Source organism: Pseudomonas sp. PS1(2021), from assembly GCF_020405165.1.
In the GTDB taxonomy this organism is placed as follows: domain Bacteria; phylum Pseudomonadota; class Gammaproteobacteria; order Pseudomonadales; family Pseudomonadaceae; genus Pseudomonas; species Pseudomonas aeruginosa.
This window is the reverse complement of the sequence record NZ_CP084484.1, coordinates 6,509,404-6,622,855: the sequence shown is the minus strand read 5'-3', so window position 1 is coordinate 6,622,855 and position 113,452 is coordinate 6,509,404. Positions and strand designations below refer to the sequence as shown.

General features: G+C 67.3%; 100 protein-coding genes, 3 pseudogenes and 1 riboswitch (2 of these 104 running past the window's edge). Of the genes and pseudogenes, 55 read left to right on the top strand and 48 right to left on the bottom strand.

The window, feature by feature from the left end:
* Window positions 1-235 carry the 5' portion of an acyl-CoA thioesterase gene (locus LE197_RS31335; RefSeq protein ID WP_003084686.1) on the bottom strand. It extends 170 nt beyond the left edge of the window, so 235 of the gene's 405 nt are visible here — the first part of the coding sequence; its start codon is at window positions 233-235; its stop codon lies beyond the left edge, outside the window.
* A gap of 151 nt (window positions 236-386) precedes the next feature.
* Window positions 387-1,295: a transcriptional regulator GcvA gene (gene gcvA / locus LE197_RS31330; RefSeq protein ID WP_003084684.1), complete on the bottom strand. Its 909-nt coding sequence runs from the start codon at window positions 1,293-1,295 to the stop codon at window positions 387-389.
* A 220-nt stretch (window positions 1,296-1,515) separates the two neighbouring features.
* Between gcvA and LE197_RS31325 the strand changes: the two genes are divergently transcribed.
* A complete protein-coding gene (locus LE197_RS31325) occupies window positions 1,516-2,697 on the top strand; it encodes an acyl-CoA dehydrogenase (protein WP_003084682.1) in 1,182 nt (393 codons plus the stop codon).
* A gap of 119 nt (window positions 2,698-2,816) precedes the next feature.
* Window positions 2,817-4,040, top strand: a complete 1,224-nt coding sequence (locus LE197_RS31320; protein ID WP_003084679.1) for a CaiB/BaiF CoA transferase family protein — start codon at window positions 2,817-2,819, stop codon at window positions 4,038-4,040.
* A gap of 199 nt (window positions 4,041-4,239) precedes the next feature.
* On the opposite strand, the gene LE197_RS31315 is transcribed toward LE197_RS31320, so the two are convergent.
* Window positions 4,240-5,523 carry a Zn-dependent hydrolase gene (locus LE197_RS31315; RefSeq protein ID WP_033968972.1) on the bottom strand — a complete coding sequence of 428 codons (1,284 nt, stop codon included), beginning with the start codon at window positions 5,521-5,523 and terminating at the stop codon, window positions 4,240-4,242.
* A 58-nt stretch (window positions 5,524-5,581) separates the two neighbouring features.
* Window positions 5,582-7,072, bottom strand: a complete 1,491-nt coding sequence (locus tag LE197_RS31310) for an NCS1 family nucleobase:cation symporter-1 (protein WP_003084674.1) — start codon at window positions 7,070-7,072, stop codon at window positions 5,582-5,584.
* Between the two features lie 615 nt (window positions 7,073-7,687).
* Between LE197_RS31310 and hydA the strand changes: the two genes are divergently transcribed.
* From hydA to LE197_RS31285, 5 genes and pseudogenes are all read left to right on the top strand, one after another.
* Entirely contained in the window at window positions 7,688-9,127 is a 1,440-nt protein-coding gene (hydA, locus tag LE197_RS31305; RefSeq protein WP_003099919.1) for a dihydropyrimidinase, read from the top strand.
* 94 nt (window positions 9,128-9,221) lie between these two features.
* Window positions 9,222-10,589 (top strand): NAD(P)-dependent oxidoreductase, encoded by a 1,368-nt coding sequence (locus LE197_RS31300; RefSeq protein WP_034002702.1) that lies wholly within the window; start codon window positions 9,222-9,224, stop codon window positions 10,587-10,589.
* Window positions 10,586-11,862, top strand: a pseudogene (preA, locus tag LE197_RS31295) (NAD-dependent dihydropyrimidine dehydrogenase subunit PreA). Before LE197_RS31300 ends, preA begins: the two are co-directional and overlap by 4 nt.
* Before the next feature lie 181 nt (window positions 11,863-12,043).
* Entirely contained in the window at window positions 12,044-13,294 is a 1,251-nt protein-coding gene (codB, locus tag LE197_RS31290; RefSeq protein ID WP_003084659.1) for a cytosine permease, read from the top strand.
* Window positions 13,284-14,555, top strand: coding sequence for a cytosine deaminase (locus LE197_RS31285; protein WP_003084657.1), 1,272 nt, complete (start codon window positions 13,284-13,286; stop codon window positions 14,553-14,555). Before codB ends, LE197_RS31285 begins: the two co-directional genes overlap by 11 nt.
* A gap of 36 nt (window positions 14,556-14,591) precedes the next feature.
* Here LE197_RS31285 and LE197_RS31280 read toward each other — a convergent pair whose 3' ends face one another.
* From LE197_RS31280 to LE197_RS31265, 4 genes and pseudogenes are all read right to left on the bottom strand, one after another.
* Window positions 14,592-15,212, bottom strand: coding sequence for a TetR/AcrR family transcriptional regulator (locus LE197_RS31280; RefSeq protein ID WP_003084655.1), 621 nt, complete (start codon window positions 15,210-15,212; stop codon window positions 14,592-14,594).
* A gap of 84 nt (window positions 15,213-15,296) precedes the next feature.
* The gene (locus LE197_RS31275) at window positions 15,297-16,775 is read right to left on the bottom strand and encodes a PepSY domain-containing protein (protein WP_003142657.1); all 1,479 of its coding nucleotides are present in this window, start codon (window positions 16,773-16,775) and stop codon (window positions 15,297-15,299) included.
* Between the two features lie 10 nt (window positions 16,776-16,785).
* Window positions 16,786-18,982: pseudogene (locus LE197_RS31270) on the bottom strand (TonB-dependent receptor).
* A 125-nt stretch (window positions 18,983-19,107) separates the two neighbouring features.
* Entirely contained in the window at window positions 19,108-19,524 is a 417-nt protein-coding gene (locus LE197_RS31265) for a DUF2946 domain-containing protein (RefSeq protein WP_003160904.1), read from the bottom strand.
* Window positions 19,525-19,702: 178 nt separating this feature from the next.
* Window positions 19,703-19,808: riboswitch (S-adenosyl-L-homocysteine riboswitch) on the top strand.
* A 22-nt stretch (window positions 19,809-19,830) separates the two neighbouring features.
* On the opposite strand from LE197_RS31265, the gene ahcY reads away from it, so the two are divergent.
* The 5 genes from ahcY to LE197_RS31240 all read left to right on the top strand — a co-directional run bounded on the left by ahcY (window position 19,831) and on the right by LE197_RS31240 (window position 26,060).
* Window positions 19,831-21,240, top strand: a complete 1,410-nt coding sequence (gene ahcY, locus LE197_RS31260; protein WP_003099900.1) for an adenosylhomocysteinase — start codon at window positions 19,831-19,833, stop codon at window positions 21,238-21,240.
* Between the two features lie 40 nt (window positions 21,241-21,280).
* A complete protein-coding gene (locus LE197_RS31255) occupies window positions 21,281-21,835 on the top strand; it encodes an HD domain-containing protein (RefSeq protein ID WP_003118822.1) in 555 nt (184 codons plus the stop codon).
* Window positions 21,836-21,901: 66 nt separating this feature from the next.
* Entirely contained in the window at window positions 21,902-22,750 is an 849-nt protein-coding gene (gene metF, locus LE197_RS31250; protein ID WP_003084639.1) for a methylenetetrahydrofolate reductase [NAD(P)H], read from the top strand.
* A 69-nt stretch (window positions 22,751-22,819) separates the two neighbouring features.
* Complete coding sequence (locus LE197_RS31245; protein WP_003084637.1) at window positions 22,820-23,890, top strand: hypothetical protein; 1,071 nt, start codon at window positions 22,820-22,822, stop codon at window positions 23,888-23,890.
* Window positions 23,891-24,140: 250 nt separating this feature from the next.
* Window positions 24,141-26,060 (top strand): DEAD/DEAH box helicase, encoded by a 1,920-nt coding sequence (locus LE197_RS31240; protein ID WP_028681154.1) that lies wholly within the window; start codon window positions 24,141-24,143, stop codon window positions 26,058-26,060.
* Window positions 26,061-26,155: 95 nt separating this feature from the next.
* Here the strand turns inward: LE197_RS31240 and oprM are convergent, their stop codons facing one another.
* The 3 genes from oprM to mexA are packed head-to-tail and all read right to left on the bottom strand — an operon-like array spanning window position 26,156 to window position 31,922.
* Window positions 26,156-27,613 carry a multidrug efflux RND transporter outer membrane channel subunit OprM gene (gene oprM / locus LE197_RS31235; protein WP_003084633.1) on the bottom strand — a complete coding sequence of 486 codons (1,458 nt, stop codon included), beginning with the start codon at window positions 27,611-27,613 and terminating at the stop codon, window positions 26,156-26,158.
* 1 nt (window position 27,614) lies between these two features.
* Window positions 27,615-30,755, bottom strand: a complete 3,141-nt coding sequence (mexB, locus tag LE197_RS31230; protein WP_003107312.1) for a multidrug efflux RND transporter permease subunit MexB — start codon at window positions 30,753-30,755, stop codon at window positions 27,615-27,617.
* A 15-nt stretch (window positions 30,756-30,770) separates the two neighbouring features.
* The gene (gene mexA, locus LE197_RS31225) at window positions 30,771-31,922 is read right to left on the bottom strand and encodes a multidrug efflux RND transporter periplasmic adaptor subunit MexA (protein ID WP_003118819.1); all 1,152 of its coding nucleotides are present in this window, start codon (window positions 31,920-31,922) and stop codon (window positions 30,771-30,773) included.
* A 274-nt stretch (window positions 31,923-32,196) separates the two neighbouring features.
* On the opposite strand from mexA, the gene mexR reads away from it, so the two are divergent.
* A complete protein-coding gene (mexR, locus tag LE197_RS31220; protein WP_003114897.1) occupies window positions 32,197-32,640 on the top strand; it encodes a MarR family transcriptional repressor MexR in 444 nt (147 codons plus the stop codon).
* Between the two features lie 68 nt (window positions 32,641-32,708).
* Here mexR and LE197_RS31215 read toward each other — a convergent pair whose 3' ends face one another.
* From LE197_RS31215 to LE197_RS31205, 3 genes are all read right to left on the bottom strand, one after another.
* Complete coding sequence (locus tag LE197_RS31215) at window positions 32,709-33,284, bottom strand: YceI family protein (RefSeq protein WP_003084626.1); 576 nt, start codon at window positions 33,282-33,284, stop codon at window positions 32,709-32,711.
* Between the two features lie 11 nt (window positions 33,285-33,295).
* The gene (locus tag LE197_RS31210) at window positions 33,296-33,865 is read right to left on the bottom strand and encodes a cytochrome b (protein ID WP_003106133.1); all 570 of its coding nucleotides are present in this window, start codon (window positions 33,863-33,865) and stop codon (window positions 33,296-33,298) included.
* A 180-nt stretch (window positions 33,866-34,045) separates the two neighbouring features.
* Window positions 34,046-35,536 (bottom strand): flavin monoamine oxidase family protein, encoded by a 1,491-nt coding sequence (locus LE197_RS31205; RefSeq protein WP_003118815.1) that lies wholly within the window; start codon window positions 35,534-35,536, stop codon window positions 34,046-34,048.
* A 173-nt stretch (window positions 35,537-35,709) separates the two neighbouring features.
* On the opposite strand from LE197_RS31205, the gene LE197_RS31200 reads away from it, so the two are divergent.
* The 3 genes from LE197_RS31200 to LE197_RS31190 all read left to right on the top strand — a co-directional run bounded on the left by LE197_RS31200 (window position 35,710) and on the right by LE197_RS31190 (window position 39,378).
* Window positions 35,710-37,113, top strand: coding sequence for an adenosylmethionine--8-amino-7-oxononanoate transaminase (locus tag LE197_RS31200; protein WP_073666429.1), 1,404 nt, complete (start codon window positions 35,710-35,712; stop codon window positions 37,111-37,113).
* 92 nt (window positions 37,114-37,205) lie between these two features.
* A complete protein-coding gene (locus tag LE197_RS31195; protein WP_003106127.1) occupies window positions 37,206-37,928 on the top strand; it encodes a 16S rRNA (uracil(1498)-N(3))-methyltransferase in 723 nt (240 codons plus the stop codon).
* Between the two features lie 34 nt (window positions 37,929-37,962).
* Window positions 37,963-39,378, top strand: a complete 1,416-nt coding sequence (locus LE197_RS31190; RefSeq protein WP_174818003.1) for a hypothetical protein — start codon at window positions 37,963-37,965, stop codon at window positions 39,376-39,378.
* Window positions 39,379-39,385: 7 nt separating this feature from the next.
* On the opposite strand, the gene LE197_RS31185 is transcribed toward LE197_RS31190, so the two are convergent.
* The 10 genes from LE197_RS31185 to pilG form a co-directional block, all read right to left on the bottom strand.
* Window positions 39,386-39,997 (bottom strand): LysE family translocator, encoded by a 612-nt coding sequence (locus LE197_RS31185; protein ID WP_003084610.1) that lies wholly within the window; start codon window positions 39,995-39,997, stop codon window positions 39,386-39,388.
* A 75-nt stretch (window positions 39,998-40,072) separates the two neighbouring features.
* Complete coding sequence (locus tag LE197_RS31180) at window positions 40,073-40,867, bottom strand: AraC family transcriptional regulator (protein ID WP_003117898.1); 795 nt, start codon at window positions 40,865-40,867, stop codon at window positions 40,073-40,075.
* A gap of 7 nt (window positions 40,868-40,874) precedes the next feature.
* Window positions 40,875-41,381 carry a chemotaxis protein CheW gene (locus LE197_RS31175; protein ID WP_003106119.1) on the bottom strand — a complete coding sequence of 169 codons (507 nt, stop codon included), beginning with the start codon at window positions 41,379-41,381 and terminating at the stop codon, window positions 40,875-40,877.
* Window positions 41,378-42,409, bottom strand: coding sequence for a chemotaxis protein CheB (locus tag LE197_RS31170; protein ID WP_003118811.1), 1,032 nt, complete (start codon window positions 42,407-42,409; stop codon window positions 41,378-41,380). The genes LE197_RS31175 and LE197_RS31170 overlap by 4 nt, the downstream gene beginning before the upstream one ends.
* On the bottom strand, window positions 42,402-49,820 hold the full coding sequence (gene chpA, locus LE197_RS31165) for a chemotaxis signal transduction system protein ChpA (protein ID WP_033979251.1): 7,419 nt from the start codon (window positions 49,818-49,820) through the stop codon (window positions 42,402-42,404). The genes LE197_RS31170 and chpA overlap by 8 nt, the downstream gene beginning before the upstream one ends.
* 11 nt (window positions 49,821-49,831) lie before the next feature.
* Window positions 49,832-50,707 carry a type 4 fimbrial methyltransferase PilK gene (gene pilK / locus LE197_RS31160; protein WP_073666654.1) on the bottom strand — a complete coding sequence of 292 codons (876 nt, stop codon included), beginning with the start codon at window positions 50,705-50,707 and terminating at the stop codon, window positions 49,832-49,834.
* A gap of 60 nt (window positions 50,708-50,767) precedes the next feature.
* The gene (gene pilJ, locus LE197_RS31155) at window positions 50,768-52,816 is read right to left on the bottom strand and encodes a chemotaxis chemoreceptor PilJ (protein ID WP_003084592.1); all 2,049 of its coding nucleotides are present in this window, start codon (window positions 52,814-52,816) and stop codon (window positions 50,768-50,770) included.
* 84 nt (window positions 52,817-52,900) lie between these two features.
* Window positions 52,901-53,437: a chemotaxis protein CheW gene (locus tag LE197_RS31150; RefSeq protein WP_003084590.1), complete on the bottom strand. Its 537-nt coding sequence runs from the start codon at window positions 53,435-53,437 to the stop codon at window positions 52,901-52,903.
* A 50-nt stretch (window positions 53,438-53,487) separates the two neighbouring features.
* Entirely contained in the window at window positions 53,488-53,853 is a 366-nt protein-coding gene (gene pilH, locus LE197_RS31145; protein WP_003084587.1) for a twitching motility response regulator PilH, read from the bottom strand.
* 46 nt (window positions 53,854-53,899) lie between these two features.
* The gene (gene pilG, locus LE197_RS31140) at window positions 53,900-54,307 is read right to left on the bottom strand and encodes a twitching motility response regulator PilG (protein WP_003084583.1); all 408 of its coding nucleotides are present in this window, start codon (window positions 54,305-54,307) and stop codon (window positions 53,900-53,902) included.
* Between the two features lie 254 nt (window positions 54,308-54,561).
* On the opposite strand from pilG, the gene gshB reads away from it, so the two are divergent.
* From gshB to LE197_RS31105, 7 genes are all read left to right on the top strand, one after another.
* Window positions 54,562-55,515 (top strand): glutathione synthase, encoded by a 954-nt coding sequence (gene gshB / locus LE197_RS31135; protein WP_003100943.1) that lies wholly within the window; start codon window positions 54,562-54,564, stop codon window positions 55,513-55,515.
* Between the two features lie 146 nt (window positions 55,516-55,661).
* Entirely contained in the window at window positions 55,662-56,555 is an 894-nt protein-coding gene (locus LE197_RS31130; protein ID WP_003084580.1) for a TonB family protein, read from the top strand.
* A gap of 48 nt (window positions 56,556-56,603) precedes the next feature.
* On the top strand, window positions 56,604-57,173 hold the full coding sequence (locus LE197_RS31125; RefSeq protein ID WP_003100947.1) for a YqgE/AlgH family protein: 570 nt from the start codon (window positions 56,604-56,606) through the stop codon (window positions 57,171-57,173).
* Window positions 57,173-57,607 (top strand): Holliday junction resolvase RuvX, encoded by a 435-nt coding sequence (gene ruvX / locus LE197_RS31120; RefSeq protein ID WP_003084575.1) that lies wholly within the window; start codon window positions 57,173-57,175, stop codon window positions 57,605-57,607. The genes LE197_RS31125 and ruvX overlap by 1 nt, the downstream gene beginning before the upstream one ends.
* Before the next feature lie 111 nt (window positions 57,608-57,718).
* Window positions 57,719-58,231 (top strand): bifunctional pyr operon transcriptional regulator/uracil phosphoribosyltransferase PyrR, encoded by a 513-nt coding sequence (gene pyrR, locus LE197_RS31115; protein ID WP_003084574.1) that lies wholly within the window; start codon window positions 57,719-57,721, stop codon window positions 58,229-58,231.
* Between the two features lie 23 nt (window positions 58,232-58,254).
* The gene (locus tag LE197_RS31110; RefSeq protein ID WP_003084569.1) at window positions 58,255-59,259 is read left to right on the top strand and encodes an aspartate carbamoyltransferase catalytic subunit; all 1,005 of its coding nucleotides are present in this window, start codon (window positions 58,255-58,257) and stop codon (window positions 59,257-59,259) included.
* A complete protein-coding gene (locus tag LE197_RS31105; protein WP_196752338.1) occupies window positions 59,256-60,527 on the top strand; it encodes a dihydroorotase in 1,272 nt (423 codons plus the stop codon). The genes LE197_RS31110 and LE197_RS31105 overlap by 4 nt, the downstream gene beginning before the upstream one ends.
* A gap of 226 nt (window positions 60,528-60,753) precedes the next feature.
* Here LE197_RS31105 and LE197_RS31100 read toward each other — a convergent pair whose 3' ends face one another.
* From LE197_RS31100 to LE197_RS31090, 3 genes are all read right to left on the bottom strand, one after another.
* The gene (locus tag LE197_RS31100) at window positions 60,754-61,938 is read right to left on the bottom strand and encodes a cystathionine gamma-synthase (RefSeq protein ID WP_003117897.1); all 1,185 of its coding nucleotides are present in this window, start codon (window positions 61,936-61,938) and stop codon (window positions 60,754-60,756) included.
* Complete coding sequence (locus tag LE197_RS31095; RefSeq protein WP_196752339.1) at window positions 61,935-63,308, bottom strand: pyridoxal-phosphate dependent enzyme; 1,374 nt, start codon at window positions 63,306-63,308, stop codon at window positions 61,935-61,937. The genes LE197_RS31100 and LE197_RS31095 overlap by 4 nt, the downstream gene beginning before the upstream one ends.
* Window positions 63,309-63,550: 242 nt before the next feature.
* Complete coding sequence (locus tag LE197_RS31090; RefSeq protein ID WP_003084560.1) at window positions 63,551-63,955, bottom strand: NINE protein; 405 nt, start codon at window positions 63,953-63,955, stop codon at window positions 63,551-63,553.
* 154 nt (window positions 63,956-64,109) lie between these two features.
* Here LE197_RS31090 and czcD point away from each other — a divergent pair, with 154 nt between their 5' ends.
* A complete protein-coding gene (gene czcD, locus LE197_RS31085; protein ID WP_003100957.1) occupies window positions 64,110-65,009 on the top strand; it encodes a CDF family zinc transporter CzcD in 900 nt (299 codons plus the stop codon).
* A 7-nt stretch (window positions 65,010-65,016) separates the two neighbouring features.
* Here czcD and pilU read toward each other — a convergent pair whose 3' ends face one another.
* Complete coding sequence (pilU, locus tag LE197_RS31080; RefSeq protein WP_003100959.1) at window positions 65,017-66,165, bottom strand: type IV pilus ATPase PilU; 1,149 nt, start codon at window positions 66,163-66,165, stop codon at window positions 65,017-65,019.
* Window positions 66,166-66,342: 177 nt separating this feature from the next.
* Complete coding sequence (gene pilT, locus LE197_RS31075; protein WP_003084552.1) at window positions 66,343-67,377, bottom strand: type IV pilus twitching motility protein PilT; 1,035 nt, start codon at window positions 67,375-67,377, stop codon at window positions 66,343-66,345.
* Window positions 67,378-67,591: 214 nt separating this feature from the next.
* Between pilT and LE197_RS31070 the strand changes: the two genes are divergently transcribed.
* The 12 genes and pseudogenes from LE197_RS31070 to LE197_RS31015 all read left to right on the top strand — a co-directional run bounded on the left by LE197_RS31070 (window position 67,592) and on the right by LE197_RS31015 (window position 77,082).
* A complete protein-coding gene (locus LE197_RS31070) occupies window positions 67,592-68,284 on the top strand; it encodes a YggS family pyridoxal phosphate-dependent enzyme (protein ID WP_003084549.1) in 693 nt (230 codons plus the stop codon).
* A gap of 11 nt (window positions 68,285-68,295) precedes the next feature.
* Window positions 68,296-69,117 (top strand): pyrroline-5-carboxylate reductase, encoded by an 822-nt coding sequence (gene proC, locus LE197_RS31065; RefSeq protein WP_003084546.1) that lies wholly within the window; start codon window positions 68,296-68,298, stop codon window positions 69,115-69,117.
* Window positions 69,118-69,127: 10 nt separating this feature from the next.
* The gene (locus tag LE197_RS31060) at window positions 69,128-69,721 is read left to right on the top strand and encodes a YggT family protein (RefSeq protein ID WP_003084544.1); all 594 of its coding nucleotides are present in this window, start codon (window positions 69,128-69,130) and stop codon (window positions 69,719-69,721) included.
* The gene (locus LE197_RS31055) at window positions 69,718-70,014 is read left to right on the top strand and encodes a DUF167 domain-containing protein (RefSeq protein ID WP_031628111.1); all 297 of its coding nucleotides are present in this window, start codon (window positions 69,718-69,720) and stop codon (window positions 70,012-70,014) included. The genes LE197_RS31060 and LE197_RS31055 overlap by 4 nt, the downstream gene beginning before the upstream one ends.
* 107 nt (window positions 70,015-70,121) lie before the next feature.
* Window positions 70,122-72,089: a dynamin-like GTPase family protein gene (locus LE197_RS31050; RefSeq protein ID WP_073666655.1), complete on the top strand. Its 1,968-nt coding sequence runs from the start codon at window positions 70,122-70,124 to the stop codon at window positions 72,087-72,089.
* Window positions 72,090-72,177: 88 nt separating this feature from the next.
* A pseudogene (gene metX, locus LE197_RS31045) lies at window positions 72,178-73,315 on the top strand (homoserine O-succinyltransferase MetX).
* Between the two features lie 7 nt (window positions 73,316-73,322).
* Window positions 73,323-73,943 carry a methionine biosynthesis protein MetW gene (metW, locus tag LE197_RS31040; RefSeq protein ID WP_003084530.1) on the top strand — a complete coding sequence of 207 codons (621 nt, stop codon included), beginning with the start codon at window positions 73,323-73,325 and terminating at the stop codon, window positions 73,941-73,943.
* Window positions 73,944-74,074: 131 nt separating this feature from the next.
* Entirely contained in the window at window positions 74,075-74,494 is a 420-nt protein-coding gene (locus tag LE197_RS31035) for a DUF4426 domain-containing protein (RefSeq protein ID WP_003100965.1), read from the top strand.
* Window positions 74,491-75,084, top strand: a complete 594-nt coding sequence (rdgB, locus tag LE197_RS31030) for an RdgB/HAM1 family non-canonical purine NTP pyrophosphatase (RefSeq protein WP_196752340.1) — start codon at window positions 74,491-74,493, stop codon at window positions 75,082-75,084. Before LE197_RS31035 ends, rdgB begins: the two co-directional genes overlap by 4 nt.
* A gap of 120 nt (window positions 75,085-75,204) precedes the next feature.
* A complete protein-coding gene (gene hemW, locus LE197_RS31025) occupies window positions 75,205-76,359 on the top strand; it encodes a radical SAM family heme chaperone HemW (protein ID WP_196752341.1) in 1,155 nt (384 codons plus the stop codon).
* 80 nt (window positions 76,360-76,439) lie between these two features.
* Window positions 76,440-76,763 (top strand): DUF3392 domain-containing protein, encoded by a 324-nt coding sequence (locus LE197_RS31020; protein ID WP_003084525.1) that lies wholly within the window; start codon window positions 76,440-76,442, stop codon window positions 76,761-76,763.
* Between the two features lie 61 nt (window positions 76,764-76,824).
* Window positions 76,825-77,082 carry a hypothetical protein gene (locus LE197_RS31015; RefSeq protein ID WP_003084524.1) on the top strand — a complete coding sequence of 86 codons (258 nt, stop codon included), beginning with the start codon at window positions 76,825-76,827 and terminating at the stop codon, window positions 77,080-77,082.
* Window positions 77,083-77,094: 12 nt separating this feature from the next.
* Here the strand turns inward: LE197_RS31015 and LE197_RS31010 are convergent, their stop codons facing one another.
* The 5 genes from LE197_RS31010 to LE197_RS30990 form a co-directional block, all read right to left on the bottom strand.
* Window positions 77,095-78,441 (bottom strand): DUF1329 domain-containing protein, encoded by a 1,347-nt coding sequence (locus LE197_RS31010; RefSeq protein WP_019681563.1) that lies wholly within the window; start codon window positions 78,439-78,441, stop codon window positions 77,095-77,097.
* Window positions 78,442-78,603: 162 nt separating this feature from the next.
* Complete coding sequence (gene trmB, locus LE197_RS31005; RefSeq protein ID WP_213087695.1) at window positions 78,604-79,275, bottom strand: tRNA (guanosine(46)-N7)-methyltransferase TrmB; 672 nt, start codon at window positions 79,273-79,275, stop codon at window positions 78,604-78,606.
* 153 nt (window positions 79,276-79,428) lie between these two features.
* Window positions 79,429-80,226: a thiazole synthase gene (locus LE197_RS31000; protein ID WP_003084517.1), complete on the bottom strand. Its 798-nt coding sequence runs from the start codon at window positions 80,224-80,226 to the stop codon at window positions 79,429-79,431.
* 58 nt (window positions 80,227-80,284) lie between these two features.
* A complete protein-coding gene (gene thiS, locus LE197_RS30995) occupies window positions 80,285-80,485 on the bottom strand; it encodes a sulfur carrier protein ThiS (protein WP_003084514.1) in 201 nt (66 codons plus the stop codon).
* A 102-nt stretch (window positions 80,486-80,587) separates the two neighbouring features.
* The gene (locus tag LE197_RS30990; protein ID WP_003084513.1) at window positions 80,588-80,965 is read right to left on the bottom strand and encodes a DUF423 domain-containing protein; all 378 of its coding nucleotides are present in this window, start codon (window positions 80,963-80,965) and stop codon (window positions 80,588-80,590) included.
* A gap of 36 nt (window positions 80,966-81,001) precedes the next feature.
* On the opposite strand from LE197_RS30990, the gene mtgA reads away from it, so the two are divergent.
* Window positions 81,002-81,733: a monofunctional biosynthetic peptidoglycan transglycosylase gene (gene mtgA / locus LE197_RS30985; RefSeq protein WP_003100972.1), complete on the top strand. Its 732-nt coding sequence runs from the start codon at window positions 81,002-81,004 to the stop codon at window positions 81,731-81,733.
* A gap of 4 nt (window positions 81,734-81,737) precedes the next feature.
* On the opposite strand, the gene LE197_RS30980 is transcribed toward mtgA, so the two are convergent.
* The 5 genes from LE197_RS30980 to ftsY form a co-directional block, all read right to left on the bottom strand.
* A complete protein-coding gene (locus tag LE197_RS30980; protein WP_003084511.1) occupies window positions 81,738-82,343 on the bottom strand; it encodes a hypothetical protein in 606 nt (201 codons plus the stop codon).
* 64 nt (window positions 82,344-82,407) lie between these two features.
* Window positions 82,408-83,262, bottom strand: coding sequence for an RNA polymerase sigma factor RpoH (gene rpoH / locus LE197_RS30975; RefSeq protein WP_003084510.1), 855 nt, complete (start codon window positions 83,260-83,262; stop codon window positions 82,408-82,410).
* 113 nt (window positions 83,263-83,375) lie between these two features.
* Window positions 83,376-84,383, bottom strand: a complete 1,008-nt coding sequence (gene ftsX / locus LE197_RS30970; RefSeq protein ID WP_003084508.1) for a permease-like cell division protein FtsX — start codon at window positions 84,381-84,383, stop codon at window positions 83,376-83,378.
* Window positions 84,383-85,054, bottom strand: coding sequence for a cell division ATP-binding protein FtsE (gene ftsE / locus LE197_RS30965; protein WP_003084505.1), 672 nt, complete (start codon window positions 85,052-85,054; stop codon window positions 84,383-84,385). The genes ftsX and ftsE overlap by 1 nt, the downstream gene beginning before the upstream one ends.
* Complete coding sequence (gene ftsY, locus LE197_RS30960) at window positions 85,051-86,427, bottom strand: signal recognition particle-docking protein FtsY (RefSeq protein ID WP_061201405.1); 1,377 nt, start codon at window positions 86,425-86,427, stop codon at window positions 85,051-85,053. The genes ftsE and ftsY overlap by 4 nt, the downstream gene beginning before the upstream one ends.
* A 120-nt stretch (window positions 86,428-86,547) precedes the next feature.
* On the opposite strand from ftsY, the gene LE197_RS30955 reads away from it, so the two are divergent.
* The 6 genes from LE197_RS30955 (at window position 86,548) to LE197_RS30930 (ending at window position 92,098) form a co-directional block, all read left to right on the top strand.
* Window positions 86,548-87,945 (top strand): M16 family metallopeptidase, encoded by a 1,398-nt coding sequence (locus LE197_RS30955; protein WP_003084498.1) that lies wholly within the window; start codon window positions 86,548-86,550, stop codon window positions 87,943-87,945.
* The gene (locus tag LE197_RS30950) at window positions 87,938-89,425 is read left to right on the top strand and encodes a M16 family metallopeptidase (RefSeq protein ID WP_003459246.1); all 1,488 of its coding nucleotides are present in this window, start codon (window positions 87,938-87,940) and stop codon (window positions 89,423-89,425) included. The genes LE197_RS30955 and LE197_RS30950 overlap by 8 nt, the downstream gene beginning before the upstream one ends.
* Entirely contained in the window at window positions 89,425-90,021 is a 597-nt protein-coding gene (gene rsmD, locus LE197_RS30945) for a 16S rRNA (guanine(966)-N(2))-methyltransferase RsmD (RefSeq protein ID WP_003102864.1), read from the top strand. The genes LE197_RS30950 and rsmD overlap by 1 nt, the downstream gene beginning before the upstream one ends.
* Window positions 90,022-90,023: 2 nt before the next feature.
* Window positions 90,024-90,590 carry a hypothetical protein gene (locus tag LE197_RS30940; protein ID WP_003110405.1) on the top strand — a complete coding sequence of 189 codons (567 nt, stop codon included), beginning with the start codon at window positions 90,024-90,026 and terminating at the stop codon, window positions 90,588-90,590.
* A 36-nt stretch (window positions 90,591-90,626) separates the two neighbouring features.
* Window positions 90,627-91,625: a hydrolase gene (locus tag LE197_RS30935; RefSeq protein ID WP_226033793.1), complete on the top strand. Its 999-nt coding sequence runs from the start codon at window positions 90,627-90,629 to the stop codon at window positions 91,623-91,625.
* A 62-nt stretch (window positions 91,626-91,687) separates the two neighbouring features.
* Window positions 91,688-92,098, top strand: a complete 411-nt coding sequence (locus LE197_RS30930; RefSeq protein WP_003102866.1) for a GNAT family N-acetyltransferase — start codon at window positions 91,688-91,690, stop codon at window positions 92,096-92,098.
* Here the strand turns inward: LE197_RS30930 and LE197_RS30925 are convergent.
* The gene (locus LE197_RS30925; protein ID WP_003084488.1) at window positions 92,083-92,730 is read right to left on the bottom strand and encodes a TetR/AcrR family transcriptional regulator; all 648 of its coding nucleotides are present in this window, start codon (window positions 92,728-92,730) and stop codon (window positions 92,083-92,085) included. The genes LE197_RS30930 and LE197_RS30925 overlap by 16 nt on opposite strands.
* Window positions 92,731-93,018: 288 nt before the next feature.
* On the opposite strand from LE197_RS30925, the gene LE197_RS30920 reads away from it, so the two are divergent.
* The 6 genes from LE197_RS30920 to ggt all read left to right on the top strand — a co-directional run bounded on the left by LE197_RS30920 (window position 93,019) and on the right by ggt (window position 99,567).
* Window positions 93,019-94,449, top strand: a complete 1,431-nt coding sequence (locus tag LE197_RS30920) for a coniferyl aldehyde dehydrogenase (protein ID WP_003102868.1) — start codon at window positions 93,019-93,021, stop codon at window positions 94,447-94,449.
* A 54-nt stretch (window positions 94,450-94,503) separates the two neighbouring features.
* Window positions 94,504-95,052: a twin-arginine translocation pathway signal protein gene (locus LE197_RS30915; protein WP_034001926.1), complete on the top strand. Its 549-nt coding sequence runs from the start codon at window positions 94,504-94,506 to the stop codon at window positions 95,050-95,052.
* Between the two features lie 55 nt (window positions 95,053-95,107).
* Entirely contained in the window at window positions 95,108-96,703 is a 1,596-nt protein-coding gene (locus tag LE197_RS30910) for a GMC family oxidoreductase (protein ID WP_003102870.1), read from the top strand.
* A 151-nt stretch (window positions 96,704-96,854) separates the two neighbouring features.
* On the top strand, window positions 96,855-97,334 hold the full coding sequence (gene coaD, locus LE197_RS30905) for a pantetheine-phosphate adenylyltransferase (protein ID WP_003084466.1): 480 nt from the start codon (window positions 96,855-96,857) through the stop codon (window positions 97,332-97,334).
* Between the two features lie 120 nt (window positions 97,335-97,454).
* Window positions 97,455-97,706 carry a YfhL family 4Fe-4S dicluster ferredoxin gene (locus LE197_RS30900; RefSeq protein ID WP_003084462.1) on the top strand — a complete coding sequence of 84 codons (252 nt, stop codon included), beginning with the start codon at window positions 97,455-97,457 and terminating at the stop codon, window positions 97,704-97,706.
* Window positions 97,707-97,833: 127 nt separating this feature from the next.
* The gene (gene ggt, locus LE197_RS30895) at window positions 97,834-99,567 is read left to right on the top strand and encodes a gamma-glutamyltransferase (RefSeq protein WP_003121743.1); all 1,734 of its coding nucleotides are present in this window, start codon (window positions 97,834-97,836) and stop codon (window positions 99,565-99,567) included.
* A 104-nt stretch (window positions 99,568-99,671) separates the two neighbouring features.
* On the opposite strand, the gene LE197_RS30890 is transcribed toward ggt, so the two are convergent.
* From LE197_RS30890 to LE197_RS30870, 5 genes are all read right to left on the bottom strand, one after another.
* Window positions 99,672-100,658 (bottom strand): tetratricopeptide repeat protein, encoded by a 987-nt coding sequence (locus LE197_RS30890; protein ID WP_003118791.1) that lies wholly within the window; start codon window positions 100,656-100,658, stop codon window positions 99,672-99,674.
* A 269-nt stretch (window positions 100,659-100,927) separates the two neighbouring features.
* Complete coding sequence (locus tag LE197_RS30885; RefSeq protein ID WP_003084452.1) at window positions 100,928-101,272, bottom strand: hypothetical protein; 345 nt, start codon at window positions 101,270-101,272, stop codon at window positions 100,928-100,930.
* A gap of 82 nt (window positions 101,273-101,354) precedes the next feature.
* Window positions 101,355-101,933 (bottom strand): lysophospholipid acyltransferase family protein, encoded by a 579-nt coding sequence (locus LE197_RS30880; protein WP_003084450.1) that lies wholly within the window; start codon window positions 101,931-101,933, stop codon window positions 101,355-101,357.
* Between the two features lie 76 nt (window positions 101,934-102,009).
* Entirely contained in the window at window positions 102,010-102,822 is an 813-nt protein-coding gene (gene mutM, locus LE197_RS30875) for a bifunctional DNA-formamidopyrimidine glycosylase/DNA-(apurinic or apyrimidinic site) lyase (RefSeq protein WP_003102876.1), read from the bottom strand.
* Window positions 102,823-102,880: 58 nt separating this feature from the next.
* Complete coding sequence (locus tag LE197_RS30870) at window positions 102,881-103,705, bottom strand: HDOD domain-containing protein (protein ID WP_003118789.1); 825 nt, start codon at window positions 103,703-103,705, stop codon at window positions 102,881-102,883.
* A 215-nt stretch (window positions 103,706-103,920) separates the two neighbouring features.
* Here LE197_RS30870 and pfpI point away from each other — a divergent pair, with 215 nt between their 5' ends.
* The 5 genes from pfpI to LE197_RS30845 all read left to right on the top strand — a co-directional run bounded on the left by pfpI (window position 103,921) and on the right by LE197_RS30845 (window position 110,122).
* On the top strand, window positions 103,921-104,460 hold the full coding sequence (pfpI, locus tag LE197_RS30865) for a protease PfpI (protein ID WP_023109565.1): 540 nt from the start codon (window positions 103,921-103,923) through the stop codon (window positions 104,458-104,460).
* A gap of 72 nt (window positions 104,461-104,532) precedes the next feature.
* Entirely contained in the window at window positions 104,533-105,729 is a 1,197-nt protein-coding gene (locus LE197_RS30860; RefSeq protein ID WP_003102882.1) for a class I SAM-dependent rRNA methyltransferase, read from the top strand.
* Window positions 105,730-106,056: 327 nt separating this feature from the next.
* Window positions 106,057-107,895, top strand: a complete 1,839-nt coding sequence (gene ilvD, locus LE197_RS30855) for a dihydroxy-acid dehydratase (RefSeq protein WP_226033792.1) — start codon at window positions 106,057-106,059, stop codon at window positions 107,893-107,895.
* Between the two features lie 229 nt (window positions 107,896-108,124).
* On the top strand, window positions 108,125-109,510 hold the full coding sequence (locus LE197_RS30850) for a nucleobase:cation symporter-2 family protein (protein ID WP_003084433.1): 1,386 nt from the start codon (window positions 108,125-108,127) through the stop codon (window positions 109,508-109,510).
* Window positions 109,511-109,648: 138 nt separating this feature from the next.
* The gene (locus LE197_RS30845; protein ID WP_003102894.1) at window positions 109,649-110,122 is read left to right on the top strand and encodes a metallophosphoesterase family protein; all 474 of its coding nucleotides are present in this window, start codon (window positions 109,649-109,651) and stop codon (window positions 110,120-110,122) included.
* Between the two features lie 15 nt (window positions 110,123-110,137).
* Here the strand turns inward: LE197_RS30845 and LE197_RS30840 are convergent, their stop codons facing one another.
* The 3 genes from LE197_RS30840 to LE197_RS30830 form a co-directional block, all read right to left on the bottom strand.
* Window positions 110,138-110,644, bottom strand: coding sequence for a dihydrofolate reductase (locus LE197_RS30840; protein ID WP_003084430.1), 507 nt, complete (start codon window positions 110,642-110,644; stop codon window positions 110,138-110,140).
* Between the two features lie 82 nt (window positions 110,645-110,726).
* Complete coding sequence (locus LE197_RS30835; protein WP_034073646.1) at window positions 110,727-111,767, bottom strand: hypothetical protein; 1,041 nt, start codon at window positions 111,765-111,767, stop codon at window positions 110,727-110,729.
* Entirely contained in the window at window positions 111,764-112,858 is a 1,095-nt protein-coding gene (locus LE197_RS30830) for a hypothetical protein (RefSeq protein WP_003102900.1), read from the bottom strand. Before LE197_RS30830 ends, LE197_RS30835 begins: the two co-directional genes overlap by 4 nt.
* 209 nt (window positions 112,859-113,067) lie before the next feature.
* On the opposite strand from LE197_RS30830, the gene LE197_RS30825 reads away from it, so the two are divergent.
* On the top strand, window positions 113,068-113,452 hold the start of the coding sequence (locus LE197_RS30825; protein WP_003102904.1) for a glycerophosphodiester phosphodiesterase. 767 nt of this gene lie beyond the right edge of the window; only the first 385 of its 1,152 coding nucleotides appear in the window; its start codon is at window positions 113,068-113,070; its stop codon lies off the right edge, out of view.

The following is a 113,452-nucleotide window of genomic DNA, read 5'->3' as shown; positions in this document are numbered from 1 at the left end:
AGGTACGACCGAAGTCGGTGGCGGTGATGCCCAGCTCGATGATGTCGCCCTGGCGCGCCGAGCTGACGAAGTTGATCTCGGAAATGTACTTGGTGACCACGCGCTGGTTGCCCAGCTGGATGATCGCGTAGATCGCCGCTTCTTCGTCGATCCAGCGCAGCAGGCTGCCGCCGAACAGGGTGCCGTTGGGGTTGAGATCTTCTGGCTTGACCCACTTGCGGGTGTGGAAATTCATGTGAACTCCTGGTGTGGTGCCCCACGGCCGCCATCCTGGCCGTCGTGGAGGATGCCCGGCGGTATCGCCGCCGCGGCTCCGCGGGACCCGGCGGATCGGCCCGGTCCCGGGGCGGCGCGTCCTGCCTGCGCCGCCCGATGTTCCTGCGCGTTCAGCCCAGCCCGTTGGCCTCGCGGTACTGCCTGGCCTCTTCCACCAGCCAGTCGCGGAAAGCATTGAGCATCGCCGATTCGACCCTGCGCTCGGGAATGATCAGGTAATACGCATTCTCGCTCAAATAGGCATGTTGCATGGGCACGATAAGCCTTCCGTCGGCCAGCTCGTCCTGGATCAGGAAGGGCGGTATGAGGGCCACGCCCATGCCGTGCATGGCCGCCTGGGCAAGCATGGAGAACAGCTCGTAGCGCGGCCCGCTCATGTCGTGGGCGACGTTCAGTCCCTGGGAGTGAAACCACTGGCGCCAAGCGTAGGGCCGGGTGCTCTGCTGCATCAGCGGCAGCCCGGCGACCTGCTCGGCGCTCAGCGTTCGACGCCCGCCCAGCAGCTCCGGGCTGCACACCGGCACCGGATTCTCGCGCATCAGGAAATGCGAGACGGTACCCGACCAGTCGGCGTCGCCGAAGTACAGCGCGGCGTCGAACTCGGTGTCGGCGAAGAGGAACGGGCGGGTGCGGTTGGTCAGGTTGATCGTGACCTCCGGGTGCAGCCGCTGGAAGCGCTTGAGCCGCGGCAACAGCCATTGGGTGCCGAAGGTCGGCACCACCGCCAGTTCGATCGCGCCGCCGCCCTGGTGCCCCATCACCGCCAGGGTGTCGCGCTCCACCGCGTCGAGGCGTACCGCCACCCGCCGGCTATAGGACAGCCCGGCCTCGGTGAGCTTGACCCCGCGCCGCGAGCGACGGAACAGCTCGACACCGAGGAACTCCTCGAGCGTGGCGATCTGCCGGCAGATCGCGCTCTGGGTCAGGGACAACTCCTCCGCCGCCTTGGTGAAGCTCTCGTGGCGCGCGGCGGACTCGAAGCTGACCAGCGCGGCGGTGGAAGGGATCTTGCGTCGCATGGAGGACTCCGGAGTGCCGGTTTCGCATCTATGACGCCCAGGTCACGATTCCTCGCGCCTCTTCAAGGGCATGAAATACGAGACTCATTTTCTCGGAGTGAGAAAATAGCACAAGTGCTTGCGAATTCCTCGTTTGCCGCCCCATTCGCTAGGCTCTTAGGATGCTTCCATTCCGGCTGGCCCACGCCAGCCTCCGCTACCGCTTGACGAGGATGTACGCATGGCCACCAAAGCTAGCTTCAACTGGGAAGACCCCCTGCTGCTGGACCAGCAGCTCACCGAAGAAGAGCGCATGGTTCGCGACAGCGCCCAGCAGTTCGCCCAAGACAAGCTGGCCCCGCGCGTGCTCGAAGCCTTCCGCCACGAACAGACCGACCCGAAGATCTTCCGCGAGATGGGCGAGACCGGCCTGCTCGGCGCGACCATTCCCGAAGCCTACGGCGGCAGCGGCCTCAACTACGTCTGCTATGGCCTGATCGCTCGCGAAGTCGAGCGCGTCGACTCCGGCTATCGCTCGATGATGAGCGTGCAGTCCTCGCTGGTAATGGTGCCGATCCATGAATTCGGCAACGAAGCCACCCGGCAGAAGTACCTGCCCAAGCTGGCCAGCGGCGAATACATCGGCTGCTTCGGCCTGACCGAGCCGAACCACGGTTCCGACCCGGGCTCGATGGTCACCCGAGCGAAGAAAGTCGACGGCGGCTATCGCCTGAGCGGCAGCAAGATGTGGATCACCAACAGCCCGATCGCCGACGTCTTCGTGGTCTGGGCCAAGGACGACGAAGGGCAGATCCGCGGCTTCGTCCTCGAGAAGGGCTGGGAAGGCCTGAGCGCCCCGGCGATCCATGGCAAGGTCGGCCTGCGTGCCTCGATCACCGGCGAGATCGTGATGGACAACGTGTTCGTTCCGGAAGAGAACGCCTTCCCCGAAGTGCGCGGCCTGCGCGGTCCGTTCACCTGCCTGAACTCGGCGCGCTACGGGATCTCCTGGGGCGCCCTGGGCGCCGCCGAATTCTGCTGGCACACCGCCCGCCAGTACGTGCTCGACCGCCAGCAGTTCGGCCGCCCGCTGGCCGCCAACCAACTGATCCAGAAGAAGCTGGCCGACATGCAGACCGAGATCACCCTGGCCCTGCAAGGCTGCCTGCGCCTGGGGCGGATGAAGGACGAAGGCACCGCGGCGGTGGAAATCACCTCGATCATGAAGCGCAACAGCTGCGGCAAGGCCCTCGACATCGCCCGCCTGGCCCGCGACATGCTGGGCGGCAACGGCATCTCCGACGAATTCGGCATCGCCCGCCACCTGGTCAACCTGGAAGTGGTGAACACCTACGAGGGCACCCACGATGTCCACGCGCTGATCCTCGGCCGCGCGCAGACCGGCATCCAGGCATTCTTCTGAGCCACCGAGCAACACCCCGGCGCGCTTTTTCACGGTAGCGCGCCGGCCGCCGGGGAGACGGGCAAGGAACCCGTCTTCCCGGCCATTTCCGTTTCCAGCCCCCAGCAGCGAGAACCGTCATGCCCGGCGCCCTTTCCCATATCCGCGTACTCGACCTGTCCCGTGTCCTGGCCGGCCCCTGGGCCGGGCAGATCCTCGCCGACCTCGGCGCCGAGGTGATCAAGATCGAGCGCCCCGGCAGCGGCGACGACACCCGCGCCTGGGGCCCGCCGTTCCTCAAGGATGCCGAAGGCAACGACACCAGCGAGGCGGCCTACTACCTGTCGGCCAACCGCAACAAGAAGTCGGTGACGGTGGACTTCACCCAGCCGGAGGGCCAGCGCATCGTTCGCGAACTGGCGGCCAAGGCCGACATCCTGCTGGAGAACTTCAAGGTCGGCGGGCTCAAGGCCTATGGCCTCGACTATGAATCGCTGAAGCAGGTCAACCCGAAGCTGATCTACTGTTCGATCACCGGCTTCGGCCAGTCCGGCCCCTATGCCAAGCGCGCCGGCTATGACTTCATGATCCAGGGCCTGGGCGGCCTGATGAGCCTCACCGGGCGCGCCGACAACGAGGAAGGCGCCGGTCCGGTGAAGGTCGGCGTGGCGCTGACCGATATCCTCACCGGGCTGTACTCCTCCACCGCGGTGCTCGCCGCCCTCGCCCACCGCGACGTCAGCGGCATCGGCCAGCACATCGACATGGCCCTGCTCGACGTGCAGGTCGCCTGCCTGGCCAACCAGACCCTCAACTACCTGACCACCGGCGTGCCGCCGCGGCGCCTGGGCAACGCACACCCGAACATCGTGCCGTACCAGGACTTCCCCACCGCCGACGGCGACATGATCCTCACGGTCGGCAACGACAGCCAGTTCCGCAAGTTCGCCGAGCTGGCAGACCACCCGGAATGGGCCGACGACCCGCGCTTCGCCACCAACAAGGCGCGGGTGGCCAACCGCGAGGTGCTGATCCCGCTGATCCGCCAGGCCACGGTGCTGCACACCACCGCCGAGTGGATTCTTTCCCTGGAGCGCGCCGGCGTGCCCTGCGGGCCGATCAACGACCTGGCGCAGGTGTTCGCCGACCCGCAGGTGCAGGCCCGCGGCCTGCGCGTGGAGCTACCGCACCCGCTGGCTGGGACGGTGCCGCAGGTAGCCAGCCCGATCCGCCTGTCCGAGACGCCGGTGGAATACCGCAACCCGCCGCCCACCCTCGGCCAGCACACCGACGAGGTCCTCGAGACGCTCCTCGGCCTGGACGCGGCCGCGCTGGAAAGGCTGCGCGACGGCAAGGTGATCTGAGCCCCGCGCCCCGCCCCAGCGACGCATCGGCGGACAACGCCCCACCGTACCCCGCGCAACACCGCGACGTAGGGCGCATAACCGCAACGCGGTTATCCGCCGGCCAGCCGAGCATCGGCGGATAACGCCCCTGGCGTTATTCGCCCTACCGACCCCGTGTAGAAGGCGGTCGATGCCGGCGCCTCGATGGAAGCGCCACTCAGGCCGCCAGGCGGCCGCCGGCGATCGCCTCGGAGGCCTTGAGCATGGCCCGCAACAGCACCGCGCAGCCGGCGGCCAGGTCGTCGGGGCTGGCGTTCTCGATCTCGTTGTGGCTGATGCCGTTCTCGCAGGGCACGAAGATCATCCCCGCCGGACCGAGTTCGGCGAGGAAGATCGCGTCGTGGCCGGCGCCGCTGACGATGTCCATCTGCGGCATGCCCAGCGCCTGCGCCGCCTCGCGCACCGCGCCGACGCATCCCTGGTCGAAGTACAGCGGCGGGAAATCGGCGGTCGGCACCAGCTCGTATTGCAAGCCATGCTTCTCGCAGGTAGCGGCGATCACCTGGCGGACCTCGGCGATCATCGAGTCCAGGCGCTCCGGTTGCAGATGGCGGAAGTCCAGGGTCATCTTCACTTCGCCGGGTATCACGTTGCGCGAACCGGGATAGGCGTGCAGGCAGCCGACCGTGCCGCAAGCATGCGGCTGATGGCCGAGGGCCGCGCGATTGACCGCCTCGACCACCGCCGCGGCACCGACCAGGGCATCCTTGCGCAGGTGCATCGGCGTTGGCCCGGCGTGTGCCTCGACGCCGCGCAGGGACAGGTCGAACCATTTCTGCCCGAGCGCGCCGAGTACCACGCCGATGGTCTTCTCCTCGTCCTCGAGGATCGGCCCCTGTTCGATGTGCGCCTCGAAATAGGCGCCCACCGGATGTCCGAGACAATCGCGCGCTCCCGCGTAGCCGATGGCGTCCAGCGCCTCGCCTACGCTGACACCGTCGGCATCGCGCTTGGCCAGGGTCTCCTCCAGGGTGAACTTCCCGGCGAATACGCCCGAGCCCATCATGCAGGGCGCGAAGCGCGAGCCTTCCTCGTTGGTCCACACCACCACCTCCAGCGGCGCCTCGGTTTCCACCCCGAGGTCGTTGAGGGTGCGGATCACCTCGAGGCCGGCCATCACCCCGAAGCAGCCGTCGAACTTGCCACCGGTGGGCTGGGTGTCGATGTGGCTACCGGTCATCACCGGGGGCAAGTCCGGGTTACGCCCGGGACGACGGGCGAAGATGTTGCCGACCCGATCGACGCTGACCGTGCAGCCGGCCGCTTCGCACCATTGCACGAAGAGATCGCGGGCCTGGCGGTCGAGATCGCTCAGGGCCAGGCGGCAGACCCCACCCTTGGCGGTGGAGCCGAGGCGGGCGAGATCCATCAGCGATTGCCAGAGGCGCTGGCCATCGATGTGTCGCTGGGTGGATTGCAGGACGTTCCGGGCAGTGCTCATTGTCGTCTCCTCAGGCTTGGAGTAGGTGTCGGCGGCTCGCCGGCCGCCTGTATGCCCATCAGGGCAGCGGTTTGGCCAATGCCGCCGGGCTCCGCGCACGGCGGCCGCAGAGGCCGTAGTAGAGCGCGCCGCCGAGCAGCGAGCCGGTGAACCAGCCGTAGTCGTAGAACCAGTGGAACTGGCGGTTGCCGAGGGCCATGACGGTCAGCGCCACCGGCACCGCGAAGGCGGCGAAGCCGGGCCAGTTCCAGGCCGGGTAGACGTCGTCGCGGTAGAGTCCGGCGAGGTCGAGGCGTTGCCTGCGCACCAGGAAGTAGTCCACCACCATGATCCCCGCGATCGGCCCGAGCAGGCTGGAGTAGCCGAGCAGCCAGTTGGAGTAGACGCTTTCCAGGCTGAGGTCGGAAACGATCCAGCCGAGCTTCTTCAGCAACTCGTGGGCCATCAGCGCCAGGCCGATGAAACCGGTGAGCCAGACGGCGCGGGTGCGGCCGATGAGTTTCGGTGCGATGTTCTGGAAGTCGTTGGTCGGCGAGACGATGTTCGCCGCGGTGTTGGTCGAGAGGGTGGCGACGATGATCAACGCCATCGCCACCGCCACCCAGCCGGGGCTGGGGATGTGCCCGATCAGGCTGACCGGGTCGGAAACCGTCTCGCCCACCAGCGAAGCCGAGGCGGCGGTCATCACCACGCCGAGGGCGGCGAACAGGAACATGGTCAGCGGCAGGCCGAAGATCTGCCCGAGTATCTGGTCCTTCTGGCTACGCGCATAGCGGCTGAAGTCGGGGATGTTCAGCGACAGCGTGGCCCAGAAGCCGACCATCGCCGTCAGCCCGGCCATGAAGTAGCCGGTGACGCTGGCGCCTTCCGGGCGCTTCGGCGGCTGCGCCAGCAGTTCGCTGACCGATATGTGCGGCAGCGCCCACACCAGCAGGCCGAGGCCGACCAGCACCAGCAGCGGTGCCGAGAGTGTCTCCAGCCATTTGATCGACTCCGCGCCGCGCAGCACCACCCACAGGTTCAGCCCCCAGAACAGGAGGAAACCGATCACCTCGCCGGTGCCGCCGAGGGCTTTCCAGGCGGGAAAGATCGAACCGAGGAAGAGATGGATCGCCAGCCCGCCGAACAGCGTCTGGATGCCGAACCAGCCGCACGCGACCACGGCGCGGATCAGGCATGGCACGTTGGAGCCGATGATGCCGAACGAAGCGCGCAGCAGCACCGGGAAGGGAATGCCGTAGCGGGTGCCGGCGAAGGCATTGAGGGTCAGCGGGATCAGCACCACCAGGTTGGCCAGCAGGATCGCCAGCAGCGCTTCGCCGACGCTGAGGCCGAAGTAGGCGGTGAGGACGCCGCCGAGGGTGTAGGTGGGCACGCAGATGGACATGCCGATCCACAGCGCGGTGATGTGCCACCTGTTCCAGGTACGCTGTTCCACCCGGGTCGGGGCGATGTCGTGGTTGTAGCGGGGGCTGTCGAGTACGTCGCTGCCGGCGGACAGCTCGACCAAGCCGTCGCGCTCGGTCACTTCTGATCTGCTCTGTTGCATGGGCCTCTCCAGAATTCTTTTAGTTATTCGCTCATCGGGCTAATGCGATGGCCGGAGTACCGCACCACCAGTACTGCACCTCCGGTCCGGACAATGCCGTGGCGGGCGGCACTCAATAAGCGTGCCGAAAACCCCGCGACGTCACTGGGCAGGCCGGTCTACTGGAGGTAACCGACTGATCTGAAACACTTCATCGACAACGTCGGTGACACGCCGACGGGCAGTCCGGCGTGTCACCGGGGGAAATGCGCGAGCCTGTCGCCCCGGTCAGGAACCAAAGGAGTGCAGGCGAACTTTTTTCATCTCCCCACAACCGTTCGAACACGGCTTTCAAGCGGCTGATTTTGCATGGGAAATCTCGACCTTTTTGAATTCTTGTCAAGCGCGTCAAAATGGTGAGAACCCTCACCATTTTGGTGATATTTATTTTTAATTATTTAAAATCAATAAGTTACAAACTCAAACAACCATTTGAAAATAATCTTGCTCAATCGATGATCAGCATCTAGATTCGAATCCTGTCAGCGCTGACAGGATTACAAAAGTCCTCGGCGCATGGCGAAAAAACAATTTCAAGAACCGGCAACGACCGGTCAGCCTGCGAGGAAAGACGGCATGTCCCTGTTGATCCGTGGCGCCACCGTGGTTACTCACGAAGAGAGTTATCGAGCCGACGTGCTCTGTGCCAACGGCCTCATCCAGGCCATCGGCGAGAACCTCGAAACCCCCTCCGGCTGCGACGTCCTCGACGGCGGTGGCCAGTACCTGATGCCGGGCGGCATCGACCCCCATACCCACATGCAGTTGCCCTTCATGGGCACGGTGGCCAGCGAGGACTTCTTCAGCGGCACCGCGGCCGGGCTGGCCGGAGGGACCACCTCGATCATCGACTTCGTCATCCCCAACCCGCGACAGTCGCTGCTGGAGGCCTTCCACACCTGGCGCGGCTGGGCGCAGAAATCCGCTGCGGACTACGGCTTCCACGTCGCCATCACCTGGTGGAGCGACGAGGTCGCCCGGGAAATGGGCGAGCTGGTGGCACAGCACGGGGTGAACAGCTTCAAGCACTTCATGGCCTACAAGAACGCCATCATGGCCGCCGACGATACCCTGGTGGCCAGCTTCGAGCGCTGCCTGGAGCTGGGCGCGGTGCCGACGGTGCACGCGGAGAACGGCGAACTGGTCTTCCACCTGCAGCAGAAACTCCTCGCCCAGGGCCTCACCGGCCCCGAGGCGCATCCGCTGTCGCGTCCGCCGCAAGTCGAGGGCGAGGCCGCCAGCCGCGCCATCCGCATCGCCGAGACGCTGGGTACGCCGCTGTACCTGGTGCATATTTCCAGCCGCGAGGCGCTGGACGAGATCGCCTATGCCCGCGCCAAGGGCCAGCCGGTCTACGGCGAGGTGCTGGCCGGGCACCTGCTGCTCGACGACAGCGTCTACCGCCACCCGGACTGGGCCACCGCGGCCGGCTACGTGATGAGCCCGCCGTTCCGTCCCGTCGAACACCAGGAAGCGCTGTGGCGCGGCCTGCAGTCCGGCAACCTGCATACCACCGCCACCGACCACTGCTGCTTCTGCGCCGAGCAGAAGGCCATGGGCCGCGACGACTTCAGCAAGATTCCCAATGGCACGGCCGGCATCGAGGACCGCATGGCGCTGCTGTGGGACGCCGGGGTCAACAGCGGGCGCCTGTCGATGCACGAGTTCGTCGCGCTGACCTCCACCAACACCGCGAAGATCTTCAACCTGTTCCCGCGCAAGGGCGCGATCCGCGTCGGCGCGGATGCCGACCTGGTGCTCTGGGACCCGCAGGGCAGCCGCACCCTCTCGGCCGCCACCCATCACCAGCGGGTCGATTTCAACATCTTCGAAGGTCGCACCGTGCGCGGCATACCCAGCCACACCATCAGCCAGGGCAAGCTGCTCTGGGCCGCCGGCGACCTGCGCGCCGAACCCGGCGCCGGACGCTACGTGGAGCGCCCGGCCTACCCGTCGGTGTACGAAGTGCTCGGCCGCCGCGCCGAACGCCAGCGCCCGGTCGCCGTCGAGCGCTGATCCTTCCCGCAATACCGGACCGGCCCGTAGAGGCCGGACGGTGCCGTATTGCCGTTGACTGCCCCGAGAAGAAACCAGAAGAGAGGCTACAACCGTGATCGATTCCCTGAACCACCTCCCCCGTCCGGACGCCGGCGCGGACACGCTCGCCGAGCGCTTCGCCGACCTCGCGCCGCCGCTCAACGCCCGCCAGGCCGCCCTGGAAAGCGCCCGCTGCCTGTACTGCTACGACGCGCCCTGCGTCAACGCCTGCCCGACCGAGATCGACATCCCCGGGTTCATCCGCAGCATCGCCCAGGAGAATGTCCAGGGCGCGGCGCAGAAGATCCTCTCGGCGAACATCCTCGGCGGCAGCTGCGCCCGCGTCTGCCCCACGGAAATCCTCTGCCAGCGGGCCTGCGTACGCAACAACGCCCAGGAATGCGCACCGGTGCTGATCGGCCAGTTGCAACGCTACGCCCTCGACCACGCCGGCTTCGACGAACATCCGTTCAAGCGCTCGCCGGCCACCGGCAAGCGCATCGCCGTGGTCGGCGCCGGGCCGGCCGGGCTGTCCTGCGCCCACCGCCTGGCCATGCACGGCCACGACGTGGTGCTCTTCGAGGCCCGCGCCAAGGCCGGCGGCCTCAACGAGTACGGCATCGCCCGCTACAAGCTGGTGGACGGCTTCGCCCGGCGCGAAGTGGAATTCCTCCTGCAGATCGGCGGTATCGAACTGCGCCACGGCCAGCGTCTCGGCGACAACCTGGCGCTCGGCGCCCTGCACGACGAGTACGACGCGGTGTTCCTCGGCATCGGCCTGGCCGCCAGCAAGCGCCTCGGCCTGGAAGACGAGGACGCCCCCGGCCTGCTCGCCGCCACCGACTACATCCGCGAACTGCGGCAGAGCGACGACCTGCTCGACCTGCCCGTCGCCGACCGTTGCATCGTCATCGGCGCCGGCAACACCGCCATCGACATGGCGGTGCAGATGAGCCGGCTCGGCGCCCGCGACGTCAACCTGGTCTACCGCCGTGGCTTCGAGGAAATGGGCGCCACCGGCCATGAGCAGGAGATCGCCAAGGCCAGCCAGGTGCGCCTGCTGACCTGGGCCCGACCGGAACGGGTACTGCTCGACGAGCACGGCCGGGTGCGCGGCATGCGCTTCGCCCGCACGCGCCTGGAGAACGGTCGCCTGGGCGACGCCGGCGAGCACTTCGAACTGGCCGCCGACGCCATCTTCAAGGCCATCGGCCAGGCCTTCGAAGGCGCCAGCCTGGGCGATCCGCTGGCAGCGCAACTGCGGCGCGACGGCGAGCGCATCCAGGTCGACGGACAGATGCGCACCAGCATCCCCGGCATCTACGCCGGCGGCGACTGCGTGGCGCTCGGCGAGGACCTCACCGTGCAGGCGGTGCAGCACGGCAAACTGGCGGCGGAAGCGATCCACGCCCAACTCATGCTCAACGTGGAGGCTGCGTGATGGCCGACCTGTCTATCGAATTCGCCGGCATCAAGTCGCCCAACCCCTTCTGGCTGGCCTCCGCGCCGCCCACCGACAAGGCCTACAACGTGGTCCGCGCCTACCAGGCGGGCTGGGGCGGGGTGGTCTGGAAGACCCTCGGCGAAGACCCCGCGGCGGTCAACGTGTCGTCGCGTTATTCCGCGCACTTCGGACCGAACCGCCAGGTGCAGGGGATCAACAACATCGAGCTGATCACCGACCGCTCGCTGGAGATCAACCTGCGCGAGATCGCCCAGGTGAAGAAGGACTGGCCAGACCGCGCGCTGATCGTGTCGCTGATGGTGCCCTGCGTCGAGGAGTCGTGGAAATACATCCTGCCGCTGGTGGAAGCCACCGGCGCCGACGGTATCGAGCTGAACTTCGGTTGCCCCCACGGCATGCCCGAGCGCGGCATGGGCGCGGCGGTGGGCCAGGTACCGGAGTACGTGGAGATGGTCACCCGCTGGTGCAAGACCCACTGCTCGCTGCCGGTGATCGTCAAGCTCACCCCAACATCACCGACATCCGCCAGTCGGCGCGCGCCGCCCATCGTGGCGGCGCCGACGCGGTGTCGCTGATCAACACCATCAACTCGATCACCAGCGTCGACCTGGAGCGCATGGTCGCCCTGCCCGTGGTCGGCACCCAGAGCACCCACGGCGGCTACTGCGGCTCGGCGGTGAAGCCGATCGCCCTGAACATGGTCGCCGAGATCGCCCGCGACCCGCAGACCCGCGGCCTGCCGATCTGTGGCATCGGCGGTATCGGCAGTTGGCGCGACGCAGCGGAATTCGTCGCGCTCGGCTGCGGCGCGGTGCAGGTATGCACGGCGGCGATGCTGCACGGCTTCCGTATCGTCGAGGACATGCAGGACGGTCTCGCGCGCTGGATGGACAGCCATGGCTACCAGCGGCTGTCCGATTTCAGCGGCGGCGCGGTGGGCAATACCACCGACTGGAAGTACCTGGACATCAACTACCAGGTGATCGCCCGCATCGACCAGGACGCCTGCATCGGTTGCGGCCGCTGCCATATCGCCTGCGAGGACACCTCGCACCAGGCCATCGCCAGCCTGCCCCGGGCCGACGGTACGCACCGCTACGAAGTGATCGACGCCGAGTGCGTGGGCTGCAACCTGTGCCAGATCACCTGTCCGGTGGAGAACTGCATCGAAATGGTGCCGCAGGACACCGGCAAGCCCTATCTCAACTGGACCCAGGATCCGCGCAACCCCTACCGCGAAGCCTCCTGAACGCAGGGCGGCGCCCGCATCCCCGGCGGACGCCGCCCTGCCGCGCGCCGGCACGCTTCCTGCGTGCCGCTGCGGTCCGACGACGCGCAACGGCGTCTGTCGGATCGACCCGCCTTCGACTACCATTCGCCGCGGCCCGGCCGACGCTCCCGGACGGCCGGCGCCCCACGGAGACTCGCGCATGTCCGCAGACAGCAACTACAGCCAGCAACCGGTCCCGCTGGCAGCGCGCAAGAGCGCGCTGGCCCTGAGCGTGGTGATGCTCGGCCTGACCTTCTTTTCCGCCAGCATGTGGACCGGCGGCACCCTCGGCACCGGCCTGAGCTACGACGACTTCTTCCTCGCCGTGCTGCTGGGCAACCTGATGCTCGGCCTGTACACCGCGATCCTCGGCTTCATCGGCGCGCGCACCGGCCTTTCCACCCACCTGCTGGCGCATTACTCGTTCGGCAGCAAGGGCTCCTGGCTGCCCTCGGCGTTGCTCGGCGGCACCCAGGTCGGCTGGTTCGGCGTCGGCGTAGCGATGTTCGCCATCCCGGTGGCCAAGGCCACCGGCCTCGACGTCAACCTGCTGATCCTGGTTTCCGGAGCGCTTATGACCCTCACGGTGTTCTTCGGCATCGCCGGTCTGACCCTGCTGTCGGCCATCGCGGTCCCGGCGATCGTCGTTCTCGGCAGCTACTCGGTATGGCTCGCGGTGCGCGACGCCGGCGGCCTGGCGGCGCTGCAGCAGGTGACGCCGAGCGCGCCGCTGAGCCTCTCGACCGCGATCGCCCTGGTGGTCGGCTCGTTCGTCAGCGCCGGCACCCTCACCGCCGACTTCGTCCGCTTCGGCCGCAGCGCGCGTACCGCCGTGGTGGTGTGCCTGGTGGCGTTCTTCCTCGGCAACTCGCTGATGTTCATCTTCGGCGCGGCCGGCGCGGCGGCGGTGGGCAAGTCGGACATCTCCGACGTGATGATCGCCCAGGGCCTGCTGATCCCGGCGATCCTGGTCCTCGGCCTGAACATCTGGACCACCAACGACAACGCGCTGTATGCCTCCGGCCTCGGCTTCGCCAACATCACCGGCCTCTCCAGCCGCTTCCTGGCGATGCTCAACGGCGCCCTCGGCACCCTCGCCGCGCTCTGGCTGTACAACCACTTCGTCGGCTGGCTGACCTTCCTCTCCGCCGCCATCCCGCCCATCGGCGGGGTGATCATCGCCGACTACCTGAGTCGCCGCCGGCGCTACCGCCAGCACCCCTGCGCGGACATCCAGGCGATCAACTGGGCGGCGATCCTCGCCGTCGCCTGCGGCACCGCCGCCGGCCACTGGCTGCCGGGGATAGTGCCGGTCAACGCGGTGCTCGGCGCCGCCATCGCCTACCTGCTGCTCAATCCCCTGCTGAGCCGCAGCCCGAACAAACCAGAAGAGGTCCTCCATGCTGATTGACAACCTGCGCCTGCGCGGCCGCGAAGGTCTCTGGCAACTGCGCGTCGCCGATGGCCGTATCGCCGCCCTGGTGCCGATGGAACAGGCCGCCGACGACGCCGGCGAGCGCCTGGACGGCGCCGGCGGTCTTGCCGTGCCGCCGTTCATCGAGCCGCACATCCATCTCGACACCACCCAGACCGCCGGCCAGCCGGAGTGGAACCGCTCCGGCACGCTGTTCGAAGGCATCGAGCGCTGGGCTCAGCGCAAGGCCCTGCTCAGCCACGAGGACGTCAAGCAGCGCGCCTGGCAGACCCTGAAATGGCAGATCGCCAACGGCGTGCAGCACGTGCGCAGCCACGTCGACGTCTCCGACCCGACCCTCACCGCGCTCAAGGCCATGCTCGAGGTGCGCGGCGAAGTGGCGCCCTGGGTCGACCTGCAGATCGTCGCCTTCCCTCAGGAGGGCATTCTCTCCTACCCCAACGGCCTGGAACTGCTGGAGGAGTCGCTGCGCCTGGGCGCCGACGTGGTGGGGGCGATCCCGCATTTCGAATTCACCCGCGAGCTGGGCGTCGAGTCGCTGCACAAGGCCATCGACCTGGCCAAGCGCTACGACCTGCCAGTGGACGTGCATTGCGACGAGATCGACGACGAGCAGTCGCGCTTCCTCGAGACCCTGGCCATGCTCGCCCATCGCGACGGCCTCGGCGCACGGGTCACCGCCAGCCACACCACGGCGATGCACTCCTACAACGGCGCCTACACCTCGCGGCTGTTCCGCCTGCTGAAACTGTCGGGAATCAACTTCGTCGCCAACCCGCTGGTGAACATCCACCTGCAGGGTCGCTTCGACGACTACCCGAAGCGCCGCGGCATCACCCGGGTCAAGGAACTGCTCGGCGCCGGGATCAACACCTGCTTCGGCCACGACGACGTGTTCGACCCCTGGTACCCGCTGGGCACCGCGAACATGCTGCAAGTGCTGCACATGGGCCTGCACGTGACGCAGATGATGGGCTACGACGAGATCGACGGCGGCCTCGACCTGATCACCCGCAACAGCGCCCGCACCCTCGGCCTGCGGGAATACGGCATCGAGGTCGGCCATCCGGCCAACCTGCTGGTGCTGCCGGCCCGCGACGGCTTCGACGCGGTGCGCCGGCAGGTCCCGGTGCGCTACTCGATCCGCGGCGGACGGCTGCTCGCCGAGACGGTCCCGGCGCAGACCACGGTGTTCCTCGAACAGGCGGAAGCGGTGGACTTCACCCGCGCCAGCTGAGCCTTCGCCGGAGCCTTCTAGCGAAGGCTCCGCTGCTCAGGGCTCCAATCCGATTCCGCGCAGGACCACGCTGGTCACCGTCTGCACCGCCCTTTCGAACTGCATGTCGCTGAGCGGCTGGTGGCCGTTGAGCACCTCGACCTGGTAGCCGAAGTCGGCGTAGTGCTGGGTGGAGGCCCAGATCATGTAGAGCAGGCTGCTAGGTTCTATCGACAGGATGCGCTTTTCCTCGACCCACTGGCGGATCTTCGCCTCCTTCATCTTGGCCCATTCGTAGAGGCTGTCGTCGAGGGTGGCGCCGAGCAGCGGCGCGCCATGCATGATTTCGTTGGCCCAGACCTTGGAGCCATGCGGGCGGGTGCGCGAATGGTTCATCTTCGCGCGGATATAGCTGGTCAATACCACCCTTGGGTCATCGAACATCTCGAAGCAGAGGGCGTCCTGCTTCCAGACCTCGAGCAGGCCGAGGAGGACGTCGCGGTACAGCTCGTCCTTGGTGCTGAAGTAGTAGTGCAGGTTGGAGCGCGGCAGTTCGGCTTCTTCGGCGATGTTGCCCATGGAGGTGCCGGCGTAGCCTTTTTCGGCGAAGACTTTTTCGGCGGCCAGGAGAATCTTCTCGACGTTGCGGCGGCGGATCTCGATCTTGTGTGTGCCCATGTGCGATCCATTACTGCGAATTCAACCAAGGCTACCAGCAAATCCGGGCGTGCGGCGACGCCCAGTCTTGCCAGGTAGCCCCTCTCAGCGACGCTTCGGACGGCGGCCGCGCAGGCGACGCCAGCCGATCCAGCAGCCGCTGGCGCAGACCACCAGGCCGCCGAGGCTGAAACCGAGCATCCACAGGTCCCACAGCGGACGCCGGGTCAGCAGCGGCAGCCAGTCCCAGCTATGCAACAGGGAAAACAGCCAGCGGCTGCCGCGCCGACCGTCGTCGAGCACGCCAACCACCGCGCCGCTGTAGGGATCCAGGTGCACCCAGGTATGCCGGGGATCGTCGAAACGCAGGCGCCAGACCGGCAGGCGCCGCTCCAGGTAGCCCATCATGCTGTGTTCTTCGCGCGGGTAGTAATAGAAGTCGTAGCGTTCCAACCGTTCGGCCTGCATCGGCACGCCCGGCAGCAGCGCGCGAGCCGCCGCCAGCAGGCGATCCGCGGGTAGCTCCCGGAGGATTTCGCCATCCGCCGTCAGCAGCAGGCTGTTGCCGCTGGCGCTGCGCCCGAGCGCATAGGGCTCGCCGTCGAGCGCCCGCCACTCCAGCTCGCGCACCCGCAACCCGGCGGCACGCAAGCGCCGCAGGACAGCGTCCGCCTCCAGTCCGGCGGGCAGCGCCCGGTCCCAGCTACCGCCCTGGTAGGCCGCGAGGTCGAACGGCGTACCGCGGCCGAACAGGTTCCACGGATTCATCGACATCAGCCCGCTGAAGATCCAGCTCAGCACCAGCGCGCCGAAGAGCAGGCCGGCGAGGTGGTGCCAGCGCTGGAAACCGCCCGCATAGGGCGAGCGCGAGCCGCTGCGATAGGGCTTGCGGAAGCGCCAGCGGAGCAGGCCGACGAGGATGCCGAGGACGGTCGCCAGGGTCGCCAGCAGCGACAGGCCGATCACCAGGTTCGCCCACTGCCCGTCGAACCAGCCGCCGCGCAGCGGATAGAGCCAGTGCAGCCAGGCGCCGAGCCAATTCCAGGCGCGCTCCCGGCGGCTGGCGTCGCGTACCACCTCGCCGGTCTGCGAGGACAGGTAGAGCAGCCGGCCCTGCTCGTCCGCGGTCTGCACCCGCCATAGCGGCCGGTGCGGATCGAGGTTGCGGGTATGGGTCCAGGCGTCTTCCTCGATCCGCCCTTGCAACTGCATCGGTACTTCGCCGCTGAAGGCACGGGCCGAGGCCAGCACCCTGTCCGCGTCCACCGCCAGCGGTCGGCCGTCGCGCGCCGCCAGCGCACGCGTGCGTCCGTCGGCATCGTCCAGCAGGTAGGTCGGCAGGCCTCCTACGCTGGCCAGCCGGATGCTCCGCGGGGTCTTTCCATCGCCGCCGGCGAGAGCCGTCCGCAGCGGTACGCAGGCCTCGCAGCCGTCCAGCTCGGGCAGGTGGGCCAGGCGTTCCAGCGGAGTCAGCTTGGGATAGCCGACATACAGCATGACCATGCCGGAGACGAACCAGAGCACCATCAGCAGGCAGCAGCCGATGCCCAGCCAGCGGTGCCACAGGTACAGGTAGCGTTTCATCGACGACTCCTCAGAAGCGCGTCTGCACGCTCAGCTCGAAGGTGCGCGGGTCGCCGACGTAGTACAGCGGCGTGCTCTGCACGAAGCGCGCGTAGACCTCGTCGGTGAGGTTGCGCACGCGCCCGGTGATCCGCGTGCGCTCGTCCAGCCGGTAGCTGAGGAAAGTCCCGTAGACCGTATAGGACGGCACGTGCCAGGTGTTGGCGTTGTTGGCGTACACCGAGGACACGTAGCGCGCGTCCACCCCGCCCTGCCAGGCCGGGTCGAAGTCGTAGGTCAGCCACAGGTTGCCGACCCGCTCCGGCACGTTCGGCGGCGTCTTGCCCTTACGCGAGACGGCGACGCCGCCGACGTTCTCGGTGAACTCGTCGTACTGCGCGTCGACCCAGGCGAAATTGCCCTCGGCCAGCAGCTTCGGGGTGATCCGCAGGGAGGCGGCGGCCTCGATGCCCCTGGAGGTCTGCTGGCCCACCGGCACGCTGAGGTTGGGGTTGTTCGGGTCGGCCACCGAGAAGTCCCGGCGGACGATGCGGTAGGCGGCCAGGGTGGCGCTGCCGCGACCGTCGAGGAAATCGAACTTGCTGCCCAGCTCCCACTGGTCGCCGGTGGACAGGTCGTAGTCGCGGACCTGGCCGAAGCTGGCGCTGGTCAGCACCCCGCCCGGCGGGTCGGCGGCGGTACTGTATTGCAGGTAGACGTTGGCGTGCGGGGTGAACTGGTAGACCAGCCCGGCGCGCCCGGTGACCACGTCCCAGCGCCGTTCGAAGTGTGCGGGATCGCTGGCTGGCGGTCACCGTCCGATGGTTGCGCACGTCGAGGTCGAGGTGGTCGTAGCGCAGCCCGGTGACCAGCGAAAGCTCGTCGGTCAGGCCCAGGCGGTTCTCGGCGAACAACGCGCTGGTGCGCACCTCGTTGCTGCGGTCCTTCCGGTGGCCGGGACGCATGCCCGGCAGGTCGTAGAAGTGGCCCGGCTCGAAACTGGCCGGATCGACAGTACCGAACGGCCCGGAGGCGGTACTCGGGAAGCGCGTCTGCTTGTTGATGCTGTAGTCGAAGCCCAGCGCCCAGTCGCTGGCCAGTCCGAACAGCGGCTGGCTGTGCTGTAGCTCGAAGCGGTTGCCGTTGAGCTGCTGGTCGTGGCGCTGGAGGAATGCGTTGGAGCGCACCACCCCGCTGTTGTCGGCGTTGTAGCGGTAGGTCTCGAGGTTGCGGTAATCGCGCTCGGCGTCGTAGTGGTAGAAGGTGTTGCGCCAGCGCGTGCTGTCGCTGACCCGGTATTCGAGGATCGAGCGCAGCCAGCGCACGCGCTGTTCGTAGCGGCCATCGGCGACGTTGTAGTTCTCGTGGCGACGGCTCTTGTCGATCTTCAGCTCGCCGGCGTAGGGATTGAGCACCGGCGTGCCCCAGTAGGGGCTGTCTTCCTGCTCGTCCTGGTACTCCAGGGCCAGAGTGTGGGAAAGGTCCGGGGTCAGGTCGCTGAGCAGGGAGAAAGCGACGTTCCACGATTCGCGCGAATTGCGGTCGACGTAGCCGTTGCCGCCGCTGCGGCTGACGTCCAGGCGCACGAAGTGCTTCGGCTCGGGGCCGATGCCCAGGGCCTGGTTGAAGCCGAAGGCGACTTCCGAATCGTCGTAGCTGCCGTAGCGCACCCGGCCTTCCATGAAATCGCCGTAGCGGTCGGCGAGCTTGCTGATGTAGTCCAGCGAGCCGCCGACGGCACCGGCGCCGTTGAGGAAGGAGGACGGACCGCCGACCAGCTCGACGCGGTCGACGATCCAGTCGTCCAGCGGACGCATGGCGCTGCTGTATTGCACCGGAATGCCGTTGAACAACTGGTTGACCTGGTTCGAACTGAAGCCGCGGTAGGTGACGAAGCCGCCGAAGCCGGGCGGCGCCGAGGCGTTCACGCCGGGCAGGCTGTTGGCGATGTCCTGGGTGCTGCGCAGGCCGCGCCGCTCGAAGCTGGCACGGTTGGCCACGCTTACCGAGCCGGGAGTCTCGCGCAGGCTCAGGCCCAGGCGCGAGCCGCCACCGGCGCTGTCGTCGAGATCGAGGGCCGGCGGGGTTTCCCCGGCGGCGCCGGCGCTGACGGTGAGGGCGGGCAGTTCGGTGGGTTCCTCATCGGCCCAGAGCAAGGCCGGAACGCCGGCCAGGGTGAGGTTGAGACCCAGCGCGAGGACGCGGCGGGCCGTGGAGTGCTTTTTCATCGAGCGATCCTGAAGCAAGGCATGGTGGGCACGCCCGCCTCGCCCGGATGGACAGCGGCGAGCGCTGCGCGGACGAGGCAGGACGGGCGACGGATGCAAATGCCCGGCGCGGCGGGCGTTCAGGATCAGGCGGGGGAAGCGCGCGGGTTGGCCGGCGGCCAGACGTACCGGGGCGGCACCGGCTCGCGCGTGGCGGGCGGGCGGAAACGCGCCTGGCGCCGCCGTTGCAAGCGCCAGGACCAGATCACCCCGAGCGCGACGAACAGCACCAGGGCGCTGCACATCGGGCAGCTCACCGGCAACTGGGGATTGACCGGTACCGGATCGCCGGCGGACCCGTCGTCGGGATCCAGGGATAGCCATTGGCTGGCACCGGCGACGCAGAACAGCCCGACGCTGGCCTTCTGCCCTTTGTCGCTGCCCACTCCCAGCGCCTGCAGGTGCAGGACGCCGCAAGCCAGCGCGTTGACCAGCACGCAGGCACAGAGGGCGAAGCTCAGCCACTGCAGCAGCGGTGAGCGGGAGATGGGAGCGATTCTCATGACCGCGCACTCTAGCATCCTGACCCGCAAATTCCCCGCGCTTCTGCGCTGCGGTGCATCGCCGCAGCCCGAGGGCGCGACGCACGGCGACGAGCGGCGTATCAGGGGTGACTTGGGAGTTTCATGTGGCGCCGCTATAATCGCCCGCTCAGGCGGCCCTTCGGGTCGCTCCCGCCTTCCGTTCGAGGGGCGCTGCAGCAGGCCTAGGCCTGTCAGGCTCGAACGGAGCGCGCTCTCAGGCCGGCCTCGCCGGTCTGTCAACGCACCAACGGCGCCCATTCGCAGACAACGAATGGAGAGTTACGCATGAGCGCTGTCATGACGCCCGCCGGTTTCACCGACTACAAGGTCGCCGACATCACCCTGGCCGCCTGGGGCCGCCGCGAGCTGATCATCGCCGAATCGGAAATGCCCGCACTGATGGGCCTGCGCCGCAAGTATGCCGGCCAGCAGCCGCTGAAAGGCGCGAAGATCCTCGGTTGCATCCACATGACCATCCAGACCGGCGTGCTGATCGAGACCCTGGTCGCGCTGGGCGCCGAAGTCCGCTGGTCGAGCTGCAACATCTTCTCCACCCAGGACCAGGCCGCCGCCGCCATCGCCGCAGCCGGCATCCCGGTGTTCGCCTGGAAGGGCGAGACCGAGGAAGAGTACGAATGGTGCATCGAGCAGACCATCCTCAAGGACGGCCAGCCGTGGGACGCCAACATGGTGCTGGACGACGGCGGTGACCTGACCGAGATCCTGCACAAGAAATACCCGCAGATGCTCGAGCGCATCCACGGCATCACCGAAGAGACCACCACCGGGGTCCACCGCCTGCTCGACATGCTCAAGAACGGCACCCTGAAAGTCCCGGCGATCAACGTCAACGACTCGGTGACCAAGAGCAAGAACGACAACAAGTACGGCTGCCGCCATAGCCTCAACGACGCCATCAAGCGCGGCACCGACCACCTGCTGTCGGGCAAGCAGGCCCTGGTGATCGGCTACGGCGACGTGGGCAAGGGCTCCTCGCAGTCGCTGCGCCAGGAAGGCATGATCGTCAAGGTCGCGGAAGTCGACCCGATCTGCGCCATGCAGGCCTGCATGGACGGCTTCGAAGTCGTCTCGCCGTACAAGAACGGCATCAACGACGGCACCGAGGCCAGCATCGACGCCGCGCTGCTGGGCAAGATCGACCTGATCGTCACCACCACCGGCAACGTCAACGTCTGCGACGCCAACATGCTCAAGGCGCTGAAGAAGCGCGCGGTGGTCTGCAACATCGGCCACTTCGACAACGAGATCGACACCGCCTTCATGCGCAAGAACTGGGCCTGGGAAGAGGTCAAGCCGCAGGTGCACAAGATCCACCGCACCGGCAAGGACGGTTTCGACGCGCACAACGACGACTACCTGATCCTTCTCGCTGAGGGCCGCCTGGTCAACCTGGGCAACGCCACCGGCCATCCGAGCCGGATCATGGACGGTTCCTTCGCCAACCAGGTGCTGGCGCAGATCCACCTGTTCGAGCAGAAGTACGCCGACCTGCCGGCCGCCGAGAAGGCCAAGCGCCTGAGCGTCGAAGTGCTGCCGAAGAAGCTCGACGAGGAAGTGGCCCTGGAGATGGTCAAGGGCTTCGGCGGCGTGGTCACCCAACTGACCCCGAAACAGGCCGAGTACATCGGCGTGAGCGTGGAAGGCCCGTTCAAGCCGGACACCTATCGCTACTAAGCGGACCACGGGGCAGGCGCCATGCGCCTGCCCCGTTCGCATGAGCGCTCCCACGATGTCCACGCACCTCGCCGATCGCTACAACCAGGCCTGGCTGTTCGCCGCCCGCGCCCACCGCAACCAGACCCTCAGCGGCTCGCCGCTGCCTTATCTGGTGCACCTGGGCATGGTCGCCAACGAGCTGCTGGCCGCCGATCGCGACGGTGCCATCGAACGGCTCGGGGAAACCCTGCAGATCGCGGTCCTGCACGACACCCTGGAAGACACGGCGACCTCACCCGAGGAGCTGCGGCAACAGTTCGGCGAGTTCGTCTGTGCCGGCGTGCAGGCCCTGAGCAAGCGCGTCGGCGACGGCCCCAAGCGTTCCCTCGACGACTATCTCCAGGCGCTTGCCGAGGGCCCGGCGCAGTACGCCCTGGTCAAGCTGTGCGACCGCATCACCAACCTGCAGCCACCGCCGCAGACCTGGAACCAGGACAAGATCGCGAACTACCACCAGGAGTCGCAGCTGATCCTCGCTCGCCTCGGCCATGCCCACGCCGCGACGGCCCGACGCCTGCGGGAAAAAATCGAGCACTACCGCCAGTACTACTGAAGTACCCGGCGCTAGTCGGAATCAACAAGAAGAGGCGCGGCCGTGGTCGCGTCCAAGGAACCGATCATGAGTCAGAGCGAACGCCGTTTCAGCTTCGAGTTCTTCCCGGCGAAGACCGAGGCCGGCCATGAAAAGCTGTTGGCCACCGCCCGCAACCTGGCGGGCTACAAGCCCGACTTCTTCTCCTGCACCTACGGCGCCGGCGGATCCACCCGCGACCGCACGTTGAGTACCGTGCTGCAACTGGACGGCGAGGTGAAGGTGCCGACCGCGCCGCACCTGTCCTGTGTCGGCGACTCGAAAGCCGAGTTGCGCGAACTGCTCGGCCGCTACCGCGAGGCCGGCATCCGCCGCATCGTCGCCCTTCGCGGCGACCTGCCGTCGGGCATGGGCATGGCCAGCGGCGAACTGCGCTACGCCAACGAACTGGTGGACTTCATCCGCACCGAGACCGGCGACCACTTCCACATCGAGGTCGCCGCCTATCCGGAGGTCCACCCCCAGGCGCGCAGCTTCGAGGATGACCTGGCGAACTTCGTGCGCAAGGTGAAGGCCGGCGCCAGCAGCGCCATCACCCAGTACTTCTTCAACGCCGATGCCTATTTCTACTTCGTCGAGCGGGTCGCCAAGCTCGGCGTGGACATCCCGGTGGTCCCCGGCATCATGCCGATCACCAACTACTCCAAGCTGGCGCGCTTCTCCGACGCCTGCGGCGCCGAACTGCCGCGCTGGATCCGCAAGCAACTGGAAGCCTACGGCGACGACAGCCGCAGCATCCAGGCCTTCGGCGAGCAGGTCATCAGCGAGATGTGCGAACGCCTGCTGGAGGGCGGCGCACCGGGACTGCATTTCTATACTTTGAACCAGGCCGATCCGAGCCTGGCGATCTGGAAGAATCTCCAGCTGCCACGCTGATACCGCCCACGCGGTTCGGCCCGGCAGCGTATACCGGCAGGGATGCCTCTCACGCGATCCACGACAGACATGGCCAACTCACGCAAGCATCTGATCTACCTGGTCTACGGGCGACAGACCTACCACCAGGAAGCCCTGTTCAGCATCGCCAGCGCCTTCGCCCACCTCCGCGACGGGGCGGCGCATGGCCTGACGGTCAGGGTCTATACCGACGACCCCAGTCCCTACGCCGGCCTGCCGGTGCAGGTCCGCGAAGTGACGGCCGAGGAGCTGGTCGCCTGGTGCCAACCGCACGGCTATCACTTCCGCGCCAAGCACGTGGCCCTGCGCGACGCCCTGGAAGACGCCGACCAGGCATTGCTGATCGACACCGATACCTTCTTCCACAGTTCGCCCCTGCGCCTGTTCGACCGCATCCAGCCCGGCAGCCTGCTGTGCAACGCGATCGGCGCGCGCTATGGCGAACACCGTAACTTCCCGCTCTACCGCGACCTCTCGCCCTACCTGTTCGAGCGCGGCTGGGCCGACGACGAGATGCACCAGCTCAACTCCGGCGTCATCGGCCTGCCTCGGGAAGAGGCGAAAATACTCGACCGTTCGTTGGAATTAATGGATGAACTCTATCCAATTGCCAACGGTGCCTATACTCTTGAGGAATTCGTCCTGGCCGTCGCCGCCCACAAGCGGCTGGAGCTGGTGGGTTGTACCGACCTGATCCACCATTACTGGAGCCGGAAACAGCTGTTCCGCGCGAAGATCCAGGCCTGGTTGTGCAAGCACGGTTCCTCCCTTCTCAGCGCTGCAGCCCTCGACGACACCCTCAAGGTGACCGATCGACTGCCACGCCCACCGCGTGCCAAGCGTCTGCTGTACAAGCTGGGAACCCTGCCGTTGCCGGCTCCGATGCGCCAGTTCAGTATCGAACTGCTCTACGGTTGCCACGAATACAGTAACGAGTTCGACCGGGCCTGCGGCCCCGTCTGGTGGGAGAAAGCCGCGACCAATGCCATCGAACGCTATCCGCAGGAACCGATTGCGGAACAAATCGAGGATTGGCTGAATCACAGCTTGCTGCGCAACCTCCTTGGCTCCCGGGCCAACGAGATCCGCCAGCATTTGCGCCAACGTGACCTGCTCTGACCGCAGCCCTCCGTTGACGCTGCCCCCGGCCCCCCCACCCAGGGCCGGGAGCGAACCGGCCAGCGCCCCCGACCAGGTGCGCGGCCATGCCCGCGAGGGCACCCGTTCGACACCGGCCACCGAGCGCATACGCAGCGCCGCGGCCAGACCTTCCGCCCTGGCCGACAGGGCCCGAAGGTAGACAGGAGTTCGCAGAACTTGGTGATTTCACAGCAGCCGGCCTCGCCCCGGCCCATATAGGAAAACCCGCATGTCCTTTTCTTCCCTCGGACTCTCCGAGGCGCTTGCCCGCGCTGTGGAGGCTGCGGGCTACAGCCAGCCCACTCCCGTGCAACAGCGGGCGATTCCCGCCGTGTTGCAAGGTCGCGACCTGATGGTTGCGGCACAGACCGGCACCGGCAAGACCGGTGGTTTCGCCCTGCCGGTACTGGAGCGCCTGTTCCCCGCCGGTCATCCCGACCGCGAACACCGCCACGGCCCGCGCCAGGCGCGCGTGCTGGTACTGACCCCGACCCGTGAGCTGGCCGCCCAGGTGCATGACAGCTTCAAGGTCTACGCCCGCGACCTGCCGCTGAACAGCACCTGCATCTTCGGCGGGGTTGGCATGAACCCGCAGATCCAGGCCCTGGCCAAGGGCGTCGACGTACTCGTCGCCTGCCCCGGCCGCCTGCTCGACCTGGCCGGGCAGAACAAGGTCGACCTGTCCCACGTGGAAATCCTCGTCCTCGACGAAGCCGACCGCATGCTCGACATGGGCTTCATCCACGATGTGAAGAAGGTTCTCGCCAAGCTGCCGCCCAAGCGCCAGAACCTGCTGTTCTCGGCAACCTTCTCGAAAGACATCGTCGACCTCGCCAACAAGCTCCTGCACAACCCGGAACGCATCGAGGTAACGCCGCCGAACACCACGGTCGAGCGCATCGAGCAACGCGTGTTCCGCCTGCCGGCGCCGCAGAAGCGCGCCCTGCTGGCGCACCTGGTAACCGTCGGCGCCTGGGAACAGGTGCTGGTCTTCACCCGTACCAAGCACGGCGCCAACCGTCTCGCCGAGTACCTGACCAAGCACGGCCTGCCGGCCGCCGCGATCCATGGCAACAAGAGCCAGAACGCGCGGACCAAGGCGCTGGCCGACTTCAAGGCCAACGACGTGCGCATCCTGGTGGCGACCGACATCGCCGCCCGCGGCCTGGATATCGACCAGTTGCCCCATGTGGTCAACTACGAGTTGCCCAACGTCGAGGAAGACTACGTCCACCGCATCGGCCGTACCGGCCGCGCCGGACGCAGCGGCGAGGCGATCTCGCTGGTGGCGCCGGACGAAGAGAAGCTGCTCAAGGCCATCGAGAAGATGACCAGACAGCGTATTCCCGATGGCGATGCCCAGGGTTTCGACCCCGAGGCCGTGCTGCCCGAGGTGGCCCAGCCGGAGCCCCGCGAGGCGCCGCAGAAGCAGCCGCGCCGCGACAAGGAACGGCGCAGCAGCCGCGAGCGCAAGCCGAAAGACGCCCAGGCGAGCAACCCCGACAGCAATGTCGCTGCGGCCCAGGACGGTACCGAGAAGCCGGCCGGCAAGCGCCGCCGTCGTGGTGGCAAGAACAAGGAAAACCGCGAGGCCGGCCAAGCGCAGCCGCCGCGGCAGAGCCGCGAAGCGCGTCCGGCCAAGCCCAATCGGCCGCCGGAAGTCGACGGTAATCGCGATCCGGAAGAGTTCCTCGACGACGACTTCGACAATTTCGGCAACCGCGCCGACTACGTCAGCCCCTACCAGGGTCAGGAAAACAAGGGACGCGGACGCCGCGGTGGCCAGCAGAAACCCCAGGGCGGCACCGGCCAGCAGGGTCGTGGCCAAGGCCAGGGCCAAGCTCGCGGCAAGAGCCAGGGCGCCGCTCAAGGTGGCGCTCGCGGTCAGGGTGCCGGCCAGGGCAAGGCGAAGAAACCGCGCGCCAGCAAGCCGCGCGGCCAGGGTCGCGAGAATGCCTCGCGGATGAGCGACGCGCCGCTGCGCGAGCCGTCCGAGTACGGCACCGGCAAGCAGCCGAGCCGCCAGCCGGTGGTGATCAACAAGCGCGACCTGGTGCGCATGGATCGCTTCCCCACCGCCGAGCAGCTCGACGAGCTGGAACCGCGGCGCAAGGGCGAGCGCCCCGCACTGCTGACCCGCAACCGCTAAGGCCGAGCGGGTCCGTGACGCGGACCCGCCGACTTCCGCGAGGATAAAAAAACGCCGACCCTAGGGTCGGCGTTCTTGCATGGCGCGGAAGGCGATCAAGCCTGGGGATCTTCCTTCTTCGCGGTCTGCTGCTGGGTCACGGTCTGCTGGTTCCAGCCGCCGCCGAGGGCCTTGTACAGGTTGACCTCGCTGGTCAGCTGATTGAGGCGGTCGGTGATCAGTTGCTGCTGCGCGGTGAACAGCGAGCGTTGCGCGTCGAGCAGGGTCAGGTAGTTGTCCACCCCCGTGCGATAGCGCTTGTCGGCGAGCTGGTAGTACTCGTCGCTGGCCTTGACCAGATCGCGCTGCGCCTGCAACTGCTCGGTGAAGGTACCGCGCGCGGCCAGGCCGTCGGCGACTTCCTGGAACGCCGTCTGGATCGCCTTCTCGTACTGCGCGACGTTGATGTCCTTCTGGATCTTCGCGTAGTCCAGGCTGGCACGCAGGCTGCCGGCGGTGAAGATCGGCAGGTTGATCGACGGCTGGAACAACCAGGAACCCGAACCGGCGTCGAACAGGCCGGACAGTTGGCGGCTCATGGTGCCGGCGTTGGCGGTCAGGCTGATGCTCGGGAAGAACGCCGCGCGCGCGGCGCCGATGCTGGCGTTGGCGGCCATGAGCTGGTGCTCGGCCTCGAGGATGTCCGGGCGCCGTTGCAGCAGGTCCGACGGCAGACCTGCCGGCACTTCGGTCAGCAGGGTCTGGTCCAGGCCCAGGCCTTGCGGCAGGTTCGCCGGGATCCCGGAGCCCAGCAGCAGGACCAGCGCATTCTGGTCCTGGGCTACCAGGCGGGTGTACTGCGCCAGGGTCGCGCGGGCGCCTTCCACGGCGGTCTGCGCCTGGCGCAGGTCGAGCGCGGAGGCGACGCCGACGTCGTAGCTGCGCTGGGTCAGGTCGAAACTCTTCTGGTAGGTGCCCAAGGTGTCCTTGGTCAGCTGCAACTGCGCCTGGTCGGCCTTCAGCGTCAGGTAGGCGGTCGCCACGCTGGCCACCAGGGTGGTCTGCGCGCTGCGCTGCGCCTGTTCGGTCGCCAGGTACTGCTCCAGGGCCTGGTCGCGCAGGCTGCGCAGGCGGCCGAAGAGATCGAGTTCCCAGGCGGTAGTGCCCAGGGTCACCCCGTACTGGCTGGAAATCGCCGGACTGCCGGTGGTCGACAGGTCGCCCGGCAAACGCTGGCGGGTGCCGCTACCGTCCACGCCGATCCGCGGGAACAGGTCGGCCCGCTGGATGCGGTACTGCGCCCGGAAGGCCTCGACGTTCAACGCGGCGACCCGCAGGTCGCGGTTGTTTTCCAGCGCCACGCCGATCAGTTGCTGCAACTGCGGGTCGCGGAAGAACTCGCGCCAGCCGATGTCGGCGGCCGGAACGGCCGCCGCGCCGGTGTTCTGCCCGTAGGCCTGCCCTTGCGGGTAGGCCGCGGCTACCGGCGCCTCGGGGCGCTGGTAGTCGGGGATCAGCGAGCAGCCGGACAGAACGACAGCGGCTACCGCCAGGGAAAGGAAGGACCGTTTCATATCATTGCCCCTTTTCGACGGACGCTTGCTGCTTGGACGCCTCGTCCTTGAACAGCGTGCTGACCGCCACGTAGAACAGCGGTACCCAGAAGATCGCCAGGACGGTCGCAGTGACCATGCCGCCGATCACGCCGGTACCGATCGCATGCTGGCTGCCCGAGCCGGCGCCGGTGGAGATCGCCAGCGGGACCACGCCGAGGATGAACGCCAGGGAGGTCATCACGATCGGCCGCAGACGCATGCGGCAGGCTTCGATGGCCGCCTCGACGATGCCCTTGCCCTGCTCGTGCAGCTCCTTGGCGAACTCCACGATGAGAATGGCGTTCTTCGCCGACAGGCCGATGGTCGTCAACAGGCCCACCTGGAAGAACACGTCGTTGGACAGGCCGCGCATGGACGTCGCCAGCAGCGCGCCGATCACGCCCAACGGCACCACCAGCATCACCGAGAACGGAATCGACCAGCTTTCGTACAGGGCCGCCAGGCAGAGGAACACCACCAGCAGCGACAGCGCATACAGCGCCGGCGCCTGCGAGCCGGACAAGCGCTCCTCGTAGGACAGGCCGGTCCAGGAGTAGCCAACGCCTTTCGGCAATTGCTTGACGATCTCCTCGACCGCCGCCATGGCGTCACCGGAACTCAGGCCGGGCGCCGGCTCGCCGAGGATCTCCATCGCCGGCACGCCATTGTAGCGCTCCAGCTTCGGCGAACCGTATTCCCACTTGCCGGTGGCGAAGGCGTTGAACGGCACCATCTCGCCCTTGTCGTTGCGCACGTACCACTTGCTCAGGTCGTCCGGGTTCATCCGCGCGTCCGGCCTGCCCTGCAGGTAGACCCGCTTGACCCGGCCACGGTCGATGAAGTCGTTGACGTAGCTGGAACCCCAGGCGATGGACACGGTGCTGTTGATGTCGGCAAGGGACACGCCGAGGGCGCTGGCCTTCTCGTCGTCGATCTCCAGCTTGTACTGCGGTTCGTCGCTCATGCCGTTGGGGCGCACGCGTTGCAGCGCCGGGTTCTGCGCGGCGAGCATGAGGAACTTGTTGCGCGCCTGGAGCAGGACTTCGTGGCCGACACCCGCCTGGTCCTGGAGGAACAGGTCGAAGCCGGTGGCGTTACCCAGTTCCAGTACCGACGGCGGCGCGAAGGCGAACACCATCGCGTCCTTGAAGCTGAAGAAGTGCATCTGCGCGCGCTTGGCCAGTTCGAACACGCTGTTCTCGCCACCGGGACGCTCTTCCCAGGGCTTGAGCATGATGAACGCCATGCCCGAACTCTGGCCGCGGCCGGCGAAGTTGAAGCCGGTCACGGTGAACACCGAGCTGACCGAAGAGCTTTCCTTCTCCAGCAGGTATTCGCGCATCGAGTCCACCACCACCTGGGTACGCTCGGCACTGGAGCCCGGCGGGGTCTGTACCTGGGCGAACAGTACGCCCTGGTCCTCGTCGGGGAGGAACGCGGTGGGAATGCGGGTGAACATCCAGATCATCCCGGCCACGATCACCACGTAGATCAGCAGGTACGGCGCGCGATGTTTGAGGATCGACGCCACGCCCCGCTCGTAGCCGTGGGTGGTGGAAAGGAACATCCGGTTGAACCAGCCGAAGAAGCCGCCCTTGTGCTCGCCATGGTCGCCTTTCTCGATCGGCTTGAGCATGGTCGCGCAGAGCGCCGGGGTGAGGATCAGCGCCACGATCACCGAGAGGGCCATGGCCGACACGATGGTGATGGAGAACTGCCGGTAGATCACCCCGGTGGAGCCGCCGAAGAACGCCATCGGCAGGAATACCGCCGAGAGCACCATGGCGATACCGACCAGCGCGCCCTGGATCTGGCCCATGGACTTGCGCGCCGCCTCCCTTGGCGACAGGCCTTCCTCGGCCATCACCCGCTCGACGTTCTCCACCACCACGATGGCGTCGTCCACCAGCAAGCCGATGGCCAGCACCATGCCGAACATGGTCAGGGTGTTGATCGAGAAGCCGAACGCGGCGAGCACGCCGAAGGTCCCCAGCAGCACCACCGGTACGGCGATGGTCGGGATCAGCGTGGCGCGGAAGTTCTGCAGGAACAGGTACATCACCAGGAACACGAGGAGGATCGCCTCGCCGAGGGTCTTCACTACCTCATGGATCGAGGCCGAGACCACCGGGGTGGTGTCGTACGGGTAGACCACCTTCATGCCCTGCGGCATGAACGGTTCCAGGTTGGCGATGGTCTGGCGGATCGCCTTGGCGGTATCCAGCGCGTTGGCGCCGGTGGCCAGCTTGATCGCGATACCGGACGCCGGGCTGCCGTTGAACTGCGCGTTGATGCTGTAGTCCTGGCCGCCCAGGCCTACATCGGCGACGTCCTTCAGGCGCACCTGGGAACCGTCGGGATTGACCTTGAGCAGGATGTTCTCGAATTGCTCCGCGGTCTGCAGGCGGGTCTTGCCGATGATGGTGGCGTTGAGCTGCTGGCCCTTGACCGCCGGCAAGCCGCCGAGCTGGCCGGAGGAAATCTGCACGTTCTGCGCCTGGATCGCGCTGCTCACGTCGCCGGGGGTCAGCTGGTAGCTGTTCAGCTTGGCCGGGTCGAGCCAGATGCGCATCGAGTACTGCGAGCCGAACACCTGGAAGTCACCGACGCCCTTGGTCCGCGAGAGCGGGTCCTGGATGTTGGAAACGATGTAGTTCGACAGGTCTTCCTTGGTCATGCTGCCGTCGGTGGAAACCACACCGACCACCATGAGGAAGTTCTTCACCGCCTTGGTCACCCGGATCCCCTGGCGCTGCACTTCCTGCGGCAGTAGCGGGGTGGCCAGTTGCAGCTTGTTCTGCACCTGGACCTGGGCGATGTCGGGGTCGGTGCCCTGTTCGAAGGTCACGGTGATGGTCATGCTGCCGTCGGAGTTACTCTCCGAGGAGATGTAGCGCAGATTGTCGATCCCGTTCATCTGCTGCTCGATCACCTGGACCACGGTGTCCTGCACCGTCTCGGCCGAGGCGCCCGGGTAGCTCACCTGCACGGCGATGGCCGGCGGGGCGATGGCCGGGTACTGGTTGACCGGCAGACTGAGGATCGACAGGCCGCCCGCGAGCATGATCACCAAGGCGATCACCCACGCGAAAATGGGCCTATCAATGAAAAACTTCGACATTACGAATCCCCTTGATCAGCCCTTGCTGTCGGTTTTCGCCGGAGCGGCGTCGGCCTTCTGCGCGGACGCGACATTCTTCGCCGGCACGGTCTTCACCTCGACACCCGGCTGCACGAACTGCAGGCCTTCGGTAATGATCTTGTCGCCGGCGTTCAGGCCTTCGGTAACCAGCCACTTGTCGCCGATCACCCGGTCGGCCTTGATCACCCGCAGCTCGACCTTGTTCTGCGCGTTCACCACCAGCGCGGTAGCCTGGCCCTTGAGGTCGCGGGTCACGCCTTGCTGCGGAGCGAGGATGGCCTTCTGCTTGACGCCTTCCTGCAACTGCGCGTGAACGAACATGCCGGGCAGCAGCTCGTTGTTCGGGTTGGGGAACACGGCGCGGATGGTGACCGAGCCGGTGCCTTCGTCGACGGAAACCTCGGAGAATTCGAGGCGACCTTCCAGCGGGTATTGGCTACCGTCCTCCAGCTTCAGGGAGACCTTCGCCGCGTTGTCGCCGGCGCGCTCCAACTGGCCGCTGGCCAGTTCGCGGCGCAGGCGCAGCAGGGCGGTGGACGGCTGGGTGACGTCGACGTAGATCGGGTCGAGCTGTTGCACGGTGGCCATCGCGTTGGCCTGGCCGTTGGTCACCAGGGCGCCTTCGGTCACCGCGGAACGGCCGATGCGGCCGGAGATCGGCGACAGCACCTTGGTGTAGCGCAGGTTGATCCGCGCCTGCTCCACCGCCGCCTTGGACTGCAGGTAGGCGGCATTGGCGTCGGCGTACTGCTGCTTGCTCACGGCCTGGTCGGCGACCAGCAGCTTGTAGCGCTGGGCCTGCTCCTGGGTCGAAGCCAGGTTGGCCTGGGCGCTCTGGTAGTCGGCCTCGTAGGTGGCGGGGTCGATCTGGTAGAGCTGCTGCCCGGCCTTGACGTCGCTGCCTTCCTTGAACAGGCGCTTGAGGATGATGCCGTTCACCTGGGGACGCACCTCGGCGATGCGGAACGCATTGGTCCGGCCCGGCAGCTCGGTATTCAGGGTCACCGTCTGCGCTTCCAGGGTCACGATCCCGACCTCCGGCGTTTGCGCCGGCGGCGGCGCCTCGCTTTTTCCGCACCCGGAAAGGGCCGAAATCGCGACCAGCAGGGCCGGAACCAGTACACGCATGGCTGGCGTTCGTTGCATAGCGTTGTCCTCATGAGCGAAAGCGGCCGATGCAGCGTGAAGGCGCTGCACCGGCTCGAAGAAGGCAGGCAAAATACTTACATTCATAGGTGTTTGTAAACGTCCGAAAGCCTCGCGTGAAAACACCTGAAACGTTTTAGCTCGATGGCCGGTTATCCACCCGGCGCCATGGCCCATATTCAGAACCTGAAACAAGGTTGATAAGGTCAACTAAAATAAGCAAAATAGTTGACTGGATCAACCACATTTACATTAGGTTTACTCGGCCAAACCAATGAACTACCCCGTGAATCCCGACCTGATGCCCGCGCTGATGGCGGTCTTCCAGCATGTGCGGACGCGCATCCAGAGCGAGCTCGATTGCCAGCGACTCGACCTGACCCCGCCCGACGTCCATGTATTGAAGCTTATCGACGAACAACGCGGGCTGAACCTGCAGGACCTGGGACGCCAGATGTGCCGCGACAAGGCACTGATCACCCGGAAGATCCGCGAGCTGGAGGGAAGAAACCTGGTCCGCCGCGAGCGCAACCCCAGCGACCAGCGCAGCTTCCAGCTCTTCCTCACCGACGAGGGGCTGGCCATCCACCAGCATGCGGAGGCCATCATGTCACGCGTGCATGACGAGTTGTTTGCCCCGCTCACCCCGGTGGAACAGGCCACCCTGGTGCATCTCCTCGACCAGTGCCTGGCCGCGCAACCGCTTGAGGATATTTAAGAACATTCTTTTCGAAGCACAATGAAAAACGCCGGCGATCGCCGGCGTTTTTCGTTTCAGGTATCCGCTTACTGGCGAATGCCTTCGACGGAGAGCAGCAGCTCGACTTCCTGGGATGCCGGGCCGAGGTCCATCTTGATGCCGAAGTCTTTCAGCTTCAGGGTGGCGCTGCCTTCGAAGCCGGCACGGTAGCCGCCCCACGGGTCGTCGCCCTGGCCGATCAGCTTGGCCTTGATGGTGACCGGCTTGGTCACGCCGTTCAGGGTCAGGTTGCCGGTGATGTCGGCGCTGTCGCCGTTGGCCTTCACTTCGGTGGATTCGAAGGTAGCGGTCGGGTTCTTGCTGACGTTGAGGAAATCACCGCTGCGCAGGTGCTTGTCACGCTCGGCATGGTTGGTGTCCACGCTGTTGGTGTTGATGGTCACCTTGACCTTGTCGGCCGACGGGTTCTTCTCGTCGAAGGTGAAGCTGCCGTCGAAGTCGTTGAAGCGGCCGTACAGCCAGCTATAGCCCAGGTGCTTGATGCGGAACTCGATGAAGGCGTGCTGGCCTTCCTTGTCGATCTTGTAGTCCGCGGCCATTGCCTGGCCGGCGGTGAACAGTGCGGAGCCGAGCGCCAGCGCGGCAAGGGTCTTCTTCAGCATGGACATTCTCCTTAACGTGGTTGTTGATCATTCGACGAGCGACCGAGCATGCGCTTTAGGGTCGGGTCGCGGTCGACGAAGTGATGCTTGAGGGCGGCCAGGGCATGGAGGACGGCGAAGACCACCAGCGCCCAGGCCAGGTAGAGATGGATTTCACCCGCGACGTCTGCCTGGTCGGGCAGCCCGCTGAGGGTTGCCGGCACGGAGAACCAGCCGAACACGCTGATCGGTTCGCCGTCGGCGGTGGAAATCAGGTAGCCCGCGACGATCACCGCCAGCAGCAGCCCGTACAGCGCGAGGTGGCCAAGCTTGCTCGCTACCCGCGTGAGCGGACCGTGGTTGGCCGGCGCCGGCGGCGGCGGGCTGACGAAACGCCAGACGATCCGCACCAGCAGGGCAATGGCCAGCAGGATGCCGATGCTTTTATGCAGCGCCGGCGCGGGGTGGTACCAGGGGTCGTAATAGCTCAGTTCGCGCATCCACAGGCCCAGGCCGAACAGGCCGAAGACCACCAGCGCGCTGCCCCAGTGCAGGAACAGGCTGAATACGCCGTAACGGGATGAGGTATTGCGCCACTGCATGAAAAACTTCCTTGAAAAGCGAAGCCTCAAGACTAGCGGCAAATCCATCGAGTTAAAGCAGAAAATTCTGCTTTGAAACATCGATTCACAAGATAGGTTCGCAGGCTAAGAAAAAACCCTGGATTGCGCTGCGAACCGGGAAGCGCAAGGCGCCGGAGCTTCCGGCGCCGGCGAAGGGGATCAATCGAACAGGCGGGTGAACCAGGCGAACGGGTTCTTCTTCTCGCCGCCGGTCGTCGGTGCGGCTACCTTCTCGGCCTTCGCCACCATCGGCGCGCCCTCGATCACCGGCGTCTTGCCGGCGTACAGGTCGCGCACCTGGCTGGCGGCGCGCTTGCCGCTGCGCAGCGCCCCCTCGATGGTGCCGGGGTACAGCGCATCGGTGTGCTCGCCGGCGAAGGCGACCCGCGACAGCGGCTGTTCCCAGATCCGCCAGAAACGCGTCACCTGGCCCGGACCGTAGGCCAGGTAGGAACCACCGGTACCCGGATCGGCGCTGTAGCGACGAATTTCGTAGCCGGCGAAGGCACCGCGCATCTTCGGATAGAACTTGTTCATGCGGATCAGCACCTGATCGACCATCTGCCGGTCGCCGAAAGCCTGCAGCACGCGGGCGTTGTCGCCGGACAGGTTGATCAGCACGTTGGCGCCGCCTTTCAGCGCCGGCTCGACCCAGATCATGCCCAGGCCCTGGTCGCTGAAGATCTCGCCGGAGAGGCGCGACTTGTCGTCCCACACCGGACGCTTGAACTTCAGCAGGATCTGGTCGCGCCAGCCATAGTTGGTGCCCTTCAGCGCGGACATCTGGGTACCGCTCAGGGACGGGGTCATCTGGATCTGGCCGAGCGCCTTCAGCGGCACGGCGAGAACCACGTAGTCGGCCTTGTAGGTCTCGCTGCCGGCCTTGACGGCGACGCCGTCCTTGGCCTGGACGATGCTCGACACCTTGGATTTGGTCTTGATCGTCTTGATCTGCTTGACGAAGGCTTCCGCCAGCACCTGGCTGCCGCCGGGCAGGCGCGCCGCGCGCAGGTCGCGGTCGTCGACGCCACGGTAGGCGCGGCCCTGCTGGGCGAGGTAGAGCAGCGACAGGCGCGACGGTTCGTCGTAGCGCGAACGGATACGCTGGTTGACCAGCAGGCGCGCGGTCGGCGACAGGTTCAGCTTGTCCAGCCAGCGCGCGGCGTTCATCTGGTCGAGGGCGAACAGGGTATTGCTCGAGGCAGGGTTGAGCGGGTCGGAGATCGATGCCGAGAGATCGTCCAGGGTCGACTCGAAGCGCTTGAGGTCGGCGGCGACGTTCGGCTGCTTGAGCGCGAGATCGCTGCTGCTGTAGTACAGGCCGTCGATCAGGTAGCTGGGGGTGCGGACGAAGTCCGGCGCCGGCACCGGCTTCAGCTTGAAGGTGTCCAGGTAGGCATTGAGCGTGGGCTGGACCTTCTGGTTGCCGACCCATTCGCTGGTGGCCAGGCCGGAACGCCCGCCCACCTGCGGCCGCGCTTCGAGCACCGTGACCTGCCAGCCGTCCTTCTGCAATTCGTAGGCCGCGCTCAGGCCTGCCAGGCCCGCGCCGACGACGATCGCCGTAGGCTGTTTATCCTTGCCCAGCGCCACCGCGCTGAACACCCCCAACATGAGAAACGCCGCGGCGCGCAGCCACCTTAACGACATACCGGACTCCCCAGGAAAAAAGCAAAGACGCAACGGCGCGCAGCATACGCCAGAGCCGTTTGGGCCACCATAGGAGTCCGTCGGCGGCTGCTGTCGGATGTGTCCCAACCCGCCGGGTTGTTCATCTCACCCCCATTGCATAGGCTTTGCCGATCGATCCGAGGAGACAGCCCATGGGCCTTAACGCCGACTGGATGCAGCGCGACCTGAACGTACTCTGGCATCCCTGTACCCAGATGAAAGACCACGAACGCCTGCCGGTGATCCCGATCCGCCGCGGCGAAGGCGTCTGGCTGGAGGATTTCGAAGGCAAGCGCTACATCGACGCGGTCAGTTCCTGGTGGGTCAATGTGTTCGGTCACGCCAACCCGCGCATCAACCAGCGCATCAAGGACCAGGTCGACCAGTTGGAGCACGTGATCCTCGCCGGATTCAGCCACCAGCCGGTGATCGAGCTGTCGGAGCGACTGGTGAAGATCACCCCGCCGGGGCTCGACCGGGTGTTCTACGCCGACAGCGGCTCGGCGGGCATCGAGGTCGCGCTGAAGATGAGCTACCACTTCTGGCTCAATAGCGGCAGGCCGCGCAAGAAGCGCTTCGTCACCCTGACCAACAGCTACCACGGCGAAACCATCGCGGCGATGTCGGTGGGCGACGTGGCGCTGTTCACCGAAACCTACAAGTCGCTGCTGCTCGACACCATCAAGGTGCCCAGCCCGGACTGCTTCCTGCGTCCGGACGGCATGTGCTGGGAAGAACATTCGCGGAACATGTTCGCCCACATGGAGCGCACCCTGGCCGAAGGGCACGACGAGATCGCCGCGGTCATCGTCGAACCGCTGATCCAGGGCGCCGGCGGCATGCGCATGTACAACCCGGTCTACCTCAAGCTGCTGCGCGAAGCCTGCGACCGCTATGGCGTGCACCTGATCCACGACGAGATCGCGGTGGGCTTCGGCCGCACCGGGACGATGTTCGCCTGCGAGCAGGCCGGCATCGCCCCGGATTTCCTCTGCCTGTCCAAGGCCCTCACCGGTGGCTACCTGCCGATGTCCGCGGTGCTGACCAGCGAGACCGTCTACCGGGGCTTCTACGACGACTACCAGACCCTGCGCGCCTTCCTCCACTCGCACACCTATACCGGCAACCCGCTGGCCTGCGCCGCCGCCCTGGCGACCCTGGACATCTTCGAGGAAGACAAGGTGATCGAGGCCAACCGCGCGCTGTCCACCCACATGGCCAGGGCCACCGCGCACCTGGCCGACCACCCGCATGTCGCCGAGGTGCGCCAGACCGGGATGGTCCTGGCCATCGAAATGGTCCAGGACAAGGCATCCAGGACGCCCTACCCCTGGCAGGAGCGCCGCGGCCTGAAGGTCTTCCAGCATGGCCTGGAGCGCGGCGCGCTGCTGCGCCCGCTGGGCAGCGTGGTGTATTTCCTGCCGCCCTACGTGATTACCCCGGAGCAGATCGACTTCCTCGCCGAGGTGGCCAGCGAAGGCATCGACATCGCCACCCGCGACGCGGTCAGCGTGGCGGTCAGCGACTTCCACCCGGACCACCGCGATCCGGGCTGAACGTCGCCGCCCCTTCGTTCCGAGGGGGCCGGTTCCAGCGCCCCGCGGCAGGCAGTAAACTGCGCGCCTGTCGCCACTACCCTCGAATCGCCATGCGCCTGTCCCGCTTCTTCGTCGACCAGCCTCTCTCCCTCGGCCAGCACGACCTGCCCGAGGCCCAGGCCCACTACATCGGCCGCGTGCTGCGGCACGCCACGGGCGACGCCGTGCAACTGTTCGACGGCAGCGGCCGGGAATACCTCGGCGAGCTGGTCGAGGTCGGCAAGAAGAATGTCCGCGTCGAACTCCGCGAGCAGTTCGCCGGCCAGCCCGACTCGCCCCTGCGTATCCACCTGGGGCAAGGCCTGTCGCGCGGCGAGCGGATGGACTGGGCGATCCAGAAGGCCACCGAGCTGGGGGTGGCGGAAATCACCCCGATCGTCAGCGAGCGTTGCGAAGTGCGCCTGAAGGACGAGCGCGCCGACAAGCGCCTGCAGCACTGGCGCCAGGTGGCGATCAGCGCCTGCGAGCAGTGCGGCCGTTCGAGCCTGCCGCTGATCCATCCGCCTCTGGCCCTGGAGGACTGGCTGCGCGGGCGGGACGATGACCTCAGGCTGGTCCTGCACCCTGTGGCCGCCCCCCTGGCCAGCCATGCGCCGCCGTCGCGCCTGGCCTTCCTGGTGGGTCCCGAAGGCGGCCTGAGCGATGCCGAGGTGGAGCAGGCTCAGGCGGCCGGTTTCCACTCCGCGCGCCTCGGCCCGCGAGTGCTGCGCACCGAGACCGCGCCGGTGGTAGCGTTGGCGGTGGCCCAGCAACTCTGGGGCGACTTCGCCTGATATCCCTCCCGCCGCTTTACAACGGCGACAGCCAGTGAATACCGTTGCGCAACCCACTTCGCAACGGATCGCACGCATGGACACGCCCGTTACCTTCGATTGGAAGATCCGCCTGCCCGACGTGCTCGGCGTACTCCGCCGAGACTATGCCGGACGCTTCCCGCAGTTGGCCTCCGCCGCACTGGAGACGCTGCTGGAGCGCCTGCGCGACGACCTTCCCGAGGATTTCCTGCCAGCCCTCGGCCAGGAGCTGGAATCCCTCGGACTGGCGTTGGTGGAACGCCTGGACGAAGACGACAGCCTGAACCTGTACGTGGTCGGCGCCCCCCACAGCCAGCGCCTCCTCGATGCGCTCGCAGCGCAGGGCCACAACGCCCGCACGCTGCGCCAGGAAAACGCCCCCGAGGGCGCCCGGGCGGCCCTCCCCGCCGCCGCGCCGGCCGGCCTGGCGCCGGCTTCGGCCTACATCTGCCTCGAACACGCCGAGCACCTGGCGCCCGGCCTGGCCATCGCCCGCCTGCCGGGCGAGGACAGCCGCGACCTGCTGGACCTGCGCCAATGGCCCAGGCTGCAACGCCTGCCCGATGGCGCGGAGGAAACCCAGGGCGCGTTGCTCTGCCGGGCCAGTTGGGCGGACGGCCTGCACGCCTGGGTCAGGATGACCCGTTCGGGAAGCCCCTACGCCTGGCTGCATCGCTCCCGCGACCTCGCCTCGTTGACGCCCGAACTACCGCCCTTGCCGCTGCCGCCGGCGCAGTCGTTGCGCCAACGCCGCACCCCGGAACTTGCCATCGGCCTGGCCGGGGACGACCTGCTCCTGGCCGACCGCGGCCTGTTCTTCCTCTATCCGGGCTTCGCCCAGGGCAACGACGAACCGCGGTTGCTCTTCGACGTGCCGCAAGCGCGGCGCTCCATCGAGAATCCGCCGGCGGTCTTCACCACTCCGGACCAGCGCGTCTGCCTGCTCTCCCGCGGGCAGTTCTTCGAATGGCGCGAGGCACGCATCCAGCCCCTGCCGTTCCCCGTCGGCAAGGATCTGCCCGCCGATCCGGCGCAACCGACCTCGGCGGCGCCCGGGACCATCGTCTGGCTGGAGCGTGAAACGCTCTGCGAAGGCCGGCTCGACAGCGGCGAGATCCGCAGCCACTCGCTGGACGGCCTGGCCGAAGGCCCCTACCTGAAGCTCCAGGCCCTGGACGGAGGCTGGCTGCTCCTGGCGCCGTGGCTGGAACCGCATCGCTCGCGGGACCTCGCCCAGCTCTGGCACCTCGAATCCGGCCGGGCGCTGCGCATCCGCTACGGCGAACTGGACCTGGAGGGCGGACTACAGCACTGGGCGGAGCTGCCCGACGGCCGGATCGTCGTCGGCGACCATGCCCGGCATGTCGACCTCGGCACGTTCGAAAGCCTGCGCCAACGCCTGCTGCGGCGGCGCCTGGCGCCGGCCTGAGGCGCGTCTACAGCCCGCGCAGCGCCAGTCCCGCCAGGCCGAGCAGGAGCACGCCGCAACCGGCGTAGCTGACGCGGTGCCAGAACAGCGAGGTGTTGCGCCGCAGCCAGTCCACCAGCGCCGCGCAGCAAAAGCACCAGATCAGCGACGAGAGCATGAAACCGGCGAAGAACACCAGCGACTGCGCCTGGTTCGGCGTGCCGTCGACGATCCCCGCCAGGGCGCTGCCGAGGGCACCCCAGTAGACCACGTTCTTCGGATTGGACAGGGAGATCGCCGCGCCGGCGCCGAAGGCGTTGCGCCCCTGCTCGCCGGCATCCTCCGCCGCCAGCGGCGGACTCCAGGCGTCGCGCAAGCCTTGCACGCCGAGCCAGGCCAGGTAGGCGGCACAGGCCAGGGTCAGGGGAATCCGCACCTGTTCGTAGCCCAGCAGCAGCGCCAGCCCGGTGAGCCCGAGCAGGGCCCAGACGGCATCGCCGATCAGCGACCCCAGTTGCACCAGCAACGCCGGGCGGAAGCCGCCGGTCAAACCGCGGCGCAGCGTTTCGCTGAACACCGCGCCAGGGGAAACATTGAAGGCGAAACCGAACAGCAAGGCGGCGAGGAAGATGGCGAGCATGGAACGACGACTCCGTGGTGGGACGTCGGATTATCCCGGCCGGCGGCTCCGCCGACTTGAACCGGATTGCGCAGTTCAGCCGCGCACGGCGCGCTGGTAGCGGCCCGGCGAAATGCCGTAGGCGCTGGTGAAGTAACGGGTCAGGTGGCTCTGGTCGGCGAAGCCCAGGGCGTGGGCCACCTCGCCCACCGCCAGGCCACGGCGCAACAGGCCGAGGGCGCGGCGGGTGCGCAGTTGCATGCTCCACTGGCGCGGGCTGAGCCCGGTGGCCTTCTTGAACGCCCGCAGCAGGTGGTATTTCGACAGGCCCACCTGCTCCGCCATCTCATCCAGGTCCGGCGGTTCGGCCAGGCGCTCGGCGAGCAGCGCCTGCAGGCGGGCGACAGCCGGGCGCCCAGGATCGGCCCTCTGCGGCAGGCGGGTGCCGCTCGCCGCCAGCAGGCGGCCAAGGAAATCCAGCAGGCGCTCCTCCCCCCGTTCGCGGGCGAAACGGTCGCTGGCCAGCAAGGCTTCGATGCTGGCGGCCAACTCGCGGCCCAGCGCCGGACTGCGCAGCAGCGGGCGGTCGAACTCGACGGAGGAAAGATCCAGGCTGCTCGCCAGTTCGGCGGCAGGCAGATAGAGGCTGGCGAAGCGCCAGGGCTGGCCGTCGCGGACGCCGCCGCCCTGGATCTGCCCCGGGTTGTAGAGGGTCAGGTCGCCGCTGTCGGCCTGGAAGGTACGGCCATCCAGCCAGACATCTTCCAATCCGCAGAGGTTGGCGCTGATGACGAACTCGTCGTGGCTGTGCTTCTCGAAGCGGTGCCCGGCCAGGCTGGCGCTGGCGACCTCGAGGGAGGCGCCGATCCGCGCGTGCTGCAGGCCGGCCATGGACGGCTCAGATCAGGCCGGCGTCGGCGAGCTTCTCTTCGAGCCCGGCCAGGTCCGGAATCCGTGCGGTTTCGCCGCCGATGTCCACCGCCGCCAGTTCCAGCGCCGCCAGCGGCGCGGCGGTGCTCGCGAGATTGGCGTCCAGCCGCACCGAGCGCGGAATGCCCTGCACCAGCAGGGCGAGGAACTTCACATGGGGTCGTCCGCCGAGGGCGTTGATGACCACCACCCGCGCGCTGCTGCCGAGCACCGGCTGCTGTTCGCCGCTGGAGGCCGCCTCGAAGGACAGCAGCGGCAGGCGCAGGTCGCGCCAGGCCACCTGGCCCAGGTACCACTGCGGCAGGCCGGCGGCGACCTGTGGGTTGCGATAGGCGATCAGTTCGGCCACGGCGACGTTGGGCAACAGCAGGGTGCGGTCGCTCAGCGGCAGGAGCAGCCCGGTGAGGCTGTCCGGGGTCGGGTTGGCTGGGGTGTTCCGGCTCATGCCATCCTGCTCGATCACGGCCTGGTTCATGTTTCGACTCCTGTCGGCGCGCAGCGTGCGGCCAGATGCTTGACCAATGCCTCGGCCAGTTCGCGGGGGCTGGCATTGAAACTGCTGTAACCGGCTTCGCGCAAGCTGTCCGGCATGCTCGAACAGACGCAACTGTCGGCGCGCTGGGTCCATACCTCGCCACCCTGGCGCCGCACGTAGGCGGCAGCGGCGCTGCCGTCGCTACCCATGCCGCTGAAAACGATCACCCCGCAGTCGGGGCCGAACTGCTGGGCCAGGTTGAGCATCATCTGGTCGATGGACGGGGTGTAGGGTTCCGGCCAGGAACGCTGGCTGCATTTCAGTCGCCCGTCGTGGTGGAAACCGAGCTCGTGCAGCACCGGCACCACCATGACCTCGCCGCAACGCAGCGCTTCACCGTCGCGGACGTTCTTCACATGCCACTGGCTGTGCCGGCCGACTGCCTGCGGCAGGTTCTGCTCGAAGCTGGCATCGATGTGCTGGGCATAGAGGAAGCCGATCGGCAGGCCGCCGGGCAAGGCGTCGAGAAATGCCTTCACCGCCGCCGGGCCGCCGAGCGAGGCCGCCAGCAGCCACACCTCGCGGGCCGCTTCGCCGGCCTGCAGCGGCATCGCCGCGAGGTCGCCGGGAATCTCCAGGCGCGGCGGACGCTCCTCGTCGAGCAATGCGCCGAGGCTGTCGCCAACGCCATCGCTGGGGTCGCCGATCAAGCGCTTCAGCTTGCCGATCAGCCGCCGCTCCCAGCGCGGGTAATGTTCGGTATGCCGCTCCGGCGCGTGGCCCTCGCCGAACAGCACCGGCGCACGGTCCTGCTCCAGCAGGCTGTCCAGCAGCGGCGAGTCGTCCTGCTGGGTCAGGTCCACCAGCCACAGGTCGGGCGCGCACTCCAGCGCGGCGTCGTCGACCCTGGCCGGGTCGGCGTTGAGCACCACCTCGTAACCATGGCCGAGCAGCGCCTGTTGCAACACGTGGCGCTGCAACGAGGTGTCGGCGATCACCGCGACCCGTGGCGTGACGCGCTCACTCATGCTGGCCGACCAGGGACTGGATGGCTTCGAGCAGCTCGGTTTCCTGGTAAGGCTTGCCGAGGTACTGGTTGACGCCGATGCCCAGCGCGCGCTCGCGGTGTTTCTCGCCGGTCCGCGAGGTGATCATGATGATCGGCAGGTTGCCCAGGCGCTCGTCGTGGCGCACCAGGGTGGCGACCTCGAAACCGTCCATGCGCGGCATCTCGATGTCCAGCAGGAGGATGTCCGGACGGTGCTCCTGGAGCTGGGCGATGGCGTCCACGCCGTCCTTCGCGGTCAGCACGTTCATGCCGTTGCGCTCCAGCAGGCGGGTGGTGACCTTGCGCACGGTGACCGAGTCGTCCACCACCATGACCAGCGGCGGCCGCTGCTGCTCGCTTTCGCTCGCCGCCATTTCCTGGCGCAGCGCCAGGCGTTCGCGACGGCTTTCCTGGCCGAGCAGCGCGTGCCGGGAGCGGATGGTCGCCAGCAGGTCGAGGATCACCACCACCCGGCCATCACCGAGCAGGGTCGCCCCGGAAATCCCGGCGACCCCGGCGAACTGCGGACCGAGGCTCTTCACCACGATCTCGCGGGAACCGGCCAGCGAGTCGACCTGCACCGCTACCGCATGCTCCGAGGAGCGCACCAGGATCACCGGCAAGGGCAGCGACTGGCCGACCAGCTTGGGTTCCTGGCCGTTGTTCAGCAGCTCGCCGAGGTACTTCAGTTCGTAGGACTGCCCGGCGTATTCGAAGCTGGGCGTATCCAGCCCCGCCTCGCCGCGCTGGTCGTAGAGCGCCTCCAGTTCGTAGGGCGAAACCCGCACGATGCCCTCGATGGTGTTCAGCGGCACCGCGTAGAGATCCTCGCCGGATAGCACCATCAGCGCCCGGTTCACCGACACGGTGAACGGCAGCCGCACGTTGAAGCGGGTGCCCTGGCCCGGCTCGGTCTGGATGCTCACCGAGCCGCCGAGCTGCTTGACCTCGGAGTTGGCCACGTCGAGGCCGACGCCGCGCCCGGAGATCTGGGTGACCTTTTCGGCGGTGGAGAAACCGGACTCGAGCACGAACTGCAGCACTTCATGATCGCTGAGGTCGCTGTCGGCGCTCATCAGGCCACGCTCGATGGCCTTGCGCCGTACCGCGTCGAGGCGGATGCCGGCGCCGTCGTCGGAGAGGGTGAGGAGGATGTCGCCGCCCTCGCGGCCGATGTTCAGGCGGATCGTACCGTGCTCCGGCTTGCCCGCCGCGCGGCGCGTCTCGCCGGACTCGATGCCGTGGTCCACGGCGTTGCGCAGCATGTGCTCCAGCGGCGCGACGATGCGTTCGAGGACGGTACGATCCATCTCGCCGTCGGCGTTGCCGACCACGAATTCGACCTGCTTGCCAAGCTCGCCGGCCACCTGCCGGACGATCCGCCGCAAACGCGGTACCAGCCGATCGAACGGCACCATGCGGGTGCGCATCAGGCCTTCCTGGAGTTCGGTGTTGACCCGCGCCTGTTGCAGCAGCAGGGTCTCCGCGTCACGGTTCTTCGCCGCCAGGGTTTCCTTCAGGTCGAGAAGGTCGGAGGCCGATTCGAAGAGTGCGCGCGAGAGCTGCTGCAACTGCGAATAGCGGTCCATTTCCAGCGGGTCGAACTCTTCGTAGCCGGCGCGTTCGGCATCGGCCTGGTGACGCGAGAGGATCTGCGCCTGGGTCTCGGTGTCGAGGCGGCGCAACTGGTCGCGCACCCGCTCGATGGTGGACTCCATCTCGCCGAGGGTGAAGCCGACGTCGCTCACCTGCTGCTCGACCCGGCCGCGGAAGATCGAGGTCTCGCCCGCCAGGTTGACCAGGTTCTCCAGCAGTTCCGCCGGCACCTTCACCAGCTCCTGCGGGGCACGTCGGGAAGCGGCCTCCTGGGCCGCCTCCTGGGCCTTGCGCACGAACGGCAGGGTGGTGGCCGGGGCGGCCGGAGGCGCCGCCTCGGCCGCCATGATCGCGCCGGCCGCCGGGGCCAGGCGGGTCAGCTCGGCCAGCGCGGAGGCCACCGCGCGGTCGGTATCGTCGGCCTGGACCAGCGCCTGGGCGGGCTCGGGCCGCTCACCGGCCTCGTCGTCCTCGGCCAGCCGCTCGCGCAACAGGTCGACCTGCCGCTGCAGGCCTTCCAGCCCCGACTGCGCATCCAGCAGCAGGCTGTCCGGCCACGGCGCGCCCTGTTGCTGCGCATCGGTGAGATGCTGCTCGAGGTCGTGGGCCAGGTTGCCCAGCTCGGTCTGTCCGGCCAGGCGCGCACCGCCCTTGAGGGTGTGCAAGATCCGCAGCAGGTCGTCCAGCGGCTGGGCGTCGCCGTTGCCGCCGTCCCAGCGGCCGAGCGCCAGTTCGAGGTTCTCCAGCAGGTCGTCGGCTTCCTCGAGGAAGATGTCGAGGATCTCGCTCTCGTCGGCCGCCGCGCCCTTCGCCGCCAGCGGCTTGAGGCTGACGCTGGTGGGTACGCTCAGTTGCTCGTCGGGATCGCTGCGCAGGCGCCTGATCTCCGCGATCAGCGCCTGCCCGTCGGGCAGCGTGCGGTGGCCACGCACCGCCTCGAGCATCTCGGCCAGCTCGTCGTGGCAGCGCTGCAGCAGGCCGAACAAGGCCGGGCTGGCGCGCAGGCGTCCACCGCAGAGGCCTTCGTAGAGGAATTCAAGCTCATGGGCGAGGTCGCCGATCTCGCCGATCTCGGCCATCCGCGCACCGCCCTTGAGGGTATGCAGGTCGCGCTGCAAGGCTTCCAGTTCGATGGTGTTGTCGACGTCGTCCATCCAGCGCTGCAACGCGGCGGCAGCGCTGTCGAGGATATCGAAGCCTTCCTCGAGGAAGATCTCCACCAGTTCGGGATCGCGCTCTTCGAACGCCTCCGCAGCGGGCGCGGCGGGCTCCTCGACGGCAGGTGCAACGAGTTCCTCGACAGGGCTTTCCGCCTCGCCCGGTGTCGCGGCCTCGGCCACCGGGCCCTGGCGGAACCGGCGGATCGACTGGATAAGGTCGTGCGGGTCGGCCAGGGGCTGGCCGGCGCTCAACTGGTCGAGCTGTTCGGCCAGGCGGTCGTGACAGGCTTGCAGCAATCCGGCCAGTTGCGGGGAGTGCTGGTAACGGCGGTCGACCAGTCCTTCGTAGAGGGCCTCCAGCTCGTGGGCCAGGTCGCCGATCTCGGCGATCTCGGCCATCCGTGCGCCGCCCTTGAGGGTATGCAGGTCGCGCTGCAGGGCGCTGAGCGAAGACAGCGCGCCCGGCTCGGCCTGCCATTGGGCCAGTGCCTGGCCGGCGCTTTCGAGGATGTCCACCGCCTCTTCGAGGAAGATCGACACCATTTCCTCGTCCAGCTCGCGGCCGGGAGCCGGTGCAGGCGCTGCCGGTACGGTCTCCTCGGCAGGCGTCCCGGCCTCTTCGAAGACCGCCTCGGGGAGGGCCGGTTCTTCGTCTTCCGGGGGGAAATCGTCGGCGCCGAGGCTCTCCGGGTCGATGAACGGAACGGCCTCGGCGGCGGGCGCTTCCAACAGCTCCTGCAGGGCCGCGACCCGCTCCGGACGCGGCGTGACCTGCAGGCCGGCGGCGACCTGGTCCATCATCCCGATCAGCGCCTCGTGGGCCTGGCGGGCTTCCTCGAAGAACGCCGGGCTGACCGCCAGGCGGCCTTCCTCGACGGCATCGTAGAGCGCCAGCAAGGCCTGGCAGAGTTCTTCCACCTGTGGCAGCTCGGCATGCCGGGCGCCCCGGTCCAGAGTGCTGAGTTCCTCGCGCAGCGCACTCAGTTCCTGGCGCTCCTGCGGATGCTCGTGCCAGCGCTCGAGCAGGTCCTCGGCGTCCAGCAGGATGTCCATGCCTTCGACGAGGAACGCCTCGATCAGCAACGGATCGCGGCGCTCGCCGGCATCGCTGTAGCGCTCGGCCTCGAGCGAGGCGATGCGTTCCTGATGCAGTGCCTCGATACGCTCCAGCAACGCGTCGCTGCCGGGGATCGGGTTCAATGGCCGTTGCGCGCCGACCTGCTCCAGGCCGATGCGGAACAGTTGCTCGGCGTCGTGCAGCAACTCCGCTTCGCGCAGGTCGAAGGCGAGCAGGTTGGACTTGTATTCCTTGACCAGTTTTTCCAGCGGCGTGGCGATCTCCGCGATCGGCAGGATGCCGGCCATGTGTGCGCTGCCCTTGAGGGTATGCAGGGCACGCTGCAAGGCATCGGTGACCGGCTGCGGCAGTTCGCGGGCGCAGTCGGCGAGGAAGCCGACCAGGGCCTCGAGATGGGTTTCCGCCTCGTTGGTGAAGATCTCCAGCAGTTGCGGATCGAGCAGTTCGACGTCGCTCTGCGCCTCGGCAGCGGCCTGCGGCGCGTCGGCCAATGGCGGCGCCTGGACGCCGTTGTCCAGGCTCGACGGCTGCTCCGCCCCGGCTTCCGGCGGTACTCCGCCGTCGTCCGGCGCCGGCGGTTCCGGCAGCGGCTCGCCCTTGGCCAGGGCATGCGCGGTGGCCGCCAGCAGGTCGACATCGTCGCGCTGGCGCTGGGCATTGGCGGCGAACTCCTCGACCAGCTCCGGCAACAGGGCCACGACCTGGTCCACCACTCGCTGCACCGGCTCGCTGGCGGCGATGCTGCGATCGAGCACGCGGTTGAACAGGTTCTCTATCGACCAGGCCAGTTCGCCGATCACCAGGGCACGGACCATCCGTCCGCTACCCTTGAGGGTATGGAAGGCACGGCGTACCTCGGTCAGCGCTTCGCGGTCGTCGTGGTCGGCTTTCCAGGCCGGCAGGTAGCGGCCGATGGTCTCCAGGACCTCGCCGGCCTCCTCGATGAAGACCTCGCGCAGTTCCTCGTCCACCGGTTCCTCGTCGGCCGGCGGTGGCAGCAGGCTGACCGGAACGTTCTGCGCCGGCGGGTTGATCGGCTGCACCGGCGCAGCCATCACCTCGGCCAGAGACAGGGCCGGCGCTTCGCTGGCGAGCGCCTCGGCGGCAGGCGGCGCCTCGGCCTCAGCCTCGGGCAATTGCACCTCGGGGAGATCGAGGTCGGAAAGATCCAGTTCCTCCAGGCTCGAGCCCTCCCAGGCGGACACCTCGCCCTCCGCCTCCGGCAAGGCTACATCCAGCGGTAGCGGATCGAGCGCATCGAGAACCAGCTCCTGTTCAGCGGAGCCGTCGAAAGGCTCCAGCGCCGGCAACGGCTCGAGGCTTTCCAGCGGCGCGTCGAAGGACAGCGCCGGCTCCTCCAGGCTCAGATCCAACGTCTCGCCGGCCTGCGCCGGCTGCGCCAGGTCATCGCCGAGCCCCCACTGCTCCGGCAGCGACCAGTCCGCCAGGGCCGCCGGCCCGGAGGCCGGGGCCGCATCGGCGGGCAGGTCGAGGCCGGAGAGATCGATCTCGTCGAGGCTGAAATCGTCCAGGCTGCGGGCAGGCGCCGGGGTCGACTGCGGCTGGCCGCTCTCCTCGACCACCTCCGGCAACGCCGGCGGCACTTCGGCGGAATCGTCCAGCGGCAGGTCCAGGGCCAGGTCGAGGGACGGCTCGCCGGCGTCGGGCGCGACTTCGCCAAGGGTCCAGTTGTCGTCGCTGGCCAACTGCGGGGCATCTTCCCTCGCGGCCTCGGCAGGAGCCGTGTCGGCGGGCGGTTGCTCCGCTGTCTCGGCGACCTCGACGACCGCCTCCGGCCTCTCCGGCTCGGCAGCCGGGGACTCGATGGCAGCGGGCCCGGACAGGCCAGGCTCGGCCGGGGCCGACGAATTCGGTTTCAGCGTATAGCCGAGGTTCGCCAGGCTGTCCTCGGCGACGTCGAGGATCAGGTCGCTCTGGCTGGCATGGTCCTCGCTCAGGCGCTCCAGGTAATACTCGACGCTGGTGATGGCATCGGCCAGGGTATCCAGGCTCTGCCAGTCCGGCACCGCCTTGCGCGCCAGCAGCTGTTCCTGGATATAGCGGTTGCAGGTTTCCAGCAGGGTCGCGGCGCGCTCCAGCGGGATCATCGCCAGGCCGCCGCGGACCTGGGTCAGCAGCTCCGGCACGCGGGCCAGGTGCTCGTGGTTCCACTGCGAGGCGATGAACTCGATGATCGCGTCCTTGGCCTGCTCCAGACCGTTGCGCGCTTCCTTGATCACCAACTGGTGGATCTGCGCCACATCGGTGGTGGGCAGGCGGCTTTCCTCGCTGTTGCGCTCGTCGCCGGGACCGGCCATGCCGGCCAGGGTGGCCTCGACGTAGAGCAACGCGCCGGCGACGTCCATCAGGATCGCGTCGCTCGGCTCGCGGCGGCCCTGGGCCAGGGCGTGGATGACGTCCAACTGGTCGAGGATGACCTTGCGCGGTTGGCCGAAGCCGAGTACCGCCAGGGTATCGGCGATCTGCTTGAGCGGCGCCAGGAGGGCGTCCAGTTCCGAGGGGTGGCCACGGTCGCTGCGCACGAACAGGTCGAGGCTGTCCTTGATCCGCACCAGTTCCTCGCACAAGGCACCGACCACCGAACGCATCGCGTCGCGGTCGGGTCCGGCGAGGCGGGCGCGCTCGGCGTCCACCGTCTCGTGGTCGGGCAGCGCCTCGTCGAGGCGGTACTGTTCCTTCAGAGCGCGGATCCGCGGCGACTGCGAAGGCGCCTTGGCCACGTAGAACAGCAGGTTCTTCACCAGCTCGTCCGGCGCGGCCTGGTTCAGGCCGTCGGCGCCCTGCTCGACCAGGCGCTTGAGTTCGCGGTCGAGCTGGCGCAGCAGGGTGCGCACCGAGGCGCTGTTGACCACGCTACCGTTGGCCAGGCCCTCGACCAGGCCGGAAGCGATGCTCCACAGCGGCCCCAGCGGTGCCTCGCGGCACAGGCCCTCCAGGCGCGCATAGACACGCGCCAGGTAGCCGAGGCTAGTGGCCACGTCCTGGTTGCGCAGCAGGCCGACCAGGGCCATCTGCTGGGTCTGGCGCAGCTTGCGCAGCAAGCCGCCGAGTTCGTCGGTGCGCAGTTGCGCGATGGCCTCGCCGTCCAGTTGCGGCTGGCGCTGCGACAGGTCGGGCGCGAACAGGCTGGTTTCCGAGAGCAGCTTCTCGCCGCGCGCGGCGCGCAGGTCGTTGAGCAGCGGCAGGACCACCATCGGCAGGTCGCGCCGGGCGGTCTGGATCCGGTCGAGGTAGACCGGCAGTTGCAGGATCGCCTGCATCAGCACTTCCAGGGCCTCGCCCTGGTTCGGCACGCGACCGTCCAGCAAGGCCTGGACCAACTGCTCCATTTCCTCGGCGAGCAGGGCCGCGCCGTAGAACTCGACCATCTGCAGGGTGCCCTGCACCTGGTGCACGTAGGTCAGGCAGAACCGCATGCGGGTCGGGTCCTGCGGGTTCTCGACGAACGCTTCCAGCGCCTGGCGCGCCTGTTTCAGGGTTTCGGCGATCTCGCCTTTCACCCACTCCAGAGCGACGTAGTCGTGCCGGTCACCCATAGCCACTCCATTCATGTGCCTGAGTACCCCTTACGGGTAAAGGCCAGGACCCGCTCGTCGGCGACCGGCTCGAGCTCCGGATGGCTCCAGTCGACCACTTCGCCGACCCCGATCACCAGCAAGCCTCCCGGCGCCAGCCGTTCGGCCAACCGGTTGAGGATCTCGCGCCGTCGCCAGCGACGGAAGTAGATCAGCAGGTTCTGACAAAAAATCACGTCCATGCCGGACCAGGGCGCCTTCGCCAGGTCCAGCACATTCAGCCGGGCGCAGCAGACGCGCTCGGTCAGTATCGTTTTCACGCTGAAGCTGCCGTCGGCCTGGCGTTCGCAATAGCGTTCGACCAGCCCGGCCTCCAGTTGCTCCAGCTTGCGGGCCGGATAGTTCGCCTGCCGCGCCCGCTGCAGGGCGTGAAGGCTGATATCCGTTCCGGTGACGCCGAAAAAATCTTCCCGTTCCTGCCCGCGCAACACCTGCGCGGCGCACATCGCCAGCGAGTAGGGTTCCTCGCCGCTGGAGCAGCCGACGCTCCACAGGGCCCAGGGCCGCGGCATGCCTTCGCGGCACAGGCGCTCGCCCAGGTAGCGCTCGAGCAGCTCGAAAGACGGGGGATGACGGAAGAAACGGGTTTCCTGGACGGTCAGGCGGTCCAGCAGGGTCGCCCACTCCACTGCGCCACGCGGACCGTCGGTCACCTGGCGGTAGTAGCTGTGGTAGTCGCCGATGCCCAGTTCACGCATGCGCGCGGTCAGGCTGGCCTGCAGGAACGTCCGGCGTTGCTCGTTGAGCACCACGCCGGTGCGGTTCTCCAACAGGACCTGCCAGTCGCGGAACTCCGCTGCCGACATATCGGCCAGCGGCTGCAGTGACCAGACGCCGTTCGCCTGCATGCCGTGCCCCTCGTCCAAGGTGTCGACGCGGCGCCCGCCAGGCGGCCGCCGCGCCTATGCTCAGGCCTGCTCCACGCCCTCCGGCAGTTTGAAGCCGGATACCGAGTTGCGCATCTCGCTCGCCATCTTCGCCAGGTTGCCGATGCTCCGTGCGGTGGCGGTGGTACCGGCGGAGGTCTGCGAGGTGATCTCCTGAATGACGTTCATGGTGTTGGAAATGTGGCCGGCCGACGATGCCTGCTGACGGGCGGCGTTGGAGATGTTCTGGATCAGCGCCGCGAGGGTCTTGGATACCTTCTCGATCTCCTCCAGGGCCACACCGGCGTCCTGGGCCAGGCGCGCGCCGCGGACCACCTCGGAGGTGGTCTGCTCCATCGAGATCACCGCTTCGTTGGTGTCGGTCTGGATGGTCTTCACCAGCGCCTCGATCTGCTTGGTCGCCGCCGAGGAACGTTCCGCCAGTCGCTGTACCTCGTCCGCTACCACGGCGAAGCCGCGGCCCGCGTCCCCGGCCATCGACGCCTGGATCGCGGCGTTCAGGGCGAGGATGTTGGTCTGGTCGGCGATGTCGTTGATCAGGCTGACGATGTCGCCGATCTCCTGGGACGATTCGCCGAGGCGCTTGATTCGCTTCGAGGTGTCCTGAATCTGCTCGCGGATGTTGTCCATGCCGGTGATGGTGTTGTGCACCACCTCGTTGCCCTTGTTGGCGATGGCTACCGAACGTTCCGCTACCGCCGAGGATTCCGAGGCGTTCGCCGATACCTGGTCGATCGACACCGCCATTTCGTTGATCGCCGCCGAGGCGCCAGCGATTTCCTGCGCCTGGTGCTCGGAGGCTTCGGCCAGGTGCATCGCGGTGGACTGGGTTTCCTGGGCCGCTGCGGCCACCTGCACGGCGGTCTGGTTGATGGTCTCCACCAGTTCGCGGAGCTGGTCGATGGAGTAGTTGATCGAGTCGGCGATGGCGCCGGTGAAGTCCTCGGTCACGGTCGCGGCCACGGTCAGGTCGCCGTCCGCGAGGTCGGCGATCTCGTCGAGCAGACGCAGGATCGCGGCCTGGTTGCGGTCGTTCTTCTCGGCGGTCTCGGCCAGCCGGCGGTTGGTCTCGCGCACCATCACCAGGCCGATCAGGATGATCGAGGCCAGGGCCAGGGCGCCGAGGACGTAACCGGCGAACAGGTTGATGCTACGCCCGCCGGCCAGGTTCTCGAAGCCGTCGGCCAGTTGCGAGGCCTTGTCCAGCAGGGTCTGCGAAACGCTGAAGATGTTGTTCGCCGCTTCCCGGACCTGGAACAGGTCGGGCGAGGTCTCGAGGATCTCGTCCACCGAGCCGGAGACGAACTCGAAGAGTTCGGCGATCTCGTTCAGGCGATCCACCGCCTCGGCGTTGGTCACCTTGGAGATGCTCATCGCCGCGTTGCCTTCCTGCATGCCCTTCAGTACGCGGCCGAACAGGCTGGCGTCGCGGCCGAAGCTGTCGGCGGCCTGCACCGAGTTCTCGTCGCCGGCCAGCACCTTGTTCACCGAGCCGAGGATACGTTCGGCGAGCAGCGACTGGCGTTGGGCAACCGCGACCTGGTCGGCCGGGGCACCGTTCTCCAGCAGGATGTCGACCACCTCTTCGTATTCCACCTGCAGCTGCGGGATGGTTTCGGCGAGGGTCGAGGCCACCTGGTGCAGGGACAGTACGGTCTGTTCGCTGGCGAGGATGGAGTCGGCGTTCTTGCGCAGGCCGTCCCAGTCCTGCTGCACCACGTCCATCTGCGGCTTCACCGCTTCGGGGCTGGGCGGCAGGGATGTACTCTCGTCGCCGTTGACCAGGATGTTCCAGCGTTTCTCGAAGTCGTTGCGCGCATCCTTCAGGAGCTTGAACGCCTCGCCCTTGCCCGCCGCCGCTTCGGTGGCGTTCTTCGCGATCCGCTGCGACAGGACGCGCAGTTCGCCGGCATGGCCGATGTACTGCTTGTCATGGTTCGACTGGGTGTTGAGGTAGGCAAAGTTGGCGAACAGCAACACGATCGAGACGATGAGGACGATGAACAGCCCCGCGATCACCGAGCTGCTGCGCATGCCCGCGAAAAGATTGCCTGCGTTGATTTTCTTCATATTTGGCCCCCGCCCGGACCGACCACGATTACGATTTCCATGTCACGACACGGGCCGGCAGACCGGCCCAACCGGTGAAGCTGTTTATACGGCGACGTCGAGGAAGCCCTGGTGTTGCGCCAGCGCATGCGGGCTGAACACCAGCCACGGCTGCTCTCGATGGAAGACGCCATGAATGAAGGGTTGCAGTGCCGCTTCTAGTGGCGGCAGCTGTTCGCTGAAGGTGTCCACCGGGAAGTGCTGCATGCCGAACACCTCATCGACGATGAGGCCGGCGAACACGTCCAGGTGCTCCACCACCAGCACCCGCCGCTGCTTGCGCAAGGGCGACAGTTCGGTGCCGAGGAAACCGCAGAGGTCCATGATCGGCAGCAGGCGGCCACGTACGTTGGCCACCCCCTTGACCCAGGTCTTCACGCCCGGCAGCTGGGTGTAGCGCGGTTCGTGCAGGACTTCGCCGACCTCCCCCATGGGGGCGACGAAGAACCGCCCGCCCATGCGGAAGCCGATCCCGCTCCAGCTCTGCACCGCCTCCTGCTGGGCCGGCAGGCCGGCGGCCAGGCGTCGGCAGCGCTGATCGATGTCGACGAGGAGCTGGAAGGGGGTCTGAACGTCCGACATGCGGGGCCTGGTCTTTCCGGGGTCAGGGTGAGCGATGCGCTGCGACGGGCTCAGCCCGCCAGCACCGCATTGATGGTTTTCAGCAGGGTCTCTTCGTCCACCGGCTTGGTCAGGTAGTCGCGAGCGCCCTGGCGCTTGCCCCAGACCTTGTCGGTCTCCTGGTCCTTGGTGGTGACGATGATCACCGGGATGGCGCTGGTCTCGGCGTCCTTGGTCAATTGACGGGTCGCCTGGAAGCCGTTGAGGCCGGGCATGACGATGTCCATCAGGACCACGTCGGGCTTTTCCTGGCGGGCCAGGGCGACGCCGTCGCCGCCGTTCTCGGCCTTGAGTACCTGGTGACCATGCTTTTCCAGCATGGCGGTCAGCTTGTACATCTCGGTCGGAGAGTCATCAACAATCAAAATACGAGCCATGGGATCCCCATCACGAAATAAGCATCAACGGCCATGCGGCCGGATATCAGGAAACGGCGTCCACCGGGGTGAAGCTGGGTACGTGTGCCTTGATCGCGCCCAGCAGCTCTTCCTTGCTGAACGGCTTGGTGAGGTACTGGTCGGAGCCGACGATGCGCCCCTTGGCCTTGTCGAACAGGCCGTCCTTGGAGGACAGCATGATCACCGGGGTGGACTTGAACGCGCTGTTGTTCTTGATCAGGGCGCAGGTCTGATAGCCATCCAGGCGCGGCATCATGATGTCGACGAAAATGATGTTCGGATGGGTATCGGCGATCTTCGCCAGGGCATCGAAGCCGTCGATTGCCGTGATCACGTCGCAACCGACCTTTTTCAGCAGTGTTTCGGCGGTGCGACGAATCGTTTTCGAATCGTCGATCACCATCACTTTCAAACCGTCGGATTGCTGTTCCATGTTCGCCCTATATCGACTCGGTGAATCATTCTTCTGTGTTTTCTTCAGTGCGCTAACGCCCTGTCACCGACGGGCTGCGACCCAATCGCGGGCCTTTTTAGCACACTCGACGCAACTCTATCCATAATGCCCGGAACAGGCCGGCTTTTTCCTTGACCAAGCGCAAACGGGGCGCCAACCTGAGCGTCAAACCCGCTTGCCACGCGGCCTCCCCGCCGCGACCGGACAACCCACCCCCTTTCGGAGGAATTCCCATGAGCGTACGCCTCGGGATCGTCATGGACCCCATCGCGCGCATCAACTTCAAGAAGGACAGCTCGCTCGCCATGCTGCTGGCTGCCCAGGCCCGCGGCTGGTCGCTGTTCTACATGGAACAGCAGGACCTCTACCAGAAGGCCGGCGTCGCGCGTGGACGCATGCGCCCGCTGAAGGTCTTCAACGATGCCTCCCGCTGGTTCGAACTGGAAGCGGAAAGCGACCAACCGCTGCACGAACTGGACGTGATCCTGATGCGCAAGGACCCGCCCTTCGATAACGAATTCGTCTATTCGACCTACCTGCTGGAACAGGCCGAGCGTGCCGGCGCCCTGGTGGTGAACCGGCCGCAGAGCCTGCGCGACTGCAACGAGAAGTTCTTCGCCACGCAGTTCACCCAGTGCACTCCGCCGACGATGGTCAGCCGGCGATCCGATATTCTGCGCGAGTTTGCCGCCGAGCATCGTGACATCATTCTCAAACCCCTGGACGGAATGGGCGGTTCGTCGATATTTCGTCACCGCGAAGGCGACCCGAACCTCTCGGTGATCCTCGAGACCCTCACCCAGCATGGCAGCCAGCAGATCATGGCACAGCGCTATCTGCCGGAAATCAAGGACGGCGACAAGCGCATCCTGATGATCGACGGCGAACCGGTGCCCTACTGCCTGGCGCGCATCCCCGCCCAGGGCGAGACCCGCGGCAACCTCGCCGCCGGCGGCCGCGGCGTGGCCCAGCCGCTGAGCGAGCGCGACCGCTGGATCGCCGCCGAGGTCGGCCCGCACCTGCGCGAGCGCGGCCTGCTGTTCGTCGGCCTCGACGTGATCGGCGATTATCTGACGGAAATCAACGTCACCAGCCCGACCTGCATCCGCGAGATCGACCAGGCCTTCGACACCCGCATCGGCGACAAGCTGATGGACGCCATCGCCGCCCAGCTGGCTGCCCGCTGAATCGCGCGGGCGGGCCTCGGTCCGCCCGCCTCGGCCCGGCCGATGCGCCACGGCGAGCGACCGCGTGTCCAAGGCGCGGAGTGCGTCATAGACTTTTCCGCCCCCCATCGGCAGACTTCGCCCCACGCCAGCCACCACGATCCGCAATGAACGCCGCCGTCCTCAAGTCCCCCTCCGCCGCTGCCGGCGTCCGCCCGGCGGACCGTTTGGGCTTCACCCTGTTCATCGCAGCCATCCTGCACGTCGCCTTCATCCTCGGGGTGGGCTTCTCCATGCCCGCGCCGAGCCAGATCAGCAAGACCCTGGAAATCACCCTGGCCACCTTCAAGAGCGACAAGGCGCCGGAGAAGGCCGACTACCTCGCGCAGATGAACCAGCAGGGCAGCGGAACCCTGGAGCACAAGGCCGCGCCGAAGACCACCGAGGTCGCGCCGTTCCAGGACAACCAGGTGAAGAAAGTCGCGCCGCCGGCTACGCCGAAGCAGGCCAGGAGCGAAGAGGCGCCCAAGGCCGCGGTGACCACCACCCGCCAGCGCCAGCAGAAGGCACCGAGCAAGACCCAGGCACAGAAGGCCGAGCAGGTCGCCAAGCCGGCGCCGCATTTCGACTCAACCCAGCTGTCGGCGGAAATCGCCAGCCTCGAGGCCGACCTGGCCAAGGAGCAGCAGGCCTACGCCAAGCGCCCGCGCATCCACCGCCTGAGCGCCGCCTCGACCATGCGCGACAAGGGCGCCTGGTACAAGGAAGACTGGCGCAAGAAGATCGAACGCATCGGCAACCTCAACTACCCCGACGAGGCCCGCCGGCAGAAGCTCTACGGCAGCCTGCGGCTGCTGGTGTCGATCAACCGCGACGGCACCATCTACGAGGTGCAGGTGCTGGAGTCTTCCGGCGAGCCGATCCTCGACCAGGCCGCCCAGCGCATCGTCCGCCTGGCCGCGCCCTATGCGCCGTTCAGCGGCGACCTGGCCGACATCGACCGGCTGGAGATCATCCGTACCTGGCGCTTCGAACGCGGCGACCGGCTGTCCAGCAAGTAGCGCCGGCAAGGCTGGCTTTCTCGCGTCCGAAGCAGGACACTAGCGGCCATGAAACAGAGCAGCCCAACCTACCTCAAGCATCATTTCCTGATCGCCATGCCGCACATGGCCGACCCCAATTTCGCCCAGACCGTGACCTACCTGGTCGAACACAACGAGCAGGGCGCCATGGGCCTGGTGATCAACCGTCCCAGCGGCCTCAACCTGGCGGAAGTCCTCGAACAGCTCAAGCCGGACGCCCTGCCGCCGGCGCGCTGCCAGCACATCGACATCTACAACGGCGGCCCGGTGCAGACCGACCGTGGCTTCGTCCTCCACCCCAGCGGCCTGAGCTACCAGTCGACCCTGGAACTGGGCGAGCTGGCGATGTCCACCTCGCAGGACGTGCTGTTCGCCATCGCCGCCGGCACCGGCCCGGAAAAGAGCCTGATCAGCCTTGGCTATGCCGGCTGGGAAGCCGGCCAGCTGGAGGCCGAACTGAGCGACAACGCCTGGCTGACCTGCCCGGCGGACCCGGCGATCCTCTTCGACCTGCCGCCCGAGGAGCGCCTCAGCGCCGCCGCCGCGCGCCTGGGCGTCAACCTCAGCCTGCTCACCGCCCAGGCCGGTCACGCCTGATGGCCAGCGACAAGCCGCTGCGCCTGCTGCTGGGCTTCGACTACGGCACCCGGCAGATCGGCGTCGCCGTCGGCCAGGCGGTGACCGGCCAGGCCCGCGAGCTGTGCGTATTGAAGGCGCAGAACGGCGTGCCGGACTGGAACCGGGTGGAAGCGCTGATCAAGGAATGGCAGCCGGACGCCATCGTCGTCGGCCTGCCGCTGAACATGGACGGCAGCCCAAGCGAGATGAGCGAGCGCGCGGAAAAGTTCGGCCGCCGCCTCAACGGCCGTTTCAACCTGCCGGTCTTTACCCACGACGAACGCCTCACGACCTACGCCGCCAAGGGCGAGCGCCTGGCCCAGGGCCAGCGCGACGGCTACCGCGAGCGACCGGTGGACGCCCTGGCCGCCGCCCTGCTGCTGGAAGGCTGGCTGGCCGAACACCCGGATTGACCCATGGCAGCCGGCACGCCGCCGTTTGCCATTATGCTTTCGCCACCGCGGGCGCCTCCCTACAGCGGGCTCTCCCGGCGGCCATCCCATCGATGTCAGCGAGGAGCCACCATGAGCCTACCCAATCCCGCCGAACTCCTGCCGCGCATGGCCAGCGACCTGCGCGCCCATCTCGCCGAGCGCGGCATCGAGCGGCCGCGCTTCGTCGGCATCCATACCGGCGGCATCTGGGTCGCCGAGGCGCTGCTGAGGGAACTGGGCAACCAAGAGCCGCTGGGCACCCTCGACGTCTCCTTCTACCGCGACGACTTCACCCAGAACGGCCTGCATCCGCAGGTCCGCCCGTCGGCGCTGCCGTTCGAGATCGACGGCCAGCACCTGGTGCTGGTGGACGACGTGCTGATGAGCGGCCGTACCATCCGCGCCGCACTCAACGAACTGTTCGACTACGGCCGTCCGGCCAGCGTGACCCTGGTCTGCCTGCTCGACCTGAACGCCCGGGAGTTGCCTATCCGCCCCGACGTGGTCGGCCAGACCCTGTCCCTGGGTCGCGATGAACGGGTAAAATTGGTCGGTCCCGCACCGCTCGCCCTCGAGCGCAAGGTCCTTTCCTCCGCTTCCTGATCCTCTTCACTAGGGCCTGCCCCATGCCGACAGACGCCAAGCGCCCGCTGCAGCTCAACGACCAGGGCCAGCTGCGCCACTTCATCTCGCTCGACGGATTGCCCCGCGAGCTGCTCACCGAAATCCTCGATACCGCCGATTCTTTCCTGGAGGTCGGCGCCCGCGCGGTGAAAAAGGTCCCGCTGCTGCGCGGCAAGACCGTCTGCAACGTGTTCTTCGAGAACTCCACGCGCACCCGCACCACCTTCGAGCTGGCCGCCCAGCGGCTGTCGGCCGACGTGATCAGCCTGAACGTATCCACCTCTTCCACCAGCAAGGGCGAGACGCTCACCGACACCCTGCGCAACCTGGAGGCGATGGCCGCCGACATGTTCGTGGTGCGCCACAGCGACTCGGGCGCGGCGCACTTCATCGCCGAGCACGTCAGCCCCAACGTGGCGGTGATCAACGGCGGCGACGGACGCCACGCGCACCCCACCCAGGGGATGCTCGACATGCTGACCATCCGCCGGCACAAAGGGAACTTCGAGCAGCTATCGGTGGCGATCGTCGGCGATATCCTGCATTCGCGAGTAGCCCGTTCGAACATGCTGGCGCTCAAGACCCTGGGTTGCCCGGACATCCGCGTGATCGCCCCGCGCACCCTCTTGCCGATCGGCCTGGAAGAGCAGTACGGCGTGCGCGTGTTCACCAACGCCGACGAAGGCCTGAAGGACGTCGACGTGGTGATCATGCTGCGCCTGCAACGCGAGCGCATGCAGGGTGGCCTGCTACCCAGCGAGGGCGAGTTCTTCAAGCTCTACGGCCTGACCGAGAAGCGCCTGAAGCTGGCCAAGCCGGATGCCATCGTCATGCACCCTGGCCCGATCAACCGTGGCGTGGAGATCGAGTCGGCGGTGGCCGACGGGGCCCAGTCGGTGATCCTCAACCAGGTCACCTACGGCATCGCCATCCGCATGGCGGTGCTGTCCATGGCCATGAGCGGCCAGAACACCCAACGCCAGCTGGAACAGGAGGACGCCGAATGACCATCAGTATCCGAGGCGCCCGCGTCATCGACCCGGCCAGTGACCTGGACCAGGTCGGCGACCTCCACATCGAGGCTGGCAAGATCGTCGCCATCGGCGCCGCGCCGGCCGGCTTCAGCGCCCAGAAGACCCTCGACGGCGCCGGCCTGGTGGCCGCGCCGGGACTGGTCGATCTGAGCGTCGCCCTGCGCGAGCCGGGCTATGGACGCAAGGGCAACGTCGAAAGCGAGACCCGCGCCGCCGCGGCCGGCGGCACCACCAGCCTGTGCTGCCCGCCCTACACCCGGCCGGTGCTGGACACCCCGGCGGTGGCCGAGCTGATCCTCGACCGCGCCCGCGAGGCCGGCAACGCCAAGGTCTACCCCATCGGCGCGCTGACCCGCGGCTTCGGCGGCGAGCAACTGTCGGAACTGGTGGCCCTGCGCGACACCGGTTGCGTGGCCTTCACCAATGGCCTGCATGGCTTCGCCAGCAACCGCATCCTGCGGCGCGCCCTGGAGTACGCGGCGACCTTCGACCTGACGGTGATCTTCACCTCGCAGGACACCGATCTCGCCGAAGGCGGCCTCGCCCACGAAGGCCCGACCGCCAGCTTCCTCGGCCTCGCGGGGATCCCGGAGACCGCCGAGACCGTGGCCCTGGCCCGCAACCTGCTGCTGGTGGAACAGAGCGGCGTGCGCGCGCACTTCAGCCAGTTGACCAGCGCCCGCGGCATCGAACTCGTCGCCCAGGCCCAGGCCCGTGGCCTGCCGGTGACCTGCGACGTGGCGCTGTACCAGTTGATCCTCACCGACGAAGCGCTGGTGGGCTTCTCCAGCCTCTACCACGTGCAACCGCCGCTGCGCACCAGGGCCGACCGCGAAGCCCTGCGCGAGGCGGTGAAGAACGGCGTGGTACAAGCCATCGCCAGCCACCACCAACCCCACGAGGCGGACGCCAAGAACGCGCCGTTCGCCGCCACCGAGCCGGGCATCAGCGGCGCCGAGTTGCTGCTGCCGCTGGCGATGACGCTGGTGCAGGACGGCCTGCTCGACCTGCCGACCCTGCTCGCCCGCCTCTCCCACGGCCCGGCCCAGGCACTACGCCTGCCTGCCGGGTGCCTGGCGGTCGGCCAGGCCGCCGACCTGGTGCTGTTCGACCCGCAGGGTTCGACCCTGGCCGGTGAGAGCTGGTACTCGAAGGGGCAGAACAGCCCGTTCGTCGGTCACTGCCTGCCGGGACGAGTGCGTTACACCCTGGTGGACGGACACCTGACCCACGAGGGTTGATCCCTGCCACCATGAAAGAGCCCGCCATCCGGCGGGCTTTTTCATCTTCGCGTTCGCGATTCCCGGGACGTATCCGTTGCAGGGGCGGGCGCCCTATCCCAGCCTCTGCCACCAACCCGCCTCAACGGCAGGGCGAATAACGCGGAGCGTTATCCGCCGAGGCATGCTCGCCGGGAACACCCGATGGCCGGCAGCCGCGCCGGTCGGCGCCGCTCCCTGCGGAGCCTCAGATCTTCGCCAGCGCCTGCGCCAGGTCGGCCTGCAGGTCCTCCAGCGCCTCGACGCCCACCGACAGGCGGATCAGCGAGTCACCGATGCCCAGTTCGGCACGGGTTTCCGCCGGGATGCTGGCGTGGGTCATGATCGCCGGATGCTCGATCAGGCTTTCCACCCCGCCCAGGCTCTCCGCCAGGGAGAAGATCCGCACGTTCTCCAGGAAGCGCCGGGCGCCGGCCAGGTCGCAACGAAGGTCGAGGGAGATCATCCCGCCGAAGCCACGCATCTGCCGTTTCGCCAGCTCATGCTGCGGGTGCGAAGCCAGGCCGGGGTAGTAGACCCGCGCCACTTGCGGCTGGCGCTCCAGCCACTGGGCCAGGGCCAGGGCGTTACTGCAATGGCGCTCCATGCGCAGCGCCAGGGTCTTCACCCCGCGCAGGGTGAGGAAGGCGTCGAACGGCCCGGAGATGGCGCCCACCGAGTTCTGCAGGAAGCCCAGGCGCTCGCGCAGGTCCGGGTTGTCGCCGACGATGGCGATGCCGCCGATCACGTCGGAATGGCCGTTCAGGTACTTGGTGGTGGAGTGCACCACCACGTCGAAGCCCAGCTCCAGGGGGCGCTGGATGTAGGGGCTGGCGAAGGTGTTGTCGGCCACGCTGATGATGCCGCGGGCGCGGCAGAGCTGGGCGATGGCGCGCAGGTCGGTGAGGCGCAGCAGCGGGTTGCTCGGGGTTTCCACCCAGACCATGCGGGTTTCCGGGGTCAGCGCGGCCTCGAAGGCCTGCAGGTCGGTCGGGTCGACGAAGCTGAAGCGATGCCCGGCGCTGCGCCGGCGGACCCGCTCGAACAGGCGGAAGGTACCGCCGTAGAGGTCATTGCCGGAAACGATGTGGGAACCGGCGTCGAGCAGCTCCAGCACCGAGGAGATCGCCGCCAGGCCGGAGGCGAAGGCGAAGGCCTGGGCGCCGCCCTCGAGGTCGGCCACGCAGCGCTCCAGGGCCCAGCGGGTCGGGTTGTGCGAGCGGCCGTAGTCGAGCCCCTTGTGTACCCCGGGGCTTTCCTGGATGTAGGTGGAGTTGGCATAGATCGGCGGCATGATCGCGCCGGTCGAGGGATCGGGGGCCTGCCCGGCGTGGATGACCCGGGTCGCGAAGGCCTGGGCCGGGGCGTCGGGATGCTGGTCGTGCTGGCTCATGTGAGCTTTCTCCGCAAATGGTTCAACAGGTCGAAACGGGTGATCAGGCCGTGGAAGCCGCTGGCATCGGCAACGATCGCCACCAGGCCGCGGTCCAGGACCGCCTGCAACTGGGCCAGGCTGGCGCCGGGCGCGAGGGTCTCCGGCGCGGCGTTCATCGCGCTGCTTACCGCATCGCGGAAGCGTGGCGCGTCGGCGTGGACGCCGAGCAGGATATCCGACTCGTCGATCACGCCGACCAGTTTTCCATCGTCCAGCACCGGCAATTGCGAAACGTCGGCCAGGCGCATGCGCTGGAAGGCGGTGAGCAGGGTGTCGTCCGGACCGACGCTGATCACCCGGCCCTCCTCGAAGCGCCGCGCGATGATGTCGCGCAGGTCGCCGTAGTGCTTGCGTTGCAGCAGGCCCTGGTCGGTCATCCACTGGTCGTTGTAGATCTTCGACAGGTAGCGGGTGCCGGTGTCGCAGACGAAGCTGACCACCCGCTTCGGCTCCTTCTGCTCGCGACAGAAGCGCAGCGCCGCGGCCAGCAGGGTGCCGGTGGAGGAGCCGCCGGGAATGCCCTCGACGCGCAACAGTTCGCGGGCCATGGCGAAGCTTTCCTCGTCGCTGATGGAATAGGCATGGCGCACGCTGGAGAGGTCGGCGATGGCCGGTACGAAGTCCTCGCCGATGCCCTCCACCGCCCAGGAACCCGGCGTACCCAGGGTGCCGGAGCGGGAGTACTCGGCCATGATCGAGCCCTCGGGATCGGCGAGCACCATCTCCAGCTCCGGCTGGACCTTCTGGAAGAACCGGGTAAGGCCGGTCAGGGTACCGGAGGAGCCGACGCCGACGACGATGGCGTCGAGATCGTGGCCGGTCTGCGCCCAGAGCTCCGGGCCGGTGCCGCACTCGTGGGCCAGCGGGTTGGCCGGGTTGTTGAACTGGTCGGCGAAGAAGGCGCCGGGAATATCCTGCGCCAGGCGCGCGGCAACGTCCTGGTAGTACTCCGGATGGCCCTTGCCGACGTCCGAGCGGGTGATGTGCACCTCGGCGCCCATGGCGCACAGGTGCAGGACCTTCTCGGTGGACATCTTGTCCGGCACCACCAGCACCACCCGGTAGCCCTTGGCGCGGCCGACCAGGGCCAGGCCAAGACCGGTGTTGCCGGCGGTGGCCTCGACGATGGTGCCACCGGGCCGCAGGCGGCCGTCACGCTCGGCGGCCTCGATCATGGCGACACCGATGCGATCCTTGATGGAGCCGCCGGGGTTCTGCGATTCGAGCTTGAGGTACAGGGTGCAGGGGCCGGTATCGAAGCGCGTCACGCGAACCAGCGGGGTGTTGCCGATCAGGTCGAGCACGGCGGGACGTGAGTCGGAAGTCATCTTTTCTCCTTTCGGTGTTTCCGCACGGAGCGATACGGTGCGCGGCCTCGTGAGCCATTGCACCTATCCGTTCTGGGGCTTGCAGACCATAGGGGCTGGCGCGCGCGGGCGCCAATAACCTACAGGTAGAACGTTAGAACCTTTGGTTCCTTAAGTCCCGCCGGAGGAATTCCCTGCCGACCGTGGCGACACCCATGAAAAAGCCCGCCGGATGGCGGGCTTCTCGCACCTGGCGACGAGCATCAGATGCGCTGCGGCCCGTTGCGCTCGGACACCTGTCCGTTGAGGGTCCAGAAGTCGTAGAGCACGCCGAGGAAGAACAGGCCGCCGGTGAACAGGTAGATGATCCCGGTGATCCACTTGCCCATGTACATCCTGTGCACGCCGAGCACGCCGAGGAAGGTCAGCAGGATCCAGGCCACGTTGTAGTCCAGGTTGCCGCCCTGGAAGCGCCGGTCGGCCTCGCGGTCCATCGACGGGATGAGGAACAGGTCGATGATCCAGCCGATGAAGAACAGGCCGAAGGTGAAGAACCAGATCGTCCCGGTGATCGGCTTGCCGTAATAGAAGCGGTGCGAACCGGTGAAACCGAAGATCCACAGCAGGTAGCCGATGGCCTTGCTATGGGTGTCGTGCTGTTGAGTCATGCGTCCCCCCTCGTTCCGTGCGCGGCTGCGGCCGCGCTTGAGCCGCAGGTTAGCGGAGCGGCGGACGCCGCGCCAGAGCGGCCCGGCGCATGACAGTTTTGCAATTGCCTATCCTGTAGGCTGGTGCTGCCGCCACCGCCCCACAGGAGCCGCCATGAGCGCCGGACACGAGCACAGCTTCGCCCAGACCAACTCGACCCGCCTGAAATGGGCGTTGCTGCTGACCGGAAGCTTCCTCGTCGCCGAGGTCGTCGGCGGCATCCTCACCGGCAGCCTGGCGCTGATCTCCGATGCCGCGCACATGCTCACCGACGCCGTGGCCCTGGCCATCGCCCTGGCCGCGATCAACATCGCCAGGCGCCCGACCAACGATCGCCTGACCTACGGCTACCACCGCTTCGAGATCCTCGCCGCGGCGTTCAACGCCTTCCTCCTGTTCGGCGTGGCCTTCTATATCCTCTACGCGGCCTACGAGCGGCTCAACCAGCCGGCGGAGATCCAGTCCGTGGGCATGCTGGTGATCGCCGTGCTCGGCCTGCTGGTGAACCTGGCCAGCATGCGCCTGCTGGCGCCGGCCCAGGGCAACAGCCTGAACGTCAAGGGCGCCTACCTGGAGGTCTGGAGCGACATGCTCGGCTCGCTGGGGGTGATCGTCGCCGCGATCGTGATCCGTTTCACCGGCTGGGCCTGGGTCGACTCGCTGGTGGCGGTGCTGATCGGTTTCTGGGTCCTGCCGCGCACCTGGATCCTGCTGCGCGAGAGCCTGCATGTGTTGCTCGAAGGGGTGCCGAAGGAAATCCAGTTGGCCGAGCTGCGCGAAGCGCTGCTGGGGATTCCCGGCGTGACCGGGCTGCACGACCTGCATGTGTGGTCGATCACCAGCGGCAAGATCAGCCTGACCAGCCATCTGGTGTACGACCCGGCCCTGGTCGATGCCGAGGCGCTGCTGGGAACGGTGAAGGCGCTGCTGCACGACCGCTACGAGATCGAACACAGCACCCTGCAACTGGAAACCTCGGCCTGCGCCCAGGCCGAGGAGCCGCTGGCCTACTGAAGACGGTTCAGCGGAAGCGCCGGCCGGCAGGGTCGTCGTCGGTGATTTCCAGGCTCAGGCCCTGGGTCAGGCTCGACAGGTGGTCGGCGTCGCTTTCCGAACCGAGCTTGATCATCAGGCGCAGGTCGTTGGCCGAGTCGGCGTGGGCCAGGGCGTCCTCGTAGGTGATCTCGCCCTGGGTGTAGAGCTGGTACAGCGCCTGGTCGAAGGTCTGCATGCCCTGCTCGGTGGAGCGCTTCATCAGCGGCTTCAGCTCGTGCACCTCGCCCTTGCGGATCAGGTCGGCGGCCAGCGGGGTGTTCAGCAGCACCTCGATCACCGCCCGCCGCCCCTTGCCGTCGGGGGTCGGCACCAGTTGCTGGGCGACGATGGCCTTGAGGTTCAGCGACAGGTCCATCCACACCTGGCCATGACGGTCGGCCGGGAAGAAGTGGATGATCCGCTCCAGCGCCTGGTTGGCGTTGTTCGCGTGCAGGGTCGCCAGGCACAGGTGGCCGGTCTCGGCGAAGGCCACGGCGTGGTCCATGGTCTCCCGCGAGCGCACCTCGCCGATCATGATCACGTCCGGCGCCTGGCGCAGGGTGTTCTTCAGCGCCACCTCGAAGGAATCGGTGTCCAGCCCCACCTCGCGCTGGGTGACGATGCAGCCCTGGTGCTGGTGGATGTACTCGATCGGGTCCTCGATGGAGATGATGTGCCCGGTGGAGTTCTTGTTGCGGTAGCCGATCATCGCCGCCAGCGAGGTGGACTTGCCGGTGCCGGTGGCGCCGACGAAGATCACCAGGCCGCGCTTGGTCAGCGCCAGCTTCTTGAGGATTTCCGGGAGCTTCAGCTCTTCCAGGGTCGGGATGTTGGTCTCGATCCGGCGCAATACCATGCCCACCAGGTTGCGCTGGTAGAAGGCACTGACCCGGAAGCGGCCGATGCCGCGGGCGCTGATGGCGAAGTTGCACTCATGGTTCTCGGCGAAATCGCGGCGCTGCTGCTCGTTCATCACGCCTAGCACGGTCTCGCGGGTCTGCTCCGGCGACAGCGGCGTCTTGGTCACCGGCATCACCCGGCCGTTGACCTTCATCGACGGCGGTACGCCGGCGGTAATGAACAGGTCGGAGCCGCCCTTTTCCACCATCAGGCGCAGCAGCTTTTCGAATTCCATGATGTTCTCGCTCACTCAGGGGCGCGCCGCGACGGCGAGCCGGATGCGGACGAGCGGGCGCTGGACGCGCTCGCCGGCAAGGATAGGTAGGAATGCGCCTACGGTACCGCTCTCCCGCTCTTGAATCCTAGACGCAGTTCCGGGATTCGGGCGAAGCGCGGCGGATCGGCGCCAGGATCAGAAGTTTTCCGGGATCTTCGCCTTCTCGCGGGCGTTCTCGCGGCTGATCAGGCCCTTGGCGACCAGGCCCTTGAGGCACATGTCGAGGGTCTGCATGCCCAGCGAGCCGCCGGTCTGGATCGCCGAATACATCTGCGCGACCTTGTCCTCGCGGATCAGGTTGCGGATCGCCGGGGTGCCGATCATGATCTCGTGGGCCGCCACCCGGCCGCCGCCGATCTTCTTGATCAGGGTCTGCGAGATCACCGATTGCAGCGACTCGGAGAGCATCGAGCGAACCATGGCCTTTTCCTCGGCCGGGAACACGTCGACCACCCGGTCGATGGTCTTCGCCGCCGAGGTGGTGTGCAGGGTGCCGAATACCAGGTGGCCGGTCTCCGCCGCGGTCAGGGCCAGGCGGATGGTTTCCAGGTCGCGCATCTCGCCGACCAGGATGATGTCCGGGTCCTCCCGCAGCGCCGAGCGCAGCGCTTCGCTGAAGCCGAGGGTGTCGCGATGCACCTCGCGCTGGTTGACCAGGCACTTCTTCGATTCGTGGACGAATTCGATCGGGTCCTCGATGGTGAGGATGTGGTGGTACTTGGTGTTGTTCAGGTAGTCGAGCATCGCCGCCAGGGTGGTGGACTTGCCCGAACCGGTCGGCCCGGTGACCAGTACCAGCCCGCGCGGGACGTCTGAAACACGTTTGAACACTTCTCCCATGCCAAGCTCCTCCATGGTCAGTACCTTGGAGGGAATGGTCCGGAATACCGCGCCGGCGCCACGGTTCTGGTTGAAGGCGTTGACCCGGAAACGCGCGACGCCCGGCACCTCGAAGGAGAAGTCGGTCTCGAGGAATTCCTCGAAGTCCTTGCGCTGCTTGTCGTTCATGATGTCGTAGATCAGCGCATGCACCTGCTTGTGTTCCAGCGGTGGCAGGTTGATCCGGCGTACATCGCCATCCACCCGGATCATGGGCGGCAGGCCGGCGGAGAGGTGCAGGTCCGAAGCGCCCTGTTTGGCACTGAAGGCGAGCAGCTCGGTAATATCCATGGGACTCCCCAATTACAAGCAAGCAGGTAGAATGCCGCCAAAGCCGCCGTCTCGGACAAGGAAAACACCGGATGAACCAGGGTGCTTCCAGGACACGCGTGGTGTCCTGCGCCAGACGCGGAACCTCGACACTGGAACAGGAAGATGGCCATCGAGGCCGGCGGTTTCGAGGGCGTCTAGCCGACGCCGACCGCACTTCCATAGGGCGCAGGTAATGTCCACGATAGCAGAGAATATTGCAAAGGTTGCCGCGCGCATCCGTGAGGCAGCGCAAGCTGCGGGGCGCGATCCGGCCACGGTCGGCCTGCTCGCCGTGAGCAAGACCAAGCCCGCCGCCGCGGTGCGCGAGGCGCACGCCGCCGGCCTTCGCGACTTCGGCGAAAACTACCTGCAGGAGGCCCTCGGCAAGCAGGCCGAACTGGCCGACCTGCCCTTGAACTGGCACTTCATCGGCCCCATCCAGTCGAACAAGACGCGGCCCATCGCCGAGCATTTCCAGTGGGTGCACTCGGTGGACCGGTTGAAGATCGCGCAGCGCCTGTCGGAGCAACGCCCGGCCGGGCTGCCGCCCCTGAATGTCTGCCTGCAGGTCAACGTCAGCGGCGAAGCCAGCAAGTCCGGCTGCGCCCCCGAGGACCTGCCGGCCCTGGCCGAGGCCGTGAAGCAACTGCCCAACCTCCGATTGCGTGGCCTGATGGCCATCCCCGAACCCACCGCCGAACGCGCCGCGCAACACGCCGCGTTCGCCCGCCTGCGCGAACTGCTGCTGGACCTGAACCTTGGCCTGGACACCCTGTCCATGGGCATGAGCGACGACCTCGAGGCAGCCATCGGCGAAGGTGCGACCTGGGTCCGCATCGGTACCGCCCTGTTCGGCGCCCGCGACTACGGCGCGCCGGCTTCTTGAAGGAATCCCCTATGAGCACACCCCGCATAGCGTTCATCGGCGCCGGCAACATGGCCGCCAGCCTGATCGGCGGCCTGCGCGCCCAAGGCGTGCCGGCGGCGCAGATCCGCGCCAGCGACCCGGGCGCCGAGCAACGCGCGAAGATCGCCGGCGAGTTCGCCATCGACGTGGTCGAGTCCAACGCCGAGGCCGTGGCCGACGCCGACGTCGTGGTCCTGTCGGTCAAGCCGCAGGCCATGAAAGCCGTGTGCCAGGCCTTGGCGCCGGCGCTGAAGCCGGAGCAACTGATCGTCTCCATCGCCGCCGGCATCCCCTGCGCCAGCCTCGAAGCCTGGCTCGGCCAGCCGCGCCCGGTGGTCCGCTGCATGCCCAACACCCCGGCGCTGCTGCGCCAGGGCGCCAGCGGGCTGTACGCCAACGCGCAGGTCAGCGCCGCGCAACGCGAGCAGGCCGGGCAGTTGCTGTCTGCGGTAGGCATCGCCCTGTGGCTGGACGACGAAGCGCAGATCGACGCGGTGACCGCGGTGTCGGGCAGCGGCCCGGCGTATTTCTTCCTGCTGATGCAGGCCATGACCGACGCCGGCGAGAAGCTCGGCCTGTCCCGCGAGACAGCCTCGCGCCTGACCCTGCAGACCGCCCTCGGTGCGGCGCAGATGGCGCTGTCCAGCGAGGTCGAGCCGGCCGAACTGCGGCGCCGGGTGACTTCGCCCAACGGCACCACCGAGGCGGCGATCAAATCCTTCCAGGCCAACGGCTTCGAAGCACTGGTGGAGCAGGCCCTGAACGCCGCCAGCCAGCGCTCCGCCGAGCTGGCCGAACAGCTTGGCCAATAAGGAGTAGTCGATGATCGGCCTCAACACCGCTGCTATCTATATCCTCCAGACCCTCGGCAGCCTCTACCTGCTGATCGTGCTGCTGCGCTTCATCCTGCAACTGGTCCGCGCGGACTTCTACAACCCCCTCAGCCAGTTCATCGTGCGCGCCACCAAGCCGCTGCTGAACCCGCTGCGGCGGATCATCCCCGGCTTCGGCGGGATCGACCTGGCCTCGCTGGTGCTGGCGATCCTGATCCAGCTGGTGCTGATGATCCTGATCCTGATGCTGATGGGCTACGGCGTCGGCGGCTTCATCATGCAACTGCTGATCTGGTCGATCATCGCCGTCACCTCGCTGTTCCTGAAGGTGTTCTTCTTCGCCCTGATCATCAGCGTGATCCTTTCCTGGGTCGCCCCGGGCAGCTACAACCCCGGCGCGCAACTGGTGAACCAGATCTGCGAACCGCTGCTGATGCCGTTCCGCAAGCTCCTGCCGAACCTCGGCGGACTGGATCTCTCGCCGATCTTCGCGTTCCTCGCGCTGAAGCTGATCGACATGCTGGTGATCAACAACCTGGCGGCCATGACCGGCATGCCCCAGCAGTTGAGCATCTTCCTCTGAGCTTCTACCGCTGGGACGGCGAGGACCTGCTCCTCGATTGCCACCTGCAGCCCAAGGCGAGCCGCGACGAGTTCGCCGGGCTGCACGGCGAACGCCTGAAGATCCGCCTCACCGCACCGCCGGTGGAGGGCAAGGCCAACGCCCATCTGCTGGCCTTCCTCGGCAAGGCCTTCGGCGTGGCCAAGAGCCTGGTGAGTCTCGAAAGCGGCGAGCTGAACCGGCAGAAACGGGTGCGCATCCGCCGTCCGACCCGATTGCCGGAGGAACTGGGGATCGCCGCTCGACCCGCTTGACCGACCTTACGTGCAGGAATGTGAAGCAGGCCAATTGACGCTCCCCCGCTCCCCCGCATAATCCACGCCATCCTTCCCCCGCCGGTCCCGCGCCCTGGAGCCCCTGGATGAGCATGGAAAGACTCAGCCATCAAATCGACGCCTACGTCGCCTGGAAGCGCGAGCTGATGCGGGAAATCACCCGCTATCGCGGCTGGCTGGAGCGCAGCCGGCTGAACAGCCCGGCGGTCGAGGCCAAGCTCGAACGCGCCCTGCGCCAACTACGCGCGGACCACATCACCCTGGCCTTCGTCGGCGAGTTCTCGCGTGGCAAGACCGAGCTGATCAACAGCCTGTTCTTCGCCGGCTACGGCCAGCGCATGCTGCCGTCCCACGCCGGGCGCACCACCATGTGCCCCACCGAGCTGTTCCACGATCCGCGCGCCGAGCGCAGCTACATCCGCCTGCTGCCGATCGAGACGCGCCTGGCCGACGCCAGCGTCGCCCAGTTCAAGCGCGTGCCGCGCCACTGGGTGAACATTCCGCTGGACACCGGCGACCCGGAGGGCATGGCCCAGGCCTTCGCCCAGGTCGCCAAGACCAAGGCGCTGCCGGTGGAACAGGCGATCCAGCTCGGCTTCCACCCGGATGCCCTGGAAGCCGCCGACGAGCCCGACCAGGTGCGCGTCCCGGCCTGGCGCCACGCCCTGGTCAACTTCGACCACCCGCTGCTGCGCCAGGGCCTGCGGATCCTCGACACGCCCGGCCTGAACGCCCTCGGCAGCGAGCCGGAGCTGACCCTGTCGATGCTGCCCAACGCCCAGGCGATCCTGTTCCTGCTGTCCGCCGACGCTGGTGTCACCGCCTCGGACATGGAAATCTGGCAGAAGTACATCCAGCCCCTGCGCGAGGACGGCCACAGCAGCCTGTTCGCCGTGCTGAACAAGATCGACGTGCTCTGGGACGACCTTTCCGGCGAGCGCTTCGTACAGAACGCCATCCGCCTGATCCAGGACGGCACGGCCCGCCAGCTCGGCCTGCAGCGCGGCGACGTGCTGCCGCTGTCGGCGAAGCAGGCGCTGCTGGCCAAGGTCCGCGGCGAACCGGCGCTGCTCGAACGCAGTCGCTTGGATCGGCTGGAAGCGCTGCTCTGCGAGCGCATCGTCGCGCAGAAGGAAGCGCTGCTGGAGAACGCCGTGCTCGGCCAGGTCCTTGGCCTGCTGCACAACAGCCAGCATCTGCTGCGCCTGCGCCTGGAGAAGGTCGAGGAACAGCGCGCGCTGCTCGACGACAAGCAGCGCGACAGCGGCCAACTGCTGTTCGAACTGACCGCGAAGACCAAGGACGACCACGGCCGCCACCACCGCCGCCTGCTCAACCTGAAGACCAACCAGCGCCTGTTGCAGCACCAGGGCGCGACGCTGCGCGAGACGATCCGTAGCGAACGCATGGAACAGCACCTGCAGAAGGTGCGGCGCAACCTCAACGGCAGCCTGACCACGGTCGGCATCAACCAGGCGATCCTGGCGTTCTTCCGCGCGGTGGAGCACGACCTCGACAACCTCGAGCACGAGGCCGGCATGGCCAACCGCATGGTCGCCGCCATCTACCGCCGGCACAACGAGGAGAACCCGCTCTACGCCCTCGACGCGCCGCAGCTGCGGGTCCAGCACTACCAGCGCGAACTGTTGCAGCTGAAGAAGAAGGGCGACCAGTTCCGCCTGCAGTTGAAGACCGTGCTTACCGAGCAACGCCTGCTGACCCGGCGCTTCTTCGCCACCCTGGTGCAGGAGGTGGTCGGCCTGCACCAGCGCCTGCGCGAGGAAACCGAGCGCTGGGCCAACGACGCGCTGATGCCGCTGATGCAGCACACCCTGGAAAACAAACAGTTGCTCGAAAGCCACATGCTCCGCCTCAAGGGCCTGGCCCAGGAGACCCAGCAGGTACGCCAGCGCAGCCAGGCCTTCGCCGGGTTCGCCGAGGAATTGCAGGAACAGTTGCGCGAAGCCGGCGACATCCTCCGCCAGTTGCGCCGCCCCTCGCCCCTGCAGCGCCAGGCCAAGGTGGTCAACCTGCCCGGCTCGCAGCGCGCCTGACCCCGCTCCCACGGCGCGCGCCAGCGCGCTTGCCGCTGGGGGCGACGCTCTTTAGACTGGCGCCCTCCTTTGTTCGAGAGCAGGGTCGATGCCCACAGTCTTCCCCGACGACTCCGTCGGTCTGGTCTCCCCAGACGCTGCACTTCAACGAACCGCTCGAGCTGACCAGCGGCAAGTCCCTGGCCGAGTACGACCTGGTGATCGAAACCTACGGCGAGCTGAATGCCACGCAGAGCAACGCGGTGCTGATCTGCCACGCCCTCTCCGGCCACCACCACGCCGCCGGCTACCACAGCGTCGACGAGCGCAAGCCGGGCTGGTGGGACAGTTGCATCGGTCCGGGCAAGCCGATCGACACCCGCAAGTTCTTCGTCGTCGCCCTCAACAACCTCGGCGGTTGCAACGGATCCAGCGGCCCCGCCAGCATCAATCCGGCGACCGGCAAAGTCTACGGCGCGGACTTCCCGATGGTCACGGTGGAAGACTGGGTGCATAGCCAGGCGCGCCTGGCAGACCGCCTCGGCATCCGCCAGTGGGCCGCGGTGGTCGGCGGCAGCCTCGGCGGCATGCAGGCGCTGCAATGGACCATCAGCTACCCCGAACGCGTCCGTCACTGCCTGTGCATCGCCAGCGCGCCGAAGCTGTCGGCGCAGAACATCGCCTTCAACGAAGTCGCCCGGCAGGCGATTCTTTCCGACCCTGAGTTCCTCGGCGGCTACTTCCAGGAACAGGGCGTGATTCCCAAGCGCGGTCTCAAGCTGGCGCGGATGGTCGGCCATATCACCTACCTGTCCGACGACGCCATGGGCGCCAAGTTCGGCCGCGTACTGAAGACCGAGAAGCTCAACTACGACCTGCACAGCGTCGAGTTCCAGGTCGAGAGTTACCTGCGCTACCAGGGCGAGGAGTTCTCCACCCGCTTCGACGCCAATACCTACCTGCTGATGACCAAGGCGCTGGACTATTTCGACCCCGCCGCCGCCCACGGCGACGACCTGGTGCGCACCCTGGAGGGCGTCGAGGCGGACTTCTGCCTGATGTCCTTCACCACCGACTGGCGTTTCTCGCCGGCCCGCTCGCGGGAAATCGTCGACGCCCTGATCGCGGCGAAAAAGAACGTCAGCTACCTGGAGATCGACGCCCCGCAAGGCCACGACGCCTTCCTCATGCCGATCCCCCGGTACCTGCAAGCCTTCAGCGGTTACATGAACCGCATCAGCGTGTGAGGATCCGATGCGCGCCGATCTCGAAATCATCCAGGAATGGATTCCCGCCGGCAGCCGCGTCCTCGACCTCGGCTGCGGCGACGGCGAACTCCTGGCCTGGCTGCGCGACCACAAGCAGGTCAGCGGCTACGGCCTGGAGATCGATCCCGACAACATCGCCCGTTGCATCGAAAACGGGGTGAACGTGATCGAGCAGGACCTCGACAAGGGCCTGGGCAACTTCGCCAGCGACAGCTTCGACGTGGTGGTGATGACCCAGGCGCTACAGGCCGTGCACTATCCGGACAAGATCCTCGAAGAGATGCTGCGGGTCGGCAAGACCTGCATCATCACTTTCCCCAACTTCGGCCACTGGCGCTGCCGCTGGTACCTGGCGCGCAACGGCCGGATGCCGGTCTCCGAGTTCCTGCCGTATACCTGGTACAACACGCCGAACATCCATTTCTGCACCTTCCAGGACTTCGAGCGCCTGTGCCGCCAGTTGCGCATGCGCGTGCTCGACCGCCTGGCCGTAGACCGTGACCACCGGCATGGCTGGGCCAGTCGGCTGTGGCCTAATCTATTGGGTGAGATTGGAATCTACCGGGTCACCGGACCCGGAGTGCAGACCCGCAACCTCGCCGTCTAGGAACGCGCCAGGCTGCGGGCCAGGGCCGGGCGCCCCTCCGCTCGTCCTCGGGAGAGCGCTGCCGAAGCCGGCCAAGGCCGCCGGCAGCAGACCATGGACAACGTCCATGCCACCTTTCAGGAGAAACCACCATGCGCCGCTTCACCGCTTTCGTCCTCGGCCTCTGCCTGAGCCTGCCGGTCCTCGCCGAGCAGGTGCAGCGCTTCGGCGACCTGGACGTCCACTACAACGTGTTCAACTCCAGCTTCCTCCAGCCCAACGTGGCCAGCGCGGTCGGCCTGGTACGCAGCAAGGCGCAGGGCGTGATCAACGTGGTGCCGATGGAGAAAGGCAAGCCGGTAGAGGCCGCCGTGACCGGCTCGGCCAAGGACCTGACCGGCAAGGTCATCCCCCTGGAGTTCCGCCGAGTCAGCGAGGAAGGCGCCATCTACAACCTGGCGCAATTCCCGATCAGCCAGCGCGAGACCCTGGTCTTCACCATCAAGGTCGAGGCCAAGGGCGAACCTGCGCAAACCTTCAGTTTCAACAAGGAAATCTTCCCGGACGAATGATCAAGCTCGAACAGCTGGTGCTGGCCAGCCACAATGCCGGCAAACTCAAGGAACTCCAGGCCATGCTCGGCGCCAGCGTGAAGGTGCGCTCGATCGGCGAGTTCAGCCAGGTGGAACCGGAGGAAACCGGTCTTTCCTTCGTCGAGAACGCCATCCTCAAGGCACGCAACGCCGCACGCCTCTCCGGCCTGCCGGCGCTGGCCGACGACTCCGGGCTGGCGGTGGACTTCCTCGGCGGCGCGCCGGGCATCTACTCGGCGCGCTATGCCGACGGCCGGGACGACGCGGCGAACAACGCCAAGCTGCTGGAGGCCATGAAGGATGTCCCGGACGCCGAGCGCGGCGCACAGTTCGTCAGCGTGCTGGCGCTGGTGCGCCACGCCGACGACCCGCTGCCGATCCTCTGCGAGGGCATCTGGGAAGGCCGCATCCTCCGCGAAGCCCGCGGCGCCCACGGCTTCGGCTACGACCCGCTGTTCTGGGTGCCGGAACGCGACTGCTCCAGCGCCGAGCTGGCGCCCGAGGAGAAGAACCGCCTCAGCCACCGAGCCCGCGCCATGGCCCTGCTCAAGCAGCGCCTGGGTCTCTGAGCCGCAACCGCCGGCGCCGCCCCCGGGCGGCGTCGGCACGGCGTTTCGTCCGGCCGCCTTGGAGGTTGGCCGAACTCATGCCACGATAGCGCCCCGAAACCGCCTCCACCCCGCCCCGCCGTGACCCAAGCCACCCCGTTCCAGCTCCCGCCCCTGGCCCTGTACGTGCACATCCCGTGGTGCGTGCGCAAGTGCCCGTATTGCGACTTCAACTCCCACGCCGCTGCCCCGGAGCTGCCCGAAGAGGCCTATGTCGACGCCCTGCTCGCCGACCTGGAGCAAGACCTGCGCCATGTCCACGGCCGGCGCCTGGGTTCGATCTTCTTCGGCGGCGGCACGCCCAGCCTGTTCTCGGCCAAGGCCCTGGGCCGGCTACTGGAAGGCGTCGAGCGCAGGGTCGGCTTCGCCGACGGCATCGAGATCACCCTGGAAGCCAATCCCGGCACCTTCGAACAGGTCAAGTTCGCCGACTACCGGCGCCTCGGCATCAATCGCCTGTCCATCGGCGTGCAGAGCTTCCAGGCCGACAAGCTGCAGGCCCTGGGGCGCATCCACGACGGCGCCGAGGCAGTGCGCGCCGCCGACATGGCGCGCCAGGCCGGCTTCGACAACTTCAACCTCGACCTGATGCACGGCCTGCCCGGGCAGAGCCTCGACGACGCCCTGGCCGACCTGCGCCAGGCCCTCGCCCTGGCCCCCACGCACCTCTCCTGGTACCAACTGACCATGGAGCCGAACACGGTGTTCTGGAGCCAGCCGCCGGAGCTGCCCGAGGACGACATCCTCTGGGACATCCAGGAAGCCGGCCAGGCCCTGCTCGACGCGCACGGCTACCGCCAGTACGAGACCTCCGCCTACGCCCGCGACGGCCTGCGCGCCCGGCACAACCTGAACTACTGGAGCTTCGGCGACTTCCTCGGCATCGGCGCCGGCGCCCACGCCAAGCTGAGCGCGCCGGACGGACGCATCGTGCGGACCTGGAAGACCCGCCTGCCGAAGGACTACCTCAACCCGCAAAAGGCCTTCCAGGCCGGCGAGCGCCCGCTGGAAGCGGCCGACCTGCCATTCGAGTTCATGATGAACGTGCTGCGCCTGATCGACGGCGTCCCCGCCGCGCTCTACCCGCAGCGCACCGGCCAGCCACTGGCGGCGATCGCCGATGCCTGCGCCGCCGCGCGCGACGCCGGGCTGCTCGCCGACGACCCGCAGCGCCTGCGCCCCAGCGAACGCGGCCAGCTGTTCCTCAACGACCTGCTGCAACATTTCCTGCCGTGACGACGGATGCACGCCCATCCGTGCCGGCAGGCAGGTAAACTCCGCCGACCGACACGCCGATTCGTTACAAGGAACCCTCGATGGATTACGCGCTGGACCTGATCGCCACCCTGTCGCGCTGGAGCCGCAGCCACCTGTCGGACATTTCCCTGGCCATCATGGCCACCCTGCTGGTGCTGTTCGGTCCGGCGATCAACGCCTGGGTACAGCAGCGCATCGGCAGCCTCAACTTCGTCTTCCGCACCCTGCTGTTCGTGTTGATCTGCGCGGTCGGCTACGGCCTGGCGATGGTCTTCGTCACCCCCTGGCTGGCCAAGGGCCTCGGCTACTTCAACAACTACACCCTGGCGCCCGTGCTCCTGCTAGTGTTCTTCGTGATCGGCATGATCGCCGATCGCAGCTGAGCCCCCGGTCTCCCGGCGGCCAGCGCCGTCCCCAAGAGCGTCATGGCCTCCGGGAGCCCGCATGAAACCGATCAAGCACCTCTACCTGCATTTCACCGACGGCCAGCGCCTGTCGCTGCGCTTCCCGCGCCAGCAGGACGACCCGGCCGAGGTTGCCCGCAGCATCCGTCAGCAACTGGACACGCCCTATCTCAGCGTCGAGGTCGACGGCGACCTGCTGCTGATTCCGCGGGACAGCATCAAGTACCTGCAGATCAGCCCGGCGCCGGCGCGCCTGGACGACGACGGCACGCTACGCGGCGCCGAGCTGATCGTCTGAGGGCCGTCCGCCTCAGTTCCCCTCCCGGCGCAGCGCCTGCGGGGTGAAGTCGCGCGGCCCGACCTGCACGCCGAAGTCGTACATCGGCTCGTTGTTGTCCAGCCCATCGACGAAGTAGCGGCCGCCCTTGAAGTCGTAGATCGCTTCCAGGGTGCTGGAGACCAGCGGCACATCGTAGTAGTTGATCGGATGGACCTCCTGGGCCCGGGTCAGCAAGCCATCCTTGTCGTAGATGTCGGCGGCGAGGATCTGCCAGCTGTCTTCGTCGAGGTAGAAGCGGCGCTTGGCGTAGGGATGGCTGAAGCCCTTGCGCAGGGTCGCCTCGACCACCCAGACGCGATGCAGCTCGTAGCGCAGCAGGTCGGGATTGATGAAGCGGCTCTTGAGGATGTCGCCATAGGCGAGGCCCTTCTGGTGCACCGCGTAGCTGTTGTAAGGCACCAGCATCTCGCGCTTGCCGAGCAACGCCCACTCGTAGTGGTCCGGTGCACCGTTGTAGACATCCACGGTGTCCGCCGTGGCCATGCCGTTGGTATCCGGCTGCAGGCTGTCGTAGGCCAGGGTCGGCAAGCGCCGCACGCGCCGCTCGCCACGGTTGAAGCGCCAGGCCTTGCGGATCGACAGCACCTGGTCGAGGGTTTCCTGCACCACCAGCGCCGAACCGGCCAGGCGCGCCGGCGCGACCACCTTGTACTTGTAGTAGAACAACGTGTTGTCGAGGTTCTCCGGGATCATCCCCTCGCGGCCATAGACGAAGTACAGGTAGCGGTCGAGCTTGAGCAGGTTGTAGCTGCCGTTGGCCAGCACCGCCGCCTGGTTGGTCTGCAGGTGCAGTTGCTCGCCGCGGTAGCGCATGATGTGGTTCCAGATCGCTTCCTGGCCGCTCTGCGGCAGGGGGAAGGGCACGCCGGCGGCAGCGCCCTGCACGCCGTTGCCGTCGGCGATCAGCTCGGCGCGGCTGGCGTTGGCGCGGGTAGCGTCGTACAGGCGCTGCGGCAGGGATGCGCTGCGGCGGGTGGGGAAGACCCGCAGGTGGTAGTCCGGGTTGGCCTGCAGCAAGGCCTGGGTGCCCGGCGTCAGCAGCGCCTGGTAGGCGGCCATGTTGCGGCTGTCGAGGACCAGGCGCGGACGATCGGCGGCGAACGGGTCGAGGTGATGCATGCCGGGCCGGTAGCCGGCCGGCGCCTGGGTGATGCCGCCGGTCCAGGGCGGGATGCTGCCATCGGCGTTGCCGGCCCGCTCCGCCCCCAGCGGGGTCAGGTCCTGGTCCAGGCGTGCGGCCTGGACTTCGTCTACCTTGGCCTGCGCCGCCCAGGCGCAACCGGCCCCGAGCAACAGGATGCCCAGTTTCTTCAACACAGCAGTCTCCTTTGCAGCCGGCCGAGCCGTGCCGCTCTTATTATTGGATCCGGCCGAAGCCGGGAAACGTGCAGCTTGAAGGTGAGGTCCGCCGGGTGTTCCCGGTCTGCTTGGAGTCCCGGCGCCGGTTCGGCGCCAGGGGTACGTCGCTGGTGCGGTGGATCAGTCGACGCGCTCGAACTTGAGGTCCCAGACGCCATGTCCCAGGCGCTCCCCGCGCCGCTCGAACTTGGTCACCGGACGCTCTTGCGGGCGCGGCACGAAGCGGCCGTCTTCGGCCTGGTTGCGGTAGCCCGGCGCCGCGCTCATGACGTCCAGCATGTGCTCGGCATAGGGCTCCCAGTCGGTGGCCATGTGCAGCACGCCGCCGACCTTCAGCTTGCGCCGCACCAGTTCGGCGAATTCCGGCTGGACGATCCGCCGCTTGTGGTGGCGCTTCTTGTGCCAGGGATCGGGGAAGAACAGCAGCAGCCGATCGAGGCTGGCGTCGGCCACGCAGTGGCGCAGCACTTCCAGCGCGTCGCAGCTATACACCCGCACGTTGCCCAGGCCCTGGGTCAGCAGGCCGTTGAGCAGCGCGCCGACGCCCGGCTTGTGCACCTCGACGCCGATGAAGTCGATGTCAGGCGCAGTGGCGGCCATTTCCAGGGTGGAATGGCCCATGCCGAAACCGATCTCGAAAGTCCGCGGCGCCTGGCGACCGAAGATCGCGTCGAAGTCCTGGACCTCATCGCTCAGTTCCAGGCCGAACTTCGGCCAGCCCAGGTCGAGGCCACGCTGCTGGCCTTCGGTCATGCGCCCGGCGCGCATCACGAAGCTCTTCACGGTGCGCATCGGCCGTGCTTCGTCGTGTTCCGCCAGGGAGTCCTGGGCCGGGGATTGCGGGGTATCGCTCATGGAAAAGAAAACCTTGCTAGAGACAGAAGGGCGGGCTGCCTGCCGGACGCTTCCCGCATCCGGCGGACAGCCCGCCCCAGGTAGTCGGTATCAGTCGATCAGGCCGTCCAGCGGCGACGAGGCGCTGGCATACAGCTTGCGCGGCATGCGTCCGGCCAGGTAGGCGAGACGACCGGCGACGATCGCGTGCTTCATGGCCTCGGCCATCATCACCGGGTCCTTGGCATGGGCGATGGCGGTGTTCATCAGCACCGCCTCGCAACCCAGCTCCATGGCGATCGCTGCATCGGAAGCGGTGCCCACGCCGGCGTCGACCAGCACCGGGACCTTGGCTTCCTCGAGGATGATGCGCAGGTTGTAGGGGTTGCAGATGCCCAGGCCGGAGCCGATCAGGCCGGCCAGCGGCATCACCGCGATGCAGCCGATCTCGGCCAGCTGGCGGGCGATGATCGGGTCGTCGCTGGTGTACACCATCACGTCGAAGCCGTCCTTCACCAGTTGCTCGGCGGCCTTGAGGGTCTCGACGACGTTGGGGAACAGGGTCTTCTGGTCGGCGAGGACTTCCAGCTTGACCAGGTTGTGCCCGTCCAGCAGCTCGCGGGCCAGGCGGCAGGTGCGCACGGCCTCGACCGCGTCATAGCAGCCGGCGGTGTTCGGCAGGATGGTGTAGCGATCCGGCGGGATCACATCCAGCAGGTTCGGCTCGTCGGGATTCTGCCCGATGTTGGTGCGCCGCACCGCCACCGTGACGATCTCCGCTCCGGAGGCCTCGATGGCCCGGCGGGTCTCGTCGAGGTCCTTGTACTTGCCGGTCCCCACCAGCAGGCGCGAGCCATAGGTACGGCCGGCGATGACGAAGGGGGTATCGGTACTGGATGCTTGGCTCATCGGATGACTCCTGGATGGAAAGGCTTGCGGGGCCGATGGAAGGGTTCGGGGGCCAGGCCTAGCCGCCGCCGATGGCGTGGACGATCTCCACGCGGTCGCCATCCTTGAGCGCGGTGCTGGCGTGCTGGCTGCGCGGCACGATATCCAGGTTCAGCTCGACGGCCACGCGGCGGCCGCCAAGCTCCAGGCGGGCCAGCAGGTCCGCGACGCTCTGCGCGTCGGGCAGCTCGAAGGGCTCGCCGTTCAGTTGAATCTGCATGGCTGGACGGTCACGAAAGTGAAAGGGAGCGGCATTCTAGCCCGATCCACCCCGATGACCAAGGCGCCTTGTCGACAAGTGCGCCGCCTGAGGCAACCGGTCTCAGGCGTTGCCCAGGCGCCAGGCGGCCAGCCCCAGGCACAGCCAGCCGGCGAGGAAGGAGACGCCGCCGAACGGGGTGACGATGCCGAGCTTGCCGATGCCACTTAGGGTCAGCAGGTAGAGGCTGCCGGAGAACAGCAGGATGCCCAGCGTGAACAGGCCACCCGCCGCGCTCACCAGGCGGCCGTCCAGGCGGGTGGCGAGCAGCGCCACGCCGAACAGCGCCAGGGCATGGATCAACTGGTAGTGCACGCCGGTCTGGAATACCGCCAGGTACTCGGCGCTCAGCTGCTTCTTCAGGCCGTGGGCGGCGAACGCCCCGAGGGCCACGCCGGTGAAACCGAAAAATGCCGCCAACAACAGGAAGGGACGAAGCATGGACAAGACTCCGGTGATAGCATCCAGCCCGCTATAATGGCCGCCCCCTTCTTCCAAGCCAAGCCGCGCATGTTGCGATCCCTGTTCCGCCGCCTGTTCAAGTACCTGCTCTGGTTCATGGCCGCCAGCGTCGTGCTGGTCGCGGTCCTGCGCTGGGTGCCGCCACCGGGGACCATGGTCATGGTCGAACGCAAGGTCGGCTCCTGGGTCGACGGCCAGCCCATCGACCTGCAGCGCGACTGGCGCTCCTGGGAGCAGTTGCCGGACAGCCTGAAGGTCGCGGTGATCGCCGGCGAGGACCAGCACTTCGCCGAGCACCACGGCTTCGACCTGCCGGCCATCCAGCAGGCCCTCGCGCACAACGAGCGCGGCGGCAGTATCCGCGGCGCCAGTACGCTCAGCCAGCAGGTGGCGAAGAACGTCTTCCTCTGGTCCGGGCGCAGTTGGCTGCGCAAGGGCCTGGAGGCCTGGTTCACCCTGCTGATCGAGACGCTCTGGACCAAGCAACGAATTCTCGAGGTCTACCTGAACAGCGCCGAATGGGGCCCGGGCGTCTTCGGCGCGCAGGCTGCGGCACGCTATCACTTCGGCCTCGACGCCGAGCGCCTGAGCCGCACCCAGGCCAGCCAGCTCGCCGCGGTGCTGCCCAGCCCGCTGAAATGGAGCGCGGCCAGGCCGGGCCCCTACGTACGCCAGCGCGCGGCCTGGATTCGCCAGCAGATGTGGCAGTTGGGCGGCGACGACTACCTGCTGCGCCTGGAGCGCTGAAAGCTCAACGCGGCGGTTTTTCCAGGGCCTGGCGCGGCACCGCGAGCATCAGTCGCAAGTCGTCGTCCGGCAGGTGCGCGGTCAGGCCCAGTTGCGGATAGACCCAGGCCTCGCCCTGGGCCAGTTGCAGGCGCAGGCGCGGCTGGCCGAGACTGGCCAGCAGCCGCTCGGCACCGACCCTGCCTTCGGGAATCATGCTCAGCGCCACGATCGGCTTGTCGCCCAACTGTCCTTCCAATCCGGCGCTCAATGGCTGCGGCGCGCTGCCAGGCTGCAACGCAGATGCCCGCTGCAGGCTCAGTTGCTCCTCGGCGCTCAGGCCCAGCTCGCCTTCCACCTGCCAGGGGCCGCCGTCGCCCAGCAGGCGGCCACGGAAGGCCAGGCGCACGCCATCCAGGCGCGGGTCCACCCACAACTCGCCATCCACCGCGTCGTGCAGCTGGCGCAGGGTCAGGGCGTTGTCCGCCAACGGCGCCAGCACCTGCTCCTGCCAGTCGGCCAGCCACGGCAACGGCCGCGCCGGTTCCGGCGTACGGACCAGCCAGGCGCCGACGACGAAGGTCAGGACCGCCAGCGACAGGTAGAACAGCCAGCGGGTATTGCGCGGCATGGGATTCCTCCGGGCAGAAAAAAACCGCACCCTTGCGGGGTGCGGTTTTCGCGAGGCGCGGCGATCAGGCGAGAATCCGCCCTTTCAGCTTGCTCATGGCGTTCTTTTCCAGCTGCCGGATACGCTCGGCGGAAACGTTGTACTTTTCCGCCAGGTCGTGCAGCGTGGCCTTCTCCTCGGACAGCCAGCGCTGCTGGAGAATGTCGCGGCTGCGCTCGTCGAGGCCTTCCAGCGCCTCGTGCAGGTTGGCGCTGGAGCTGTCGCTCCAGTCGGCGTCTTCCAACTGGCGCGCCGGGTCGTAGCGGTGGTCTTCGAGGTAATGCGCCGGCGACTGGTAGGCGCTCTCGTCGTCCGCGTCGGCGGCTGGGTCGAACGCCATGTCCTGGCCGGTCAGGCGGCTTTCCATCTCGCGCACTTCGCGGGGCTCGACCCCCAGGCTCTCGGCGACGCGATGGACTTCCTCGTTGTTCAACCAGGCCAGGCGCTTCTTCTGGCTGCGCAGGTTGAAGAACAGCTTGCGCTGCGCCTTGGTGGTGGCGACCTTGACGATCCGCCAGTTGCGCAGGATGAACTCGTGGATCTCCGCCTTGATCCAGTGCACGGCGAAGGACACCAGGCGAACGCCCATTTCCGGGTTGAAACGCTTCACGGCCTTCATCAGGCCGACGTTGCCTTCCTGGATCAGGTCGGCCTGGGCCAGGCCGTACCCCGAATAACTCTTGGCGATATGAACAACGAAGCGCAGGTGCGCCAACACCATCTGCCGCGCCGCTTCCAGGTCTTGCTGATAGAAGAGGCGTTCGGCCAGTTCACGCTCCTGTTCCGGCGACAACAGCGGAATGCTGTTCACCGAGTGCACGTAGGCTTCCAGGTTTGCGCCTGGAACCAAGGCATGTACAGGTTGCAAAGAAGTGGTCATGCGAATCCTCCGATTCACGAAACTCGCGCAGTGTAGCACTCGGATATCTGACTGCAAGCGGGTGTATAAGTTCCTTTACAGCGACCCGCCGGCCGGTCGTGATTCCCCTGTCCTCAGCGCGGCGCCAGCTCGCGCAGGTGGCGGGCCACGGCCAGCCAGGCGCCGACCCAGCCAAGCAGCACCGCGCCGACGGTGAGCGACAGGCCGTCGTCCAGCGGCACGCCCTGCAGGCCGAAGTCGCTGCCGTACAGCCCTGAAAGGTTGACCACCGAACCGTTCAGCCAGTTCAGCGAATAGGCCAGCAGCGCCCAGGACAGGATGCCCGCGCCCAGGCCGTACAACGCGCCCATGTACAGGAATGGCCGGCGCACGTAACCGTCCGTCCCGCCGACCAGCTTGATCACCTCGATTTCGTTACGGCGATTTTCGATGTGCAGGCGGATGGTGTTGCCCACCACCAGCAAGAGGGTCAGCACCAGCAGGATGGTCAGGCCGAAGACGAAGCGTTCGCCGAGCTTGAGGATCGCGCTCAGGCGCTCGACCCATACCAGGTCGAGCTGCGCCTGCTGCACATGAGGCAGCTCCGCGAGCTGCTGGCGCAGTGCCTCCAAGCCGGCCCGGTCGATCTGCTTGGGCGTGACCGAGATCACCGGCGGCAGTGGGTTCTCCGGCAGCTCCTTGAGCGCTTCGCCCAGGCCGGACTGTTCCTGCAATTCGCTGAGCGCCTGCTCGCGGCTGATCAATTGGGCCTCGATCACGTCCGGCAGGCGCTCGATCTGCTCGCGCAGGTCCTGGCCCTGGTTTTCGCTGGTCTTCAGGTCGAGGAACAGGGAGATCTGCGCCGCCCGCTGCCAGGAGCCGCCGAGCCGTTCGACATTGTTCAGCAGCAGCGAGAGGCCCATCGGCAGGCTCAGGGTGATACCCATCACCAGGCAGGTGAAGAAGCTGCCGAACGGGTGGCCGAACAACCGGCGCAGGCTGTCCACCAGGCTGGCGCGATGGCTTTCCAGGTAGGCGCTGAACGAGCCGCTCCAGTCGGTCTGCTCCTGGCTCGGTTTCTCGCGGGTCTTGCGTTCCGGTGCGCCCTCTTCGGGGCCACGGGGAAGATCGTTGGCGCTCATCAGGCCTCATCCTCACGGTCAGCGATGATCCGGCCACGCTGCAGGGTCAGCATGCGATGGCGCATACGGGCGATCAGGGCCAGGTCGTGGCTGGCGATCAGTACGGTGGTGCCCAGGCGATTGATATCCTCGAACACGCCCATGATTTCCGAGGCGAGTCGCGGGTCGAGGTTGCCGGTGGGTTCGTCCGCCAGCAGCAGGGCCGGCTGGTGGACGATGGCGCGGGCAATGCCGACCCGCTGCTGCTGGCCGGTGGAAAGGTCGGAAGGCAACGCCTCGCCCTTTTCCTTCAGGTTCACCCGCTCCAGGGCCGAGGCCACGCGCTTGGCGATCTCCGGCTTGGGCATGCCGAGGATCTGCAGCGGCAGGGCGATGTTGTCCGCCACCGTACGATCGGTGAGCAGTTGGTGGTTCTGGAACACCACGCCGATCTGCCGGCGCAGGAAAGGGATCTGCGCGGTAGTGATGCGCCCCAGGTCCTGGCCGCCGAGCAACAGCTTGCCGCTGGTCGGTCGCTCCATCGCCAGGATGAGGCGCAGCAGGGTGCTCTTGCCGGCGCCGGAGTGGCCGGTGACGAAGAGGATCTCGCCACGGTGCACGCGGAAGGACACCTCGTGCAGGCCTACGTGGCCGTTGGGATAGCGTTTGCCGACCTGCTCGAAGCGGATCATGCGTTCTCCCGCTCTGCGAAGAGTGCCTGGACGAAGGCGTCGGCCTCGAAGGTACGGAGATCGTCGATCCCCTCGCCGACACCGATATAGCGGATCGGCAGGCCGAACTGCTTGGCCAGGGCGAAGATCACCCCGCCCTTGGCGGTGCCGTCCAGTTTGGTCAGGGCCAGGCCGGTCAGCTCCACCGCGAGGTTGAACTGCTTGGCCTGATTGATGGCGTTCTGCCCGGTGCCGGCGTCGAGCACCAGCAGGACCTCATGGGGCGCCGTCTCGTCCAGCTTGCCGATCACCCGGCGCACCTTCTTCAGCTCCTCCATCAGGTTGTCCTTGGTATGCAGGCGTCCGGCGGTATCGGCGATCAGCACGTCGATGCCGCGGGCCTTGGCGGCCTGCACCGCGTCGAAGATCACCGAGGCGGAGTCGGCGCCGGTGTGCTGGGCGATCACCGGGATGCGGTTGCGCTCGCCCCAGACCTGCAACTGCTCCACGGCGGCGGCGCGGAAGGTGTCGCCGGCGGCCAGCATGACCTTCTTGCCCTCGAGTTGCAGCTTCTTCGCCAGCTTGCCGATGGTGGTGGTCTTGCCCACGCCGTTCACCCCAACCACCAGGATCACATAGGGCTCGCGCGCGACGTCGACCTGCAACGGCTGCTCCACCGGGCGCAGCAGGCTGGCCAGCTCTTCCTGCAGCGCCTTGTACAGCGCGCCGCTGTCGGCCAGCTCCTTGCGCGCCACGCGCTTGGTCAGGTTCTGCACGATCAGGGTGGTGGCCTCGACGCCGACGTCGGCGGTCAGCAGGCGCGTCTCGATGTCGTCGAGCAGGTCGTCGTCGATTTCCTTGCGGCCGAGGAACAGGCTGGCCATGCCTTCGCCGATGCTGGCGCTGGTCTTGGACAGTCCCTGCCGGAGGCGGGCGAAGAAGCCCGGCCTGGTCGCCGGCTCGCTGACTGCCGGCGCGGCGGCCAGCGGCGCAACGGGCTCGGGCTCGGGCTCGGGCTCGGGCTCGGGCTCGGGCTCGGGCTCGGGCTCGGGCTCGGCAGCCAGGATAGGCTCGGGTTGCGCGACGGGCGCCTCGGGCCGGGGCGAATGCTCCTCGGCCGACGCTGGCTCGTCACTGGCGAGCGGTGCTTCGGCAACCGGCGCCGGCTCGGCCGGCTCGGCAGCGGAGGGCTGCTGCCGACCTGGCTGTTCTGTCAGGGATTGCGCCACGTCATCGGCAGGCGCGCGCTGCTCGGCGGCCGCTGTCTCGGAGACCGGCTCGACAGGCTGATCGGCAGGCTGCTCGCCGGCTTGCGGCTTTTTCCGCCACCAGCCGAACAGACCTTTCTTTTCCCCGCCCTGCGGGGCCTTCTTGTCGTCGTTGGAACCAAACATGAATGCTTGTATCTCAAGGGAGCGGCACGGGACGTGGCCGCCCGGAAAACGGATGGGTATCCTAGCATCTCCTCGCCCGACGGGGCTAAGGGTCCTGCCCCGCAGTGACCTGAGACCCCGGTGGCGGCACGAAAGGTCCAGATCACCATGAAAACCCCAGCTCGCCGCCGCGTCGGCCTGCTCCTAGCCAGCCTTTGTCTCCCGCTTTTCGCCCAGGCGGCGGAAACCCAGCCCACCCACGAGTTCAGCCTCGACAACGGCCTGAAGGTCATAGTGCGTGAAGACCACCGCGCCCCGGTGGTGGTTTCCCAGCTCTGGTACAGGATCGGCTCCAGCTACGAGACACCCGGGCTCACCGGCCTGTCCCACGCCCTCGAACACATGATGTTCAAGGGCAGCCGCAAGCTCGGCCCGGGCGAAGCCTCGCGGGTGCTGCGCGACCTGGGTGCGGAAGAGAACGCCTTCACCACCGACGACTACACCGCCTATTACCAGGTCCTGGCCCGCGACCGCCTGCCGGTGGCGCTGGAGATGGAAGCCGACCGCATGGCCCACCTGAGCCTGCCGGCCGACCAGTTCAAGAGCGAGATCGAGGTGATCAAGGAGGAGCGCCGCCTGCGCACCGACGACAATCCCAACGCCCTCGCCTTCGAGCGCTTCAAGGCCGCCGCCTACCCGGCCAGCGGCTACCACACCCCGACCATCGGCTGGATGGCCGACCTGCAGCGCATGACCATCGACGACCTGCGCCACTGGTACGAATCCTGGTACGCGCCGAACAACGCCACCCTGGTAGTGGTCGGCGACGTCACCGCCGACGAGGTCAAGACCCTCGCCAAGCGCTACTTCGGCGAGATCCCCTGGCGCCAGCTGCCGCCGGCGCGCAAGCCGCTGGAACTGGCCGAGCCCGGCGAGCGCCGGCTCAAGCTGTACGTACGCACCCAGCTGCCGAACCTGATCATGGGCTTCAACGTGCCCAGCCTGGGCAGCAGCGAGAACCCTCGCGAAGTCAACGCCCTGCGCCTGATCGGCGCGCTGCTCGATGGCGGCTACAGCGCCCGCCTGGCCTCGCGCCTGGAGCGCGGCGAGGAGCTGGTCGCCGGCGCCTCCACCTACTATGACGCGTTCAACCGCGGCGACAGCCTGTTCGTCCTCTCGGCCACGCCGAACGTGCAGAAGGGCAAGACCCTCGAGCAGGTCGAGGCCGGTCTGTGGAAGCAGCTCGATGACCTCAAGCAGAACCCGCCCAGCGCCGCGGAGATCGAGCGCGTGCGCGCGCAGATGATCGCCGGGATGGTCTACGAGAAGGACTCCATCGCCGCCCAGGCCAGCAGCATCGGCCAGCTGGAAAGCGTCGGCCTGTCCTGGAAGCTGATCGACCAGGACCTGGAGGCCCTCAAGGCAGTGACTCCGGACGATATCCAGAAAGCCGCCCGCACCTATTTCACCCCGTCGCGCCTGACCCTGGCGCAAGTGCTGCCTGTGAAGGCCGAGGAAAAGGAGGCCCGTCATGAGTGAGCGCACAGGGCTGCGTTATGGCCTGCTCGGCCTGATCGTCATCGCGTTGCTGGCCGCGCTGGCCTATTTCGTCGCGCGTCCCCCCCAGACCCCGGCGGCGGCCCATGCCGCGGCGGTCGAGGAAAACCAGTTGCAGTCGCTGAAGGACGTCGCCAAGCAGGCGCCGGTCCATCGCAAGCTGGACATCCAGGAATGGAAGACCGCCGAAGGTGCCAAGGTACTGTTCGTCGAAGCCCATGAACTGCCGATGTTCGACCTGCGCCTGACCTTCGCCGCCGGCAGCAGCCAGGACGCCGGCACCCCCGGCCTGTCGATGCTGACCAACGCCATGCTCAACGAAGGCGTGCCGGGCAAGGACACCACTGCCATCGCCGCCGGCTTCGAGGACCTCGGCGCCTCGTTCAGCAACGGCTCCTACCGCGACATGGCGGTGGCCGGCCTGCGCAGCCTGTCCGATGCCGACAAGCGGACCCAGGCGCTGAAGCTGTTCGAACAGGTGATCGGCCAGCCGACCTTCCCCGAGGACGCTCTGGCACGCATCAAGAACCAGGTCCTGGCCGGTTTCGAGTACCAGAAGCAGAACCCCGGCAAGCTGGCCGGCCTGGAGCTGTTCAAGCGCCTCTATGGCGAGCATCCCTACGCGCACTCCAGCGACGGCGACGAAAAGTCCGTTCCAACGATCAGCCGCGAACAATTGCAGGCGTTCCACAAGAAGGCCTACGCCGCCGGCAACGTGGTCATCGCGCTGGTCGGCGACCTCTCGCGGCAGGAGGCCGAAGCGATCGCCGCGGAAGTCTCCAAGGCGCTGCCCCAGGGCCCGGCGCTGGCCAAGACCGTCCAGCCGGAAACGCCCAAGCCCGGCCTGACGCACATCGACTTCCCCTCCGAGCAGACCCACCTGATGCTCGCCCAGCTTGGCATCGACCGCCAGGATCCCGACTACGCGGCGCTCTACCTGGGCAACCAGATCCTCGGCGGCGGCGGCTTCGGCACCCGCCTGATGGACCAGGTGCGAGAAAAGCGCGGCCTGACCTACGGCATCTATTCCGGCTTCACCGCCATGCAGGCACGCGGTCCGTTCATGATCAACTTCCAGACCCGCGCCGAACTCAGCGAGGGGGCGCTGAAGCTGGTCCAGGACATCGTCCGCGACTACCTGGCCAACGGCCCGACCCAGAAGGAACTGGACGATGCCAAGCGCGAACTGGCCGGCAGCTTCCCGCTGTCCACCGCGAGCAACGCCGACATCGTCGGCCAGCTCGGCGCCATCGGTTTCTACGGCCTGCCGCTGGACTACCTGGAAAGCTTCCTCAAGCAGGTCGAGGGACTCAGCGTCGAACAGGTCAGGAGCGCCATGGCCAAGCACCTGGACGCCGACGCCTTCGTCATCGTCAGCGCCGGCCCGAGCGTGCCGCAGAAACCCCTGCCGCCACCCACCGCCAAGCCGGCCCAGCAACCCAGCGGCGTTCCGGAGCATTGATGAGCAAACCTACTGCGAAAGCCCCCGGCCGCCACGGCGGCCAGGGACAGCTGCGGATCATCGGTGGCGAATGGCGCAGCCGGCGTTTCGTCTTTCCCGACGGGCCCGGCCTGCGACCGACCCCGGACCGGGTCCGCGAGACCCTGTTCAACTGGCTGGCACCCTATGTCGAAGGCGCACGGGTGCTCGATCCCTTCGCCGGCAGCGGCGCGCTGTTCCTCGAGGCGTTGTCGCGCGGCGCCCGCGAAGGGCTGGCCCTGGATACCAACGGCGAAGCGGTGGCGGCCCTGCGCAACCACCTCGACGCGCTCAAGTGCGGCACCGCCCAACTGGTCCTCGGCGATGCCGTGCGCTACCTGGGAAACCAGGCTCCGAGCGCCTTCGACCTGGTGTTCCTCGACCCGCCGTTCCATCAGAACCTGCTGCAGGACGCCTGCCGCCTGCTCGAAACCCGCGGCTGGCTGAACCCCGACGCCTGGATCTATACCGAGAGCGAGAGCGTCCCCTCGTCCCTCGGCCTGCCCGGAAACTGGCGGCTGCACCGGGAAAAGAAAGCCGGCAACGTACATTACGCGCTCTGGCAGCGGGGAGCCTGAGGATGAGCCCGGCTTCCGCGAGCATTCGCCAACGCCTGCTGGCGCTTGGCGAGCCTTGCGCGGCGCAATCCGCCGCCGACTGGCAGGGCGATATCGCCCTGCCCGCCGAGCTGGAGCGTTTCTACCGCGAGGTCGGCCCACTCGACTGCACCCTGGAGAGTGCCGGCAACCCATTTTTCCTGCCGTCCCTGGCCCGCCTCTGGCAGCGCCAGGCCGGCTATCGCTGGCACGGCATCAGCGGCGAGCGCCTGTCGGGCTGGCAGGACGACTGGCTGGTGGTGGCCGACCAGGGCGCCGACCCGTTCATCCTCGAGACCGGCAGCGGGCGCATACTCTTCGACCTGCATGGCGGCAGGGGCTGGGACCCGGCGCCGTGCTTCGACGACCTGTGGCAGATGGCGGCCAGCCTGGCCTGCTTCGGCGAGGTCTGGAGCGGCGCCGGCGAGGACATCCTGCTGGACGACTGCAGCGTCGCGCCCCGCTATCGGCAGCAGCTCGTCGACGAACTGCAACCGATCCTCGGTTCGCGCCAGCGGGCGGAGGACCTCGCCGACGAGTTCGGCTGGTAAGCTGGTGGCCACACCACCACCGCCCATGACCTGCGCATGACCGCGTCCCCGACCTTCCAGCCCGCCTGGTGGCTGCCCAATCCGCACCTGCAGACCCTGTGGAGCCCGTTCTTCCGCCGCGGGCCGACCCTGGAACGGGAGCGCGAACGCCTGTGGCTGGCCGATGGCGACTTCATCGACCTCGACTGGGCCGGCCCGCACGATGCCGAGACCCCGCTGGTGCTGGCGCTGCACGGCCTCACCGGGTCATCCTCGTCGCACTACATCCTCGGTCTGCAGCGCGCCCTGCTGGAGCGCGGCTGGGCCAGCGTGGCGCTGAATTGGCGCGGTTGCTCGGGGGAGCCGAACCGCCTGCCGCGCGGCTACCATTCCGGGGTCAGCGACGACCTCGCCGAGGTGGTCGCGCACCTGCGCGCCAGGCGCCCGCAAGCGCCGCTGTACGCGGTCGGCTATTCGCTGGGCGGCAACGTGCTGCTCAAGTACCTGGGCGAAACCGCTGGGGACTGCCCGCTGCTCGGCGGCGTCGCGGTGTCGGTGCCGTTCCGCCTGGACGAGTGCGCCGACCGCATCGGCCTGGGCTTTTCCCGGGTCTACCAGGCGCACTTCATGAAGGCCATGCTGGCCTACGTGCAGGACAAGCAGCGGCTGTTCGGCGAGCAGGGCCAGGCGGAAGGCCTGGCCGCCCTGCAACGCCTCGGTCCGCTGGAGGGCATGCGCACCTTCTGGGACTTCGACGGCCGGGTCACCGCGCCGCTGCACGGCTTCGCCGACGCCAGGGATTACTATCGGCGCGCGTCCAGCCGCTACTACCTGCCGGACATCCGCACGCCGAGCCTGATCATCCATTCCAGCGACGACCCCTTCGTGTTCGCCCGCAGCCTGCCCGATCGCAGCGAACTGGCACCCTGCACCGAGCTGGAGCTGCACGCCCGCGGCGGTCACGTCGGCTTCGTCGACGGCTCTCCGCGCCAGCCCACCTACTACCTGGAACGACGCATCCCCGACTGGCTGGAGGCCCGCCTGCGGCAGCACTGAGCTGGCCGGCGTCCGGCGACGGGCGGCAGAATAGGAACAGGCTGAAGGAAAAAGGGGGGCGAATGGAACTGACGCTGCGGCACAACCCGATGCTCGACGACGCCGACTGCGAGGCGATCCTGGCGATCCACGCGGCGGTCGGCTGGGACCGGCGCATGCCGCCTGCCGAGCTACGCACGCTGTACCAGCATTCCGGGTATTCCCTGCTGGCCGAACGCGACGGCCGCCTGGTCGGCCTGCTGCGCGCCGAGGAAGAAACACCGATTCGCGTCTGGCTGGCGGAAATCGCCGTGCTGCCCGGCGCACAGAGCAGCGGCGTCGGCGCAGCCCTGCTGCGGCGCTTCGCCGAGGATCACCGCGGCGCCTACCTGTTCACCGACGCCACCCTCGGTACCGAAGCCTTCTTCCGCCGCCACGGCATCCACATCCAGCAGGTGCTGGAGAAAACCCTGCGCGATCAGAGCGGCACGTAGAGCCGCTCGGAAATCCCGTCCACCGCATCCTGGGCCTGCGCCTCGATGTGCCCGCTCTCCAGCGCCAGCACCTGGTAGATGCCGCGACGCAGTTGCGCCTCGCTGAGGTCGCCGTCGAGATCGAGGGTGGTGCAGAGGAAGCGCACCCAGGAGGTGAGGATGATCCAGGCGTTGAGGGTCAGGGCCTCCAGCTGGGTCTCGTTCATCCGCAGGATGCCGGCCTCGGTGAAGCCCCGGTAGATCGCCTTGGCGTTGACCAGGCAACGCTGGGCGAAGGCGCGGTAGCGCGCCGCCAGCTCCGGGTCGCTTTCCAGCAGGTGCTCGAGGTCGCGATGGAGGAAGCGGTAGCGCCACATCGCGGCCAGTAGCGCTTCCAGGTAGAAGGTCTTGTCGTCCACCGTCAGACCCCGCCCTTCGGGCAGGCGCAGGAAGCTCTCGACGTGGCTTTCGTACTCGGCGAACAGCTCGGCGATGATCGCCTGCTTGTTCGGGTAGTGGTAGTAGAGGTTCCCAGGCGATATACCCAGGTGGGTGGCGATATGGTTGGTGGTGACGCTGCGCTCGCCCTGGGCGTTGAACAGTTCCAGGCTGGCCTGGGCGATGCGATCGCGGGTCTTGATGCGTGGTGCCATGGGGACGACGGGCTCGTTCGGGTAACAGTGCGGGGCGCGCCCCGCCGTGACAGCGTAGAAGGTACACAAAGCCGGCCGCCCGGGTCAGCCCCCGGGGTGGCGGCCGGCGACCGGCCCGCCTTTCGTTGGGTACGCAAGCGCCGGGCTGGCAGGCATGCTGTTTGACACTTTAGAGTATTTACTCTAGAAATCCAGCGACGCAGCGAAATTCATCGGACCGAACCAGGTCCGCCATAACGACAGACGCGCGGCCACGCAGCCGCCCACGCTTCGCCGAGGAGCCAGCCCATGGTCGCCGATATCGCCTACCTGCAGCAGAGCCAGCAGGAAATCAACCAGCTCGAAGCCCTCTTCGCCCGCCAGCGCGCCGCCTACCTGGCGCAGCCGATGCCCGACGCCACGCAGCGCGTGCAGTGGCTGAAGGCCCTGCGCGACCTGCTGTTCAAGGAACAGCAGGCACTGATCGAGGCCATCGACCGGGACTTCAGCGCGCGCTCCGCCGACGAGACCCTGCTCGCCGAGATCATGCCCAGCCTGCACGGCATCCACTACGCCGCCAAGCGCGTGAAGAAATGGATGAAGCCCGCGCGCCGCGCGGTCGGCCTGCAATTCCAGCCGGCCTCGGCCCAGGTGGTGTACCAGCCGCTGGGCGTGGTCGGGGTGATCGTGCCTTGGAACTATCCGCTGTTCCTCTCCATCGGCCCGCTGACCGGGGCCCTCGCCGCCGGCAACCGGGTGATGATCAAGATGAGCGAGTCGACCCCGGCCACCGGGCGCCTGCTCAAGGACCTGCTGGCGCGGATCTTCCCCGAGGACCAGGTCGCCGTGGTGCTCGGCGAGGTGGACGTCGGCGTGGCCTTTTCCAAGCTGCCGTTCGACCACCTGCTGTTCACCGGCGCCACCAGCGTCGGCAAGCACGTGATGCGCGCCGCCGCCGAGAACCTGACCCCGGTCACCCTGGAGCTGGGCGGCAAGTCGCCGGCGATCGTCTCCGACAGCGTGCCGATGAAGGACGCCGCCGAGCGGATCGCCTTCGGCAAGAGCCTCAACGCCGGGCAGACCTGCGTCGCGCCCGACTACGTGCTGGTACCGAGCCGGCGCGTCGAGGAATTCGTCAGCCAGTACAAGGAGGTGGTCCAGGGCTTCTTCCCGCGTCTTTCGGACAACCCCGACTACACCGCAATCATCAACGAGCGCCAGCTCGGCCGCCTCCGGGGCTATCTCGACGACGCCCGCGAGAAGGGCGCGACCCTCGTCCCGCTGTTCGCCGAAGGCCAGCAGCGGCGCCTGCCGCAGACGCTGCTGCTGAACGTCAGCGACGACATGAAAGTGATGCAGGAGGAAATCTTCGGCCCGCTGCTGCCGGTGATCCCCTACGAGCGCCTGGAAGACGCCCTGGCCTATGTCAACCAGCGCCCGCGACCGCTGGCCCTGTACTACTTCGGCTACGACAAGGCGCAACAGCAGCGCGTGCTGCACGAGACCCACTCGGGCGGCGTGTGCCTGAACGACACCCTGCTGCACGTCGCCCAGGACGACATCCCGTTCGGTGGCGTCGGCCCCTCCGGCATGGGCCACTACCATGGCCACGAAGGCTTCCTCACCTTCAGCAAGGCCAAGGGCGTGTTCAGCAAGCCGCGCTTCAACGCCGCGCGAATGATCTACCCGCCCTACGGCAAGTCGATCCAGAAGCTCGTCTACAAGCTGTTCGTGCGCTGAACCGGGGCGCGTGCGGCGCCCCCTCATTCCTACGCTGCAGGTGACATAACAACAATGAGCGACACCACTCTCGAAGGCGCCGGCCTGTCCCGACGCAGCCTGATGAAAGTCGGCCTGATCGGCGGCGCGTTCCTCGCCACCGCGGGCGTCACCGCCAGCCTCACCGGCTGTTCGGCGGAGAAACCGGCGAGCGGCCTGGAAAAGGTCCGCGAATCCGACCTGCCGTTCCTCCGTGCGCTGCTGCCGGTGATGCTGCTCGGCGCGGTTTCCGCCGAGCAGATGCCGAAAGCCGTGGAGGGCGCGATCCAGAGCCTCGACCACAACCTGGCGCGGCTCTCCCCGGAGATGTTCAAGCTCACCCTGCAACTCTTCGACGTGCTCGCCCTGCCGCTCACCCGTGGCCCGCTGACCGGTATCTGGGGCAGTTGGGAGAACGCCAGCGGCGACGACGTGCGGGCATTCCTTTCGCGCTGGGAAAACAGCTTCATCGGCCTGTTGCGGATGGGCCACAGTTCGCTGATGCAACTGGCGATGATGGCCTGGTACGCCCGCCCCGAGGCGTGGGCCCATTGTGGCTACCCCGGACCGCCGAAGATCGCTTGAGCCGCCCCCGGAACAATACGAAGAGCCCGAAGCCGCCTAGCCTGAGAGTGCATTCATGCCTGTACCCGATCTGTTCGCCGAGGGCCTCGCCCGCGGCTGGAAAACCTACAACGGCTCGCGCCTGGACGACGACCTGGAGCTGGAGGCCGACGTGGTCGTGGTCGGCACCGGCGCCGGCGGCGGCACCACCGCGGAAATCCTCAGCGCCGCCGGCCTGAAGGTGCTGCTGGTGGAAGAGGGCCCGCTGAAGACCAGCAGCGATTTCAAGATGCAGGAGGCCGACGCCTACCCCGAGCTGTACCAGGAAGGCATCGGCCGGATGAGCAAGGACGGCGCCATCACCATCCTCCAGGGCCGCGCCGTGGGCGGCACCACCCTGATCAACTGGACCAGCAGCTTCCGCACCCCGGAACCGACCCTGCAGCACTGGGCCCAGGTCTACGGGGTCAAGGGCCACAGCGCGGAGGACATGGCGCCCTGGTTCGAGAAAATGGAGCAGCGCCTGCACGTGGCGCCCTGGGCGCTGCCGCCGAATGCCAACAACGACGTGATCCGCCTGGGCTGCGAGAAGCTCGGCTATCACTGGAAGGTCATCCCGCGCAACGTCCTCGGTTGCTGGAACCTCGGCTACTGCGGCATGGGCTGCCCGGTCAACGCCAAGCAGTCGATGCTGGTCACCACCATCCCGGCGACCCTCGACAAGGGTGGCGAGCTGCTCTACCTGGCGCGCGCCAACCGGCTGCTGCTGGACGGCGACAAGGTGACGGGCCTCGAATGCCTGGGCATGGATGAGCGCTGCGTGGCGCCCAACGGCCGCCGGATCAGGGTCCGGGCCAGGCACTACGTGCTCTCCGGCGGCGGCATCAACACCCCGGCGATTCTTCTCCGCTCGAAGGCGCCTGATCCGAGCCAGCGGGTCGGCAAGCGCACCTTCCTGCACACGGTGAATTTCAGCGCGGGGCTGTTCGACCGCGTGATCAACCCCTTCTACGGCGCACCGCAGTCGATCTACTCCGACCATTTCCAATGGGACGACGGTGTCACCGGACGCATGTCCTACAAACTGGAGGTGCCGCCGCTGCAACCGTCGCTGGCCTCGGTGCTGCTCGGCGGCTTCGGCAGCGACAACGCCCTGCGCATGGAACAGCTACCGCATACCAACATGATGCTCGCCCTGCTCCGCGACGGCTTCCACCCGGACAGCGCGGAGGGCTCGGTCGGCCTGCGCGGCGACGACACCCCAGTGCTCGACTACCGGATGACCGACTACACCTGGGACGGTATCCGCCGTGCCTTCCATACCATGGCGGAGATCCAGTTCGCCGCCGGCGCCCGGGAAGTGCGGCCGGTGCACAGCGACGCGCGTAGCGCGAAGAACCTGCAGGAGGCGCGCGGGATCATCGACGGCCTGCGCCTGGAGATCTACCGCACGCGCCTGGGCAGCGCCCACGTCATGGGCGGCTGCGCCATGGGCGAAGACCCGGCCGTGGCGGTGGCCGACAGCCTCGGCCGCCATCACCACCTGCGGAACCTGTCGATCCACGACGGCTCGCTGTTCCCCACCAGCATCGGCGCCAACCCGCAGCTCTCGGTCTACGGTCTTACCGCGCAACTGGCCAGCGCGCTGGCCGAACGCCTGGCCAGGGCCTGAACCGCCGCCGCCGGGCCGGCCGCGCGCCGCGGCAGCCGGCCCGGCGCCATCAGACCTATGGGCTAAAGGCCGATGGCCCGTGCGTCTTGGCCGCACGGGCATCCCTGCGCTACCATCCGATTCCCTTACGAAACCCTGCCAGGACGTAGCGATGAACCGAGTGCTGTACCCAGGCACCTTCGATCCCATCACCAAGGGTCACGGCGATCTGATCGAACGTGCTTCACGGCTTTTCGACCATGTGATCATCGCGGTCGCCGCCAGCCCCAAGAAGAACCCCCTGTTCAGCCTGGAACAGCGGGTTGCGCTGGCCCAGGAGGTCACCAAGCACCTGCCGAACGTCGAGGTGGTGGGCTTCTCCACCCTGCTGGCGCACTTCGTCAAGGAGCAGAAGGCGAATGTCTTCCTCCGCGGCCTGCGCGCGGTTTCCGACTTCGAGTACGAGTTCCAGCTGGCCAACATGAACCGCCAGCTCGCCCCCGACGTGGAAAGCATGTTCCTCACCCCGTCGGAGAAGTATTCCTTCATTTCCTCGACGCTGGTCCGAGAAATCGCCGCTCTCGGCGGGGATATCAGCAAGTTCGTGCATCCGGCCGTGGCAGACGCCCTGGCGGAACGTTTCAAGCGCTGATCCGCGTCTCTCCGCCGGCCTCCCGTCGGCGTCCCGCGTGCACTGCGGGCGCCGATGCGGCACAATTCCGCTATTCCCGTTACCGATGCCGTGGCTGTCCGTCGCGGTTGGAGTTGTTAGATGTCCCTGAAAATCACTGACGATTGCATCAATTGCGACGTCTGCGAACCCGAATGCCCGAACGGCGCGATCTCGCAAGGCGAAGAAATCTATGTGATCGATCCCAATCTCTGCACCGAGTGCGTCGGCCACTACGACGAGCCGCAGTGCCAGCAGGTCTGTCCGGTGGACTGCATTCCCCTTGACGACGCCAATGTCGAGAGCAAGGACCAGTTGATGGAGAAATACCGGAAGATCACCGGCAAGGCCTGATCCCCGCCGGCGCCTGTCCTTCAGGGACGGTTCGCGCCCCGTCCGACGCGCTTTTGGCTATCCTTGGCAATCCAGTCTGAGGCGTTCGCGGCCCCGTCCCGCGAACGCCGCTGAACAGTGAGCCGCCATGTCCTTCCTGAACCTGCCCGTCCGTACCCTGGTCGCCGCCTGCGGCCTGTCCCTGCTCAGCCTCGCGGCGCATGCCGACAGCTTTCGCGGCGACGCCCACGCACCGCAGCAGGCCGCCGTCGCCACGCCACATCCGGCCGCGACCGTCGCCGGCCTGGAAACCCTGGCCAATGGCGGCAACGCCTTCGACGCCGCGGCGGCCATCGCCGCTGCCCTGGCGGTAGCCGAGCCTTACGGCTCGGGACTCGGCGGCGGTGGATTCTTCCTTCTGCGCCAGGCCGGTGCGCAGCCGACCTATCGCTTCCTCGACGCCCGCGAGCGCGCGCCGAAGGCCGCCTACGCCGACATGTACCGGCGCAATGGCAAGGTCGACCCCAGGCTGTCCGTCGACGGCCCGCTGGCGGCGGCGATCCCCGGCCTGCCGGCGGCGCTGGTCGAATTGAGCAGCCGCTACGGACGCAAGCCCCTGGCCGACAATCTGGTGCCGGCGATCCGCCTGGCGGTGGATGGCGTATCCGTCGACCGGATCTACCGTGACCGCGCCGCCATGCGCCTGGAAGCGATGCGCAAGGACCCGGAAACCGCGCGGATCTTCCTCGACAAGGGCGGAATCCCCGACGAATGGAACCTGCTCCGCCAACCGCAGTTGGCACGTACCCTGGAACGCCTCGGGCGCTACGGGCGGATCGGTTTCTACGAAGGCGAGACAGCGGACAAGCTGCTCACCGGGGTCCGCGCCGGCGGCGGCATCTGGAGCGCGGCCGACCTGCGCGACTACCGGGTGATCGAACGCCGCCCGCTGGAGGTGAAGCTGGCCAACGGCCGCGAACTGATCAGCGCACCGCCGCCCTCGGCCGGCGGCGTCGCCCTGGCGCAGAGCCTGCAGATGCTGGAACAGCTGCCGTGGCAGAAGGCCGAGCCGGTACAGCGTGCCCATTACGTGCTGGAGGTCCTGCGCCGTGCCTACCGCGATCGAGGCCTGCTCGGCGACCCGGACTTCGTCGCCAACCCGCTGCCCAGTTTGCTGGCGCCGGACTACCTGAAGCGCCTTGCCGCCGGCATCGACCCGCGCCGCGCCACGCCCAGCTCGGCGCTGCCGGAGGCGCCGGCCTGGCGCGAAGGCGACCACACCACCCACTTCGCGGTGATCGATGCCCAGGGCAACGCGGTGGCCGCCACCCTCTCGGTGAACCTGCCGTTCGGCGCCGCCTTCACCGTTCCCGGTACCGGCGTGGTGCTGAACAACGAGATGGACGATTTCGCCGCCGACACCCAGGGCGCCAACAGCTACGGCCTGGCCGGCAGCCAGGCGAACGCGGTGGCGGCCGGCAAGCGCCCGCTGTCGAGCATGAGCCCGAGCTTCCTGGAAAGCCCGACCGACTTCGCCGCCTTCGGCACCCCTGGCGGCAGCCGCATCCCGAGCATGGTGCTGATCTCCATGCTGCAGTACTTCGACGGTCGCCCGGTCGGCCAATGGGTCGCCGCGCCGCGCTACCACCACCAGTACAAGCCGGACGTCGTCGAGTACGAACCGCGCGCCTTCAGCGATGCCGAGGCCGCCGAACTGCGCCGGCGCGGCTATCAGCTCAAACGCCTGGAGCGCAGCTACGGCAACCAGCAGGTGCTCTACTGGGACAAGCGCAGCGGCCGCGTCGACGCCGCCAGCGACCCGCGCGGGATCGGCTACTCGTCTCTGTCCCTGGAGGCGCAAGCGCAGCCTCGGCCGCACTGAACAAATGAGAGACAGCGCTCAAAAAATGTTCGACGATCTCACCCAGATAGGCGCCGCGTAGGGATTTCGCCGACGAGTCCGGCTGGCAATCCAGGCGGCGTGCCTCACTGGCTCGCCGCTTCAACCGCCTGCTGCGCATCCTCCGCACTGGCTTCCACCGCCTCCGGGTCAGACGGGGCGCCCTCCATGCCTCGGCCGGAGTGCCGGCGATCGGCGGCACCGGAGCAGTCGGCGACGCCGGACAGCTCTCCATCCAGCGCAGCGTGAATCCAGTTTTCCAGGCGGGTGTACCAGGCTGCGTTCGCGGCGCTCTCCAACCAGGCGATGGCATCCGCATCCTGCTGCTGTGCGGCCTTTTCCAGCCAGAGCCGCGCTTGCAGCTTGTTCATCCCGGCACCGGAACCGTTCCAGTAGGCTTCGCCCACCTTGAACTGGGCACGGGCATCTCCCTGGGTCGCAGCCTTGCAGAACCACTGGAAGGCCTTTTCCCGGCTGCCGGCATAACGGTCCAGCAGGGCGGCTTCCTCGTCTGAAGTGGCGGAATAGACGCCTTGCGAGTCGTCCAGGTAGAACCATCCCAGATTGGTTTCGGCGTCTTCGCTACCGCTGGCCGCCGCGCGTTCGAACCAGGTCCCGGCCTTCACCCGGTCCTGGTCGACCCCTTCGCCTCTCCAGTAGAGAACGCCCATTTCATTCTGGGCGGCGGCATCCCCCTGCTCCGCGGCCTTCCGGAACCAGCGTGCCGCCTCGGTCTTGTCCTGTGGCCCGCCGTCACCATCGCGATAGAGCATGGCCAGTTGGATCTGCGCGCGGACCATCCCCGCAGCGGCCGCCTTGCCCCACCATTCGCGCGCGCTGGCGTAGTTCTGTTGCTGGTAGAAATAGGCGCCGAAATCGAACAGAGCCTGCGGCTCCCCCGTCTCGGCGGCCTGGCGGAGGCGGGTGAATTCGGCGAACAGTTCATCGCCGCGCTTGTCGCCCTGCTCGGCCTTGGACTGCTCCTTGGCGAGGTCGGACACCGCATCCTCCGCCCAGGCGAACGAGGGTACGGCAAGAGCAAGGACGGACAGGAACACCCACTGACTGAACATACGCGAAATCCTTATCTTGGTTGAGTCGGTCGGCCACCCCTGGTCGACCTTGTGACCTTGCTGGTCAGCAGGACACTGTCACCATCGGAGAGTCCGATCAAGTGCCGCGAACGGTCCGTGCGGAACATCTGTCATCGGCCGATGCGGCGCTATAGCTGCCGCCTGCCGTGGCGGAAGAAAAGACTTAGCCCAATCTCCGTGCCCCCTGCAATGCATCGAGAAAACAAAAAGCCGGTCGATGACCGGCTTTTTTTCATTCCGTTGGAAACTCAGCTTTCGTCGTGGTTATAGCCGCTGGTGGTGCAGCCCAGGCAACGGACGAAGGCTTCCTTGCCCGGATCGACCACCAGCGCCTGGCCGGCCTTGCCGACGCTGCCGCTGGCCGCGGTGAACGGCAGGCTGACCACGAAGGCCACCGCCCCGACGGCCGTGGCGGCGATCAGGAAGGGACGGGCGATGAGCAGATCGCCGATCATGGCGTACGCGGGGGGCGCTTCGACGGTGTACATCGGGTCGCCGCTGGCGTTTTCCTGCACGGCATCCGCCAGCGCGGGCATGGACGAGAGCCCGGTGGTCAGCGCCAGCACGAGCGCGGTGGTGCGAAACAGGTTCATGGAGGCGGTCCTTTCTGGTTTTTGGTTGGGCAGATATCGCCTAACTATAACAGCGCTGCGGGTAGTGCCAGCGTGACCGCCTTCAATCGCCGAGGAATGCGTAGTGCGGCTTTTTCGGGATGAACGGCCGGTAGAAGCCGATCAGGCTGCACAGGTCGGCGTCCTCGTTGCCGGTCGGCCAGAAGGGTTCGCCGATGACGATCCGCCGGTTTTCGTAGTCCAGCGCCGCCGGCACCACCGGTACGCCGGCGCCACGGGCGATGTGGTAGAAGCCCATGCGCCAGCGGTCGACCTTCTTGCGCGTGCCTTCCGGAGCGATGATCAGCATGAACTCGCGGTGCTCGCGGAAGGCCTGGATCGCCTGGTCCACGGTATTCAGCTTCAGGTGGCGCTGGATCGGGATGCCACCCCAGCGCCGCATCAGGCCGCCCAGCGGGCCGTTGAACAGGGTGTGCTTGCCGAACCAGCGGGCGTTCAGGCGCAGGACGAACTTGGCGGCAAGGAAGGCCACGAAGTCCCAGTTCGAGGTGTGGTGGGCGCCGATCACCACGAACTTGTCGAGCGCGGGCAATTGGCCCTCGATCTTCCAGCCGGAGAGTTTCAGCATGGCATGGCCGAGCGACTCGACCAGGGTGTTGCGAGGCAGGTAATTGCCGGACATCGTGCACCTTTCTTATGGCAGGCCGCTCACCGTGGCGGCCCTTCTTGTGGCGGTAGAGTATGCGCGGCGCGGCGCTTCAGCGTTGGCAGCGCGGGCAGTACACGCTGGCGCGCTGGCCTAGGCGGATCTCGCGCAGGGTGCTGCCGCAGACCTTGCAGAACTCCCCGCCACGGCCATAGACGAACAATTCCTGCTGGAAGTAACCGGGCTGGCCGTCGCCGCCGACGAAATCGCGCAGGGTGGTGCCGCCGCGCTCGATGGCGATCGCCAGGATCCGCTTGATCTCCTCCGCCAGGCGCAGGTAGCGCGCCTTGGAGATGCTCCCGGCGGGCTTGCGCGGATCGATGCCGGCGGCGAACAGCGCTTCGCTGGCGTAGATGTTGCCGACCCCGACCACCACCGCGTTGTCCATGATGAACGGCTTGACCGCCATGCTCCGCCCGCGCGACAGCTCGAACAGACGCTGGCCGGCGAAAGCGTCGGTCAGCGGTTCCGGGCCGAGGTTGCGCAGCAACTCGTGTTCCAGTGGCGCCAGGCTCCAGAGCATGGCGCCGAAGCGCCGCGGATCGGTGTAGCGCAGGGCCATGCCCGAGGCCAGCTCGATGTCGACGTGCTCGTGGCGACTGGCCGGGGTGCCGCTCTCCACCAGCCTCAGGCTGCCGGACATGCCCAGGTGGCTGATCAGCGTACCGGCCTCGGCGCCCAGCAGCAGGTACTTGGCGCGGCGCTCGACGCTGACGATGCGTTGTCCGGACAGGCGCACGTCCAGGTCTTCGGGAATCGGCCAGCGCAGGCGCCGCTCGCGCACGATCACGCGCTCGACGCGCTGGCCTTCGAGGTAGGGGGCGATGCCCCGGCGGGTGGTTTCGACTTCGGGTAGTTCGGGCATGGCGGCAGCAATCCGGTTGACCGCGGCACCTTAGCAGGAAGCGCCGCGGCGCGGCCAGTCAGTAGCTGCCCTGGCCGACGCCCAGCTCGAGGATCGAGCCCTTGAGGTTCTCGAAGTCGTAGTCGGTGAGCCCGACGTAGTCCAGCACCAGCGCACCGATGCTGTTCCATTCGTGGTCTTCCGGCTGGTTGCCGAGGACCCGGTGCGAACCGCAGATGTGCTCGGCCATCTTCAGGATCGCCAGCAGGTTCTTCAGTTGGGTATCGCGTGCCGATTCGTCGCCGAAGATCGACAACGCGTTGTGGTGGTTGGCGATCGCCTCGCAGACGTGCTCCGGCAGGCGCCAGGAGCGCGCGGTGTAGTAGCCGACCACCGCATGGTTGGTGTTCAGCACGCGGTTCTCGGTGTCCACCACCCGGCGTTCGTCGCTGGCGGCGGCGTAGGCCTCTTCCAGCACCGCCATGTAGTGCGGGAAGCGCTTGAGCATCAGCGGGATGCCGCAATTGTGGAACAGGCCGAGAGCGTAGGCTTCGTCCACCGATTCGTAGCCGATCCGCTTGGCCAGGCTGAGGCAGCTCATGGCCACGTCCTGGGCGGTGTCCCAGAAACGGTTGAGGGTGACGATGGTGTCGTCGCTCATCTCACCCTTGATCGACTGGGCGTTGATCAGGTTGATCACCGAACGACTGCCCAGCAGGTTCACCGCGCGCTGGATCGAAGTGATGCGATTGGCCAGGCCGAAGAACGGCGAGTTCACCAGTTTCAGGAGAGCCCCGGAAAGGCCCGGGTCCTGGCTGATCAGCCTGGCAATGTTCTTCAGGTCCGGATTGGGCATGACCTGCTCCATCTGCAGGTCGACCATGATCTGGGGTTGCGGCGGCACGCTGATGCCTTGCAGGGCCTGGCGGATCTGCTCGGCGGTGAGTTCTTGGACCATGAGGACGGAGGCGAAAGTTGACGGTGCGCGCAGTTTACCCGGAGAACCCCGCCATGGGGCGGGCTTCTGCCGGAAAAGCGGCGCCAGGCAACGGACATGGAACTTTTCCCGCAGCCGCCAGGGTCGGAATGAATACCCCTTCTGATATCGGGAGACATGCCATGACCCAATCCCTGCACGGCAAGGTCGTCGCCGCCCTGGTGACCGACGGTTTCGAACAGGTCGAACTGACCGGTCCGAAAAAAGCCCTGGAAGACGCCGGCGCCACGGTAAGGATTCTTTCCGACAAGGCCGGCGAGGTGCACGGCTGGAACCATCACCAGCCAGCCGAGGCCTTCCGCGTCGACGGCACCTTCGAAGACGCCAGCCTGGACGACTACGACGCCCTGCTGCTGCCCGGCGGGGTGATCAATTCCGACCAGATCCGCAGCCTGGCCAAGGCCCAGGAACTGGCGATCCGCGCCGAACAGGCGAGCAAGCCGGTGGCGGTGATCTGCCACGGCGCCTGGCTGCTGATCTCCGCCGGCCTGGTGCAGGGTCGTACCCTGACCAGTTGGCCGTCGCTCAAGGACGACATCAACAACGCCGGCGGCCACTGGGTGGACCAGGAGGTAGCGGTGGACGGCAAGCTGGTGAGCAGCCGCAAACCCGAAGACATCCCGGCCTTCAACCGTCGATTCATCGAAATCCTCGCCGGCTGAACGGCCCGCGTTCGCGCAGCGGCGAATCCCGTCGCTGCGCTATAATCGCGCTCTTTTGCCGGAGCCTTTCCCATGACCCTGCCCAGCTTGCGTCTCAAAGCCAACGCCGAGCGCCGCCTGCGCGCCGGCCACCTGTGGGTCTACAGCAACGAGGTGGATGTCGCCGCGACGCCGCTGAATGCCTTCGCCGCCGGCGACCAGGCGGTGCTGGAAATGGCCAACGGCAAGCCGCTGGGCATCGTCGCGCTGAGCCCGAACAATCTCATCTGCGGCCGCCTCATTTCCCGTGATACCAAGCACGTTCTCGACAAATCGCTGCTGGTTCATCGCATCAACATCGCCCTCAGCCTGCGCGAGCGGCTTTTCGACAAGCCGTTCTACCGGCTGGTCTACGGCGATTCCGACCTGCTGCCCGGCCTGGTGGTCGATCGCTTTGGCGACGTGCTGGTGGTGCAACTGGCGTCCGCAGCCATGGAACTGCGCAAGGACGAGGTGCTCGCCGCCCTGCTGCAGGTGCTCAAGCCCGCCGCCGTGCTCTGGAAGAACGACTCCAGCGCGCGCGACGCCGAGGGCCTGGAGCGCTACGTGGCCAATGCCTACGGCGAAGTGCCGGAGTGGGTCGCCCTGGAAGAGAACGGCGTGAAGTTCGAGGCGCCGGTGCTGGCCGGGCAGAAGACCGGCTGGTTCTACGACCACCGCATGAACCGTGCGCGCCTGGCGCCCTACGTGCGGGGCAAGCGGGTCCTCGACCTGTTCAGCTATATCGGTGGCTGGGGCATCCAGGCCGCCGCCTTCGGCGCCAGCGAAGTGATGTGCGTGGACGCGTCCGCCTTCGCCCTCGACGGCGTCGAGCGCAACGCGGCACTGAACGGCGTGGCGGAGAAGGTCGCCTGCGTCGAGGGCGACGTGTTCGAGGCCCTGCGCGAGCTGAAGGCCGCCGACGAACGCTTCGACGTGGTGATCGCCGACCCGCCGGCCTTCATCAAGCGCAAGAAGGACCTGAAGAACGGTGAGGCCGCCTACCGCCGTCTCAACGAACAGGCCATGCGCCTGCTGAGCAAGGACGGCATCCTGGTCAGCGCCTCCTGCTCGATGCACCTGCCCGAGGACGACCTGCAGAACATCCTGATCGGCAGCGCCCGCCATCTCGACCGTAACATCCAGCTGCTCGAGCGCGGCGGCCAGGGCCCCGACCATCCGGTGCACCTGGCGATCGCGGAAACCCGCTACATCAAGAGCCTGACCTGCCGGCTGCTGCCCAACGGCTGAGCCCGTCCCGGCGGATGAGCGCCTGCGTTCATCCGCCCTACGGCCACCGCCGCTCATGGCGCGACGGGCGGCGCAAGACGCCAGCCGGGTCGCGACGCGCCGCTCCGCCGACCGCCAGCCTTCCCCATTCGCCCGCTCTAGGCTTAGAATCCGGGCATTCCTCGCCAATCATCCCCCGGCGGGCAGTGAGCCCAGGCCGTCGCCAATGGTGACCCCATTCAGACCCCGGCCAACTCCGTACACTCGGCTATTCCCCGTTTGCATCCGGTTCCTTCGACGCTCACGATACAGTCATAACCCGAACCTGATTAGCCGCAGGAAATCGTCATGCCCGATTACCGCTCGAAAACCTCCACCCACGGCCGCAACATGGCCGGCGCCCGCGCCCTCTGGCGCGCCACCGGGATGAAGGACGAAGACTTCAAGAAGCCGATCATCGCCATCGCCAACTCCTTCACCCAGTTCGTGCCCGGCCACGTGCACCTGAAGGACCTCGGCCAACTGGTCGCCCGCGAGATCGAGAAGGCCGGCGGCGTGGCCAAGGAATTCAACACCATCGCCGTCGACGACGGCATCGCCATGGGCCACGACGGCATGCTCTATTCGCTGCCGAGCCGGGAGATCATCGCCGACTCCGTGGAATACATGGTCAACGCCCACTGCGCCGACGCCATCGTCTGCATCTCCAACTGCGACAAGATCACCCCCGGCATGCTGATGGCGGCGCTGCGCCTGAACATCCCGGTAGTGTTCGTCTCCGGCGGGCCGATGGAAGCCGGCAAGACCAAGCTGGCCAGCCACGGCCTGGACCTGGTCGATGCCATGGTGGTGGCCGCCGACGACTCCTGCTCCGACGAGAAGGTCGCCGAGTACGAGCGCAGCGCCTGCCCGACCTGCGGCTCCTGCTCCGGCATGTTCACCGCCAACTCGATGAACTGCCTGACCGAGGCGCTCGGCCTGTCGCTGCCGGGCAACGGCTCGACCCTGGCCACCCACGCCGACCGCGAGCAACTGTTCCTGCGCGCCGGGCGCCTGGCCGTGGAACTCTGCCAGCGCTATTACGGTGAAGGCGACGACAGCGTGCTGCCGCGCAACATCGCCAACTTCAAGGCCTTCGAGAACGCCATGACCCTGGACATCGCCATGGGCGGCTCGACCAATACCATCCTGCACCTGCTGGCCGCCGCCCAGGAGGCCGAGGTGCCGTTCGACCTGCGCGACATCGACCGCCTGTCGCGCAAGGTGCCGCAACTGTGCAAGGTGGCGCCGAACATCCAGAAGTACCACATGGAAGACGTGCATCGCGCCGGCGGCATCTTCTCCATCCTCGGCGAACTGGCCCGCGGTGGCCTGCTGCACACCGACGTCCCCACCGTGCACAGCCCGAGCATGGCCGACGCCATCGCCCAGTGGGACATCACCCAGACCCGCGACGAAGCCGTGCACACCTTCTTCAAGGCCGGTCCGGCGGGCATCCCGACCCAGACCGCGTTCAGCCAGAACACCCGCTGGCCGAGCCTGGACGACGACCGCGCCGAGGGCTGCATCCGCAGCGTCGAGCATGCCTATTCCAAGGAAGGCGGGCTGGCCGTGCTCTACGGCAACATCGCTCTCGACGGCTGCGTGGTGAAGACCGCCGGGTTCGACGAGTCGATCCACGTGTTCGAAGGCAGCGCGAAGATCTTCGAAAGCCAGGACGCCGCGGTGAAAGGCATCCTCGGCGACGAGGTGAAGGCCGGCGACATCGTGATCATCCGCTACGAAGGACCGAAGGGCGGGCCGGGCATGCAGGAAATGCTCTATCCGACCAGCTACCTGAAGTCCAAGGGCCTGGGCAAGCAGTGCGCCCTGCTCACCGACGGACGCTTCTCCGGCGGAACCTCGGGCCTGTCCATCGGTCACGCCTCCCCGGAAGCCGCCGCCGGCGGCGCCATCGGCCTGGTGCAGGACGGCGACAAGGTGCTGATCGACATTCCCAATCGCTCGATCAACCTGCTGGTCAGCGACGAAGAACTCGCCGCACGCCGCGCCGAACAGGACAAGAAGGGCTGGAAGCCGGCCGCGCCGCGTGCCCGCCGCGTCAGCACCGCGCTCAAGGCCTACGCCCTGCTCGCCACCAGCGCCGACAAGGGCGCGGTACGCAACAAGGCGCTGCTGGACGGCTGAATCGTCCCGCGACGAAAAAAGCCCGGTCCCGCGCCGGGCTTTTTCATTCACGCGTACGCGCGCCGAATGGCGGATAACCGCAAGCGGTCATTCGCCCTACCGCTCACCCACGCTCCAACCGTAGGGCGCATACGCCACCGGCGTTATCCGCCGACATGCGGCGCAGCCAGGCCTGGGCGAGACCGTGTTCGCCCAGTAAAATCGCGCTCTTTTTCCCCGGACCGCCACCATGAGTTCCCTGCAAAGCCCGTCGGACGCCAGCGCCCGCAACGACCTGGTCTATGGCCTGGACGACCGTCCCAGCGCTCCCATCGCCCTGCTCGCCGCCCTCCAGCACCTGCTGGCGATCATCGTGCCGATCGTTACCCCCGGCCTGCTGATCTGCCAGGCGCTGGGCGTATCGCCGCGCGACACCAATCTGATCGTGTCGATGTCGCTGGTGATCTCCGGCATCGCCACCTTCGTCCAGTGCAAGCGCTTCGGCCCGTTCGGCGCCGGACTGTTGATCGTCCAGGGCACCAGCTTCAACTTCGTCGGCCCGCTGATCGCCGGCGGGGCGCTGATGGTCAAGCAGGGCACGCCGGTGGAAAGCGTGATGGCGGCGATCTTCGGCGTGGTCATCGCCGGCTCCTTCGTCGAGATGGGCATCTCGCGCATACTGCCGTTCGTCAAGCGGCTGATCACCCCGCTGGTGACCGGCATCGTCGTGCTGATGATCGGCCTGACCCTGATCAAGGTCGGCCTGATCAGCATGGGCGGCGGCTTCTCGGCGATGTCCAACGGCACCTTCGCCAACGGCGAGAACCTGCTGCTGTCCGGCGTGGTGCTGGGCATCATCGTGGTGCTCAACCGCATCCCGGTGGTATGGATGCGCAGTTGCGCCATCGTCATCGCCCTGGCCGTCGGCTACGCGCTGGCCGGCTACCTCGGTCGCCTGGACTTCACCGGCATGCACCAGGCCGAGCTGTTCCAGGTACCGACCCCGCTGCACTTCGGCCTGGACTTCTCCTGGCCGCTGTTCATCCCGATGCTGGTGATCTACCTGGTCACCTCCCTGGAAGCCATCGGCGACGTCACCGCCACCAGCAAGGTGTCTAAGCAACCGGTGGAAGGCCCGCTGTGGATGCAGCGGATCAAGGGCGGCGTGCTGGTCAACGGCGCCAACTCGTTCCTCGCCGGTATCTTCAATACCTTCCCCAGCTCAGTGTTCGCCCAGAACAACGGGGTGATCCAGCTCACCGGCGTGGCCAGCCGCTACGTCGGCCTCTGGATCGCCGCCATGCTGGTCCTGCTCGGCCTGTTCCCAAGCGTCGCCGGGGTCATCCAGGCGGTGCCGGAACCGGTACTGGGCGGCGCGGCGATGGTGATGTTCGGCGCGGTGGCCGCTTCGGGCATCAACATCCTCGCCGGCATCCAGCTGGACCGCCGTGCCCTGCTGATCATCGCCGTATCCCTGGCCCTCGGCCTGGGCGTTTCGCAGGTGCCGGAGTTCCTCGCGCACATGCCCGCGGCGCTGCGCAACGTGCTGGAGTCCGGGGTCGCCACCGGCGGCATCTGCGCCCTGCTGCTGAACTGGTTCCTGCCGGAAAGCCCGGTCCAGAAGGCCGCACACTGATAGGCGCGGCGCCACCTCCGGGTGGCGTCGCGGTTTTCGCCGAAGGGTTTTCGTACCCGGCCAATGGTTGGGTATGATCGACGGCATGGCCATGCCCGTCGGCCACCCTCTTCCGTCCCGCAACCCGGACCCGCGCCCATGCCCCAGTCCCGCCGCCCGTTGCGCATCGGCCTGATCGCCGACACCCATGGCCTGCTCCGGCCCGAGGCGCTGGAACGGTTGCGCGGCTGCGACCAGTTGATCCATGCCGGCGACATCGGCAAGCCGGAAATCCTCGCCGAGCTGGAACGCCTGGCGCCGCTCTCGGTGGTGCGCGGTAACAACGACACCCAGGACTGGGCGGCGGACATCCCCGAGCGCCTGCTGTTGAAGATCGGCCGGCTGACCCTCTACGTGCTGCACGACCTCAAGCGACTCGACCTCGACCCGGCCGCCGAAGGCATCGACGTGGTGGTCGCCGGACATTCGCACAAGCCGCTGAAGGAAGAGCGCGACGGCGTGCTCTACCTCAACCCGGGCAGCGCCGGACCGCGGCGCTTCAGCTTGCCGATCGGGATCGGCGTGCTGGAAGTGGCGGGGAAGAAGATCGAGGCGGAGCTGATCACCCTCTGACCCCGCCTGGAACCGTCAGCGGCGCTCCCATACCTCGAAGGCGTAGGCAGGCGCATCGTCAGCCGCGGCGTGTTCGATGCTCGACGCCAGGCGCCAGGCCGCGCCATCGATCTCGGGGAAAAAGGCGTCGCCTTCCGGCGCCAGGCCCACCCGGGTCAGGTAGAGGCGCGCGGCGCGCGGCAAGGCCTCGGCATAGAGCTGGGCGCCGCCGATCAGCATCAGTTCGTCGGCGTCCTCCGCCTGCGCCCACGCCTCGGCGCGCGCCAGCGCGGCGTCCAGGCTGGCGAACACTTCCGCACCCTCCAGTGCCAGGCCGGCCTGGCGACTGACCACCAGGTTGAGCCGGCCCGGCAGCGGCCGACCCAGCGAGTCCCAGGTCTTGCGCCCCATGATCACCGGCTTGCCGAGGGTCATCGCCTTGAAATGCTTGAGGTCGGCCGGCAGGCGCCAGGGCAGGCGGTTGTCGATGCCGATCGCGCGGTTCTCGCCAAGGGCGGCGATCATCGCCAGCGGTCGTGCCATGGGGTTACCTCATCGTGAAAGGACAAAGGCGCGAGGATAAACACTCGCGCCGGCGGACTCCAGGCCAACTGTGCGGGCCGGCCTACAAGGGATTGGCATACGGCGGCACCTGCATGAAGAAGGTGCCATCCTCGTTGACCTGGGTGGTGCCGGTCGCCAGCACCTTGCGGTAGTCCTGCAGGTTGAAGGTCAGCACCTGGTCCGGGGTCTCGGTCTTCAGCAGCACCTGGGCGTAGGTGATGAGGATTTCGAAGATCTTCAGGTCGCCCGACTGTAGCCAGAGGAAGGATGGGCCCGCCGCGGCCGGCGGGCTGAACACCGGCGACGGCTGGCCGGGCGCCTGGGAGAAACGCAGGTGCAGCCCTTGGTCGTCGAGCCAGGCCTCCTGTACGTGGCCATCGATGCCCAGCAGCGGGAAGACCTTGCGGTAGTCCAGGCGCATGGCGCTGCCGACCAGGCTCGCCCCCGGCCGATCGAGGCTGACCAGCGCCGACATCGGCAGACCGACCAGGCTCATCGCCCCGTACAGCGGCAGACCGATCACCTTCAACTGGTCGGGCCGATAGACCAGCGCGCCGCTGGCCGCGTCCACCTCCACGCCGCCGCCCAGCCGCAGCGGCAGCCAGGGCCCTACGCCGAGCGGACGCACCCGCCCCTCCACCTCCAGGCGTCCCGCCGCACTGCTCATGCGGAAGTCCTTCAACATGGTCCCGTCGTAGGCGAGGATGTGCTCGTTGAACAGGTTGGCCAGCTGCCGCGGGCTGAGCAGCACCTCACCCTCCATCACCTGGAAATGCATGTCCTGCGGGCGGTCGAAGTCCACCGGCTGGCCGGCCCGGTTCGGCACCAGCCAGCCCTTCACCTCGGGCACGTGGAAACCGATGTTGCCGCGCAGGTACATGTCCACGTTGCGCAGCAGTATGCCGACACCATCCTGGCCGGAATCCGCCGGCCCGGCCGTACGCATGGGCAGCGGCACCGGCGCCGGGGGGACCTGCCGGTACCAGCCCTCGCGCAGCAGGGCCAGTTCGCGCTGCTGCCGGTCGATGGCGCTTTCGGCCTGGGCCGCGCTGGCCGCCAACAGGCAACAGCCAAGCAGTACGCCCCACGGACGCCGGCTCACAGCCGTGCCTCCAGCGGCGCCGGCGCCTTCACCGGCGACACGGCGATCTGCACCATGCCGTCCTCGCGCAGGCGGATCACGCCGTTCTGCAGTTGCCGCCGGTAGTCGTAGAGATTGAACAGCAGCGGCTGCCCCGGGCTGAGGCTGGTGAACAGGGCATAGGCCTTGACCAGCACGGTGCGCGCCATCTTGATATCGCCGCCCTCGATGAACATGTAGCTGTCCGGCGCCCGTAATGCCGGCCATTGCAGGTCGGCCAGGGAGTCGCCGAGGGCGAGTTGCATGCCGCCGTCGGCCAGGGCCAGGCGACTGACGCGGAAGTCCAGGCGCGGCGGCGGGAACAATCCGTCGAGGTCGACGCGGATGCGGTTGCCGACCAGTTCCATGTGCCGGGTCTTCAGCTTCAGCACCTCGGACATCTCGATCGAGGCCGCCGCCAGCGACGAAGTGACCTCGACCCCGTCGACGAAAATCCGCCGGGGTACCAGGGTCACCTCCAGCGGACCGCTCAGCTCGATCTCGGTGAGCATCCGCAGCGGCCGCCAGCGCCCCTTGCGCAACAACTCGCCACGCACTTCCTGGCCGTCCTTGCGGGTGTTCATACTGAGGTTGCGCACGGCCGCGCGGGACGCAGCGAGGTCCTGGTTGAGCAGGGTCGCCAGGGTGGCGTCGCTGACGAATATCTCGCCGGCCTGGATCCGCGCCACCATCGCCGTCGGATCGTCGAGCGACAAGGGCGCGCCGGGACGAGTCGGCTCCATGCGGATCAGCATGCGCTGGATGAAGAAACCGATGTCGTCGTGCAGGCGGAAGTCGGTATCGGCGATCCACAGTCGCGAACTCGCCGATCCCGAGCCGCGGGCGCCGACGCTCGCCTCCAGCGTGCGCGGCGGCACGGCGCTCATCAGGCTGTCCGGCTGGCGTCCCCAGTCATCGGTAGCGGCCGTCGGCACACGCGCTTCGACACGGGCCGGCGGCGCCACGGCCTGGCCGCCGCCGTGGGCATCGAAGGCCAGCCAGGCGCCCAGCAACAGGCAGGCCAGTTGCAACGACAGGCAGGGAAACGCGGAGGCAGGTTGCGCGGAAGCCATCACCGATCCTCTTATTGTTATGCGAGCGCCGTCACCCTATACCCTGCCCCGGCCGTCCGCCCCTTTCGTTGGATTGGCCGGGAAAACGCCGACGTCGTCACGCTGGCGGCGATTGTCACGGGAATGTCGCGAAACGGGCAAAGAAGTATCACCTGGCTGCGTCAATCTGCTGGACTGGAACACTCCCGAACCGCCGACGAGGACCCGTCATGCAACCAGCCTTCCTGCGCCGCCACCTCGGCGCCGCCTGCCTGATGCTCGCCGCTGGCCTGGCCAGCGCCGCCCACGCCGACACCGGCAACGTACAACGCGCCATCGACTGGGCCCAGGGCCAGGCCTCCGTTCGCCACCCGGCCAGCGACGAACGCTCGCCGCTGGTCATCGCCCACCGTGGCGCCAGCGGTTACGTACCGGAACACACCCTGGGCGCCTACGCCCTGGCGGTGATGATGGGCGCCGACTACGTCGAGCCGGACCTGGTGATGACCCGCGACGGCAAGCTGGTCGCCCGCCACGACAACGAGCTGGGCCTGACCACCGATGTCGCCCAGCACCCGGAATTCGCCGACCGCAAGCGCACGCAGAAAGTCGACG

Coding starts and splice junctions, on each gene's coding strand:
- gcvA (WP_003084684.1), bottom strand. CDS start 1,295: ATGCGACGCAAGATCCCTTCCACCGCCGCGCTGGTCAGCTTCGAGTCC.
- LE197_RS31325 (WP_003084682.1), top strand. CDS start 1,516: ATGGCCACCAAAGCTAGCTTCAACTGGGAAGACCCCCTGCTGCTGGAC.
- LE197_RS31320 (WP_003084679.1), top strand. CDS start 2,817: ATGCCCGGCGCCCTTTCCCATATCCGCGTACTCGACCTGTCCCGTGTC.
- LE197_RS31315 (WP_033968972.1), bottom strand. CDS start 5,523: ATGAGCACTGCCCGGAACGTCCTGCAATCCACCCAGCGACACATCGAT.
- LE197_RS31310 (WP_003084674.1), bottom strand. CDS start 7,072: ATGCAACAGAGCAGATCAGAAGTGACCGAGCGCGACGGCTTGGTCGAG.
- hydA (WP_003099919.1), top strand. CDS start 7,688: ATGTCCCTGTTGATCCGTGGCGCCACCGTGGTTACTCACGAAGAGAGT.
- codB (WP_003084659.1), top strand. CDS start 12,044: ATGTCCGCAGACAGCAACTACAGCCAGCAACCGGTCCCGCTGGCAGCG.
- LE197_RS31285 (WP_003084657.1), top strand. CDS start 13,284: ATGCTGATTGACAACCTGCGCCTGCGCGGCCGCGAAGGTCTCTGGCAA.
- LE197_RS31280 (WP_003084655.1), bottom strand. CDS start 15,212: ATGGGCACACACAAGATCGAGATCCGCCGCCGCAACGTCGAGAAGATT.
- LE197_RS31275 (WP_003142657.1), bottom strand. CDS start 16,775: ATGAAACGCTACCTGTACCTGTGGCACCGCTGGCTGGGCATCGGCTGC.
- LE197_RS31265 (WP_003160904.1), bottom strand. CDS start 19,524: ATGAGAATCGCTCCCATCTCCCGCTCACCGCTGCTGCAGTGGCTGAGC.
- ahcY (WP_003099900.1), top strand. CDS start 19,831: ATGAGCGCTGTCATGACGCCCGCCGGTTTCACCGACTACAAGGTCGCC.
- LE197_RS31255 (WP_003118822.1), top strand. CDS start 21,281: ATGAGCGCTCCCACGATGTCCACGCACCTCGCCGATCGCTACAACCAG.
- metF (WP_003084639.1), top strand. CDS start 21,902: ATGAGTCAGAGCGAACGCCGTTTCAGCTTCGAGTTCTTCCCGGCGAAG.
- LE197_RS31245 (WP_003084637.1), top strand. CDS start 22,820: ATGGCCAACTCACGCAAGCATCTGATCTACCTGGTCTACGGGCGACAG.
- LE197_RS31240 (WP_028681154.1), top strand. CDS start 24,141: ATGTCCTTTTCTTCCCTCGGACTCTCCGAGGCGCTTGCCCGCGCTGTG.
- oprM (WP_003084633.1), bottom strand. CDS start 27,613: ATGAAACGGTCCTTCCTTTCCCTGGCGGTAGCCGCTGTCGTTCTGTCC.
- mexB (WP_003107312.1), bottom strand. CDS start 30,755: ATGTCGAAGTTTTTCATTGATAGGCCCATTTTCGCGTGGGTGATCGCC.
- mexA (WP_003118819.1), bottom strand. CDS start 31,922: ATGCAACGAACGCCAGCCATGCGTGTACTGGTTCCGGCCCTGCTGGTC.
- mexR (WP_003114897.1), top strand. CDS start 32,197: ATGAACTACCCCGTGAATCCCGACCTGATGCCCGCGCTGATGGCGGTC.
- LE197_RS31215 (WP_003084626.1), bottom strand. CDS start 33,284: ATGCTGAAGAAGACCCTTGCCGCGCTGGCGCTCGGCTCCGCACTGTTC.
- LE197_RS31210 (WP_003106133.1), bottom strand. CDS start 33,865: ATGCAGTGGCGCAATACCTCATCCCGTTACGGCGTATTCAGCCTGTTC.
- LE197_RS31205 (WP_003118815.1), bottom strand. CDS start 35,536: ATGTCGTTAAGGTGGCTGCGCGCCGCGGCGTTTCTCATGTTGGGGGTG.
- LE197_RS31200 (WP_073666429.1), top strand. CDS start 35,710: ATGGGCCTTAACGCCGACTGGATGCAGCGCGACCTGAACGTACTCTGG.
- LE197_RS31195 (WP_003106127.1), top strand. CDS start 37,206: ATGCGCCTGTCCCGCTTCTTCGTCGACCAGCCTCTCTCCCTCGGCCAG.
- LE197_RS31185 (WP_003084610.1), bottom strand. CDS start 39,997: ATGCTCGCCATCTTCCTCGCCGCCTTGCTGTTCGGTTTCGCCTTCAAT.
- LE197_RS31180 (WP_003117898.1), bottom strand. CDS start 40,867: ATGGCCGGCCTGCAGCACGCGCGGATCGGCGCCTCCCTCGAGGTCGCC.
- LE197_RS31175 (WP_003106119.1), bottom strand. CDS start 41,381: ATGAACCAGGCCGTGATCGAGCAGGATGGCATGAGCCGGAACACCCCA.
- LE197_RS31170 (WP_003118811.1), bottom strand. CDS start 42,409: ATGAGTGAGCGCGTCACGCCACGGGTCGCGGTGATCGCCGACACCTCG.
- chpA (WP_033979251.1), bottom strand. CDS start 49,820: ATGGGTGACCGGCACGACTACGTCGCTCTGGAGTGGGTGAAAGGCGAG.
- pilK (WP_073666654.1), bottom strand. CDS start 50,707: ATGCAGGCGAACGGCGTCTGGTCACTGCAGCCGCTGGCCGATATGTCG.
- pilJ (WP_003084592.1), bottom strand. CDS start 52,816: ATGAAGAAAATCAACGCAGGCAATCTTTTCGCGGGCATGCGCAGCAGC.
- LE197_RS31150 (WP_003084590.1), bottom strand. CDS start 53,437: ATGTCGGACGTTCAGACCCCCTTCCAGCTCCTCGTCGACATCGATCAG.
- pilH (WP_003084587.1), bottom strand. CDS start 53,853: ATGGCTCGTATTTTGATTGTTGATGACTCTCCGACCGAGATGTACAAG.
- pilG (WP_003084583.1), bottom strand. CDS start 54,307: ATGGAACAGCAATCCGACGGTTTGAAAGTGATGGTGATCGACGATTCG.
- gshB (WP_003100943.1), top strand. CDS start 54,562: ATGAGCGTACGCCTCGGGATCGTCATGGACCCCATCGCGCGCATCAAC.
- LE197_RS31130 (WP_003084580.1), top strand. CDS start 55,662: ATGAACGCCGCCGTCCTCAAGTCCCCCTCCGCCGCTGCCGGCGTCCGC.
- LE197_RS31125 (WP_003100947.1), top strand. CDS start 56,604: ATGAAACAGAGCAGCCCAACCTACCTCAAGCATCATTTCCTGATCGCC.
- ruvX (WP_003084575.1), top strand. CDS start 57,173: ATGGCCAGCGACAAGCCGCTGCGCCTGCTGCTGGGCTTCGACTACGGC.
- pyrR (WP_003084574.1), top strand. CDS start 57,719: ATGAGCCTACCCAATCCCGCCGAACTCCTGCCGCGCATGGCCAGCGAC.
- LE197_RS31110 (WP_003084569.1), top strand. CDS start 58,255: ATGCCGACAGACGCCAAGCGCCCGCTGCAGCTCAACGACCAGGGCCAG.
- LE197_RS31105 (WP_196752338.1), top strand. CDS start 59,256: ATGACCATCAGTATCCGAGGCGCCCGCGTCATCGACCCGGCCAGTGAC.
- LE197_RS31100 (WP_003117897.1), bottom strand. CDS start 61,938: ATGAGCCAGCACGACCAGCATCCCGACGCCCCGGCCCAGGCCTTCGCG.
- LE197_RS31095 (WP_196752339.1), bottom strand. CDS start 63,308: ATGACTTCCGACTCACGTCCCGCCGTGCTCGACCTGATCGGCAACACC.
- LE197_RS31090 (WP_003084560.1), bottom strand. CDS start 63,955: ATGACTCAACAGCACGACACCCATAGCAAGGCCATCGGCTACCTGCTG.
- czcD (WP_003100957.1), top strand. CDS start 64,110: ATGAGCGCCGGACACGAGCACAGCTTCGCCCAGACCAACTCGACCCGC.
- pilU (WP_003100959.1), bottom strand. CDS start 66,165: ATGGAATTCGAAAAGCTGCTGCGCCTGATGGTGGAAAAGGGCGGCTCC.
- pilT (WP_003084552.1), bottom strand. CDS start 67,377: ATGGATATTACCGAGCTGCTCGCCTTCAGTGCCAAACAGGGCGCTTCG.
- LE197_RS31070 (WP_003084549.1), top strand. CDS start 67,592: ATGTCCACGATAGCAGAGAATATTGCAAAGGTTGCCGCGCGCATCCGT.
- proC (WP_003084546.1), top strand. CDS start 68,296: ATGAGCACACCCCGCATAGCGTTCATCGGCGCCGGCAACATGGCCGCC.
- LE197_RS31060 (WP_003084544.1), top strand. CDS start 69,128: ATGATCGGCCTCAACACCGCTGCTATCTATATCCTCCAGACCCTCGGC.
- LE197_RS31050 (WP_073666655.1), top strand. CDS start 70,122: ATGAGCATGGAAAGACTCAGCCATCAAATCGACGCCTACGTCGCCTGG.
- metW (WP_003084530.1), top strand. CDS start 73,323: ATGCGCGCCGATCTCGAAATCATCCAGGAATGGATTCCCGCCGGCAGC.
- LE197_RS31035 (WP_003100965.1), top strand. CDS start 74,075: ATGCGCCGCTTCACCGCTTTCGTCCTCGGCCTCTGCCTGAGCCTGCCG.
- rdgB (WP_196752340.1), top strand. CDS start 74,491: ATGATCAAGCTCGAACAGCTGGTGCTGGCCAGCCACAATGCCGGCAAA.
- LE197_RS31020 (WP_003084525.1), top strand. CDS start 76,440: ATGGATTACGCGCTGGACCTGATCGCCACCCTGTCGCGCTGGAGCCGC.
- LE197_RS31015 (WP_003084524.1), top strand. CDS start 76,825: ATGAAACCGATCAAGCACCTCTACCTGCATTTCACCGACGGCCAGCGC.
- trmB (WP_213087695.1), bottom strand. CDS start 79,275: ATGCGCACCGTGAAGAGCTTCGTGATGCGCGCCGGGCGCATGACCGAA.
- LE197_RS31000 (WP_003084517.1), bottom strand. CDS start 80,226: ATGAGCCAAGCATCCAGTACCGATACCCCCTTCGTCATCGCCGGCCGT.
- thiS (WP_003084514.1), bottom strand. CDS start 80,485: ATGCAGATTCAACTGAACGGCGAGCCCTTCGAGCTGCCCGACGCGCAG.
- LE197_RS30990 (WP_003084513.1), bottom strand. CDS start 80,965: ATGCTTCGTCCCTTCCTGTTGTTGGCGGCATTTTTCGGTTTCACCGGC.
- mtgA (WP_003100972.1), top strand. CDS start 81,002: ATGGCCGCCCCCTTCTTCCAAGCCAAGCCGCGCATGTTGCGATCCCTG.
- LE197_RS30980 (WP_003084511.1), bottom strand. CDS start 82,343: ATGCCGCGCAATACCCGCTGGCTGTTCTACCTGTCGCTGGCGGTCCTG.
- rpoH (WP_003084510.1), bottom strand. CDS start 83,262: ATGACCACTTCTTTGCAACCTGTACATGCCTTGGTTCCAGGCGCAAAC.
- ftsX (WP_003084508.1), bottom strand. CDS start 84,383: ATGAGCGCCAACGATCTTCCCCGTGGCCCCGAAGAGGGCGCACCGGAA.
- ftsE (WP_003084505.1), bottom strand. CDS start 85,054: ATGATCCGCTTCGAGCAGGTCGGCAAACGCTATCCCAACGGCCACGTA.
- ftsY (WP_061201405.1), bottom strand. CDS start 86,427: ATGTTTGGTTCCAACGACGACAAGAAGGCCCCGCAGGGCGGGGAAAAG.
- LE197_RS30950 (WP_003459246.1), top strand. CDS start 87,938: ATGAGTGAGCGCACAGGGCTGCGTTATGGCCTGCTCGGCCTGATCGTC.
- rsmD (WP_003102864.1), top strand. CDS start 89,425: ATGAGCAAACCTACTGCGAAAGCCCCCGGCCGCCACGGCGGCCAGGGA.
- LE197_RS30940 (WP_003110405.1), top strand. CDS start 90,024: ATGAGCCCGGCTTCCGCGAGCATTCGCCAACGCCTGCTGGCGCTTGGC.
- LE197_RS30935 (WP_226033793.1), top strand. CDS start 90,627: ATGACCGCGTCCCCGACCTTCCAGCCCGCCTGGTGGCTGCCCAATCCG.
- LE197_RS30930 (WP_003102866.1), top strand. CDS start 91,688: ATGGAACTGACGCTGCGGCACAACCCGATGCTCGACGACGCCGACTGC.
- LE197_RS30925 (WP_003084488.1), bottom strand. CDS start 92,730: ATGGCACCACGCATCAAGACCCGCGATCGCATCGCCCAGGCCAGCCTG.
- LE197_RS30920 (WP_003102868.1), top strand. CDS start 93,019: ATGGTCGCCGATATCGCCTACCTGCAGCAGAGCCAGCAGGAAATCAAC.
- LE197_RS30915 (WP_034001926.1), top strand. CDS start 94,504: ATGAGCGACACCACTCTCGAAGGCGCCGGCCTGTCCCGACGCAGCCTG.
- LE197_RS30910 (WP_003102870.1), top strand. CDS start 95,108: ATGCCTGTACCCGATCTGTTCGCCGAGGGCCTCGCCCGCGGCTGGAAA.
- coaD (WP_003084466.1), top strand. CDS start 96,855: ATGAACCGAGTGCTGTACCCAGGCACCTTCGATCCCATCACCAAGGGT.
- LE197_RS30900 (WP_003084462.1), top strand. CDS start 97,455: ATGTCCCTGAAAATCACTGACGATTGCATCAATTGCGACGTCTGCGAA.
- ggt (WP_003121743.1), top strand. CDS start 97,834: ATGTCCTTCCTGAACCTGCCCGTCCGTACCCTGGTCGCCGCCTGCGGC.
- LE197_RS30890 (WP_003118791.1), bottom strand. CDS start 100,658: ATGTTCAGTCAGTGGGTGTTCCTGTCCGTCCTTGCTCTTGCCGTACCC.
- LE197_RS30885 (WP_003084452.1), bottom strand. CDS start 101,272: ATGAACCTGTTTCGCACCACCGCGCTCGTGCTGGCGCTGACCACCGGG.
- LE197_RS30880 (WP_003084450.1), bottom strand. CDS start 101,933: ATGTCCGGCAATTACCTGCCTCGCAACACCCTGGTCGAGTCGCTCGGC.
- mutM (WP_003102876.1), bottom strand. CDS start 102,822: ATGCCCGAACTACCCGAAGTCGAAACCACCCGCCGGGGCATCGCCCCC.
- pfpI (WP_023109565.1), top strand. CDS start 103,921: ATGACCCAATCCCTGCACGGCAAGGTCGTCGCCGCCCTGGTGACCGAC.
- LE197_RS30860 (WP_003102882.1), top strand. CDS start 104,533: ATGACCCTGCCCAGCTTGCGTCTCAAAGCCAACGCCGAGCGCCGCCTG.
- ilvD (WP_226033792.1), top strand. CDS start 106,057: ATGCCCGATTACCGCTCGAAAACCTCCACCCACGGCCGCAACATGGCC.
- LE197_RS30850 (WP_003084433.1), top strand. CDS start 108,125: ATGAGTTCCCTGCAAAGCCCGTCGGACGCCAGCGCCCGCAACGACCTG.
- LE197_RS30845 (WP_003102894.1), top strand. CDS start 109,649: ATGCCCCAGTCCCGCCGCCCGTTGCGCATCGGCCTGATCGCCGACACC.
- LE197_RS30840 (WP_003084430.1), bottom strand. CDS start 110,644: ATGGCACGACCGCTGGCGATGATCGCCGCCCTTGGCGAGAACCGCGCG.
- LE197_RS30830 (WP_003102900.1), bottom strand. CDS start 112,858: ATGGCTTCCGCGCAACCTGCCTCCGCGTTTCCCTGCCTGTCGTTGCAA.